General features: G+C 41.6%; 84 protein-coding genes, 4 tRNA genes and 6 pseudogenes (1 of these 94 running past the window's edge). 60 read left to right on the forward strand and 34 right to left on the reverse strand.

Going from position 1 to position 115,343, the window contains the following annotated elements; translation table 11 throughout:
• Nucleotides 1-1,710, forward strand: the 3' portion of a protein-coding gene (locus J4861_RS12420) for a helix-hairpin-helix domain-containing protein (RefSeq protein WP_211817084.1). Its footprint begins 285 nt before the window's first position; the window shows 1,710 of its 1,995 coding nt (coding positions 286-1,995); its start codon lies off the left edge, out of view; its stop codon occupies nucleotides 1,708-1,710.
• 50 nt (nucleotides 1,711-1,760) lie between these two features.
• On the opposite strand, the gene J4861_RS12425 is transcribed toward J4861_RS12420, so the two are convergent.
• A complete protein-coding gene (locus J4861_RS12425; protein WP_211817085.1) occupies nucleotides 1,761-2,510 on the reverse strand; it encodes a hypothetical protein in 750 nt (249 codons plus the stop codon).
• A 340-nt stretch (nucleotides 2,511-2,850) separates the two neighbouring features.
• On the opposite strand from J4861_RS12425, the gene J4861_RS12430 reads away from it, so the two are divergent.
• A complete protein-coding gene (locus tag J4861_RS12430; protein ID WP_211817086.1) occupies nucleotides 2,851-3,651 on the forward strand; it encodes a hypothetical protein in 801 nt (266 codons plus the stop codon).
• Nucleotides 3,652-4,108: 457 nt separating this feature from the next.
• Here the strand turns inward: J4861_RS12430 and J4861_RS12435 are convergent, their stop codons facing one another.
• Nucleotides 4,109-5,107, reverse strand: coding sequence for a virulence RhuM family protein (locus tag J4861_RS12435; RefSeq protein ID WP_211817087.1), 999 nt, complete (start codon nucleotides 5,105-5,107; stop codon nucleotides 4,109-4,111).
• 676 nt (nucleotides 5,108-5,783) lie between these two features.
• On the reverse strand, nucleotides 5,784-7,847 hold the full coding sequence (metG, locus tag J4861_RS12440) for a methionine--tRNA ligase (RefSeq protein ID WP_211817088.1): 2,064 nt from the start codon (nucleotides 7,845-7,847) through the stop codon (nucleotides 5,784-5,786).
• Between the two features lie 142 nt (nucleotides 7,848-7,989).
• On the opposite strand from metG, the gene J4861_RS12445 reads away from it, so the two are divergent.
• Nucleotides 7,990-9,984: a KUP/HAK/KT family potassium transporter gene (locus J4861_RS12445; protein ID WP_211817089.1), complete on the forward strand. Its 1,995-nt coding sequence runs from the start codon at nucleotides 7,990-7,992 to the stop codon at nucleotides 9,982-9,984.
• A 579-nt stretch (nucleotides 9,985-10,563) separates the two neighbouring features.
• On the opposite strand, the gene J4861_RS12450 is transcribed toward J4861_RS12445, so the two are convergent.
• Nucleotides 10,564-12,279 carry an RluA family pseudouridine synthase gene (locus tag J4861_RS12450; RefSeq protein WP_211817090.1) on the reverse strand — a complete coding sequence of 572 codons (1,716 nt, stop codon included), beginning with the start codon at nucleotides 12,277-12,279 and terminating at the stop codon, nucleotides 10,564-10,566.
• A 202-nt stretch (nucleotides 12,280-12,481) separates the two neighbouring features.
• Between J4861_RS12450 and J4861_RS12455 the strand changes: the two genes are divergently transcribed.
• The gene (locus J4861_RS12455) at nucleotides 12,482-13,468 is read left to right on the forward strand and encodes a patatin-like phospholipase family protein (RefSeq protein WP_211817091.1); all 987 of its coding nucleotides are present in this window, start codon (nucleotides 12,482-12,484) and stop codon (nucleotides 13,466-13,468) included.
• Between the two features lie 99 nt (nucleotides 13,469-13,567).
• Here the strand turns inward: J4861_RS12455 and J4861_RS12460 are convergent, their stop codons facing one another.
• The 3 genes from J4861_RS12460 to J4861_RS12470 form a co-directional block, all read right to left on the reverse strand.
• Entirely contained in the window at nucleotides 13,568-14,371 is an 804-nt protein-coding gene (locus J4861_RS12460) for an ADP-ribosylglycohydrolase family protein (protein ID WP_211817092.1), read from the reverse strand.
• A 154-nt stretch (nucleotides 14,372-14,525) separates the two neighbouring features.
• A tRNA-Arg gene (locus J4861_RS12465) sits at nucleotides 14,526-14,597 on the reverse strand.
• A 753-nt stretch (nucleotides 14,598-15,350) separates the two neighbouring features.
• The gene (locus J4861_RS12470; protein ID WP_211817093.1) at nucleotides 15,351-16,793 is read right to left on the reverse strand and encodes a C69 family dipeptidase; all 1,443 of its coding nucleotides are present in this window, start codon (nucleotides 16,791-16,793) and stop codon (nucleotides 15,351-15,353) included.
• A gap of 248 nt (nucleotides 16,794-17,041) precedes the next feature.
• Here J4861_RS12470 and J4861_RS12475 point away from each other — a divergent pair, with 248 nt between their 5' ends.
• From J4861_RS12475 to J4861_RS12495, 5 genes are all read left to right on the forward strand, one after another.
• Nucleotides 17,042-17,797 carry an FG-GAP repeat protein gene (locus J4861_RS12475; RefSeq protein WP_211817094.1) on the forward strand — a complete coding sequence of 252 codons (756 nt, stop codon included), beginning with the start codon at nucleotides 17,042-17,044 and terminating at the stop codon, nucleotides 17,795-17,797.
• Between the two features lie 62 nt (nucleotides 17,798-17,859).
• Nucleotides 17,860-18,642: a Fic family protein gene (locus J4861_RS12480; RefSeq protein WP_249110857.1), complete on the forward strand. Its 783-nt coding sequence runs from the start codon at nucleotides 17,860-17,862 to the stop codon at nucleotides 18,640-18,642.
• A gap of 123 nt (nucleotides 18,643-18,765) precedes the next feature.
• Entirely contained in the window at nucleotides 18,766-20,736 is a 1,971-nt protein-coding gene (locus tag J4861_RS12485) for an AAA domain-containing protein (RefSeq protein WP_211817095.1), read from the forward strand.
• A gap of 857 nt (nucleotides 20,737-21,593) precedes the next feature.
• Nucleotides 21,594-22,007 (forward strand): hypothetical protein, encoded by a 414-nt coding sequence (locus J4861_RS12490; RefSeq protein WP_211817096.1) that lies wholly within the window; start codon nucleotides 21,594-21,596, stop codon nucleotides 22,005-22,007.
• A 75-nt stretch (nucleotides 22,008-22,082) separates the two neighbouring features.
• Nucleotides 22,083-23,372, forward strand: a complete 1,290-nt coding sequence (locus J4861_RS12495; protein ID WP_211817097.1) for an L-cysteine desulfidase family protein — start codon at nucleotides 22,083-22,085, stop codon at nucleotides 23,370-23,372.
• 167 nt (nucleotides 23,373-23,539) lie between these two features.
• On the opposite strand, the gene ribD is transcribed toward J4861_RS12495, so the two are convergent.
• Nucleotides 23,540-24,658: a bifunctional diaminohydroxyphosphoribosylaminopyrimidine deaminase/5-amino-6-(5-phosphoribosylamino)uracil reductase RibD gene (ribD, locus tag J4861_RS12500; RefSeq protein WP_211817098.1), complete on the reverse strand. Its 1,119-nt coding sequence runs from the start codon at nucleotides 24,656-24,658 to the stop codon at nucleotides 23,540-23,542.
• Nucleotides 24,659-24,685: 27 nt separating this feature from the next.
• On the opposite strand from ribD, the gene prmC reads away from it, so the two are divergent.
• The 11 genes and pseudogenes from prmC to J4861_RS12555 all read left to right on the forward strand — a co-directional run.
• Nucleotides 24,686-25,549: a peptide chain release factor N(5)-glutamine methyltransferase gene (gene prmC, locus J4861_RS12505; protein WP_211817099.1), complete on the forward strand. Its 864-nt coding sequence runs from the start codon at nucleotides 24,686-24,688 to the stop codon at nucleotides 25,547-25,549.
• On the forward strand, nucleotides 25,546-26,064 hold the full coding sequence (locus J4861_RS12510; RefSeq protein WP_211817100.1) for a regulatory protein RecX: 519 nt from the start codon (nucleotides 25,546-25,548) through the stop codon (nucleotides 26,062-26,064). Before prmC ends, J4861_RS12510 begins: the two co-directional genes overlap by 4 nt.
• Entirely contained in the window at nucleotides 26,048-26,755 is a 708-nt protein-coding gene (locus tag J4861_RS12515) for a ComF family protein (protein WP_211817101.1), read from the forward strand. The genes J4861_RS12510 and J4861_RS12515 overlap by 17 nt, the downstream gene beginning before the upstream one ends.
• 385 nt (nucleotides 26,756-27,140) lie before the next feature.
• Complete coding sequence (pyrE, locus tag J4861_RS12520) at nucleotides 27,141-27,773, forward strand: orotate phosphoribosyltransferase (RefSeq protein WP_211817102.1); 633 nt, start codon at nucleotides 27,141-27,143, stop codon at nucleotides 27,771-27,773.
• Between the two features lie 175 nt (nucleotides 27,774-27,948).
• Entirely contained in the window at nucleotides 27,949-28,398 is a 450-nt protein-coding gene (locus tag J4861_RS12525) for an SRPBCC family protein (RefSeq protein ID WP_211817103.1), read from the forward strand.
• Between the two features lie 64 nt (nucleotides 28,399-28,462).
• Nucleotides 28,463-29,047 carry a hypothetical protein gene (locus J4861_RS12530; RefSeq protein ID WP_211817104.1) on the forward strand — a complete coding sequence of 195 codons (585 nt, stop codon included), beginning with the start codon at nucleotides 28,463-28,465 and terminating at the stop codon, nucleotides 29,045-29,047.
• 115 nt (nucleotides 29,048-29,162) lie between these two features.
• Nucleotides 29,163-29,248: transfer RNA gene (locus J4861_RS12535), tRNA-Leu, on the forward strand.
• A gap of 16 nt (nucleotides 29,249-29,264) precedes the next feature.
• The gene (locus tag J4861_RS12540) at nucleotides 29,265-30,260 is read left to right on the forward strand and encodes a TlpA disulfide reductase family protein (RefSeq protein ID WP_211817105.1); all 996 of its coding nucleotides are present in this window, start codon (nucleotides 29,265-29,267) and stop codon (nucleotides 30,258-30,260) included.
• Nucleotides 30,261-30,271: 11 nt separating this feature from the next.
• Nucleotides 30,272-31,813 (forward strand): YifB family Mg chelatase-like AAA ATPase, encoded by a 1,542-nt coding sequence (locus tag J4861_RS12545; RefSeq protein WP_211817106.1) that lies wholly within the window; start codon nucleotides 30,272-30,274, stop codon nucleotides 31,811-31,813.
• A 146-nt stretch (nucleotides 31,814-31,959) separates the two neighbouring features.
• Nucleotides 31,960-32,673, forward strand: a complete 714-nt coding sequence (locus tag J4861_RS12550) for a DUF4919 domain-containing protein (protein ID WP_211817107.1) — start codon at nucleotides 31,960-31,962, stop codon at nucleotides 32,671-32,673.
• Between the two features lie 1,307 nt (nucleotides 32,674-33,980).
• A pseudogene (locus tag J4861_RS12555) lies at nucleotides 33,981-36,113 on the forward strand (SusC/RagA family TonB-linked outer membrane protein); the annotation flags it as partial.
• On the opposite strand, the pseudogene J4861_RS12560 reads toward J4861_RS12555, so the two are convergent.
• From J4861_RS12560 to J4861_RS12570, 3 genes and pseudogenes are all read right to left on the reverse strand, one after another.
• Nucleotides 36,113-36,412, reverse strand: a pseudogene (locus J4861_RS12560) (IS5 family transposase); the annotation flags it as partial. The pseudogenes J4861_RS12555 and J4861_RS12560 sit on opposite strands and share 1 nt — an antisense overlap.
• 154 nt (nucleotides 36,413-36,566) lie before the next feature.
• Complete coding sequence (locus J4861_RS12565) at nucleotides 36,567-38,102, reverse strand: hypothetical protein (protein ID WP_211817108.1); 1,536 nt, start codon at nucleotides 38,100-38,102, stop codon at nucleotides 36,567-36,569.
• Between the two features lie 39 nt (nucleotides 38,103-38,141).
• Nucleotides 38,142-38,357 carry a hypothetical protein gene (locus tag J4861_RS12570; RefSeq protein ID WP_211817109.1) on the reverse strand — a complete coding sequence of 72 codons (216 nt, stop codon included), beginning with the start codon at nucleotides 38,355-38,357 and terminating at the stop codon, nucleotides 38,142-38,144.
• 516 nt (nucleotides 38,358-38,873) lie between these two features.
• On the opposite strand from J4861_RS12570, the pseudogene J4861_RS12575 reads away from it, so the two are divergent.
• The 4 genes and pseudogenes from J4861_RS12575 to J4861_RS12590 all read left to right on the forward strand — a co-directional run.
• Nucleotides 38,874-39,140, forward strand: a pseudogene (locus J4861_RS12575) (signal-peptide-containing protein); the annotation flags it as partial.
• Between the two features lie 165 nt (nucleotides 39,141-39,305).
• A complete protein-coding gene (locus J4861_RS12580) occupies nucleotides 39,306-41,186 on the forward strand; it encodes an IS1634 family transposase (protein ID WP_211817110.1) in 1,881 nt (626 codons plus the stop codon).
• Nucleotides 41,187-41,245: 59 nt separating this feature from the next.
• A pseudogene (locus J4861_RS12585) lies at nucleotides 41,246-42,145 on the forward strand (alpha-galactosidase); the annotation flags it as partial.
• Between the two features lie 548 nt (nucleotides 42,146-42,693).
• Nucleotides 42,694-43,740: an IS1595 family transposase gene (locus tag J4861_RS12590; protein ID WP_211817804.1), complete on the forward strand. Its 1,047-nt coding sequence runs from the start codon at nucleotides 42,694-42,696 to the stop codon at nucleotides 43,738-43,740.
• A 177-nt stretch (nucleotides 43,741-43,917) separates the two neighbouring features.
• On the opposite strand, the gene J4861_RS12595 is transcribed toward J4861_RS12590, so the two are convergent.
• Nucleotides 43,918-46,383, reverse strand: coding sequence for a TonB-dependent receptor (locus J4861_RS12595; protein WP_211817111.1), 2,466 nt, complete (start codon nucleotides 46,381-46,383; stop codon nucleotides 43,918-43,920).
• A gap of 820 nt (nucleotides 46,384-47,203) precedes the next feature.
• Between J4861_RS12595 and J4861_RS12600 the strand changes: the two genes are divergently transcribed.
• The 10 genes from J4861_RS12600 to J4861_RS12645 all read left to right on the forward strand — a co-directional run bounded on the left by J4861_RS12600 (nucleotide 47,204) and on the right by J4861_RS12645 (nucleotide 57,977).
• Nucleotides 47,204-48,223 (forward strand): hydroxymethylpyrimidine/phosphomethylpyrimidine kinase, encoded by a 1,020-nt coding sequence (locus J4861_RS12600; RefSeq protein WP_211817112.1) that lies wholly within the window; start codon nucleotides 47,204-47,206, stop codon nucleotides 48,221-48,223.
• Between the two features lie 174 nt (nucleotides 48,224-48,397).
• Nucleotides 48,398-49,270, forward strand: coding sequence for a pyridoxal 5'-phosphate synthase lyase subunit PdxS (pdxS, locus tag J4861_RS12605; RefSeq protein WP_004360968.1), 873 nt, complete (start codon nucleotides 48,398-48,400; stop codon nucleotides 49,268-49,270).
• Nucleotides 49,267-49,854, forward strand: coding sequence for a pyridoxal 5'-phosphate synthase glutaminase subunit PdxT (pdxT, locus tag J4861_RS12610; protein WP_211817113.1), 588 nt, complete (start codon nucleotides 49,267-49,269; stop codon nucleotides 49,852-49,854). The genes pdxS and pdxT overlap by 4 nt, the downstream gene beginning before the upstream one ends.
• Nucleotides 49,855-50,261: 407 nt before the next feature.
• Nucleotides 50,262-50,606, forward strand: coding sequence for an ISAon1 family transposase N-terminal region protein (locus tag J4861_RS12615; RefSeq protein WP_211813866.1), 345 nt, complete (start codon nucleotides 50,262-50,264; stop codon nucleotides 50,604-50,606).
• A 1-nt stretch (nucleotide 50,607) separates the two neighbouring features.
• Nucleotides 50,608-51,591 (forward strand): ISAon1 family transposase, encoded by a 984-nt coding sequence (locus J4861_RS12620; RefSeq protein ID WP_428842164.1) that lies wholly within the window; start codon nucleotides 50,608-50,610, stop codon nucleotides 51,589-51,591.
• A gap of 1,107 nt (nucleotides 51,592-52,698) precedes the next feature.
• Nucleotides 52,699-52,905, forward strand: a complete 207-nt coding sequence (locus J4861_RS12625; RefSeq protein WP_249110861.1) for a hypothetical protein — start codon at nucleotides 52,699-52,701, stop codon at nucleotides 52,903-52,905.
• A 32-nt stretch (nucleotides 52,906-52,937) separates the two neighbouring features.
• Nucleotides 52,938-55,661, forward strand: coding sequence for a hypothetical protein (locus J4861_RS12630; RefSeq protein WP_211817114.1), 2,724 nt, complete (start codon nucleotides 52,938-52,940; stop codon nucleotides 55,659-55,661).
• A 645-nt stretch (nucleotides 55,662-56,306) separates the two neighbouring features.
• The gene (gene greA, locus J4861_RS12635; RefSeq protein WP_004360966.1) at nucleotides 56,307-56,777 is read left to right on the forward strand and encodes a transcription elongation factor GreA; all 471 of its coding nucleotides are present in this window, start codon (nucleotides 56,307-56,309) and stop codon (nucleotides 56,775-56,777) included.
• 21 nt (nucleotides 56,778-56,798) lie between these two features.
• Nucleotides 56,799-57,197, forward strand: a complete 399-nt coding sequence (locus J4861_RS12640; protein WP_211812053.1) for an HIT family protein — start codon at nucleotides 56,799-56,801, stop codon at nucleotides 57,195-57,197.
• Nucleotides 57,198-57,281: 84 nt separating this feature from the next.
• On the forward strand, nucleotides 57,282-57,977 hold the full coding sequence (locus J4861_RS12645; RefSeq protein ID WP_211817115.1) for a hypothetical protein: 696 nt from the start codon (nucleotides 57,282-57,284) through the stop codon (nucleotides 57,975-57,977).
• A 167-nt stretch (nucleotides 57,978-58,144) separates the two neighbouring features.
• On the opposite strand, the gene J4861_RS12650 is transcribed toward J4861_RS12645, so the two are convergent.
• Nucleotides 58,145-59,236, reverse strand: coding sequence for a mannose-1-phosphate guanylyltransferase (locus tag J4861_RS12650; protein WP_211817116.1), 1,092 nt, complete (start codon nucleotides 59,234-59,236; stop codon nucleotides 58,145-58,147).
• 187 nt (nucleotides 59,237-59,423) lie between these two features.
• Between J4861_RS12650 and J4861_RS12655 the strand changes: the two genes are divergently transcribed.
• The 3 genes from J4861_RS12655 to J4861_RS12665 all read left to right on the forward strand — a co-directional run bounded on the left by J4861_RS12655 (nucleotide 59,424) and on the right by J4861_RS12665 (nucleotide 61,032).
• Nucleotides 59,424-59,505: transfer RNA gene (locus tag J4861_RS12655), tRNA-Leu, on the forward strand.
• Nucleotides 59,506-59,687: 182 nt separating this feature from the next.
• Nucleotides 59,688-60,074: an ISAon1 family transposase N-terminal region protein gene (locus J4861_RS12660; protein ID WP_211816387.1), complete on the forward strand. Its 387-nt coding sequence runs from the start codon at nucleotides 59,688-59,690 to the stop codon at nucleotides 60,072-60,074.
• Nucleotides 60,040-61,032: an ISAon1 family transposase gene (locus J4861_RS12665; protein WP_211816388.1), complete on the forward strand. Its 993-nt coding sequence runs from the start codon at nucleotides 60,040-60,042 to the stop codon at nucleotides 61,030-61,032. Before J4861_RS12660 ends, J4861_RS12665 begins: the two co-directional genes overlap by 35 nt.
• Before the next feature lie 213 nt (nucleotides 61,033-61,245).
• Here J4861_RS12665 and J4861_RS12670 read toward each other — a convergent pair whose 3' ends face one another.
• The 7 genes from J4861_RS12670 to J4861_RS12700 form a co-directional block, all read right to left on the reverse strand.
• On the reverse strand, nucleotides 61,246-61,650 hold the full coding sequence (locus J4861_RS12670) for a hypothetical protein (RefSeq protein WP_211817117.1): 405 nt from the start codon (nucleotides 61,648-61,650) through the stop codon (nucleotides 61,246-61,248).
• The gene (locus tag J4861_RS12675; RefSeq protein ID WP_211817118.1) at nucleotides 61,631-61,981 is read right to left on the reverse strand and encodes a hypothetical protein; all 351 of its coding nucleotides are present in this window, start codon (nucleotides 61,979-61,981) and stop codon (nucleotides 61,631-61,633) included. Before J4861_RS12675 ends, J4861_RS12670 begins: the two co-directional genes overlap by 20 nt.
• A gap of 122 nt (nucleotides 61,982-62,103) precedes the next feature.
• Complete coding sequence (locus J4861_RS12680) at nucleotides 62,104-63,048, reverse strand: phage/plasmid replication domain-containing protein (protein WP_211817119.1); 945 nt, start codon at nucleotides 63,046-63,048, stop codon at nucleotides 62,104-62,106.
• Nucleotides 63,049-63,100: 52 nt separating this feature from the next.
• The gene (locus J4861_RS12685; protein WP_249110863.1) at nucleotides 63,101-63,592 is read right to left on the reverse strand and encodes a hypothetical protein; all 492 of its coding nucleotides are present in this window, start codon (nucleotides 63,590-63,592) and stop codon (nucleotides 63,101-63,103) included.
• A 29-nt stretch (nucleotides 63,593-63,621) separates the two neighbouring features.
• Nucleotides 63,622-63,912, reverse strand: a complete 291-nt coding sequence (locus J4861_RS12690; RefSeq protein ID WP_211817120.1) for a helix-turn-helix domain-containing protein — start codon at nucleotides 63,910-63,912, stop codon at nucleotides 63,622-63,624.
• A gap of 227 nt (nucleotides 63,913-64,139) precedes the next feature.
• Entirely contained in the window at nucleotides 64,140-64,874 is a 735-nt protein-coding gene (locus tag J4861_RS12695) for a hypothetical protein (RefSeq protein ID WP_211817121.1), read from the reverse strand.
• Nucleotide 64,875: 1 nt separating this feature from the next.
• Complete coding sequence (locus J4861_RS12700; RefSeq protein ID WP_211817122.1) at nucleotides 64,876-66,105, reverse strand: site-specific integrase; 1,230 nt, start codon at nucleotides 66,103-66,105, stop codon at nucleotides 64,876-64,878.
• A 2,022-nt stretch (nucleotides 66,106-68,127) separates the two neighbouring features.
• On the opposite strand from J4861_RS12700, the gene J4861_RS12705 reads away from it, so the two are divergent.
• Nucleotides 68,128-68,985 carry an enoyl-ACP reductase FabI gene (locus J4861_RS12705; RefSeq protein WP_211805004.1) on the forward strand — a complete coding sequence of 286 codons (858 nt, stop codon included), beginning with the start codon at nucleotides 68,128-68,130 and terminating at the stop codon, nucleotides 68,983-68,985.
• 308 nt (nucleotides 68,986-69,293) lie between these two features.
• Entirely contained in the window at nucleotides 69,294-71,174 is a 1,881-nt protein-coding gene (locus J4861_RS12710) for an IS1634 family transposase (protein ID WP_211817123.1), read from the forward strand.
• A gap of 289 nt (nucleotides 71,175-71,463) precedes the next feature.
• Here the strand turns inward: J4861_RS12710 and J4861_RS13440 are convergent, their stop codons facing one another.
• The 4 genes and pseudogenes from J4861_RS13440 to J4861_RS12730 form a co-directional block, all read right to left on the reverse strand.
• Nucleotides 71,464-72,000: an RNase H family protein gene (locus tag J4861_RS13440; RefSeq protein ID WP_249110864.1), complete on the reverse strand. Its 537-nt coding sequence runs from the start codon at nucleotides 71,998-72,000 to the stop codon at nucleotides 71,464-71,466.
• A gap of 12 nt (nucleotides 72,001-72,012) precedes the next feature.
• Nucleotides 72,013-72,276: pseudogene (locus tag J4861_RS13495) on the reverse strand (endonuclease domain-containing protein); the annotation flags it as partial.
• Nucleotides 72,277-72,440: 164 nt separating this feature from the next.
• Nucleotides 72,441-74,636 carry an arginine--tRNA ligase gene (gene argS, locus J4861_RS13575; protein WP_249110865.1) on the reverse strand — a complete coding sequence of 732 codons (2,196 nt, stop codon included), beginning with the start codon at nucleotides 74,634-74,636 and terminating at the stop codon, nucleotides 72,441-72,443.
• Between the two features lie 457 nt (nucleotides 74,637-75,093).
• Nucleotides 75,094-76,973: pseudogene (locus J4861_RS12730) on the reverse strand (IS1634 family transposase).
• A 350-nt stretch (nucleotides 76,974-77,323) separates the two neighbouring features.
• Between J4861_RS12730 and J4861_RS12735 the strand changes: the two are divergent.
• Nucleotides 77,324-77,812: a hypothetical protein gene (locus J4861_RS12735; RefSeq protein ID WP_211817124.1), complete on the forward strand. Its 489-nt coding sequence runs from the start codon at nucleotides 77,324-77,326 to the stop codon at nucleotides 77,810-77,812.
• A gap of 379 nt (nucleotides 77,813-78,191) precedes the next feature.
• Here the strand turns inward: J4861_RS12735 and J4861_RS12740 are convergent, their stop codons facing one another.
• The 3 genes from J4861_RS12740 to dgt form a co-directional block, all read right to left on the reverse strand.
• Complete coding sequence (locus tag J4861_RS12740) at nucleotides 78,192-81,638, reverse strand: DEAD/DEAH box helicase (protein WP_211817125.1); 3,447 nt, start codon at nucleotides 81,636-81,638, stop codon at nucleotides 78,192-78,194.
• 266 nt (nucleotides 81,639-81,904) lie between these two features.
• Nucleotides 81,905-82,900 carry a YqiA/YcfP family alpha/beta fold hydrolase gene (locus tag J4861_RS12745; RefSeq protein ID WP_211817126.1) on the reverse strand — a complete coding sequence of 332 codons (996 nt, stop codon included), beginning with the start codon at nucleotides 82,898-82,900 and terminating at the stop codon, nucleotides 81,905-81,907.
• Between the two features lie 221 nt (nucleotides 82,901-83,121).
• Nucleotides 83,122-84,459, reverse strand: a complete 1,338-nt coding sequence (gene dgt / locus J4861_RS12750) for a dGTP triphosphohydrolase (protein ID WP_211817127.1) — start codon at nucleotides 84,457-84,459, stop codon at nucleotides 83,122-83,124.
• Nucleotides 84,460-84,728: 269 nt separating this feature from the next.
• Between dgt and dut the strand changes: the two genes are divergently transcribed.
• Genes dut through J4861_RS12770 form a run of 4 tightly spaced genes read left to right on the forward strand, consistent with a single transcriptional unit; the run spans nucleotide 84,729 to nucleotide 89,878 of the window.
• Nucleotides 84,729-85,166, forward strand: coding sequence for a dUTP diphosphatase (gene dut, locus J4861_RS12755; RefSeq protein WP_036863029.1), 438 nt, complete (start codon nucleotides 84,729-84,731; stop codon nucleotides 85,164-85,166).
• A gap of 21 nt (nucleotides 85,167-85,187) precedes the next feature.
• Entirely contained in the window at nucleotides 85,188-86,924 is a 1,737-nt protein-coding gene (locus tag J4861_RS12760) for a tetratricopeptide repeat protein (protein ID WP_211817128.1), read from the forward strand.
• Nucleotides 86,921-87,832 carry a lipoprotein insertase outer membrane protein LolB1 gene (gene lolB1 / locus J4861_RS12765; protein ID WP_211817129.1) on the forward strand — a complete coding sequence of 304 codons (912 nt, stop codon included), beginning with the start codon at nucleotides 86,921-86,923 and terminating at the stop codon, nucleotides 87,830-87,832. The genes J4861_RS12760 and lolB1 overlap by 4 nt, the downstream gene beginning before the upstream one ends.
• Nucleotides 87,833-89,878 (forward strand): murein hydrolase activator EnvC family protein, encoded by a 2,046-nt coding sequence (locus J4861_RS12770; protein ID WP_211817130.1) that lies wholly within the window; start codon nucleotides 87,833-87,835, stop codon nucleotides 89,876-89,878. It abuts the gene before it with no gap.
• 265 nt (nucleotides 89,879-90,143) lie between these two features.
• On the opposite strand, the gene J4861_RS13500 is transcribed toward J4861_RS12770, so the two are convergent.
• The gene (locus J4861_RS13500; RefSeq protein ID WP_282958351.1) at nucleotides 90,144-90,272 is read right to left on the reverse strand and encodes a hypothetical protein; all 129 of its coding nucleotides are present in this window, start codon (nucleotides 90,270-90,272) and stop codon (nucleotides 90,144-90,146) included.
• Nucleotides 90,273-90,598: 326 nt separating this feature from the next.
• On the opposite strand from J4861_RS13500, the gene J4861_RS12775 reads away from it, so the two are divergent.
• From J4861_RS12775 to J4861_RS12790, 4 genes are all read left to right on the forward strand, one after another.
• A complete protein-coding gene (locus J4861_RS12775; RefSeq protein WP_211817131.1) occupies nucleotides 90,599-92,407 on the forward strand; it encodes an AMP-dependent synthetase/ligase in 1,809 nt (602 codons plus the stop codon).
• 171 nt (nucleotides 92,408-92,578) lie between these two features.
• Nucleotides 92,579-93,694, forward strand: a complete 1,116-nt coding sequence (prfB, locus tag J4861_RS12780) for a peptide chain release factor 2 (RefSeq protein WP_211793820.1) — start codon at nucleotides 92,579-92,581, stop codon at nucleotides 93,692-93,694.
• A 185-nt stretch (nucleotides 93,695-93,879) separates the two neighbouring features.
• Entirely contained in the window at nucleotides 93,880-94,017 is a 138-nt protein-coding gene (locus J4861_RS12785; protein WP_172891390.1) for a hypothetical protein, read from the forward strand.
• Between the two features lie 81 nt (nucleotides 94,018-94,098).
• On the forward strand, nucleotides 94,099-94,596 hold the full coding sequence (locus tag J4861_RS12790) for a CYTH domain-containing protein (RefSeq protein WP_211817132.1): 498 nt from the start codon (nucleotides 94,099-94,101) through the stop codon (nucleotides 94,594-94,596).
• Here J4861_RS12790 and J4861_RS12795 read toward each other — a convergent pair.
• On the reverse strand, nucleotides 94,556-94,948 hold the full coding sequence (locus tag J4861_RS12795) for a VanZ family protein (RefSeq protein WP_211817133.1): 393 nt from the start codon (nucleotides 94,946-94,948) through the stop codon (nucleotides 94,556-94,558). The two genes, J4861_RS12790 and J4861_RS12795, sit on opposite strands and share 41 nt — an antisense overlap.
• A gap of 72 nt (nucleotides 94,949-95,020) precedes the next feature.
• Here J4861_RS12795 and J4861_RS12800 point away from each other — a divergent pair, with 72 nt between their 5' ends.
• The 4 genes from J4861_RS12800 (at nucleotide 95,021) to J4861_RS12815 (ending at nucleotide 99,437) form a co-directional block, all read left to right on the forward strand.
• Nucleotides 95,021-96,382 carry a sodium-dependent transporter gene (locus J4861_RS12800; protein WP_211817134.1) on the forward strand — a complete coding sequence of 454 codons (1,362 nt, stop codon included), beginning with the start codon at nucleotides 95,021-95,023 and terminating at the stop codon, nucleotides 96,380-96,382.
• A gap of 85 nt (nucleotides 96,383-96,467) precedes the next feature.
• Nucleotides 96,468-97,439, forward strand: coding sequence for a ComEA family DNA-binding protein (locus J4861_RS12805; RefSeq protein WP_211817135.1), 972 nt, complete (start codon nucleotides 96,468-96,470; stop codon nucleotides 97,437-97,439).
• Between the two features lie 527 nt (nucleotides 97,440-97,966).
• A complete protein-coding gene (locus J4861_RS12810; protein ID WP_044045916.1) occupies nucleotides 97,967-99,289 on the forward strand; it encodes a UDP-N-acetylmuramoyl-tripeptide--D-alanyl-D-alanine ligase in 1,323 nt (440 codons plus the stop codon).
• Between the two features lie 75 nt (nucleotides 99,290-99,364).
• A tRNA-Pro gene (locus tag J4861_RS12815) sits at nucleotides 99,365-99,437 on the forward strand.
• 98 nt (nucleotides 99,438-99,535) lie between these two features.
• Here J4861_RS12815 and dusB read toward each other — a convergent pair.
• On the reverse strand, nucleotides 99,536-100,492 hold the full coding sequence (gene dusB / locus J4861_RS12820; RefSeq protein ID WP_211817136.1) for a tRNA dihydrouridine synthase DusB: 957 nt from the start codon (nucleotides 100,490-100,492) through the stop codon (nucleotides 99,536-99,538).
• A 775-nt stretch (nucleotides 100,493-101,267) separates the two neighbouring features.
• Here dusB and J4861_RS12825 point away from each other — a divergent pair.
• The 4 genes from J4861_RS12825 to J4861_RS12840 all read left to right on the forward strand — a co-directional run bounded on the left by J4861_RS12825 (nucleotide 101,268) and on the right by J4861_RS12840 (nucleotide 105,072).
• Nucleotides 101,268-103,145, forward strand: a complete 1,878-nt coding sequence (locus J4861_RS12825) for a heavy metal translocating P-type ATPase (protein WP_211817137.1) — start codon at nucleotides 101,268-101,270, stop codon at nucleotides 103,143-103,145.
• Nucleotides 103,146-103,660: 515 nt separating this feature from the next.
• Nucleotides 103,661-104,254, forward strand: coding sequence for a hypothetical protein (locus J4861_RS12830; RefSeq protein WP_211817138.1), 594 nt, complete (start codon nucleotides 103,661-103,663; stop codon nucleotides 104,252-104,254).
• A 136-nt stretch (nucleotides 104,255-104,390) separates the two neighbouring features.
• Entirely contained in the window at nucleotides 104,391-104,882 is a 492-nt protein-coding gene (locus tag J4861_RS12835; protein WP_211817139.1) for a hypothetical protein, read from the forward strand.
• Nucleotides 104,872-105,072 (forward strand): helix-turn-helix transcriptional regulator, encoded by a 201-nt coding sequence (locus J4861_RS12840; protein WP_025837777.1) that lies wholly within the window; start codon nucleotides 104,872-104,874, stop codon nucleotides 105,070-105,072. The genes J4861_RS12835 and J4861_RS12840 overlap by 11 nt, the downstream gene beginning before the upstream one ends.
• Before the next feature lie 258 nt (nucleotides 105,073-105,330).
• Here J4861_RS12840 and ahpF read toward each other — a convergent pair whose 3' ends face one another.
• The gene (gene ahpF / locus J4861_RS12845; RefSeq protein WP_211817140.1) at nucleotides 105,331-106,884 is read right to left on the reverse strand and encodes an alkyl hydroperoxide reductase subunit F; all 1,554 of its coding nucleotides are present in this window, start codon (nucleotides 106,882-106,884) and stop codon (nucleotides 105,331-105,333) included.
• A 116-nt stretch (nucleotides 106,885-107,000) separates the two neighbouring features.
• Nucleotides 107,001-107,567, reverse strand: coding sequence for an alkyl hydroperoxide reductase subunit C (gene ahpC, locus J4861_RS12850; protein ID WP_004361409.1), 567 nt, complete (start codon nucleotides 107,565-107,567; stop codon nucleotides 107,001-107,003).
• 646 nt (nucleotides 107,568-108,213) lie between these two features.
• Between ahpC and J4861_RS12855 the strand changes: the two genes are divergently transcribed.
• The 4 genes from J4861_RS12855 (at nucleotide 108,214) to J4861_RS12870 (ending at nucleotide 112,551) form a co-directional block, all read left to right on the forward strand.
• On the forward strand, nucleotides 108,214-109,116 hold the full coding sequence (locus tag J4861_RS12855; protein WP_211817141.1) for a hydrogen peroxide-inducible genes activator: 903 nt from the start codon (nucleotides 108,214-108,216) through the stop codon (nucleotides 109,114-109,116).
• 703 nt (nucleotides 109,117-109,819) lie between these two features.
• On the forward strand, nucleotides 109,820-110,026 hold the full coding sequence (locus tag J4861_RS12860; RefSeq protein WP_211817142.1) for a hypothetical protein: 207 nt from the start codon (nucleotides 109,820-109,822) through the stop codon (nucleotides 110,024-110,026).
• A 56-nt stretch (nucleotides 110,027-110,082) separates the two neighbouring features.
• Nucleotides 110,083-111,639, forward strand: coding sequence for a hypothetical protein (locus tag J4861_RS12865; protein ID WP_249110867.1), 1,557 nt, complete (start codon nucleotides 110,083-110,085; stop codon nucleotides 111,637-111,639).
• Between the two features lie 486 nt (nucleotides 111,640-112,125).
• Nucleotides 112,126-112,551, forward strand: a complete 426-nt coding sequence (locus J4861_RS12870; RefSeq protein WP_211817144.1) for an HU family DNA-binding protein — start codon at nucleotides 112,126-112,128, stop codon at nucleotides 112,549-112,551.
• A gap of 270 nt (nucleotides 112,552-112,821) precedes the next feature.
• On the opposite strand, the gene glpC is transcribed toward J4861_RS12870, so the two are convergent.
• Together glpC and glpB are read right to left on the reverse strand one after the other, a co-directional pair.
• Nucleotides 112,822-114,078 (reverse strand): anaerobic glycerol-3-phosphate dehydrogenase subunit GlpC, encoded by a 1,257-nt coding sequence (gene glpC / locus J4861_RS12875; RefSeq protein WP_211817145.1) that lies wholly within the window; start codon nucleotides 114,076-114,078, stop codon nucleotides 112,822-112,824.
• A 4-nt stretch (nucleotides 114,079-114,082) separates the two neighbouring features.
• Complete coding sequence (gene glpB / locus J4861_RS12880) at nucleotides 114,083-115,333, reverse strand: glycerol-3-phosphate dehydrogenase subunit GlpB (RefSeq protein ID WP_211817146.1); 1,251 nt, start codon at nucleotides 115,331-115,333, stop codon at nucleotides 114,083-114,085.
• Between the last annotated feature and the right edge of the window lie 10 nt (nucleotides 115,334-115,343).

The following is a 115,343-nucleotide window of genomic DNA, read 5'->3' on the forward strand; positions in this document are numbered from 1 at the left end:
GGCGAGTTGGCTATGATTGAGTCCTTAGATGCCCTTCGTCGCCAGCTTCTTCCTTATTTTGTCTATGTCTCTCCAGTAGAAGAACAACACCAGTTTCCCACACTTAAATCAATTATAAAAGGTGGAAAGCACACCATCTTATTGACCGCTCATATTCCTTTTTATCAGCGTGAAGGCGACCAGAAAGGCTATCTTGGCTATCCTTATGCCCATTCTTTTCGTTATTCCTTCCGTTATGGCGATTATGTTCAGGCTGGATTGGTAGGCGCACAAGATGCTGGTGAACCCTTCTTTGCGTATGGTAATCGTCTTGGTTATGACCATTACAGTTTTTACTTGCTGTTAAGAAAGATGGGACGGTTGAAGACTTTGGCTGTAGGACGGTATAAAGTGAACTTCGGACAAGGACTCATTATCAACAATTCCTTTGGCTTTGGGAAACTTGCCATGCTCTCAACGTTAGGCAGACAAGCAACAGGTATTCGCGCACATTCCTCTCGTTCGGCTGCTAACTACCTGCAGGGGGCGGCTGCAACGGTAGAAATTGCAAAGCATCTTGACCTAACCACTTTTCTTTCTTACCGCAGTATAGATGCTACATTAACGGATAGCGGGACCATTAAGACAATTCTCAAGACTGGTTATCACCGTACTGTGCGTGAGATAAACAGTAAAGATGCTGCTACACAGTTTACTGCTGGAACCCATCTCAGCTGGTCATCGGGTGCTTTTCGTGTGGGACTGTCGGGCGTTTATTCTTGTTTCAACAAGGAGCTAACGCCCAATACGTCCTTATATTATCATCATTATGCTCCTTCAGGGACTAACTTTTGGAACGTAGGTGCAGACTATAGCTATCAACATCCACGTTGGTCGTTGGCAGGTGAGACGGCAATGGATAGCAAAGGAAGCATTGCTATGGTGAATAATCTTTCCTATTTGCCAACTTCTAAGCTCTCTTTACTTGCCGTTCAGCGTTATTATGGCTATCAATACACAGCACTCTTTGCACGTAGTTTTGGTGATAATGGGACGGTTCAGAATGAAAGTGGATTACTTGTTGGTGCTAATTGGAATGTAAAACGGGGTTTGTCGCTCATGGCTTATACTGATTTCGCTTATTTCTCACACCCTCGTTTTGGCGCACATACAGCCAGTAAGGCATGGGATAACCTACTGATGCTTACTTATAGCCGTCAACGTTGGTCGCTCTTGGCTCGCTATCGCTTTAGAATACGTGAGAAAGACAATAGAGATAAGACTACTCTTGTCAACGAAGTAACGCAACGTGGTCGCCTTTCTTTGGCTTATTCGGCAGAGTCTTGGAGCTATAAAAGTCAGTTGGATGTCGTTGCAAGTAATTATCTCAAGCGTAGTTTCGGTTATATGGTGAGTGAGTCAGGGGCTTGGAAGCCGCTTTCGTGGCTCACGCTGAATGGTATGATTGGTTATTTCCAAACGACAGATTTCGCTTCACGTATCTATGTTTACGAGCGTGGTCCACTCTATTCTTTTAGCTTTCCAGCCTTTTTTGGTAAGGGTATGCACTATAGTCTGTTTGCTCGGGCAGACCTATCGAGCCGTCTTATGATTATTCTTCGCAGTTCTACCACGCATTATTTCGACCGTGACCACATATCTTCTGGACTTCAACAAGTCAACTCCTCAATGCTAAGTGGACTTGATATTCAATTGCGATGGCGGTTTTAGGTGTTGATACTTGCTGTGGTTACGATTTATGGGGACGATAGTGTAGGGCGTTATTCACCAAAAGCTTCATAGTTTCCCATCCGTACGAGCATTGGGAAATGGCGTCGGTAACGATAAAGAGAGAAGTCACCTTCGTCGTCAAACGGCGTAAAATCGAATTGATGTGTGGCTTGATACTTTGCAGTAGAATTGTATTCGTCAACGTAGATGTTCGTCAAACAGGGTTGTCCATCAGACATATTGATAAGGATTTGATAGTCATATTTGTATCCTTGTCCACCCACATAACTCAGTTCTATACCCACTTTTCCTGTCCTAATCTCCTCAAAACTTAGCATTGTATCCGCCTCCGTGTTACGGATAACATTGCTATAAACCCATCTTTTTCCCTTGTATTCAATGATAAGAAGACGGTCGGTAAAGATCGAATCTGTGATGCTGTCTATGCTTGTCGTCATCGTTATTGGAGACAAAATAGCGGCATTCATCCCCCTGAAAGATGCTTCACTCGTCTTCACATAGAAGTTAGATATCTTAAACCCCTTCCATGTATAAAACCCCTTCCAGCGGCTTGGTGTAGGACAACTAAGTGTTATGGTGTTATTCGCAAAGCTTGTCAGGTGTTGAATTGGCTTCCCATAATATTCCATAACCGTATCAGCATCGACATCATATCCGTCCTCTATCAGTGGATTATCAGCCTTTTTACTTGTCTTTGTGGTGTCGGCAGAAAGGTTGAAAGCCATACAATTAACAGCAAACAGCGTAAATAATAAAAAGTAGAAAACCTTTCTTCTCATATTACTAACCCTCTTTTGTTTTATTATTAACTATCGATTCTATTCTTTCCTATGCCTGCAAAAGTAATTAAAAGTACCGACATAAACAAGTAAGAACTATGTTTGCCGAATTATTTACATGAAAATAAATATTTTTTGTCGTGAAAATAAATATTTATCTTCATGAAAATAAATTCTTCTTGTCATGAAAATAATTCGTAGGAGAAGCTTGTTGCGCTATTGCGCTACCCTCTTTTTGATTAGTAAACACATACACTTAGGTGATAATAAAAGCTGTTTTCTGTCGCTTGTTATCCTTTTTTTATCTATATTTGCAGATGAAAGCAATACTATATACGACATGAAACAAGTCAGTAAGATAACTCTTTGTTTGCTCTGTGTGGCAATAGTGTTGACAGGTTGCCGTGATAAGGTACGGTCAAAAGCCGATACTGCCAACCATCAAGCCGCGGTAAGCCAGTCAATGAAGCGTATATCAAAGGTGGAAAAACAAGGAGATATGCATCAATATGATGTTGCTGACAAGCAGCGAATAACTGATTTCATTCCCAAAGGTTATAAACTATTTGAGAAGATATTGGGTGACTTAAACAAAGATGGGCTTGAAGACTGCGTGTTAATCATCAAGGCAACACGCAAGGATGGCTTCGTAAAAAACAGTTTTGATAAAGTGGTAGATCGTAATCGTAGGGGTATTATCATACTGTTTACTGAGAAAGATGGTTATAAACTTGCGTCGAAAAATTACAATTGCTTCTCATCAGAGAATGAAGAAGGGGGTGTTTATTATGCTCCAGAACTGTGGGTAGAGGAGAGAAAAGGGAATCTTTATTTGCGTTATTGTCATGGTCGGTATGGTTATTGGGAGTATTGTTTTCGTTATCAAGGCTCAGATTTTATGCTTATAGGTTATGAAGCAACTTATAACCATGGTCCATTAGTCTTAGGAAAAACAAGTATCAATTTTCTTACAGGTGTTGAATATGATGATGAGAATATCAATGCTGACAAGTTTGATGCAGATTCTGATGATGATCCAGTGGCTGATGAGGTATTCAAGAGGACCGTCGTTAAACTGAAGAAGAAGCCGTTAATGAAGCTTTCGGAAATAGAAGATTTCGACGAACTAAGGTTTGAATAGTTATCTTAAACAAAGGGATTACGAATAAAAGAGTTTGTATGTTGTCGTTTTGTTCTTAGTTTTTGAGAAGGTTTCTTATATCGCTTTTGGTAAATAAAACGAGTTGAACATGTAGCTTTTAAGAGCAGTGTAGAGTTATCGAGTGCTTGCTTTTGAAACGTATAAAACGCAAGAATCGGCTCAAAATACCATTCATTCCACTCGTTTTTAGGTTCGCTTTCAACGCTAAGTGGACTTGATATTCAATTGCGTTGGCGGTTTTAGGTCTTGATACTTGCTGTGGTTACGATTTATGGGGAGCCTCTTTCGTTTTATAATTAACCATCGATTCTATTCTTTCCTATGCCTGCAAAAGTAATTAAAAGTAGCGATATAAACAAGTAAGAACTATGCTTGCCGAATTATTTACACAGAAAGATTGTTCACGAGAATACTTGTTGGTATGGTGTACAAGTTTCTATTTGTTGGTAAGACCTCTTATTTCCCTGTCAAAATCAGAGTCTATTTTTTGTGTCTTATTGAATATATCATATTCATTTTCAGCCTTTTCTTTAGCTTGTAATGCTGAAATATGACCTTTGTCAGGCAGGATTTTATATTGACGGAAAGTAAGGAAAGCATCAACACTCTTAGCGAAATCAGACATCGTGAATGTATTTTCTCGTTCAACTAAATCCTCAACATAATCAAAGAATCCTGTGACAGCTCTCTCTAATTGTCTTATTTGAATCTCAGATAAGTAGTTTTTGGCTATTGTAACATCTGATTTCAATATTCGACCATTTGGAGAATTTTTCCAAGTTGTTAGTCCCATGTGTTCTTGGTTGTGGTCAGCTTTCGTGTAGATAATCTCAGCTGCAGTCTGTCCTGTGATTGCATAGTGAAAACGATTTTGTATCATGGAGTAAAACTCTCGAGTTGTTGGCGCTTGTTTGTCATAATCTGTGCTACATTCTGCATAGATATCTGTTATCTGTTGCCAAATACGTCGTTCGCTTGCGCGGATAGAGCGGATGCGTTCTAAAAGTTCTTTGAAGTAGTCTTTTCCGAAAACATCCTTTCCTTGTTTGAGGCGTTCATCATCTAATATAAACCCTTTATGGATATATTCTTTTAATATACCAGTTGCCCATTTGCGGAAATTAGTTGCTTTAATAGAATTTACACGATAACCAACAGAGATGATTGCATCAAGATTATAGAATGTCAACTCTCTATTTACGTTACGTTTTCCTTCTTTTTGAACTACCGAGAATTTCTCGGTAGTTGATTCTTCATTCAATTCTCCTTCTTTGAAAATATTTCTCAGGTGTAGTCCTACATTATCTACAGTACAATCAAAAAGCTGTGATACAGCTTTTTGTGTCATCCATATAGTTTCATCCTTGACAAGCACTTGTACGTTTTCACCACCTTCAGGACTATTGTATAGTAGGAATTGTATTTCGTTGTTCATTTATTAATACTCTGCTAATAGTTATATTTTTCTATTACAAAAATAAGAATTTGAGGTTAAAAAAACAAGTATTCAGTATTATTCTTTTAGAAATTAAATCACAATGTGAATTATAAGAGGGTATTGTATAAAGAATTTTAAGTTTTGCGTATAAGCCTCGAGCGCTTGCCTTTAAAACGTATAGAGCGTAAGAATTGGCTCAAAAGACCAGTCATTTTACTCGTTTTTAAGCTTATGATGAGCTGATAATTGTTTTTTTATTGCTTTATTTGGACTGATTAAGGTTTGAGAATTATTAGTGTTTGGACAAAACTTTGCACCTATTAGTTTGTTATTATCGTCTTACTACGTTCATTATAATGATTATCATGCTCTCTCTTTTGCCCTTTTTATAGATGTGTTGGTGCTCCGCACATGTGGTGCTGATGCTCCGCACATATCGTGCTGATGGTAAACACCAATGGTGTTGAGCACTAAATAGCTTGCAAAAAGTTCTCGAAATGGGAGCGATGTGTTGTTAGGAAAGAGATATGCTGCCATAAGCAAAGATATCTTCTTTGATAAAGGGAGACTTACGTTTACGAAAACAAAACGAAAAAAGGCAATTATAACGTGTGGTGATTCACACATTATAATTGCCTTTTAAGGTTATCTGAAAAAGCCGATTAGGCTTATCTTATCCCACTTGACTACCTGGCTTCACCTCACCCATAGTTGTTGTTACAGAGAGGGAACCATCGAAGTTAACGGCAGAGAGAATCATTCCCTGGCTCTCGATGCCCATCATCTTACGAGGAGCAAAGTTAGCAACGAAGAGAACGTCCTTACCAGTGAGCTGCTCTGGCTCGTAGTAGGCTGCAATACCACTGAGAATGGTGCGCTCAACACCCGAACCATCGTCGATAGTGAACTGCAAGAGCTTCTTACTCTTCTTCACCTTCTCACACTTGATGATATGTCCTACACGGATATCAAGCTTCTCGAAGTCTTCGAAAGGAATGTCCTTCTTGATAGGTTCAGCCTTGTAGGAAGCGGCTTCGTTAGCCTTCTTAGTCTCTTCCAACTTACGCAACTGAGCCTCGATAGCCTCATCCTCAATCTTCTCGAAGAGCAACTCAGGCTCAGCCAACTGCTTACCAGCTGGGAGAAGGTCGGTAGAACCAAGTTCACTCCACTCATACTCCGTCATGTTTATCATCTCACGGAGTTTCTTACTGCTGAATGGCAAGAATGGTTCGAAGGCAATACTGAGGTTAGCAACGAGCTGAAGCGAGATGTAGAGAATAGTCTCCACACGCTTAGGGTCGGTCTTCCAAAGCTTCCAAGGCTCTGTCTCTGCAATGTATTTGTTACCGATGCGGGCGAGGTTCATAGCCTCTTTCTGTGCCTCACGGAACTTAAAGATTTCAAGATAGGACTCAACTTTCTCCTTAACATCCTTGAACTCTTGGATAGTCTGGCGGTCAATCTCCTCCAATTCACCACAAGCAGGAACCACACCATTCCAATACTTCTTGGTCAATTGCAGTGCACGGTTAACGAAGTTACCATATACAGCAACGAGTTCAGAGTTGTTACGCTCTTGGAAGTCTTTCCAAGTGAAGTTGTTATCTTTGGTTTCTGGTGCGTTAGCAGTCAGTACATAGCGTAGTACATCCTGCTTTCCTTCAAAGTCGCGGAGGTACTCGTGGAGCCATACCGCCCAGTTCTTACTTGTAGAAATCTTATCGTCTTCAAGGTTAAGGAACTCGTTTGATGGTACGTTATCAGGCAAAATATAATCGCCATGCGCCTTCAACATAGTTGGGAAGATAAGACAGTGGAACACGATGTTGTCCTTTCCAATGAAGTGAACAATACGTGTCTCTGGGTCTTGCCACCACTTCTGCCAGTTGCCGAAGTGCTCTGGATCCTTTTCGCAAAGCTCCTTTGTGTTTGAAATATAGCCGATAGGCGCATCAAACCATACGTAAAGCACCTTGCCCTCAGCTCCCTCTACTGGTACAGGAATACCCCAATCAAGGTCGCGGGTCATAGCACGTGGCTGGAGATCCATGTCTAACCAGCTCTTACACTGACCATAAACGTTTGGTCTCCACTCCTTATGATCCTCCAAAATCCACTGCTTCAGCCACTCTTGATAGTCATTCAAAGGCAGGTACCAGTTCTTAGTACGCTTGATGATAGGCTGTGAACCAGAGATGGTTGAGTGAGGATTCTTCAGTTCCATAGGGCTAAGGTCACTACCACACTTCTCGCATTGGTCGCCATAAGCATTTGGATTGCCACAGTGAGGACACTCACCCATGATATAACGGTCGGCAAGGAACTGGTGAGCTTCTTCATCATAGTACTGCTCACTCTCCTTCTCGACGAGCTTACCATCATCATATAGCTTACGGAAGAAGTCTGAAGCAAACTTGTGGTGAGTCTCACTTGTTGTGCGACTATAGATGTCGAAGGAGATACCAAACTCTTCAAAAGAGTCCTTTATCAACTTATGATAACGGTCACATACGTCCTGTGGGGTGATACCTTCCTTCTTAGCACGGATGGTGATAGGCACACCATGCTCGTCACTACCACCAATGAAAGCAACTTCACGCTTCTTCAATCGGAGATAACGAACGTAGATATCGGCAGGAACATATACACCAGCAAGGTGTCCTATATGTACACCTCCATTCGCATAAGGCAATGCTGCGGTAACAGTGGTGCGCTTAAATTTCTTTTCTTCCATATCTGTTTGATTATTTATTATCTACTGCAAAGTTACAGTAAATAAGAGAAACGACAAAAGAAATATAGATAAAAGCCTTAAGAGTGTTATGCAGTTATCATGATTTTGTTTACCTTTGCATCCGTTTTAAGATATAATAAGAATGACACGGGATAACAATTGTAGTGTTTCTGCACGCCATAAACTAAGTTTAATGGGCGTTATTGTAACCTTAGGTATTGTTTTCGGAGATATAGGTACATCTCCTTTGTATGTGATGAAGGCTATTGTTAGGGCTGGAAACCCTGTTAATGCTGAATATATCATCGGTGCAGTGTCGTGTATTATATGGACATTAACCCTACAAACGACTGTTAAATATGTCTTAATAGCCCTTCGCGCGGATAATAAAGGAGAGGGCGGAATACTCGCTTTGTATGCTTTAATACGTCGACATAGTCGTAAATGGTTTTATTTCTTAGCGATTATTGGTGCCAGTACGCTGATAGCTGATGGTGTAATAACGCCTTCTATTACAGTTCTTTCTGCTATAGAGGGATTGAAGGTCTATGAACCAGAGACCCCAGTTGTGCCTATTGCCCTTTGTATTGTTACTGTTTTGTTCTTCATTCAGCAATTTGGAACGAATATGATTGGCAAGTTGTTTGGTCCATTAATGCTCTTATGGTTCTCGATGTTGGGTGTGTTAGGAGCTATGCATATCGGTGATTATATTCCTATTCTGCAAGCTTTCAATCCTTTACATGCCATCCGCTTGCTGACGAGTAACCCAGAGTGGTTCTTAATCTTGGGTGCAGTGTTCCTTTGTACGACTGGTGCTGAGGCCTTATACTCCGACTTAGGGCATTGTGGAATTAATAATATCCGTACGAGTTGGGCCTTTGTCAAGGTCATGTTAATCCTCAACTATCTTGGTCAAGGGGCTTGGATAATTGCACATGTCGATAATCTTACCTCTGGGTTGAACCCTTTTTATGCCATTATGCCCCACGGTATGCTCTTTTTCGGTATCGTCATGGCAACGATAGCAGCCATCATTGCGAGTCAAGCATTGATTAGTGGGTCGTTTACTATCTTCAGTGAAGCAATGAACTTGAAGTTTTGGCCACGTCAGAAGATTAAGTATCCGACCGATGTTAAGGGACAACTTTACATTCCATTTGTCAATATGTCGCTCTTTATCTTATGTGTGATTGTGATACTTTTCTTCCAGAGTTCGGAGCGAATGGAGGCTGCTTACGGCTTGTCAATCACGATAACTATGCTCATGACTACCTTCCTCTTGAGTGCTTATCTTACTATTCGTCGAGTAAATCATTGGCTAACACTTCTGTTCCTTATCGTCTTTGTCGGTTTGGAGAGTATCTTCTTCGTCGCAAACATGGCAAAGTTTATGAATGGAGGTTGGGTAACCATGCTTCTTGCCAGTGTGATGATAGCAATCATGTATGTGTGGTATAATGCCACAACCATTCGTAATTCGCAGATACAGATACGTGATGTTCGTGAATCATTCAGTATTATTTCCGATATTAAGAACGATGATTCAATCCCTAAGTATGCGACAAATATCGTCTATCCCACCAAACTTGGAGGTAAATACGACATCGAACAGAAGATTCTCTATTCAATCATTAATAAGCATCCAATGCGTGCTGACCATTATTTCTTGCTGCATATAGACTATCAAGACAGTCCTTCAACACTGGAGTATGACGTTACCACGCTTGTTCCCGCTACTCTTTATCGTATCAATCTACGGTTAGGATTCCGCATCCACCCACTTGTCAATCGTTATTTTAGGCAGATAATCGAGGATATGGTGGCTAATAATGAGTTCTCTCTTGCGTCATCTTATCCTTCACTGGCTAAGCATAATGTGATGGGAAACTTCGTATTTGTGCTTATTAATAGGATTTATTCAACCTTCACTTCTTTCTCTTTTAAGGAGCGACTTATCATGGATGCCTATGAATGGATCGACCATTTGAAATTGAGTATAACACGTTCTTTAGGTCTGAATACGAGTAACGTCTTGATAGAGAACGTACCACTCACGGTGAAGTCACATGCTAAAAAGGCAGGAAATGGTATTCCAAGGGTTGAAAGAATTGAGGAAAATGGGGACTTTCATTAAAAGCGTTGCTTGTTAATAGAATGAGATTAACCTACATATATGGTATGATTACCCTCTATTAGATGGTTTTAGAACGGCGGATAAACTGCACGATAAACATAATTAGGTGCGATGTTTATCTGCCTTCTACAAACAACTTATTCCCTCATTAGTTGAAGTTTGTAAACTATTTTCATACGGTCCGAAGCCAATACATGCTCTTTTGGCTTCTAAAAGATGCCCAATTGACTTGCAAAAGATGCTCTTTAAGCCCCTTACTAACGCCCTTTTGAAGTCCAATTAAGCACCTTTTACTTTGCTATTTTATAACTAACTGATTTGCTGTTGATTACAAATCCGCTTTTTATATGTGGTTTTGCCGTTATTTATTGATGTCTTATTCGAAATTGTGTAATGATTTTTCAAACCCTTATCTGCAGATTTTCGGAGTCTAAAAAGAAATGATTTTTAATGTCAGAGGATGATAAAAGGACAGATAGTTAACTGTATTAGCTATGTTTTTATTTAATGAGTAACTTCGATTCTTCTGCAAAAGCAATACGGAAGAACCGAAAAGCGAAGAGTAGATAGCTTCGATACCTATAAAGGAGTATCAAAACTCATCCGCTCTTGGGTTATGGGATGGGTGAATTCAAGGTGAGCTGCGTGTAACCAAAGGCATTCAGCTCGTTGTCCGTAGAGGTTGTCTCCTATGATAGGAGTACCCAATCCGTCTGGATGAGCACAATGAACGCGCAGCTGGTGGGTACGACCTGTCAGCGGATAGAGCTCAATCTTCACTGCTTTCAATGTTTCTTTTCCGTATGTTGTCTTACCGATAAGGCGATACTCGGTGATAGCTGGCTTCCCATTAGTTCTATCAACACGCTGCCGAGGACGGTCGTCTGGGTCGGGAGAGAGTGGAAGTTCTATCCGTCCCTCTGTTGGTAAATGTTTGTCAAGGATAGAGAGAGGAAGTAAAGCAACATACTTCTTCTTGACAGTTCGCCTAATAAACTGTGCTTGCAAAGCCTTATGGACCTCAGAAGTACGCGCAACAACGAGTAAACCACTTGTTGCCATGTCTAATCGATGTACCATAAATGCATCGCTCTTACCCTTCCATCGTTCGCAAAGAATACTATAAATGGATGCTTGATTACCTTTCCCAGGAACAGAAAGTAAGCCCGACGGTTTGACAACCACTGCAAGATAATCGTCTTCATAGAGTATTTTTAGCCCTTCAGAAGGTACGGTTTCTGTTTCATTATTTATCCTATCGCACTCCTTATAGTCAACGTCTATCCCTTCCAACATCCACTCCAAGATCGGTTTACACTTTCCATTACAAGCAGGATAGTAGTTTCCATGCTGTCTTATCTCGGTCTTTGGCGATGGTCCCCACCAAAACATTGCCATGCTAATAGGCTTATAACCATGTAGAAAAGCATATTGTAAGAGCTTTGGTTCACAGCATTCACCTGCGCCAGAAGGTGGAAGTAGTGAAGCTGCGAGACTCTCCTTGGCAGCACGTTCAGCAGTATTTACACTTGTTATATGGGCAGCCTTCGTACGTGCAGGACTATTCTTCAGATAGTAATCACGGAAGATATCGAGTAAGTTCTTACGCTCTCCGTGTGCATTGAGCAGTGAGAACTGAGAGAAAAGCCAACGTTGAAGACGATCAGACTTCATTTTTCGCTCTCGTTTCCAAGCTGTTATCTGTTCTTGATAGCTGCTCACAACTGTCTGTGCAGCGGTAATCTGTTCAGCATAAGCCTTTTTCTTACGTTGCAATTCGGCTTTAAGAAACTGGCTCTGACGTGTCATCTCATTGCGTTCTGCCTCTGAAATAAAAGCCTCCTTACGTCGTTTGTCACGTAAGAACTTGGCACCTTGCAGCACTCTCCGTGCTTCTTCGATAGCCTTTTCTGCCTCTTGCTGAATCGATTTTAGGTTTTCCTGTGCCTGTCGATAGGCTGTTGAGGCTTTTAGTTGGGCTATCTTTTGATTCAATTGGGTAATCTCAGCCTCATGAATCTTGAAGTAACCATCGGGCTGGAGATAGTCGAAAACAGCAGGAACAAAGTCTTCTCCCTCATCAGCTATCTGTCCAGAGTAGGCTTGCAGATAGCCAACCTCTCCGTTTCGCTCAACAATCAGAACGCCATACATCTTCCCTTCGATTGGTTCAATAGGGAGATTTGCCTGCAACAGCTTGACTGCTGCACGGCAAAGAGCGTCCGGTTCGTAATCGAAAGGATTATTAAACCGAGCGGGTAGGGGATGTTCTGATAGGATAGGATGGAACTTCATGGTGCAAAGGTAAGGAATAGTTGACAAGTAAACAAGTTTACGAGTAGATGAGTTGATTGTTTTGGAGTTGATAAGTAGACAAGTTGACGAGTGAACAAGTTACTTGCTTTTGAGGAAATATGAAGATTGTTGGAGAAATGAAAAGCAACAATAAAAGGAAAAAGCACGCTTTTCTCTTAGAAAAAACATTACTTTTGTCGCTATGAAAAAATACTTACTTGTATTTCTGATGCTGATATGCTGTGGTCTATCTGTGATGGCACAGCAACAGAACGAAGGTGGGAAGACCCGCCCAAAGGTGGGACTTGTGCTTGGTGGCGGTGGTGCGAAAGGTGCTGCAGCCATAGGAATACTAAAGGAGTTGGAGCGAGAAAAGATTCCTATTGACTATATTGCTGGAACAAGTATAGGAGCGATTATTGGCGGATTATACGCACAGGGCTATCGTGCAGATGACCTCGAAAAACTCTTCCGCTCGCAGAATTGGTTGGCACTTTTGGCAGATAGAGACACAACATTGGTTGGAAAGGTCTATAAAGAGGAAGATGGTGTAATCTATCTCTTTGGCTTTCCTGTGCGTAAAAAGGCTGATGCTGATAAAAATACAGGGTTCTGGATGTTGCATGGTGACCATGTCTATAATTTCCTTGACTCACTCGTCAGTCGTTCTCCAGTACAACGTGGTATCGTTAAGCAGGCTATTCCCTTCTCGTGTGTAGCCTTTGACATCCGTCGTCAACAAGAAATAGTCCTTGATACTGGTTCCATGGCGCGTAATATGCGTGCCAGTATGGCTATTCCCGGTGCGTTCAAACCTGTGCAGATAGACACACTGATGCTGGTGGATGGCGGTATGGGCAATAATCTTCCAGTGGATGTTGTACGAAAGATGGGGGCAGATATCGTTATTGCCGTCGACCTTCAACAGCGCAAACATGATGACTATCGTTCGCCTTTCGGCTTTCTGAAAGGACTGGGAGGTATCTTAGATTGGTTGGCAGAACGTCCTGATATAAAGAAATATAATGTCAATCGCATGAAAGCCGACCTCTATATTAATCCCGATTTAGGTTCTTATGGTGTCACCGACTTCAATGCAAAGGCGATAAAAGCTATCCTTAAAATAGGCGAGGATACTGGTATTCTGTATCGAAAGCAGTTAGGGACGTTCATGAAAGACCATCAATGATGATTTATTTTTATGAAAATAACTTGTAACAATGCTGTTTTAAGGTTTTCAAAACAGCATTGTTAGACTTGATAAAGCATAATTCTAAAAGGCTTAAAGTTATCTTTTTTTAGTTCCACAGCTATCTTGTATACGCTCATAAAACTGTTCGAGAATAATGAGCATATCATCTGGCAAGTAGCTGATTGCCTTTTCGATTATCCATTCTGGCACAGGATAATAGGCTTCGGCAACCGAACCTGCGATGCAAGCCTTCGTGTCAGTATCTCCATCACATAGGACAGCAAGCCGGATTGTTTCCTCAAAACTGTTGCCATCCATGAAGCAACGCAATGCCATCGGTATGGTTTCTTGGCATGTGCTATCAAAGTGTCCTTCAGAACCAATCTTCTTAATATCCCGCATAGGTGGTAACTTATATCCAAAGAACTTCTCAACTTTGCGCTCGACATCCGACTTAGAAAAGCGCATCAAGCGTAGCCAACAGATAGCTTCAGCAATACATTGTGCACCCTTAATGCCTTCGGGGTGGTTATGACTTACGATAGCACTCTTCTTAGCTTCCTCAATTACATCCTCCCACTCGTCGAATAGCCACCCAATAGGGCTGACACGCATCGCAGAACCATTGCCAAATGAATCCGTAGGCTGGGGATTGTCAGCGTTAATCCATTGGTAGAATCGCTTACCATATCCGCCCATCGGGTCTGGATAACGCCGACACCAATCGAGCAGACTGTCCTTGTAATCACGCTCATTCAGCACTGCATCAGCAATAGCGATGGTACAAATCGTATCATCTGTGTAAGAACAATCAGGGGTAAAAAGCTCAAAGCTTTTCAGTGGGGCTGGTCCAAATTCAAAGCGTGAGCCAACGATGTCTCCTATAATAGCACCAATCATAACTTTTCTTCTTTAAGCTCTCCGTTTCTTGAGAGGGAATTGAAAAATACTATGGGGTATATGTTTTCTTTAGGTTGTTAGTAGTAAATCTATATAAAAAATGATAATCAGCCTCTTTACTCTTAACAATGAGAGGGAAAGGCTTGATGTTTAGTACTCCGACCGGGAATCGAACCCGGATCAAAGGTTTAGGAAACCTACGTTCTATCCATTGAACTATCAGAGCGAGTTTTTCGGTTTTGCTTTGCTTCTAACAAGCGAATAGGTAATAACTCTTGTTTGCAAAGATAGAAAAAAAAAGTTATATATATGTTGAAACGACAGTTTTTTTACCTTTTTACTGTTGTTACAGCATGTGATTTGCTGCTAAAAAAGAGTTCTTCCGTTAAATGTATAGATTGGAAATAGAATAAAAGCTCATACTCTAACATGGTGTGATTACTCCCAAATAGATGGTCTTAGAACGGAGGATAAAACTATATGGTAAATGTAATTAGATGCGATTTCTACCTGCCTTCTACAAACAACTTATTCCTATTAGCCTAATTAGGCTATTTGGGCTAATTGGGCTAATTAGGCTAATAACTTATTATTCTGTCATAATTTTTCACATCATAATTTTGAATACATGCTCTTTTGGCTTCTAAAAGACGCCTAATTGACTTGCTAAAGGTGCCCTTTAAGACCCTTACTAACGCCCTTTTGAAGTCCAACTAAGCACCTTTTCTTGTACTACTTTATAACTGATTGATTCCCTGTTTGTTACAAATCTGCTTTTATAGGTGTTTTTGTAGTTATTTATAGAGGGTTTGTTAGAGTTTTTGTAATGTTTTTTCAAAACCTTTTCTACATTTTTCGAGCTATTAAAATGAAAACGTTTTTAGTATCTTTTCCCTAAAAAAAAAGCTGTATCAAGTGGCATTGTTTGCCAGTTGGTACAGCCTGTCTTATAGTTATAAAAGTAGGATTCTCCTTGCTTTTATGCTCCGTGGAAGAGATACTCCTGCTGAATGTCTTGTGTCATCAGTGTAAAGAGCTTCTCTTGTAGACGATCGGCAAGGTCGAGCGCACTGTTAAGAATCTTATCAGAGAACGCCTGTAACAAGTCTTGTGCATGGAGAGGTTGTGTCTTATAGATGCGTAGATACTCTTCTTCCATCTCACGTTGACGTTGGTCGGTCTCTGCTTCAAATTTAGCATACACCTCTTTGATGATAGGAGCATACTTGTTATAGTTGGTCATACCCAATACCATTATCTTGCGGAACTTCCAATAAGCTGAGTCAGCACTTGACTCACCATTACCCTTTGTGTAAGCCTCTGGATAGGAAGTGATGCCCTGATAGAGTGGGAGGAACACACCGAGGTCTGCCATACCCATAGCGACATAATTGACACAACCGATAGCCTGTGGTAGATCTGGGCGTACCTGCAAGAGGTGGGTCTGTGTGGTACGGAAGATAGAGACAGGACGGTAAGGTTCCTGAGGATTACTATTGAGATATGGGTCGTGCTCCGTATTGTCGTAGTGGAAGCGGAATGCCGTGCGGAGTTCGGTCAGTGTGACCTTATGAGCAGCCTTAGCAAAGACAGGGAAGGTGTTCTTTGTTACGTCATTCTTAATCTTTGGAGAGAAGAACTGCTGCAAACCCCATACACGTGGGTAGTTATAGGTAGTGTCGAGTTTGATATCACGTGCGTAAGCCTCATGGAAATCAAAGGCACCCTGTGCTGGATTGTAAAGTCCATGCTTCTCAGCAAACTCAATCAAGTCGGCTGATGCGAGGTAATTTTCCTTATCATTAGGGTCGTATGTGCGGAAACGGCTCTGGTTACCAGTTACGAAATACTGATCTTTTGGCATACGGCAAGCCAACCAACGATGGCCGCAAGCTGTCTCCAAGTACCATATCTCCTTGCTATCTACAAAGCCAATGCCGAAGCCTTCAGCAATACCATATTTCTCGATGAGCATACCCAATCGCTCAACACCTTCGCGGGCGGTGTGGACGTAAGGTAGGGTAATGTTGAAGACAGAGTTCTCTGCCACACCATTCTCTACCAATGGGTCGTGTTTCAATACCTCGTCACTACTAAAGATACTCTCCGTAGCACTCATTCCTACGCCTGCTGTGTTGAAACCAGCACTGCCCCAATGACCGTGAAGATTATACGGAGAAAGGGCAGAATAGCCCAAAGCCTTCTCTGGGAGTTCGCAACGGAAAGGACTATCCTTTGCAACGAACTCACTTGGACCATTGTCTGTACCCTCAAATATCTCGTAGTTCTTAGCTTCCATAGCGTCCCAGTCCTCTGAACGCGCTACTATCATAGAACCATCAGCAGTCTGTTCTTGACCAATGATGATGGTTGTACACTCTGAAGGAAGTTTGTGCTCAATTTGCACTTTGTTTGTTTTCATAAGCTTAAGAGTCTTAGTTCTTATTGTTAATTATTGATGACAAAAATAATAAATATTCGTGGAAGTGGTGTAAGAAGTTAGGATAAAAAAGGTAAATAAGTGGGGTTATGGTGCAAAATACCCATATATAGTTAATACTATTGTGTCTTTTATAGCGTTCGAGGTTGGAATATAGAGGGAAAAGTGTTATTTTTGCAGCGTGTGATATATGATAATAATGTTTGCTGAAAGGTGTTAAACATGTGATTATGAAGAAAGTTAAGTCTCTTGTCTTTTTGTTGAGTCTTTGTATGATACTTCTTTCTTGTACCGATAAGAAGCCTGTTAGTCAGGCGCAGGAGTCGTCTGTACAGCAGGAAGATAGTGTGCCTGTAAAGAAGGTTGATAGTGTTAAGGTTGCAAAGAAGACACCACTAACATATAAGATTCTTGTTCCTTTTAATTATCGTTTATGTAATCCAGATACGATAATCAACCAGAATTGGGTTGAACTCTATAAAGATGGGAAGGATTATTATGTTGGTAAAGCTCGGTATGGTATTGAGATGAGAGAGGATCCGTGCTCAAGTACTATTCCAACATACCTGGCAGAAAAGCGAAACACGATATTGTTTGTCAATCAGTTGCCAATAAAGAAGGGGAAAGTTAAGATTGCTGATGTTGCATTCTCAGATACTACTTACCTGGAGCCAGGCTCTGTAAGGAATTTTACTTTTGCAGGAAAGCATTACAAGTTAGAGGCAAAGGCGCAGGGAGAAAGCCAATTAAAGAACTATACATTATTGCTGAATGGAGAACGAATAGTTAGGGAGGCAAGGGTCGATGCAGCAAGTTTTGCACTTCTGTTTGCTGGTGACTTGGATGGAGATGGGAAGTTAGACCTTGTTCTTTCCTTACCTACAGATTATGAGGAACTCCGTGTTGCCTTGTTCTTATCATCTTGTGCGCCCCCTGGTTTGCAAATGGGTAAAGTCGCAGAGATAGAGGATGACTTCAGTTGTTAAGCCCTTCCTGTTTTTTATTCGTTGTAGAATGGATATTAGATAAAAAGTATTATATTTGTAAAGTGTTTGAAACAGAGATAAAAAGATATGATGAATTGGTAGCAGAGTATCAAGAAAAGATAGTGCTGCCAATGGGAAAGAAGGCGTTTAGAGAGTATTCTGAAATCCTTTTTTCCTGCCATAGCTGTGGTATAGAAGGATCTTCTTTCTCAGTGGATGATACACGTTGTCTGTTTGAAGAACAGTTAGGCTACCATCCAGTTGGTAAGTCTTTGTTGGAGTGTCAGGAGATGGCAGACCACTTTGCAGCATATGAATGGATGCATAATCATTTAGATCACCCTTTTGATGTTGAACTATTGAAGACCATCAATAGGTTGGTAACACTTCGTACGCTCACCTATAAGCAGGCAGATGCCGTACCTGGGGAGTTTACAACGGTAGATATGGCAGCGGGTGATACGGTCTTTGGCGAGCATGAAGGATTGGTGGCACAGGTACCACGACTGATGTCTTCAACAGCTGAGATGATGAAACGTGGAGAACTTCACCCTATGGTGCTTTCTGCTCGGTTCCATGGTTTCTTCGAATACTTACACCCTTTCCGTGATGGGAATGGGAGAACAGGTAGGTTGTTGTCCAACTTCATCTTGCTACGTCATGGTTATCCTGAATTGATTATACAGAAAGAAGATCGACAGGAGTATATTGCTGCTTTGCGAGCCATACGTATGGAAGGGACGGATGAACATCTAATTGCTTTCTTCTTTAAGGCAGCTACAAAGCAAATGGAATATGCTTTGGCTCAGAAGAAGCAGAATAGTCGTACAATGTTCTTCTTTTAGTGGTCTACTTTCTTTTATATTTAGTGTGTAAAGTGTGCTTTTATTTATATATAATCTCATTTTAATTATTTACACATAACTCGTTAACTTGTCAACTCGTAACCTCGTCAACTATAAAAAGATATGCTTCAGGAAAGTCCAATACAACTCTTACAACGTCAACGTTTACTGCTTCAAATGGAGTATTATGCCGAGAAAGAAGCCTTCAGAAAGCAGACTGAGACTGTTGGTATGCAGCGGAAAGTGAAGCGAGGTGACGCTTGGTTCCCATTAAGAGTGGGAAAACGGTTTTATAATGGACTTAACCAACTGTGCATTGAGGTGTTTCGTACACAGGATGGGGATATCGAACATAACTTTGAATGTGGTAGACCACTCCTTTTTTTTAAGTTTATTGAGAAAGGGGAGGAGACTCCTAATAAGGCTGTTCAACTGAAATACTATGGTTTTACAGGTACGGTATCTTATGTAGAGGGCGACAGAATGGTTGTTGCTGTCCCTGACTCTGCACCTTTATTAGACCTACAATCAGCTTCAGAGCAGATTGGATGTCAATTAGGTTTTGATGAAACGAGCTATCAAATGATGTTCGATGCGTTAGACCGTACCATGAAAGCAAAGGGAAATAGACTTGCCTATCTTCGCGATTTGTTCTATTCACGACAGAAGGTTGAGAAGTTCTCCTTTGCTCCGATTCGATTACCTTGGCTGAATCCGACACAAGAAAAGGCTGTCAACGAGGTGTTATGGGCAAAGGATGTGGCGGTAGTTCATGGTCCACCGGGAACAGGTAAGACAACAACATTGGTCGAAGCGATCAACGAAACACTGATGCGGGAGAGTCAGGTTATGGTTTGTGCGCAGAGTAATATGGCTGTTGACTGGATTTGTGAGAAGCTTGTCGACCGTGGTATCAATGTCCTTCGCATTGGTAATCCTACTCGAGTGAACGATAAGATGCTGGGTTTTACATACGAAAGGAAGTTTGAAGCGCATCCAGACTACCCACAGTTGTGGTCGATTCGGAAGGCTATTCGTGAACTGAGGAACAACAGAAAGAAAGGTTCTGAAAGCTATCATCAGAAGATGGATAGACTTAAGAGCCGTGCAACAGAGCTTGAAATACGTATCAATGCCGAGTTGTTTGGAGAGGCACGTGTCGTTGCTTCCACCCTTGTTGGAGCTAACAGTAGGATAATGGAAGGTCAGAAGTTCACGACTTTGTTCATCGATGAGGCTGCACAAGCCCTTGAAGCGGCCTGCTGGATAGCTATTCGTAGGGCATCGAGGATTGTCTTTGCGGGTGATCATTGCCAACTTCCTCCGACGGTAAAGAGCATTGCTGCGCTGCGTGGAGGCTTGGGTAAGACCTTGATGGAACGCATTGTTGAGAACAAGCCAGAGGTTGTTACGCTGTTAAAGGTGCAGTATCGTATGAATGAAGAGATTATGCGCTTCTCGTCTGATTGGTTCTATGGAGGGCAGGTGGAGACCGCTCCACAGATTAAATACCGTGGCATCCTTGATTATGATAATCCAATGGTGTGGATTGATACGTCAGATGAAACCGTCGTAGCATCGTATGATTTGACGGAAAGTAACGCTAATTCGGTCTCTTCTCAGTCAAATAACGATAAGGAAAACGCCTTCCACGAACAGTTTGTTGGCTCTTCTTTTGGTCGTATTAATAAAGGAGAAGCAGGGCTAACACTCAAGACTTTAAAGGATTATTTCACAAAGATAGGCAAGCATAGAGTGTTGGAAGAACGGATAGACGTGGGAGTTATTTCTCCTTATCGCGCTCAAGTGCAGTATCTTCGCAGTCTGATTAAGAAGCGAGAGTTCTTTAAGCCTTATCGAAGTCTTATCAGTGTGAACACCGTTGACGGCTTTCAAGGACAGGAACGTGACGTGATTCTTATTTCTCTTGTGCGTTCCAATGATGATGGTCAGATAGGTTTCTTGCGTGATTTACGCCGTATGAACGTGGCCATAACACGTGCCAGAATGAAGCTGATTATCCTTGGTAATGTCCAAACAATGACCAAACACGAATTTTATAAGAAGCTGTGGGAGAGCCTTCCACAGTCCTGAAAGTATCTATTCTATTAGCCCAATTGGCCTTATTAGGCTAATTGGGCTAATTCTTTATTATTGCTGTCCGGTAAAAATAAACTGAAAGCTCTGTATCTCTTTATCCATCGGTGTTGCAGCCGTTTTACTTATCCATGGGCTTGGCTTTCAGTTTTAAACTGTAAGCATTATAAAATGCGCTTATTTTGACAAGGAAAGCCCTATAATAACCAAATAAATTAATGAAATCATAAGTTTAAGCCTATTTTATCTAACACAGATAACTCCCAAAAGTTTTATCGGACACCAATAATTCTTTATAAGCCCAATCCTAAAACTTTTTCATTTTAAGACTTCGAGAAATATGTAAATAGGAATTTGAAAAATAATTACATAATTTCAAAGAAAACATCTATAGCTAACGGCAAAACACATATAAGAAGCAGGTTTGCAATCAACAGAGAATCAATTAGTTACCAAATGACAAAATAAAAGGTGCTTAATTAGACTTCAAAAGGGCGTTAGTAAGGGTCTTAAAGGGCACCTTTTGCAAGTCAATTAGGCGTCTTTTAGAAGCCAAAAGAGCATGTCTTGGTTTTGAACTGTGTGAAAATAGTTTATAAAGAATCAATATCATAGGAATAATTTGTTTGTAAACGACAGATAGACATCACACCTAATTACATTTATTACATAGTTTATCCGCAGTTCTAAAACCATCTAATTGGGAGTAGTCATACCATGTATGTAGATTAAACTCATTCTATTAACAATCTACGCATTTAGCGGAAGAATCATATTTTTTGTTTAATTACACACTGAAAAGTGGATTTATATCAATTTTTTATTTACTTTTGTGTCATAAAAGGAAATCTACTATGTTACAACGAGATTATTTTATTCGTTTGATAGAGGAATTTAATGCTGCTATCTCACGCTTTCTTACGAAGAAAGATGATGACCTGAAGCGCGATAAGGACTTGAAAGACCTTTACAGACAGTATGTTGGAGAGTATGATGATTTACGTAATCTCTCCGTTGATGAGCTGTTGACATATGCCAAGGAGCAGTGGGAAGAGGAGGAACGGATAGACAAAATCAATATGGTTGCAGAGTTGCTATATGCTGAAGCAAGCTACAAAGTGCAGCCTTTGCGGCAGATGCTGATGGAGAAATCATATAGGTTATTCGACTATGTTGAGGCGAATGGCTCTACATTCTCTATCAATCGACGTCAGAAGATGGAGGCTATGCGACAAGAGTTAAGTAATAAGCTCTCTCAAATAGATTGATGTTTGAGCGGGTAGATACGAAGGAGAATTATTTAATATCATAATAATATCAAGCTAAACCTAAATCACATCATTATGCTTGAGAAGAACATTAGAGAACAGATTATCGAGTTGATACACCAGCAGGTAGTACCTGCTGTGGGTTGTACAGAGCCAATGGCTGTGGCATTGTGTACTGCACGTGCTACAGAGTTGTTAGGTCAGAAACCAGAACATATTAGCGTGTTGCTCTCTGCTAATATTCTGAAGAATGCGATGGGAGTCGGTATTCCTGGAACGGGAATGATTGGTCTGCCTATTGCCATTGCCCTCGGTGCTTTGGTGGGTAAGTCAGAATATCAGTTGGAGGTTATCAAGGACCTCACACCTGTTACTTTGGAGGCTGGCAAGACATTTATCAGTGAGAATCGAATTGATGTCAAACTGAAGGACGGTATCACCGAGAAACTATACATAGAAATTACTTGTGAGGCTGAGGGACATCGTGCGACAGCCATCATCATGGGTACTCATACGAATATTGTCTTTGAAGAGAAGGACGGTACTGTTCTGCTCGATAAGATGCAACCCAGCACAGCTGCTGTCGAAAAAGCACCCCTTTGTCTGAACCTCAATACGGTATGGGAGTTTGCTACAACTACTCCTATCGATGAGATTGAGTTTATTCTTGAGGCAAAACGTTATAATCTTCGTGCTGCAGCTGAGGCTTTGAAGGGAAACTACGGACATTGTTTGGGTAAGATAATGGACCGTCCTTTGAGTCGTGGAATCTTTGGTAATAGCATCTTCTCACATGTTATTGCAAAGACTGCTTCTGCCTGTGATGCCCGTATGGGTGGTGCTTTGATACCAGTGATGAGTAATAGTGGTTCTGGAAATCAGGGCATCTGTGCAACCAACCCAGTGGCTGTTTTTGCGAAGGAGAATGAGAATACACGTGAAGAACTTATCCGCGCACTTACTTTGAGTCATCTTACGGCTATCTATATCAAGCAGAGTCTTGGTGCACTCTCTGCCCTTTGCGGTTGTGTTGTGGCAAGTATTGGTTCCAGTTGTGGTATTACTTATCTGATGGGAGGCAATTATATCAATGTCTGCCATTCAGTAAAGAATATGATAGCCAACCTTACGGGTATGATTTGTGATGGTGCGAAGCCAAGTTGTTCACTGAAGATCTCATCGGGAGTGTCAACAGCTATCCTTTCTGCAACGCTTTCCATGGAGGGCAAGCACGTAACGTCTGCAGAGGGAATCATTGATGAAGATGTTGATAAATCTATCCGTAACCTAACAAGTATAGGTAAGGAAGCGATGTGTATTACCGATGATATGGTATTAAATATTATGACACATAAGTGCAATTAAAAAGACTATTGCACTTTCAACTCAGTCTTATTGTCGAATTATTTTCATGAAAAGAAATATTTTTTGTCGTGAAAATAAATATTTATCTTCATGAAAAGAAATTCTTTTTTTCATGAAGATAAATTGTTTTTAGTCGTTTTGTAGTATCGAATGGATGTCATTTCATCCTACGCTCGTTCGTAGGTTACAATCTTGTTAACATACTTCTCTACCTTTACAACACGTATGTTCTCTGGGAGTTTTGGCGCTTCGATACCTTCGTTAACCGTGAAAGGAGCCGATTCTATGCGTATCTCGTCCCATAGTCCTGCATCCAAAAAACTCTGTAAAGTCTTTGTACCACCTTCCACGATGAGACTTTGCTTCTTTTCAGCATAGAGATGGGACAGCACTTCAGCAGGTGTTGTGTATTCTCCAGCTTTTGTCGGTTGACTTGTCAGCACCAATTTCTCTGGACTTGGACCGCTCCATTCCCTTACTGTCAGCTGTGGTTGTTCTAATTCTTCTGTTGTTTTCCCAACGAGAATCGCATCATTTTCCGCCCTCATTTTATGTACTAACATCTTTGTAAAGGGGGTAGAGATAATCAATGGCTGATAGTCTTTGCCTGGCAAGTTGCCAATGTAAGGCACAGAAGGATTTTTAGTACAAGTAGTTACACTTTCTTCAGTGCTATTCAATATACATATTTCCTCAGGGGTATCTCGGTGATTACTCCCCTCCCTATGGGGGAGGGGTAAGGGGGAGGGGCTGGCTGGTGTGTTGAATGGCGTGTTTGATAGTCTACTTTCTGCCTGCGCCCACTTCAATATCACATAAGGTCGTTTATGTGTGTTATAAGTTATAAACCGTTTATTCAGTTCTAAACACTCTTTCTCCAATACCCCCACGGTCACTTCTATCCCTGCTTCGCGAATCTTCTTTACTCCACGTCCTTGCACTTCGGCAAAAGGATCGATACAACCGCATACCACACGGCGCACACCCTTACTGATAATCAAGTCGGCACAAGGAGGTGTTTTCCCATAATGAGAGCAAGGCTCAAGACTGACATACACCGTTGCTTCACGTAGCAAAGCCTCGTCCTCTTTCCTTACAGATGCAAAAGCGTTCACCTCTGCGTGCCCTTTGCCACAGCGTACGTGGTAGCCCTCGCCGATAATCCTACCCTCCTTGCTCACAATGACCGCACCAACCATTGGGTTAGGCTTAGCAAGCTGTTGTCCATTACGAGCTAATTGCAGGCAGCGACGCATGTATTTTTCGTCAGTTTCTTCTTGTTTCATTTCATTAAAATTCCTATCTTTGCAGCTATGACATACCAAGATTTATGGCACAGACTCACTCCCATGTACGATGACGGTGAGGCACAAGCAATTGTTCGGCTTGTGTTAGAGGTGCAGTTTGGCATTACGCTGACCGATATATATACGGGCAAAGTTAATGAATTATCCCGAGAAGCGGAGGAGGAATTAGAGAAAATCATCCTTCGTTTGGAGCGTTCAGAGCCAGTACAATATGTTTTAGGACGTGAAACCTTTTGTGGGCGCACATTTCATGTGGCTCCGAGCGTATTGATTCCACGCCCAGAGACTGAGGTACTGTGCCGTTGGATAGAGGATGATTACAACCTACCTTATTGTGCTTTGCAGCCTCCTGCACCTCTGCAGGTCTTAGATGTGGGGACGGGTAGTGGCTGTATTGCTGTTACGTTGGCTGCTAATCTGCGCAACTCGGCTGTTACGGCGTGGGATATATCGGGTGATGCACTACTCGTTGCACGTGAGAATGTACACCAATATCAGGTACGTGTGGAGCTAAAAATGGAGGATGCGCTTCATCCTTCAGCAGCAGCTATGCAGCAAAAGTTTGATGTTATTGTTAGCAATCCGCCTTATATTTGCGACAAAGAACGGACAGACATGGCAGGGAACGTGCTTGCGTATGAACCAGAAACAGCGCTCTTCGTTCCAGACGATGACCCGCTACGCTTCTATCGGGCAATCGCTGAGTATGGTGTGCAGGCATTATCGGCTGATGGGGTACTTTATTTTGAGACCAATCCATTGTATATTAATGACGTGAAGGAGATGTTAAACACGTTAGGTTATAAGCAGATAGAACTGCGAGAAGACCAGTTTGGTAAGCTCCGATTCACAAAAGCCATCCGACCATGATACAGAAACGACCCATATTAGAGCCACAAGCCCTGAAGAAACTTGCCGATTTATGTGCGAAAGGTGAGCATTGCTCTGGCGAGATGTTAGAGAAGATGCGCAAATGGGGACTATCAGAAGATGCGCAAGCGCGTATTATGGAGAAGTTGATAACGCTGCATTACGTTGATGATAGCCGTTATACGGAGTCTTTTGTGCATGATAAAATCCGCTATAACAAGTGGGGAAGGCGAAAGATTGAGCAGGCGTTGTGGATGAAGAAAGTCGATAGTGCCATCTCTTCGCCTATCCTTGATGCTATTGAAGATGAAGAATATCTTGAAGTCTTGCGCCCATTGTTAGCGAGTAAGTATCGTACTATTAAAGCAGAGAGCGATTACGAGCGATCAATGAAGTTGATAAAGTTTGCGATGGGACGTGGTTTTACGATGGATTTAATCCGCAGGTGTATAGATGAAGGAGTCGTTGCTGCGGATGATGATGTTGACTTCGTAGACGATGACACAGACGATTAGTTTATTGGCTCGCCTGATAGACACCCTTGCCCCTCGTCCTTGTACGGTTTGTGGTAGGCGTCTGACTGTTACGGAAGAGGTGATGTGTGCTTGTTGTAATCATTGTCTCCCTCGTACGGGCTATGCAAAATCAGGTTATGACAATAAGCTTGTGCGCCTCTTTTGGGGTAGGATTCCCATAGAAAAGGGTACAGCCTTTTTCTTTTATAAAGCCCATTCTGACACCAGTCGTTTGCTTTATCAATTGAAGTATGGCGGACATCCTGAGATAGGTGAGCGACTTGGGCGTATTGTTGCAGCAGAGTTTGCTCATGATGGCTTCTTCGATGGAATCACAGCCGTTGTTCCTGTGCCACTTGCTCGGCAGCGTGAGCGAGAAAGAGGGTATAATCAAAGTGTGGAGATAGTGCGTGGTATCAGTGCAGAAACTGGTTTGCCTGTCTTAGATAAGGTCTTAGAACGTATCAGTTTTCATGGCAGTCAGACGCAGAAAGGCCGTTGGGAACGAAATGAAAACGTAGAGAAAGCCTTTCACCTCCTCGATGCTTCCCCCTTAAACAATCAACACATTTTGTTGGTTGATGATGTAATCACGTCAGGTGCTACACTCGTTGCCGCTGCTAAAGAACTCCTTAAAGGGACGAATGTCAAGATTAGTGTCCTCTCACTTGGCTTTGCGAATAATGATTAAGCTGTCTCATTATTCCTTGTTTTATTATTGTTAGTCTATAAGTAGTACTCATCTTCGCAAGTAATTAATAGTTAACAGTATCAGTTTTTGGTGGCAGATATGGATATTTTTCTCCCTCTTCTATTATTGTGTTGATGGTCCGCACGTGATGTGTTGATGGTCCGCACCATTGGTGCGGAGGCTTAACACCAATGCAATTTGTCGTCGGAAAATTTGCGTTAGAGGATTGTTTGGAAGGGTTATACTACTCAAAGCAAATAAAACTATTCTTGTATTTGATAGGAGTAACATCTGTTCTTGTTATCTTCTTTTATAGTCTTTTTATCCTTTAATCTCAGAAAAAATGTGTAAGTTTGCAGTTAGTATATAACCATAAACTATCAAGATGGAAGATTTAAAGAAAGTCTTTGCAGGCAAACTGCTCGGAATTAAAGCAATTAAGTTGCAACCTAATGACCCATTTACATGGGCAAGTAGTTGGAAGTCACCATTCTATTGTGATAATCGCAAGACGTTATCGTTTCACGATGTACGTTCGTTTGTGAAGCTCGAGTTAGTTCATGCTATCCTTGAGAACTTCCCTGAGGCTACTGCTGTGGCTGGTGTTGCTACGGGTGCTATCGCACAGGGTATGCTCGTTGCTGAAGAGTTGGCATTGCCATACGCATACGTTCGTCCGAAACCAAAGGACCATGGTATGAAGAATCAGATTGAAGGCGAACTCCCTGCAGGCTCTAAGGTTGTTGTTGTAGAAGACCTTATCTCAACTGGTGGCTCTTCTTTGAAAGCTGTTGCAGCACTTCGTGAGGCTGGTTTTGAGGTTGTGGGTATGGTTGCTTCTTATACCTATGGTTTCCCAGTTGCTGAGGAGGCATTCCGTGAGGCTAATGTAAAGCTTGTAACGCTCACCGATTATGAGCATGTTGTAGAGAAAGCCCTTGAGACTGGTTATATAAAGGAGTCTGAGGTTTCTATGTTGCATGATTGGCGTAAGGACCCAGCAAACTGGAGAAAGTAATTTCTAAGTATTCCGCTGGAAGTAAAGATTTTTATTTCTTAGGGATTGATTGAATATAATTTTATGTAGAGGGCGCATCCTTCGTGCGTCCCTACAGGTAGTTATAAACTTCTATTCCAAGCTGTTCAGCTTTCTTCCAGTTCTTTTCTCTTAAACTCCCCAATAAAGATTATCAATGACAAAGTTTGAAAGTAGCGTAAAGCAAATTCCTCATTCTCAGCAGTGTGTATACAACACGCTGAGCGACTTGAATAATGTACAGCGTCTGAAGGAGCGTCTCCCAGAAGGTTCTACGGGTAATGATGAGATGGATAAGGTCAAAGAAAGATTGCAGAATATCACCTTTGATCAGGACTCCTTGTCTGTGAATGTTGACCCTGTTGGTCAGATTTCTATGCGTATTATCGAGCGTGAAGAGCCTAAGACGATTAAGTTTGAGAGTGCTAATTCGCCATTATCCTTTAATTTCTGGATTCAGATACTGCCTGTTACAGAGTCTTCTTCAAAGATGAAACTCACGATAGATGCCGATATTCCTTTCTTTGCAAAGAGTATGGTGTCAAAGCCTTTACAAGAAGGTATTGAGAAAATTGCCGATGCGTTGGCAATGATTCCATTCGAATAAGACGTTTACCTCCTTCCTAAGGGAGGAGGACTTGGTGAGTTTTGTAAAGATAAAGAAGTAAGGTATGAAGAAAGTAGTTCAGTCTGTTTTGTTAATGCTTGTAGTACTATTGTCATCTTGTGGTGATGTAGTTGACTATGAGTATAGTAGTCATCGTAACTTCTTTACCTTTCACAACGAGACACATCAAGACCCCATCCTTGCCTCAGCGATGAATCCTTTATCGCCGGGTGTGTATTGTACGATAAGAACTAATGTTGTCAGTGGTCGTTATTGTTTCTTCTTTGAGAACAATCAAGGACTGAAATCAAGTGCACCTGTGTGGTTTGATGGGATTGATCTTAGGTTGGAGAGTTGGAAACATGTGGGCTTGAACAATGGACTTATTGTTGGTTATGGCAACTTGGACAACCCTTCTCCTTTCTATGCTTACGACTTACAGTGCCCTAATTGCTTCAATACGAATACACTTCCTTTGCGTTCTTACGAGTTGAAGATAAGTAGTGATGGCTTTGGTACTTGTAATAACTGTCATCGTAAGTATAACCTTAACACTGGCGGAAATATTGTTTCGGGTGATAGTGGTAAGAAATTGATACGCTATCGTGCAAGAAGTACGGAACCATATGGTGTTTTGGGGGTAAATTAAGGTAATTAGCCTGATTGGATTAATAGGTTCAATAGGCGTAATAAGACTAATAAATAAAAAAACTTGCAAAACCTTTGCCAGTTCGAAGATTTAGCCTTATCTTTGCAAACGGTTTGCCGCAATGGTGGAATTGGTAGACACGAGGGACTTAAAATCCCTTGGCCAGTAATGGCTGTGCGGGTTCGAGTCCCGCTCGCGGCACTTCTTCTTAAATCCTATGCGCATGAAGCGAATAGCATACATTCTTTTGTTCTCCCTGCTGTTAATTTCTTGTGGTACCCGTAGCGGTTACTTCAAGATGGAGGGACGCTTCTTGCATATGAATCAAGGTGAGCTTTATGTGTATAGTCCCGATGGTGGTATTGCGGGTTTGGATACCATCAAGATTGAGGCGGGTCGTTTCTCTTATGAGAAGCCTTGTAGCAAACCTTCTACGTTAATTATCATCTTCCCTAATTATTCAACACAACCAATCTTTGCTGAATCGGGCGAAGCGGTTGAGGTAAAAGCGGATGCTTCCCACTTGAAAGAGATGGAGGTAGAGGGCACGGAGGATAATGAACTCATGACTAAGTTCCGTAAACAGATAGCAAGTGTCTCTCCTCCAGAGGAGTTGAAGTATGCAATCGCATTTATCAAGGACCATCCAGAGTCTGCTGTGAGTGCGTATCTACTCAATCGTTATCTTGTTCAAACAGAATCTCCTGACTATAAACAGGCTGCAAAGCTTTTACCTTTATTGATAAAAGAACAGCCCGATAATGCCACTTTGGGTCGTCTTCAACGACATCTGTCTGAGCTTGGCTCACTGCCAGTCGGTAGTAAGATGCCTAAGTTCTCAGCTAAAGATGTCAATGGAAAGACGGTTAATAACACGACTTTTCAAGGAAAAGACGTCGTTATTATCAGCATATGGGCAGCATGGAGTTACGAGAGCCTTGATGTCCAACGTGCGCTGAGTGATGCAGTGAAAGCAGGAAAGATAGCTGCTTTGGGCATTTGTGTAGATGCCAACCCTAAGGAGGTAAAGCAGACTTTAGAGCGTGATGGGATTGAGTTTTCCAATGTTTGTGATGGAAAACTACTTAATACACCACTGCTCAAAACCTTTGGTCTTAATACTATACCAGATAATATCGTCATTCGCAATGGAAAAGTAGTCGAAAGAAACATCACTGCTAACACCATCCGTCAGCGTTATGGCGCCGAATAAAAACTAATAGTGTGCTTGTAAAAACATTCTGTGCAGCTGTTAACGGAATGGAAGTTACCACCGTGACAGTCGAAGTTAGTATCACACGGGGCGTGTTGTTCCATCTTACCGGTCTTGCAGACGGAGCGGTAAAGGAAAGCCATGACCGTATAGCTGCAGCACTTCTTAATACTGGTTACAAGTTTCCTGTAGCCGATATCACCGCCAATCTTGCTCCTGCCGACCTCAAGAAGGAAGGCTCCAGTTTTGATCTCCCATTGGCAATAGCCATCTTGGCTGCCAATGAGAAGATGAGTTGTGACCGTTTGCGAGAGTTTATACTTGTGGGAGAATTGAGCCTTGATGGTACTTTACAGCCTGTTAAAGGTGTGCTACCCATAGCTATTAAGGCACGTGCCGAGAAGTTCAAAGGTATCATTGTGCCGAAAGCTAATGAGCACGAAGCTGCTGTGGTAGACACGTTGGAGGTCTATGGAATGGATAATATCCTGCAAGTAATTGACTTCCTTAATGGTACATCGACTCCAGAACCTTGTTTTGTAGATACGCGGAAAGAGTTTTACGAGCATCAATATGCTTTCGACCTCGACTTTGCCGATGTCCGTGGACAAGAGAATGTGAAGCGAGCATTAGAGGTGGCAGCGGCTGGTGGACATAATCTTATCATGGTTGGACCACCCGGAAGTGGAAAGAGTATGATGGCAAAACGCCTTCCTTCTATCCTTCCTCCTTTGTCCCTTTCAGAGAGTTTGGAAACAACTCAGATTCATTCGATAGCCGGTAAGTTACGCCGCGACACAGGACTGATTACGCAACGTCCTTTCCGTAGCCCTCACCATACTATCTCTGAGGTTGCACTCGTGGGTGGTGGAGCCAATCCGATGCCGGGTGAGATAACCCTTGCACATAATGGAGTGCTCTTCTGTGATGAGTTACCAGAGTTTAATAAACACACTTTAGAGGTACTTCGTCAGCCTTTGGAGGATCGTCATATAACGATTTCACGTGCCAAGTATACGGTTACTTATCCTTGTAGTTTCATGTTTGTAGCAAGTATGAATCCCTGTCCGTGTGGCTATTTTGCTGACCCTACGCATCATTGTGTTTGTACTCCAGGGCAGATTCAGAAGTATCTTGCTAAGATTTCAGGTCCGTTAATGGACAGAATCGACATTCAGTGTGAGATTGCACCTCTCCCCTTCAAAGATATATCACAAGCAACACCGGGCGAGCCGAGTGCTGCTATTCGTGAACGTGTTATCCGTGCGCGTGCTATTCAGACCGATCGCTTTAGCAGTTATCGTAATATTCATTGTAATGCGCAGATGTCTGAGCGTATGATTCATGAGTTTGCCGAGCCTGATGAAGCCTCTATCAAATTGCTCCGTGATGCTATGGAGCGTTTGAAACTGTCTGCTCGTGCCTATAACAGAATCCTAAAAGTAGCACGTTCGATAGCTGATTTGGAAGAGTCAGAGGCTGTACAAGTGCAGCATATCGCTGAGGCAATAGGGTATAGAAACTTGGATAGGAGCGACTGGGCTGAGAGATGAGATCGCTCTCAACCCTATAAAGATTAGGAAAACTAAGAAAACTATGACCCCTAAGATTACTCGGAATCCTAAGACACTATATGAAATAGAAATACAATAACGCCCAAAGACTTAACAAATATATAAAAAACAAATTCAAAAAGACTATGAGAAAGTTATTTGCTTTCGTGTTGTTGCTGCTATCGTTAGCAGTATCAGCACAGACGGATAAGACATTTATGTCTGTAGACTGGGACAAAATAAAGGCAGAAGTGAAAGCTAATCCACAGCATGTTCAGCAGTTAGTTGATATTCTTATCAATGTTGATGCTGATACCACATTGACTGCTGAGGACAAAATCTTGGCTGTTTATGGACGAACTTACCTTAATAATGGTAGGGATATGTTCATGGAACTTGATATGTCGAAAGCCAGGAACGAAGGTAAGTTTGATGTTGCTGCTACGCTTGCAGATAAGGTTCTTGCCAGCAATCCGCTTAATACCAATGCTATTGTATCTAAGATTTATCATTTCAGAAAACTTTCAACCACCGAACCTGATAAATCATGGATGTTGAGCGATAGCCTTAAGGTTTATTCTGTTCGTTTATCACGCATTCTCGATACAATCTTCATGACTGGTGATGGTAGTAAGGAACACCCTTTCTCCGTGACATCAGTGGGGGATGAATATAATCTTGTTTACTTCTTCTTTGGTATTCCTAAGGTGAATAGTCAGATGGTAGTCGGTAGTTGTGATCGTCTTGTTTTGGGTGAAACGAATGCTAATTACACTTCTTCTGATATTTACTTTGATGTAAAACGAGTCTTTGAAATCGAGAATTCTATGTTTGAACAGCAAGGAGGAAAGGGGAAGTAAGTCGGTTTAACCCAAATCGGTTATTAGACCACAATATATATCGTTCTTCTTACTGTGGTATTGTTTCCTAACATCTTTTATTTTCTTATCGGCATCTTGTCTGTCTTTGTAGCTTGACGTAGCCCGCTACGCCTGCGCCCCAAAGCCAAACAATCTGCTCGATAATAAAACAAAATATGTTTAGGCTCTAATGACCGATTTGGGTTAAAAGGCGCTTTTACGCTTTCGTATTTTCTTTATTGAGATATCATAATAGTCATACCCCTTCCCATTTGGGAAGGGGCTTTTTGTTGTTTTATCTTTATTTTGTAATTATTTTTCACACCTTCGCTTTTAAAAGATGCCCTTTTGGCTTCGAAAAGACGCCCAATTGGCTTGCAAAAGATGCCCTTTTGGACGCTTACTAACGCCCTTTTGGAGTCCAATTAAGCACCTTTTGAAATACGATTTTGTAAGTCTTTGATTACTTGTTAGTTATAATAGTCGTCTGGTTGCCCTTTATAATGCTCTTTCGGGATGTTTTTTCGCTTTGTGTTGTAAATAAATTTCAAATCAGTTAAGCGGTTTTCACGTCTGTTCTAATACGCATGATTTATAGTGTAAACACTTTCTTGCTTCTCTTCCAACGCACTAACGATAACTGACTTAGTGTATAGAAGAGAAACAAGAGTGATATAATGGTTCATGCTAATTCTATGAAAGGAAACGATAGGTTCTCACTTTCAATCGTTTTCTATTCTTGTTTTGAAGTTGCTTAGGAATTACTGTCAGTAGAAAGAAAAATCTTTATGATTGTACAAAATGCCTTTTTTGAGTATATTCTATGATCCAAAATGATTTTAACCTATCTTTCTTTTAAGTTTTGTAGGGTAGAAATCAGTCTATAGTCAGTATGGATTAAAGTTGTTATAACTTCAATTTTTGCCCATTTCATCGATAGTTTCGGTGCTTAAAGAAGGATAACAGCAATACGTAAAATCGGTCTTTTAGTTTATTACTCAAGTCGTTTAAAGCTTGTTGTAAACTGATGTTAATATAGCGAGGTATGAGGTTTTCTATATAGATTAAAGTTTTGTCAGATGTTAATACTTGTTGTCAAAGCTTATATTTGTTATTATATTTATTTGTATATTATATATCGTAAGTTGTTGATAATCAGTGAAGAGTATTTATAAAATCGTAACACATCTTGTTATTATCTATTATAAAGCCCTAATTTCGTGTATCTTTGCATACACCTTTTTTAAAAGGGTTCCCGTTTACAAAGACAGGAAATAATTTTAAAAACATAAATCAAATTAACAATCATGAAACCATTGCAAACTGAGAGCAGTTCATGGCATAAGATTCTTGCCGTATTGGTGGGACTCATCTGCACCTTGAACGTAGCAGCTCAACAAATCAATGTAAAAGGTTCGGTAACTGACCAGCATGGTGACCCCGTCATCGGTGCAACCATTATGGAGCAGGGAACCAAGAATGGTGTGGTGACAGATATCGATGGAAACTTCGCACTGTCTGTTGCAAGTCCAAAATCGCGACTCCGTGTGACTTATATCGGTTATAAGACTCAGGAGTTACCTGTGAACAATCAGACCGATTTCAAAATCAAGTTGCAGGAAGACGCTGCTAACCTTGATGAGGTCGTTGTTGTTGGTTACGGTACGATGGATAAGAAGGAGTTGACCTCAGCTGTCTCTCACGTATCTTCTAAGAACTTCACACAGGTAGCAAGTGTAGACCCATCTATGATGATTCAAGGTAAGGTGGCTGGTGTTAGTATTACCAATACTGGTGCTGGTGACCCTAACAATCAGGCAAGTATCCAGGTGCGTGGTGTCTCATCTCGTGCTGCAGGACTTGGTCCATTGATTGTCATCGATGGTGTACCAGGTGGTAACCTTACTAATATTAACCCAAATGATATCGAAAGCTACGACGTCCTCAAGGATGGTGCAGCTTCTGCTATCTATGGTACACGTGGCTCTAATGGTGTTATCCTCGTGACAACTAAGAAGGGTGCACGCGACGGAAACCTCCACACCTCTTATAATGGATCTATCGCTTTAGATGTCATTAAGAAGGATCTTGATATGCTCTCACCTGATGAGTATCGTGCCAACAGATTGGCTTCTGGTACTGGTTATGACCTTGGTGGTTCAACAGACTGGATGAAGGAAGTGAGCCGTGTTGGTGTTCGCACTGTTCATACATTGACACTTAGTGGTGGTAATATCAAGTCTAATTACCGTGCATCGGTAGACTATCGTGATGCAAAGGGTATTGATAAGTACTCTGGTCGTCAGGAGTATGGTGCTCGTATCAGCTTGAACCATACAACCAACAGCGGCTTGATAACCTTCGGTTTGAATATCGCTCCACGTGTTGCCTATCGTAAGAACGCAACTTGGGATGTATTCCGTAATGCTTTAGAGGCTAACCCTACGACTCCTATTTGGGACCCACAGAATCCTACGCTGTACTATAACTTTAAGGGACAGCCTGCTGAGTGGAACCCTATTGAGCAGGAGAAGAGACGTAAAGATACTGGTACAACAAAGTTGATAGACTGGGATGGTACTGTTAAGTTGAATCTCTTCCCATTGTTATTGACCAATCCTGGAAAGCAGGTGTTGACAACACAGTTGACATTCGCTGACCATCAGTATGATAACTATAACCAGTGGTTTAGCCCATCAACCAACACCCGTACTATTAATGCAGGTCGTGATGGTGAGGCTTCACAGAGCTATAAAAAGGAATCTCTCCATAGTTTGGAGTGGATTAATAACTATAGCAACTCTTTTGGTAATCACAACGTTAAGGCTATGTTTGGTTACTCTTATCAAGAGGCACAGTACTCTGGCTTCAATGCAGAGAACAAGGACTTCCCTAACGATGCTCTTGAGGACAACAACTTAGGAACAGGTAAGTTCATGAAGAAGAAAGACGAGCTTGGTATGGGTTCTTATAAGAATGGTTACAAGCTGATTGCATTCTTCGGACGTGTAAGCTATGACTGGAAGGGACGCTATATGTTGACAGCTTCTTTGCGTCATGAGGGTTCAACAAAGTTCGGTGAACATTACAAGTGGGGTAACTTCCCTGCTGTGTCTGCAGGTTGGCGTATCTCTGACGAGACCTTTATGGCAGGAACAAAGAGCTGGTTGACCGACTTGAAACTCCGTGCTGACTTCGGTGTGACAGGTAATCAGGACTTCGAATCATATAAGTCACTTGACACAATGACGGGCTTTGGTTACTATGTCTATAATGGTAAGTCTTATCAAGTATGGGGTCCTGGTAAGAATCCAAACCCTGACTTGCACTGGGAGAAGGGTAAGAACTGGAACGTCGGACTTGATTGGGCATTGTTCAATGGTAACCTCTTCGGTTCTTTCAACTACTTCAATCGTACACAGCAAGACCTCTTGGGTGATACTATTCCATTGTCATCTGTTACCGTGTGACGCTTGTAACCGAAATGGATTTTTCTCATCTTCTTTACCCAACGAGCTTCTGTGTCTACATTAGGCTTGTTAGCTTCTTTGACCATCACTTTCTTAGAAACTTCATTGTTCTCATTCTCTTTTCTGTCCTCAATGACCTCATAAATTTTACCTCCAAGAGGACGAAATGGAGTATTGGTTATACTGGGATTAACAATGGAACCATACTTAATAATTACTCCTTTAGCTTCCAGTTGCTTATTAAACTCCTCAAGAAGGTTATTATACAAATATTAAAAGCATATATAGAATTGTTCGCGAAGTTTTTTGGAGGCTTTTATACTCTTTATTCAACATTCGCTAAACAAGAAAGTAAACAGGTGTGCAGACAGGAGATAACTCCGTGTTCTGCACACCTGTTGTTAGTATAGATCTTGGGGAAGTTTATTCAGTCTTCCACAGTTTGTATCCGTTTTCCCAGTTGCTGGTGTTACTTACCGTCAGCGTGCCATTGTCAAAGTGAAGATTATAGCTAATCTTAGAATTGTAAGGGTAAGGCGTACTCGTCCAGTAGTCTCCACAGGTTCTGAAATAAAAGAGTTTACCTCCCGCATAGCGTCCCATAGCAGGTAGGAAGAAATAGTCGTTGAGCTTGCTTGGAGTTCCCTGTGTTATAGTTTGGGATGGCGGAGTCTCAAAAACTTTTTTATTGGCACGGTTCTGTCCATCAGGAGAAGCATTCTTGAGATCAGTAGTGGTCTTACCTTCCTTTTGGGCAATCACACTTGCTTTTTTGAGCCATATACCGCCAGTGTACAGATGTCCCCACACTGACCAAAGCGTTGTGTTGTCCCAGTGTGGGTCACCTTTCTTGCAGTACCAAAATAGCTCGTTGATGTTAGGACAGTCCTTTGCCTTATTGCTGGCTGCTGTTGGGAATGTGGCTGCGTTGTACCATCGGTCGGCGTCAGAACTGGTTGGGATGTTGGTGCCTGTGACATTTCCTTTTTTCGGCTGGTCGACCTTGTGTCCGTACCAGTACTCTTGTTTGGCATCCCACATATAGTAATCGTCCCCATAGCTTCTGATGGACAGCGTGGCAGGCATGTCATAGTAGCCGTTCGGAGCATACGTGAACTCGCCGAAAGTCTTTGTGATGGCACCTGATACATTTGTATCTTTGTCCTTAACATAATATTTCACGGTGAGCTTGTATCTGCCAGGCATGATAACCATATACATTTGCCCAGTCTCACAGCTTGTTCCTGAAGCATTATTTTGCATGATGAAGCCGTCATTACTGCCCGAAGCCTTGGGAGTCAGCTTAATTGTTTTAGTGTTACCCGAGCCAGTGAGTTCTCCATTCGTGTTTAGTGTGTAGGCTCCCGCAATGTTCTTGTCAGCAGTCACCTCAATCTTCGTCACATAGACATTGGTCAATGCGTGATCGTAATTAGGATTGAAGCAAAGATAGGCTGCTGCATGCTTTAGCTTGAACTTGTACTGTCCGTTAGGCTGTCGTATAGCTTCATCCGATCCACAATCGCCCGAAACTCCGAAATGTAGGGTGTTGTCAGGACCGTTTTGCTCCTGTTCGGAAGCAATTGTCACATTGTTTTCTGTGCCTTTTGCTCCAGGATAATAAACTCTGTACTTATTGTTAGTGTATGTACCAGGCATATTGAATTTGAATGTTAGCACATTCGTCCCCGATACCGTATTGCTGCTTTGTTTGAAAGTATCTGCATCGTCTTTTACAAAGATTTTGTCACCTGTCTCCCAGTAGAAATCTCTTGTATTATAATTAAGCGATGTGCGTGTTGTACTTTCCTCTCCCGTGACGAAACTTGTCTGTGCTATTTCTGTAGTTTCTTTATCAGTATTTGTGATGTTCGCTGTCTGTATATCGTCGTTTGAGCAGCCTGCAGCTGTTAGCAGCAGAGCTGCCATAGTCCATTGATAATATAATCTAATATTCATTTTAGTGTTCTATGTTTCTTTTTGTCTCTATTTTGCTTTTTACTCATCCCATTTTGTTGGCGTACTTTCTTCAGAGATTCTGAAGAAAAAGGAACGTTTGGCACCAGTGCTTGATTCTTCCGATGGACCTGTTTTGTGTTCGCCTTTTTGGTGGTCTCCAGGGTAGGAAGCCTCCAATATTGAGCTGTCAATACTGACATAGATAACTTTAATTTCTGGTCTCTGATAAACTCTATTAATTTGCATTTTATTCATTGTTATCTTGATTTAAATAATGTCGGTGAATAATTCTCGTATAAATTACTTGTAGGGATGACGAAGTTTTTCCTTAATTAACCCATTAAGGTTGTCATCCGTTTCTATAATATCACAGTGACTTTCTTCTTTGAAAATTACTTCAGATGTGTTATTCTAGTTGCAAAGATAGGATTATTTTTTTGTTTTACCTATTTTTTTTGTTAAGTTATAGAAATAATATAGAATATATTCTGAAAAAGAAAATATAGATATCAAGATAGTCTTTTCTATTTCTGTTGGATATGCATCATATGGCTATGGGATACGGTGAGCATTGCTGTTTGAAATATATCTGGCAGCAATTAAATACGGTGAGCGTAGTAGCGGGGAATATGAATCTGACAGAAACAATTCTCGTTGATACGCAGCTTTTGATTGGGTTAATGATAAGTATGACGAAGTTATCTTCTTATTTACAAACTTTTGGGGAGAGTTATATTTGCGTTATAAGAGTGACAGGGTATTACATTTGTTTATGTGCAGATTGTTACCGATGGTTTCGCTTCAATGAGTGGTGACGATGGTTACATGACACGTTATAGCCATACTGCAAAAGATGAGAGTTCCCCAGAGGTTCCTTTGACAACTATTGTTGCTAAATTGAAGGCGAAGGGTCTGAAACTTGGTGTTTACGATAGCCCATTCTGGTATCATTATACCAATCCTAATGCCGTTATCCCAGGAACTGATGGTATCAAGGTGAGCAGTCTGGCTTACGATCCAGCAAAAGATAAAGACATTAACCCAAGTTTAACCGGCAAAATTATTTTTCATAAATTTTCGGGATGTTTTGTGTAGTATCAATTTGATAAATGGTTGATAATCAAGTATAGGGTATTGTAACGAGGAGTAAAATCTGATTTGTAGGACACAGTCATATCAAAATTATTTTGTTACTTTGCACTCATGCACGCAAATGTACAGACACGATTCAACCCTGCCACAGGGGACATGGCTCCTTATTATCGCATCAAGGAGTCATATCGTGATGTGCAGGGTCATGTACATTCGCTAATTCTTTTGAACATCGGGTTCGAACCTTCACTTACTGCTGTACAGGTTCGAAAAATTGCATACGCTCTTACCGAACGCTTCAAAAACAGAAGTACACCCTCGCTTTTCAAAGAATACCTTGACGGTCTTACTCCTATTGAACAGGCAAAGGCTGACGAATGGTGGAGCCGTATGGAGAAAGAAGGTGGAATCGATCGGTTTAATAAGGAAGAGCAGAGGTCGCTGAGAAAATATGAGAACTACATAGACCTTGAGACGGCAAACTATACTGACGCAAGGAATGTCGGTGCTGAGTGGCTCTGCAAGCAGACAATAGACAAGCTGCAATTAGAGGGTTTCCTGCGCAGAAACGGCTGGACTGAGAATACGATACACACGGCTTTGTCAGCATTGATTGTTCGCACAGTATATGCAGTTTCTGAACGTTCGTCTTATTATTATTTGCGCGATAACTCGGCTGCCGCTGAACTTTATAGTGGAGTTCCTGGCTGGACACCAGGAATCAATTCTCTGTATAAAGTCACTGACAAATTATATGAACTAAAGGAACAGTTAGAGCGTCATCTGTGCAACGTTACTGACGATCTCTTTAATATAGACAACAAGTTGATGCTCTTCGACTTAACCAACTTCTATTTCGAGGGCAGTAAGCGTAACAGCGACAAGGCCAAGTTCGGTCGGTCAAAAGAAAAACGCTCTGACTGTAAGCTACTTGTACTTGCACTATGTATCAATAAAGAAGGTTTTATACGTTATTCTTCTATCTTGGAGGGTAATACAGCAGACCCCAAGTCTCTGCCCAATATGATTGATACGCTGGCAAAGAGGAATCCATCACGAACAAAGGGTACGCTCGTTGTCATGGATGCAGGTGTTGCCACGGAAGAGAACTTGGAGCTGATCAAAAGGAAAGGTTACAATTATCTCTGCGTGTCTCGTACGAAAATGAAGGACTATACGCTCAGTGATGATAACAAGAGCGTTACAGTAATGGATACCCGCCGGAAAAAGATAACGCTGAAAGAGATTAAGACAGAGGATGATAAGGATTATTATCTCGAAATAACATCTCCTTCGAAAGCTATGACAGAGTCGTCCATGAACAGGGCTTGGAGAGAGCGTTTTGAGATGGAACTGCAGAGGATAAACAATGGAATCTCCAAGAAAGGTGGAACAAAAACCTATGAAAAGGTTGTTGAACGTACAGGACGTGCCATACAGAAGTACCCTTCTATAGCGAAGTTCTACCAGATAAGCTACATAAAAAACGAGAAGAAACCCAAGGAGATGCTGCGTGTAGACTGGGAGATAAAAGACCTCTCGGCAATGGAATCTGGTCACGGAGTCTATTTCCTCCGCAGCAATGTCAGGACACTTTCTGAGCGTGTAACATGGGAATACTACAATCTCATTCGTGAGATAGAATGTACGAACAGACAACTAAAGAATGATCTCAACCTCCGTCCTATCTATCATCAGAAAGATGAGCGAAGCGACGCACACCTCTTCTTCGGTTTATTAGCCTACTGGGTGGTAAACACCATCCGTTGTCAATTAAAACGAGAAGGAGAATCCTGTTACTGGACCGAGATAGTACGACGTATGAGCACCCAAAAGCTCGTCACCACAAAAGGAAAGAATCCATTAGGTGAAATCATCGAGATGCGCCAATGTAGTAGTCCTTCGAAGCAAGCAAAACAAATATACGATAAGTTGAACTTAAAACACTCACCATTCAAAAAGAATAAAATTTGTAGGACACAGAGCACATAAGAAAAACGAGGAAAGTACGGTAACAGTAACAATTAGGCGAAGGTGGGTGTTAAACTTGGGTTAAGCATCCTGGTTCAAAGGATCAATTTGGTTGGGTAGTAACAGATCACCCTGGTGCAGAGCAGTATTTTGAAGGATTCTTCAAGCACTATTCTGATTTAGGCGTAAAGTTCGTACGTATGGACTTCCTCTCTTGGTATGAAGATGGTATGAACTATACTGACGTTATCGACAAGGGTTATGGCCGTGAGCGTTATGTAAAGGGTATGCAGTGGATTAACAAGTATGCGCAGAAGTATGGCGTATATGTTTCACTTGTAATGCCTCACTTGCATAACAATGCTCTCATCGAGAGATATGCGGGTAATATGGTACGTATTGATACCGATGCTCTTGAGGGTTCTTGGTATCGTTTCTCTGATAACAACCGTGGTAGCCTTCGTGGTGGATGGCCAAACTCAGAGAATGCCTTTGATGGTTTCATCAATTGGTCAAAGATTTCTGGTCGTAAGAAGATTCGTCTTGATGGCGACTTCATTCGTATCGGAAGCTATGCTGATGATAATGAGAAGATGTCTGTTATCTCTCTTCCTTTGATGGCAGGTGGACCAATCTCTATCACAGATATGCCAACTGGTGACGACTTGAAGTTCTTCCAGAACGACGAGATGCTTGCTTTGAATAAGGATGGTTTCGTTGGTCAGCCATTGGAGCGTAACCTCTGGAACACAGATGGTGAGATATGGTACGGTCAGATGAAGGATGGCTCTTGGGTTATCGGTCTCTTCAACCGTGATCAGGCAGCTGCAACTCGTTCTATCGACTTGACAAAGGTTGGTATTACGGGTACTTGGTCTGCACGTGACCTTTGGAAGCATGCTGATGAAGGTACTGTAAGCGATAAGATTGAGGCAGTCATTCCTGCACATGGCTGTAAGATTATTAAGCTGACAAAGTAAAGACCTTACTTGCTGATTACTTAAATCAGTAGAAGATTATAAACAATCGGGCCAAACGGATTCTTCCGTTTGGTCCGATTTTGTTATAGGGCTTATTAGGCTAATAGGGCTAATAAGCCTAATTATTTCTATTAGCCTAATAAGCCTAATAAGGCTAATTGGTCCAATTAGGCTAATAAGCCCAATAGGGCAAATAGCCTATTATTTTTGTCGTATTTTTTCATATCTTGATTTTTAATAGCTGCTCTTTTGGCTTCGAAAAGACGCCCAATTGGCTTGCAAAAGATGCCCTTTTGAGGTCTTACTAACGCCCTTTTGAAGCCCAATTAAGCACCTCTCACTTCCTGATTTTATAAGTGTCTGATTACTTGTTAGTTATAAATAGGGTGCAAAGAGTCGTTTTTATTCCTGCATTTTGTGAAAAATAACCTTGTTATTGTAAATATATTTTTCTGTGTTTTGATAAAAGTACTAAGGTATGTTAATCTCAATATAGCTCCATTGTAAAAATCTGAAAATCAATTATATTTGTCACAAATATGAGAGCTATGTTATTGAAAGACTTCTTCCAGATGTTCCCCGATGAGGATAGCTGCGAGAACTACCTTAGAGCTGTTCGAGAGGAGATAGGTGTTGTGTGTCCTAAGTGTGGAGCTACAAAGTATAAATGGCTGCCTGGAAGGAAATCCTTTCAATGTGAAAACTGTGGCAACAGAATCTCGTTGACAAAGGGTACCGTTATGGAACATAGCAAACTACCGCTGTATGATTGGTTCTTTACTGCGCACATGATGACGTCCATCAAGCAGGTATTGTCGGCTAAGGAGATCCAGCATCAGCTTGAACTCGAATATTACTCTCCCGCATGGTTGATGATGATGAAATTGCGAGATATTATGGGGCAGAGGGACAGCATCTATACACTCTCTGACCAGATAGAGCTCGACTTGTCATATTTCTCAACTTCCTTCATTTCAGAGGAGGGCGGAGAAAAGGTCCTTAAGAGTAAGAAAACTCCTGTGTTGGTAATTGCACAGAGTAAAGATGCAGGTTCAATCCTAAACGAATACCTATCAGACAATACTGACACAGAACGATTTAACAAAGCCTCTAAACTTATGAAGCAAGCTAACAGAAGCAAAGTGAAGAAAGCTGTCCGTTATATCAAAATGTATGCATTGCCTGATAGTAAATACAAGACACTGGCGCCTTATGCTCAGAAGTCTGTGAATCAGGATTCAAAGATACATTCTGACGGAGGACATAATCTCATGGGGTTGAAGAAGACTCTGACAGGTCTTGTTCAGCATATTGAGACTGAGAGCACCCCTCACGAGGTTGTTACCAAAGTCTTGCCATGGGTTCACATCGTTACAGGAGAATGCCGTAGTAGTATTGATGCGATTCACAAAGAAATCGATGAGCGTTTTCTCCAATTATACTTGAATGAGTATTGTTGGAAATTTAATCGTCGTTGGTTTAGGGATAGTAAAAAGCCAGAATATGACTTGTTCAGACATCTGATGAAGATAGCAGTACAATATAAATCCAGCATAAAATGGCATGACTATGAGGCATACTTTGAAAGTGTTTAAGGTTTGTTAGTACTTTTATCAAAACACAGAAATATATTTCTTAGCTGTATGTGGCGTGTGCTAAAGTAGGTTTGCTTGTCTTCGCTTTGTTTTGGTAGTATAAAACAAAGCAGCCGCATTACCAGTGGGGCAATGCGGCTGCGACCTAAGTTTCAATAAAAAAATTCAGAGAGTATCTTATAGTTTAACGCTGAGACCTACATACCATGTTGCGCCGTATACAGGAGCATACATGAAGGCTGCGTCGTCTGTGTGTTTCTCGTCTTGAATGTAGCTGAAGATGTTCTTAGCACCTGCATAAACAGTACATGTACCGAAACGTTTTGCAGCACGGCAGTTGAAGATCATGAAGGTGTTTGTCTTCTTAATCTTTGATGTTGCACCATTGTCCTCAGAGTTATAGTCGATGTACATTTTTCCCTGCAATGAGCTTGTGAGAGAGAAACTCCATGTGCCAGGGGTATAATCGAGGTCGATATCGCCAGTCATTGCTGGGAAACGAGAGATGTTACGACTGTCCTTAGCATACTGTAGACGCTGTGGGAACTCTTTTACAGTCTCATCGTTAGGGTCTGACCAGTCTGCACGCTCGTGTTTAAACTTACCTTGATTGAAAGTCCAGTTAATACCAGCATTGAAGTTGCGGAAGAGGTTTGCCTTTGCACCTAATTCTACACCCTGTACGTAGGCATCGTCAACATTCTCCCACTGGTAAGAGTAACCGAACTTCTTAACCTCATCGTCTGCAGGAGAGAACTGAATCTTATCCTTCAAGTTGGTGCGGAAGATGTTGATGCTGAACTGATACTTCTTAGCATAATAGTCTGCTGAGAGGTTGTAGCTAATAGCACGCTCACCCTTAAGGTTAGATGATTTCCATACACGTGGCGAACCACTACAGAGGTGGAGGTCCTCAGAGAATCCGTAAGGAGCACGGAAACCTGTACCTACATTAGCACGAAGAACGAGTGAAGGAGTCAGTTCATATTTGATAGCAATACGAGGATTGACGGTTGTCTTACTAAACTTAGTAGTTGGGAAGGCGCTATCAGAAACCTTTACGCTGGTAGCATACTCCTCACCAGAGCTATGAGAGTCGACGCGGATACCTGGTACAACGGTCAACTTTGGTGTCACGTTCCACTCATCCTGTACGAAGAAGCCGACCTCGTTAGCATGCTTCTTACCAATAGAAGTGTAAGGAACGCCATAGTAAGGACTTGTCTTCTCGTCTTCAGCAGAGATGACGTAGAGTCCAGTCTCACGCAAACGAGTGAAATAACCCTGTACACCACCAAGCAATGTATGGCTGCCAAGGATAGAAGTAAAGGTGATAGATGGTGTCACCGTATTCTCCTTAGCAATGTATGGACGCATCATAGAAACGTCAGGTTCCGCACCATCTTGGTCTGGATGTGCTGGATCCTTGTGAGAATCCATGTAGTCATGGAGGAAGGTATCGTTTGTTGCCTGACGCTTATGATATACATAAGCTGTTGTGAGGTTCAATTCTGAGTGCTTACCGATAGGCAAGGTGTAAGCAAGGTCAGCTGAAAGACGGTTGGTACGGATGTCTTCTGTACCGTCAGTGTATGGGTTCATATATTGATCATTCGTCATGACACCACCGAAACGGTGCTCATCAATCGCCTTACCACGCAGTACGAGCTTATCGTTCTTAGCAAAAGGCTGATAGAAGTAAAGGCTGAAACCAAGGTTATTCATCGTCTCATTTACGCGATCAGAGATACCATCCTTGTTCTTTACTTCCTTACGTGTAAGACCATTCTGTGTGCGGTCGATAGCATCCATCTGTGTACGCTGTGCGAATACACTCAGACCGATGTTGTTATAACGCATAGATCCAGAACCCTTATAGCTCTTGAAGCCAAAGTTTCCGAACTGAATATCACCATTAACAGATGGCTCAAAGGTTGGTTCCTTTGAGATAATGTTGATAGCACCAGCAACGGCACTACTTCCATAGAGGGCAGAACCGGCACCCTTAACTACCTCAAGACGGTCGATGTCATTGGTTCCAATCTGCTGCAAACCGTAAACACCGGCAAGACCAGAGTAGATTGGCTCACCATCAATGAGTACCTGTGTGTGCTCAGCACCCAATCCTTGCATACGAACCTCAGAGAAATTACAGAACTGGCACTGCTGTTCTACGCGGATGCCTGGTACACCTTCAAGTGCTTCGTATAAGTTCTGGGCATTCTTCTTAGTGATAGCCTGTGATGTCAGAACCTCGGTACGGATAGGAACATCCTTTACAAAGTGGCTGGTACGAGTACCAGTTACAACGACCTGGCTTAACTCTAATGGGTCTTTTTCCAGTTCAAAGTAGACTTCAGAACCTTTATTGTTAACCATATCTACCTCTTTTTCCTGCTGCTGATAACCAGCGAGTGTAGCTATGATAACTTGCCTTCCTACAGGAAGATTACTTAATTTAAAGTGACCCGAAGCATCGCATTGAGTTTTAAGGTTCGTACCTTTTACTTGGATTACGGCATGAGAAAGGTGTTTTCCACCTTCTTTTGCCTTCACATCACCGAAGAGCATTGCGTCGGTGTTTTGTGCCATGGATACAAGAGAGCATAACATGGCGGTCAAGATTAGTAAATATTTCTTCATTATGTTATTATATGGTTTGTAAATAACTTTGCAAAGTTATGTTTTTTTTATAAACGTGTCAATACCGAATAGTAGGTATTGTGAAGGTTCTTCCGTTAAATACGTAGATTGTTTATAGAATGAGATTCATCCACATACATGGTATGATTAGCTCCAATAAGATGGTTTTATAAAGGCTCAACACCCAATAACCATCCCTCAACACCCAACAACCATCACCCAACACCGGTATAATTAGCTCCAATAAGATGGTTTTATAAAGGGGGATAAACTACATGATAAATGTCATTAGGTACGAAGTCTATCTGTCTTCACAAACAACTTATTTCCTTATTACTTGAAGTTTGTAAACTATTTTCGTGCAGTTCAAAACCAATATATACTCTTTGGGCTTCTAAAAGACGCCCTTTTGGCTTGCAAAAGGTGCCCTTTAAGGCCCTTATTAACGCCCTTTTGAAGTCCAATTAAGCACCTTTTCTTATACCGTTTTATAACTAATTGATTTACTGTTGGTTGTGAACCTACTTCTTATATGTGTTTTTGCCATTATTTACAGATGTTTTAATTGAAATTATGTAATGATTTTTCAATTCCTTGTCTACATGTTTTCGAAGTCTTAAAATGAAAAGGTTTTCATTGAAAGTGGGTGATAATAGGGTAGATAGATTCCTTTGATGTAGGTGAGTCTATAAGCTTTTTGATTGCTGTGAGGCTAATAAGGTTAATCAGACAGATAAGCCTAATAAAAGTCAGAAATGTAGTTTTTCTTGTCAATTTAGGAATAACTCTTGCAGGTTTCAATATTTTCAATTTACTTTGTATGCAAAACAATAAACCTAAACTGTTGAAGACAATTCTCACAATAACAGGTTCAGATAGCACTGGTGGCTCTGGTGTGCAGGCTGATATCAGAACGATAGCAACCTTAGGCGGGTATGCTGTGTCGGCTGTAACGTCTGTTACGGTGCAGAATACCTTGGGTATTCAGGCTTTCTATGACCTTCCTGCGGAGATTGTTAGAGGACAGATTGAGGCGATTATCAATGATATGCAGCCTGACACGGTAAAGGTGGGAATGATTAGAACCATAGAGACCTTGGCTGTTGTGGTGGATGCACTGTTGAAGTATCGTCCTCACCATATTATATATGACCCAATTGTGACGGCAAGTAATGGTGACAGATTGATGACAGATGACGTGATAACACAGATACGTTGTCGTTTGTTGCCACTTTGTTCGCTTGTCATTCTGCGAGAAGGAGAGGCTGAAAGAATCTTTGATTGTTCTTCGTTGAAAGGAGAAGGGAGTCGAACTGTACGCTCATTTGTACTGGACGACCCTTTACAGCATGGTCTTGCCAATAGCTTTTCATCAGCACTTGCGGTCTATCTTAGTCAAGACGAGCCGATGGATGAAGCGTTACAACATGCTCGGGAGTATGTCAGAACACTTGTAGCAAGGAAGAGTGATATCAGTGGACGGAGTAGTCAGCTGTATAATGAATTCTTAGAAGCTGTTCAGTTGCATTATCATACGAATCGTGATGTTGCCTTTTATGCTGACTGTCTGAATGTTTCTCCACGTTATCTGTCGCAGGTGGCGCATAGAATATCTGGTAAATCTCCCAAATGTATCATTGATCATACATTGGCAGAGGCACTTGCCTGTCAGCTTCGAACGACACAAAAGACCATTCAAGAGATTGCATATGAGCATGGTTTTGCCTCACAAGCTCAGTTCTCTAAGTTCTTTAAGAAGCAGATGGGACAGACTCCGAGTGAGTGGAGACGTCCTAAGAAAGACCTCCCCCTAACCCCTCCAAAGGAGGGGAGTGTCTAACGGGATAAAGTAGGGGGCAACATGTAGGCTTTTAAAGCTCATAAATCCGTGTGTTGTTCTTACGATTTTCTCATCTTTTTAAAAGGAATTTCTAATATTAACTAACACATATAACATCTTCATGTACACTCATTCGTGAGTGAAACATGGTAGAAATCTAAAAATTAAAGTAATATGGCAAATAGACAAGAACTAAACCGCAACCTCGCTCAGATGTTAAAGGGCGGTGTAATCATGGACGTAACAACACCAGAGCAGGCGCGTATAGCTGAGGCTGCAGGTGCTTGTGCAGTAATGGCATTGGAACGTATCCCAGCTGATATTCGTGCTGCTGGTGGCGTTTCACGTATGAGTGACCCAAAGATGATTAAAGGCATTCAGGAGGCTGTGACGATTCCTGTGATGGCAAAGTGCCGTATTGGGCATATCGCTGAGGCGCAGATTCTGCAGGCAATTGAGATTGATTACATTGATGAAAGCGAAGTTCTATCTCCTGCTGATAATATCTATCATATTGACAAGACACAGTTTGAGGTGCCATTCGTTTGTGGTGCACGTAATTTGAGCGAAGCATTGCGCCGTATTGCAGAGGGTGCAACAATGATTCGTACAAAGGGTGAGCCTGGTACAGGTGATGTTGTACAGGCTGTTAGCCATATGCGTTTGATGCAGAGTCAGATTCGTGAGCTCGTTAGTAAGCGTGAGGACGAACTCTTTGAGGCGGCTAAGCAGTTGCAGGCTCCATACGACCTCGTGAAGTATGTACATGAGAATGGTAAGCTTCCTGTAGTGAATTTCGCTGCGGGTGGTGTGGCAACTCCTGCTGATGCTGCATTGATGATGCAGTTAGGTGCTGAGGGTGTGTTTGTTGGTTCTGGTATCTTCAAGAGTGGTGACCCAGCTAAGCGTGCTGCAGCTATCGTTAAGGCGGTTACAAACTATAATAACCCTAAGGAGTTGGCAGCATTGTCAGAAGACTTGGGTGAGGCTATGGTTGGTATCAACGAGCATGAAATTGAAGTGCTCATGGCTGAGCGTGGACAATGAGAATTGCCGTTCTTGCCCTGCAGGGAGCGTTCTTAGAGCATGAAATGATGCTCCGTAAGCTGGGAGTTGATTGCTTTGAGGTGCGCCGATTGGAAGATTGGCAACAGGAGAAAGATGGTTTGATAATCCCTGGTGGTGAGAGTACCACTCAAGGAAAGCTCCTTCGTGACCTCGGTTTGCTTGATCCTATCCGTGAAGCTATCGAAGCAGGATTGCCAGTCTTTGGTACTTGTGCGGGTTTGATACTCCTTGCTCGTGAGGTCGAGGGGAATAGTCCGTCAGCACCGGTTCCTCCTCGATTGGGCACAATGCGTATGACTGCTGCTCGTAACGCCTATGGTCGTCAGTTGGGTAGTTTCCATACGGAGGCTCCTTTTAAGGGGATTGAAGTCGATATCCCAATGACTTTTATCCGGGCACCTTACATAAAGGAAGCGGCTGGAGAGGTAGAAATACTTTCAGAAGTTGATGGTCATATCGTTGCTGCTCGCCAAGGAAACCAGCTTGTTACTGCTTTTCATCCTGAATTGGATAGTGATATGCGTGTGCATGAATACTTCTTGGAAATGGTGAAGGGCAGATGATATCTTAAAGGAAAGTATAACTAAATAATGAATATAGGCTGTTACAGATGCTCATTGGCATCTGTAGCAGCCTATATATGTTTTTGTTATATTCTAAAGAATTAATATCGTAGCTCTTAACTAACAATAAGTTGCTCTCCGCTTAGCTACATCTTGCAATGCGTTAAGTGCTCCGCACCATTGGTGCTTACCCTCCGCACAATAGGTGCTAAGCACCAGCACGAGATGTGTTGGATGTTAAAAGTGTTATTGGAGATGGTTGAATAGGGTTTTACTGGTCGTTTTTATAATAATAAGACATGGTTAAGTAGCTTGTTGGGAGTATGCTTATGGGTCAGTCCTAAAACCCAGTTGCAAGTCTACCCTCTTAAGCACATAATTTCATAAGTATTTATTACCTTTGCATCATGAAGAGTCACCAATTATTACGTTGCATCTTTCCAGATGTACTTGCCGACTACTTTGATGTGGTCGATATTCAAGAGAGTGTTTCTCAGTTTGATTTTTGGCTTGACGAGCGTAATTTTATGGAAAAGTCAGACCATAAGTTAGGCACCGTAAGCAGTTATGGTTTTACCAGCGAGCGTGTTATTCAGGACTTCCCCCTTCGTGGCAAAGCAGTTTACCTCCATGTTCGCCGTCGCAAATGGCGTGACAGTTCCAACGGAGAGATATTTACTTATTCATATGATGATTTGACGGCTGAGGGCAGTAAACTATCCCCCGAGTTCGTTTCTTTTTTAAAAGAATAGAATTGAGTCCACTGCAGAGAGCATCGCAAGTATCGGTGCTCACTATGGCGTAAATGGCAAGCTGTTATCCACACAGTACAAGGAACATCTCAGTGATTATCGTAGCTGGGATCAGTTAGATCATGCTCAAGACTGGCTATTGTTTGAAGACAACATAGGAGAGAATCTAAGTATTGATGAGACCTGTCTAAGTAGTGGCGAGGTTTATACTTTTCTGACCAACAAGGCGGGAAAGGGCAGAAAAGGGACTTTGGTAGCTGTGGTTAAAGGGACCAAGGCTGAGGACGTCATCCAAATTCTCAAGACGATAAACCTTTCTAAACGGGAGACTGTCAAAGAGATAACACTCGATTTATCATCTTCTATGATGCGTATAGCCCGCTCTGTTTTTCCCAAAGCACTTATTACCAATGACAGATTTCATGTACAGAAACTATATTATGATGCTCTGGATGACATGCGTATCGCTTACCGATGGATGGCAAGAGATAAAGAGAATGAGGAGATAAAAGAAGCTAAAAGTAAGGGAAAGGAATATATACCATTTAGATACAGCAATGGTGACACGCGTAAGCAGTTGCTCGCCAGAGCAAAGTTCATATTGACCAAGCACAAGACCAAGTGGACTGAAACACAGAAAGGTAGGGCACAAATCATCTTTGAACATTATCCGACACTGAAAAAGGCATATGACTTGGCTATGAAACTTACCGATATTTATAACATCAAGAGCATCAAGGATGCTGCAAGGCTGAAGCTGGCAAAATGGTTTAATGAGGTTGAAGAGCTGGGAGTGGACAATTTCTACACAGTGATTGACACGTTTGAAAATCATTATCAAACCATACTCAATTTCTTTGTAAACAGAGCTACGAATGCAAATGCCGAGTCATTCAATGCTAAGGTTAAGGCATTCAGGGCACAGTTCAGAGGAGTCACAGATATTCCTTTCTTTTTATATAGGCTTATGAAATTGTGTGCTTAAGAGGATAGGCTTGCAACTGGGGTTTTAGGACTGACCCATGCTTATCAGTCAGTCTTGATAAGTTCTGTAAGCCAGTATTTACTGATATAATGTTTGTAATATCAGACTTAAAGACATAAAAAAAGGACTACCGCTGTAGTCCAACCTTTGTTAACCTTAAATCTAATACTATGAAAAACACGTTGCAAAGATAAAGAGTATTTTTTATATTTGCAACTTTTTTATCGTCTTTTTTTAGTATATAATGTGTTATTGATTTATGTCAAGTAAATAATATGACAATATGATAGTTTGATGGGCTCTATTAATTAGCTTTGTCATCTTCCAAAACTATCTTCGAGGGCAAATTGGTAGTGAACGAAGAAGTTGTGCGGTCATTGATAAGGTTACGTAAATTAATCTGTTCATTCTGTCCATCTTTCTCTATATATTCTATTCTTTCTGTCTATCTCTTTCTGCACATTCTGTCTTTTTTTGTTTGATTTTCATTAATTCTCTTCTTTATTTTAATTTTTCTTATTACCTTTGCTGCCGATTTGGTTGATTTTATGAAATGGTTTGGTAATATTCAGTACCTGCTTTCAACATACCATTAACTGACAATAACGAATGAGACAATTAGGATACATCAGTTTTAGCCACATTTATTCCTTATATAATAAGGGGCTTGTGCAGGTACAATGCGCTGGTAGGCAGGATGGTGTGTGCTCATTTGTAATACGCTTAAAGTCTTTTTTAGATTATTTGACGGGTGAAGATAGAAAAAAGATAAGAAATTATTTGGTAGTTTCAAATAATTTTATACTCTCTCTCTCTCTCTCTCTCTCTCTCATAGTAATATAACTCTTTCATTATTAGTCGTTTACGTGCTTGCGCAATGCGTGGCACGTTATGGCGTATCGACAAAGGGCTTGCTGTATTTGCCCTTTGTCGATTTTTTTGTTAGTAATCGTTTTTTTCTCATATATTTTGATTGGAGCCATGTTGACACGCATGGGCAAGGTGCCGTTTGCGTCCTTGCCCATGCATTTCAATGTGGTTACCTAATTCCCCATTACGTAATTTGAGTGAACTGACATATTTATAAATTAACTAGTTATTAAGCTTATGACAAAAATTAGAAAGACGGTACGACAACTTTATGTTCGTCCTACAATCGATGTCGTTAGAGTGGCATCCGAGGGCAGCCTCCTTGCTGGTAGTCCTCTCGTTCGTCCTGGTGGTGGTGGTACTGGTAGCCAAACGCCTGGAACAATTCAAGTAGTCCCTCCTACGTCAGATGACAGCAACCCAGATGACGAGATTGAAGGATGATGAATATAAATCACTAAGAATTTAATTTAAAGATGAAGAAAAATATTTTCTATTATGCGCTGTCTGCCTGTGTTGTTGGTGGTATGGCGTTGTCGTTTGCTTCCTGCTCCGACGATGATTTGGCATCCAACCAGGGTGGAAGCAATGATGCCTTGGTACGCTTTAGTGTGAATGATGTGCAGTCAGAAGCAATTGCCCGTGGTGCTGCAATGACCCGTGGCGCGATCACACCTGGACTTGCTAACAAAGATCTTGCTGGTCAGAAACTTACTGCACACAGCAATCGTAACCTTGACGTATGTCTTATTGAGACCACCGTTGAAGGCATAAACCCAGTAAAGGCTGATGCACGCACTCGTGCTAACATAGAAACCACGATTGGTGGCGACTTCTCGTCAACAGGTATCCGTGGTGTTGCAGCAACAAGCATATTGACAACACCAGAATGGTTCAAAGCTGCGAAAACCAAGAGCAACGGCGAACTCTATACCCCTATTCGCTGGTCGTTTGCACAGCCTTGGGCACGCTTCTTTGCGGTTTATCCTTCTAAGGATAGTTATTCTAAACTTACCATCAACGATATGACTTCTGCCGACAATGCCCCCAGTGTTGACTTCACGGTAGAACCTAACGTCAGAGATCAGAAGGACTTTATGACGGCATGTACAGGCGAGGTGCATTATGCAACACAGGGCGAACAGCCAACAACCAACCTCGACTTCCGCCACGCCCTTACAGCTATCCGCTTTGCTGTGGGTCAAAACCTTTCGTGGAACAAAACCATCGACAAGGTTGAGATTCGCAATGCCATTATGAAGAGCAAGTACAAGCTCTCAAACGAGTTCAATGGTACAGGTGCTGCCTGGGATAACACGGGTGCTACTCGTGGTACAGCGACCCTCTCGGGTGTATACGTCAGCACCAGCCAAAACCCTAACGTAACCATCATGGGTAACACAGGCGACAACTTCACGTTCTACATGATACCACAGGTGCTTACTGGCAACAATGTCCACGCATACATTCACTGCACCGATGGTACTGTAATTGACGTTGTATTGAAAGGTGAATGGAAGGCAGGTACAACACGCACTTATAAACTTAGCCAGACCAATTCTACTTGGACATACACTATTACAGCAACCGACCCAAGCCGTGCAGCCGAATACGACGAAACAACATCACAACCTTATGGTATCACCAGTTTCCGTGAAGACCCTGTAACACATACAAAGCAAGCAGTAGCTTGGAAGGTAATCGGCTACAGCGAGGATAATGGTGCAACTTGGACCAACAATAAGCCTACTTGGATGACCGCCCTTAGCAAAGAAAGTGGCGATGGCAGTACAGCTGCTGAAATTGGCAATGCAACTTTTACCAAAGATGTCACCGACCTTTTAAAGGTTCGTAACGATGGACTTAAGAATGCCACTCCTTTAGGTACGGCTTCTGCTCCTTATGACCTTTCTATGCATGATTACCAAGGCAATGCTACATCACGTAATACTGCTAACTCTTACCTTATTTCTGCTCCTGGACATTATCGTATACCTTTAGTTTATGGTAATGCAATAAAGAACGGTAACGATAATCCAAATTCCTATAAGACCAGCAATACTGGTACTTATATTCTTAGCAACTTCAAAGACAACTATAACCAAAAAATCACCAATCCTTGGATAGAGAAAACCAACGGCGGTACCTATGCTGGTCTAGATGGTGCTAAGGTAGTCTGGGCTGACGAGGCCAATCTTATCCGCTTTAGTTCTACCCCAATCGTACATGATGGCGGCAATGCTTTCCTTGAGTTCGAGGTCAAGGCTTCCGACATCAAGAGCGGTAACGTTGTCGTTGCTGCAACCAAGAATGGAACAGTCTTTTGGTCTTGGCACTTATGGTTTGCCCCTAAGAGTGCACTCAATAAAATAGAAGTTACCAACCATCAGGGAAATAAATACAACCTAACTGAAGAAACTCTTGGTTGGAAGCCTACTAAGTGGGATAATACAACCTACAATAACGTACGTACTGTCAAAGTTAAGGTTGAGCAAACCATCGCTAACAACGGAACCAAACAAGTTGCTGTTCTTAACATTACCCAAAATCCAGGTACAAAAAGGACAGGTATTGCTACTATTTACCAATTTGGCCGTAAGGACGCTTTCCCTGGTATGGACGGGACACTTCCTCAAGGAAATTTCATTAAGAATGCTGGCGACAATATGTCCATCGCCAACGGTATTCAGAAACCACAAAACTTCTATACTCAGGGTAATTCTTGGTACAGTAATCCTCCAATTGGTTATTCTTACTATAACCTCTGGTCTGCCGAGAGTACCCCTGCTATAGGTTTCAACGACGACAACGTAATCAAGACTGTTTACGATCCTTGTCCTGTTGGTTTCAAGATACCTACTTTCAAAGCCTTTACAGGTTTTACCAGCGATGGTAACAATCAAACCACTCTTGCTAATATCAATGTTGACGGTACTACTGAATATCAAAAGTATTCTTCTGCTTTCGGTCATAAATTCTGGACCAATAGTAGTAAGACTGCAACTATCTTCTTCCCGGGTGTAGGTCAACGCACCCCCATCGATGGTTCGATGGTCAATCTGACTGGTGGTTATTATTGGGCGGCGATTCCAATAGACCAGTACTTCGGTCGTTACTTGTTTTTTGGCCATACCTTCGTGCAGCCGCAAGCCAACCACAATCGGCCTAATGGATATGCTGTGCGCCCCGTCTCAGAATAATTCGATTGATTTGATTCATTTGATAATTTAATTCATTTTCCTACCCCCTATACGAGAAGTGATTTCTGGTTGGGGGTAGGTTTTTTGTTTACGATAAAGATAAGAAGTAGCCTCTCCCCCTTACCCCTCCGCCAAAGGGAGAAAGCCTCACCCCCAACCCCTCTCCGAAAGGAGAGGGGAGTAATTACCGAGATACCCCTTGTTGTAGTTGACAAGTTTTTGTTGACAAGTTGACGGGTTAACAAGTTGCTTGCAGACAGGATAATTTAAGACAAAGTAACATAAGAACGTTTTTTACTCACAGCAAATCAATAGGGGTATCTCACATTTTACTTCCCTCTCTTGGGGGGGGAGGGGCGGGAGAGGGACTTGCTTCCTGTGGAGGAGTGGCTGGTTGGAAGTTTGGAGTTGATAGGCTGGGAGGCTAATAGTTTGTTAGTTACTCTGTTTGTTAGTTTGTTTGTAACTGAAAAGCATTTTTATCCGTTAAAACTTTGTTATGTCATTTTTTAAGCCTATCTTTGCAAAAAATAAAAGGATTAAGACGTTTAAGGATATGGGATTCCGGCATTCAGTGAGATTGATGTTGGAATTCTATCTTTTTTATGTCTATTGAAAAACGATTAATTTTTAAAATAAGATTTTATGGCTTATATGTCACAGGAAGGTTACGACAAACTCGTAGCCGATTTGCAGTATTTAGAATCTGTTGAACGTCCCAAGGCATCTGCTGCTATTGCCGAAGCTGCCGATAAGGGTGACTTGAGTGAGAACTCTGAGTATGATGCTGCTAAGGAGGCACAGCGTCATCTGGAAGCACGTATTGCTGAATTGAAGATGACCGTGGCACAAGCAAAGATTGTTGATGTGTCACGTTTGAGCACTGATGCCGTACAGATTATGTCTACTGTTGAGATGACAAACGTAAAGACAAATGCTAAGATGAAGTATACGATTGTTAGTGAGACAGAGGCTAACCTGAAGCAGAATAAGATTTCAATCAAGACTCCTATTGCACAGGGCTTGTTGAATAAGAAGGTGGGCGATGAGGTTGAAATCACTATCCCTCGTGGTACTATCACTCTGCGTATTGATAAGATCTCAATTGATGCATAACAATAAAACAAGGAGGTTTGTATGACAATATTCAGTAAGATTGCAGCGGGTGAGATTCCAAGCTACAAATGTGCAGAGAACGAACAGTTCTATGCTTTTCTCGACATTGATCCTGTAACAAAGGGTCACACACTTGTCATTCCTCGTAAGGAGGTTGACTACATCTTTGATATGGAAGATGAGGAACTTGCAGCCTTTGAGGTTTTTGCAAAGAAGGTTGCACGTGCAATAAAGACGGTCTTTCCATGTAAGAAGGTAGCACAGGTCGTCTTGGGATTAGAGGTTAACCATGCACATATCCACCTCTTGCCAATGAACAGCGAGGCAGATGTTAATTTCAAACATCACGTACAGGTTGATGCTGAGGAGCAGAAGGAGATTGCTGCAAAGATTTTCAAGGCTTTCCAGGAATTGGATTAAGTGATAGCTGTTGACACAGAAAACGAACAGAGCGGAGATATATCATAAGGAATATATCTCCGTTTTTGCTTATAAAGAATCTCGATGAAGAATATATGGGATGATAGATGGCCTGATTGGCTAATTGACGAAGAGCATCGTTGGGAAAATATAGATAGGGTTAAGCCGGCAAGGAGGATTCTTGGTATATTGTTTTTGTTACTGGTTTATCTGATAATAGGCTTAATCTTTGCAGGGCTTTCCATGTTAGTTCTGCATGTCTTTGATCTCGAAAATATAGGAAGTAATACAATACTGCTTTTTTCCTTTTTAAATAGTGATTACAAGTATCTATTTGCATGTATTGCTCTTGTCCTTAGTCTTGCCACGGTGATATATAAGTATAGGAAGGATAACACAGGGGAGAGAGTTCTTTTTTTCTTTATTTTTATGCTTGTCTATTCTTTTCTTATACCATTAATGGTAGCTGTGACTACTCCTGTAATCTGCTATGTGAATCGAAATTTTGGTGAAAAAGAGGTAGTGCAAAGGGATGCTGTTGTAAAAGAGTATCTTGGTATATCAATGCGAAAGGGAAGGAAATTGTTTTATCGTATAAAGATACTTGGGACAAATGAAGAATTTGTTTTTCGCACATCTGATGATATTGAATCCTCAAAGAATACTCCTGGTATACTTTATATGCATAGAGGATGGTTCGGAATGTATGCTGTGGATAGTTTAAGAATTAGTTCTGACAATAGATTAGAAGTCTTTGTTATCGATAAATATATGAAGTAGTTAGAAGGTATCAGCAAGATTATATACGGTTGTGATTTTATCAAACAGGGATATACTGTCATTGCATATCCCTGTCTTAATATATGGAAGAATCATTTAACAAAGTAATCCCACTTTTACCCAATTTGTAGCTCCCCTCCTTTGGAGGGGTTGGGGGAGGTTTTTATTTATACAAACTCATCCCCTTTCTTTATCTGTACCTCATTTACATATTTCCTTACCAATGCCGAAGAATCTTCTTTCTTACAGATAAGTAATACATTGTCCTTTTCTGCAATGATATAGCCATCGAGTCCGTTGATGACACCTAATTTGCCTTTGGAGAGCTTTATAATATTATTAGCAGCATCTTCAAGGATAACATCCGAGTCTATGACAACATTATCACCATCTCGCTTGCTTAGTGACTCATAAACAGCATGCCACGTTCCAAGGTCTGCCCATCCAAAGTCGCACCTCATCACATAAACATTCTCCGATTTCTCTAAGATGCCATAATCTAATGAAATGTTAGGATAGCGTGGGAAATTATCATGTATGAAAGTCTCTTCATCCTCTATCGTTGTTATCTTACTGCCCATTTCACCTTCACGCAAAACAGAAGGAAGGAAGCCATAGAGGCATTGACGAAGGTAATTGACGTTAGAGAGGAAGAGCCCTGTATTCCAACACCACTCCTTACTATCCATGAACATTTGTGCAAATTCTCGGTCTGGCTTTTCAGTAAAGGCTTGTACCTTATATATATCACCATTACCCGTGTAGACGCCCTTCTGAATATATCCGTATCCAGGTTCTGGTCGGGTAGGGCTAACTCCCATAGTCAGTATAGCATCATTCTTCTCAACGAACGATAATCCCTCTTTGATATTGCGAAAGAAAGCATCATCATTAACAATGTTATGATCAGAAGGAGATATTATGATATTAGCTTTAGGGTCGAACATCATAATACGATGCACTGCCCATGCAACACTTGGTGCAGTGTTTCTGTGGATTGGTTCAGCCATGATATGATTGGCTGCCACTTCAGGCAACTGCTCTCTGACAAGGTCAAGATAATCGCAGCTGGTATTAATATAAATGTTCTTTTTTGGAAGAATATTTGCAAAGCGGTCAAATGTTTGTTGAAGCTGAGTACGACCCACACCAAAGAAGTCTATAAATTGCTTTGGATACTTGTCTCTACTGCAGGGCCATAGTCTTCGTCCCTTGCCACCGGCAAGAATTACGCAATAGTTGTTCTGTTTCGTAGTCATTATCTATTTAAGCTAACCGAATTTGTTTCTCCAAAGATACCTTTTATAACTCATACCTCCAAATCTTTTATTGTAAAATACTACAAATATGCATTATTCAAAGTATTGTCATTAAATAATTCCTCAAAAATTTGCCAAATCCAGATTTTCTCTCTACCTTTGCACTCGTTGTTCAAACAACAGCCATGCCCAGATGGCGGAATAGGTAGACGCGCTGGTCTCAAACACCAGTGGGGCAACCCATCCCGGTTCGAGCCCGGGTCTGGGTACAAATATAGACTGATAACTTACTGGTTATCAGTCTATTTTGTTTTTACGGGTAGCCAAAGGGTAGGAAAAGACAACCGTATAACCTCTTTTTGATACTTATATTACCCTCAAAAAAAGAGGGCTCAGTAGAAAAAAGGTGGGGAAATTTTCTTAATTAATATATTTTTCTTTCCTTTGTATCATGGAAGAAAAATATCTATATCATTTAGCCGAATTCGTTTTACCCAGTGATGTATTACATTATTTCTCTATTGTTAAGATAGAGTCTGATACTTCATTGTTACGTATTTATCTTGATGAGAAGATGGAGAAAGAACTTTCCGATGATCTTCATTTTGAATCAAAAGGCTTTATGGAAGCTGTCGAGGTGACGGACTTTCCGATTCGTGACCATAAGGTTATTTTGGTTCTTCGTCGACGTCGCTGGATAGATATTCGTACAGGTAAGAGTTTCTCTCTTCCCTTGCAGATAGATATTACAGCCTCCGGCACTCGTTATTCCAAAGAGTTCGGAGCTTTTTTAAAAGAAACGTATGGAGACATCCCCAGTGACCTGCCGTACGCTTGAGGAATTCTATCATATCAATGGACGTAGTTTTGAGAAACAATACAAGGAAACATTAAGCGGTTACAGGTCCTGGGATCAGTTGTCTCATGCTCAGAAGTGGCTTCTCTTTGAGGATAATATTGGTAAGAACATAGCAATAGACGAGACATCCTTGTCCAATGGTGAACTCTATACGATTATCACTAATAGGGACAAACACGGCAAGCAAGGATGTCTTGTAGCCATTGTTGCTGGAACCAAATCCTTGGATGTCTGCAAGGTATTGGATAAGATAGATGAGAAGAAACGGGAAGCTGTAGAAGAGGTCACCTTGGACTTGTCCGATAGTATGCGTAAGATTGTAAGGCATTGTTTTCCAAAAGCTAAACGAGTGATTGATCGCTTTCATATACAGAAACTTGCAAGTGATGCCGTGCAACAGATGAGAATAGAGTATCGCTGGGCAGCTTTACAGCAAGCAAATGACGAGAAAGAGAATGCGAAGTTAGAAAAGATAGCGTATCAACCACTGACTTTTGAAAATGGAGATACACGTAGTGAACTGCTGGTAAGAAGTAGGTACCTGTTGTTCAAATCATCAGAGAAATGGACTGATGAACAGAAGCTAAGAGCCAAAATACTGTTCAGAGAATATCCTGACATTAAAAAGGCTTACGGTTTATCACATTCGCTAAGAATGATTTTTGCTAAGAATACTATCAAAGATGCAGCCAGACTATCATTGGCAAAATGGTATAATAACGTCGCAGAAGCTGGCTTTCATTCCTTTAATGTCATTGCTGCAACTTTCTACGAACATTACGAAGACATACTTAACTTTTATATTAACAGATCTACAAACGCTGCTGCGGAATCCTTCAATGCAAAAATAAAACTATTTAGGGCTAACTTAAGAGGAGTTGTAGATAAAAGTTTCTTTCTTTTTAGACTTGCCAAACTATATGCCTTTCCCCACTAAATATCTACTGCCCCAAAAAGAGTGCAAGTGTATCACTACACAAACACTCTAATCAAAAATATAGTTGGCTTTAGCAAAGCCGTTACAAAGATACAAAAATAATCTTGCTTGTAATTTGGTTCTCGTTCTTCTAATATTATCTTTTATCAAGATAAGTATTACAAGCATAAGAATAAATGCAGCTTGTACTTTGTACTTCTTCTTTATACTCTTTCATAACTCAAAATCTGCTTCTTCCTCACAAAAACTATAGTCCTCATTCTTTGGAGTGTAACTACCACCCAAAGCCCTTATTGCTATCATACCAAAGAAAGCATTTCTAATGAGCGTTTTGTATATGCTACCATCATTTATGCCTCTTTCCCATTTTTCTTTGAGATTGGCGGGTAATTCTGACAACATAATTTTATTTATTGTAGCCTCATCGGTAGGCGTGTAGCCTAATCCTTTATATAGGCACTTACAATAATAGTGCATTTGTCTTTGGGTTATCTGCTTTGGTGGGTTATAACCGTCTAATAATGTCTTAAAACTTGTTACCTTGTCCATATCAAGCCACCCACCTTTAAGAGCTTTGGTAATTTCCAGAATATCCACACTACTTAATTTTATCCTCATTGTTCTCTTTGTTTTGGAGTTCATACAATCGTTTAGTTACTCTGTCAATCATTTGCTCTGGCATCGATAAAAGTAACTCTTGCATCATATCTCGCTCTTTTCTCAATATATCCTCTGGTGTAGCGGGTGACATTTTAGGCATTACATAACCTAATAGTCCGGTATAGGTTCTTATATAATCTCTATCATCAAGTCTTGCCAACCGCTTAGCAAATTCATCTTGTCCACTGTCCAGAATATTGGCAACCCACGTTTTTATATCTGTAGTAGTCTTATTGGGTGTTCCTGCTTTTCTTCCACCTGTTTTTGGAGTTCCCTTTATTCTACCCATATCTATAATTAATCTACTTTAGAAATTGCACACTCATTTTACTTTATTCTTTTTCGTTACCAAAATATGGTAACAACATACATATTATTATAAGACAAAATCATTTCTACATCATTGCACACTCACACATAAGCCCCACAATTTTTTATCTCATCATCCAATTCTCTCATTAGTTCATCAGAAATTGTAATGTTGGCATTTGTTGCAACTTCTTGAATTTTGTTTTTAAGTCTGGTGTAATTCTTTCTATCGTCAAATACACCTGCTTCTTTTAACTCATCCAAAAAGTCCCCGATTTGCGTTTGGTCTGACTGGTTTATTAATCGTGCTACAAACACATTAAAAGCGTCTCTAACAGTTTTAATTTCACTCATAACGTCCGTTTTTATTTGGTTTAACTTAGATATTGAAAAGTAATTATCTTGGTAGCGTTTTACCATCATTCCATAAAAAAGTACTTGGTGCAAGGTTGAGGCTTTAACCTCTTGTACTTCTAATTGTTGAGGTAACCTACCTTTAAATCTCATTTCATATCTCAAAAGGTTTTCTCCTTTCCACGCATCTGGGTAGTCGGCTCCTTTTGCTTTAATATCTTGTAACTTGTCATAGAAAACAAATACTTTAGGCTGCTGTTTTCCTGTTCCTTTGTAATACAGGGTTGAGGGGTCAAAATGGTATCGTCCTAATCTGGGCATACTTCCTAATTTTGCAAGATAATCAGAAACTTGGTGTTTCATTAGAAAGTTTGTACCAAATTCAAGCCCTGTAACATTAGCCTCGTTTACTTGTAGGTGTAAAGCATCACTTATTTTTTCTATTGCTTGAGCTGTTGTGCGTCTGTCCAAAGAGTAAGCGTTACTACCATACAAGTATTTGGGCAAACTCCCTGTTACAGACAAACCGCCCCCAAATATAGATACTTTCAATCCCTCTAAACTACCAAATGTCTTTATCTCTCCTGTCTGGTGGTTTATATGTGTGTTGGCGTTGTCCAGATAGTTGGCTATATTGGCGTATTGCTCCCCAATGATAGCCCTATCTATCCAGAGTTTTACTTTATCATACATCTGTTTACTTGTTACCATTTTTTGCCCATAAACTACATATTATTACAGGACGTTACCCTTTTAGGGATTGTAATCTTAATGCTGCTAAAGCCTCATCAAAACCGCCCATTTTTAACTGCTTACAATATGCACTGATAAGCACTTTTGCGTCCTCTAAAACAACTAATTCTATAGAGGTTGGGATTATGTTTGTAGGGTCTTTCTTATCTTGATAGACCATAAATAAATACCCATCTTGTTTGTACTCATAAAAGGGATTAGTTTTGTTATTCTTGCTGTAAGTGGGTTTGTCTAAAGGGTATCCGTAGGCGTAACCACTTAACTTACCATCTTCAAAATATTCTTTTAAGCCTGTAAAGTTGAGGCTATTTTTTGCTTGTAACCTCATTGATGGGATATTACTACCCTCTTTTAGTTTCTCCATCAAGTTCATAGATACAAGTCCATCCCTACCTCTCAAAAGTTCCATTGGAGGATAATAGCCCGCTTGTGCTGTAATGGTGTACTTAGGGGTTTTCTTACCTTTTGGAGTTGTATTTACCATCTTGGCATAGTAACGTATATTAGGCGTGTTCATTTCTTGCCCCCTTTCTCCATACAGTAGGTTTGCGCTTGTTGGTTTAATTCTGCCTCTGTTGCAATTCTGTTGTTTTGTAGCCATTGTTCTAATTCCAGACGGTTGAAATAGCACATTTTACCCATTGGTTTATAGTGGGGTATTCTTTGCCCCATAGTGAGTTTATAAAGGTAGCTTTTGGATATTCCCAAATATTTTGCCGCCTCATCACTTGTTAAGACTTCTTTAGAGCAAAAGATAGTGTTAGCAGTTATTAGGTCTGCCACCTGCTTTAATTCCTCTGACATTACTTTGTAAATTTAATTGTTGGGGCTGTCTGGTCTGTTTGCAAGTCCATCCCTTGTTTGCCCTGTTGCTTTTTCTGATAGTGCTTGCAATTCATTCTATCATATTGAAAGCAAGTGCAAAGTTAATGAGTAAAGGAAATGAAAAAAAGGGTTTTATGGTGTCCCTATTGGTGTCCCTAAATGTGAAAAAAGTAAAAAGCAACTCCATTTTAGGAATTGCTTTATTGTTAATCTACAAATAACTTATCAATAATATTGTGTTCTTTGGGCTTACCTCCGTTATTTTTGTTATCCATTAATCGTGAGGCAGCTCTTCCCAACCTACTCTCTCCAAAAAATATGCTTAATTCTGTATCTGGAAAGTTGACTTTATTGTCCGGGGTAGGTTGGTATATTTTTTGGAGAAAATAGGCTAATTGAGCTTTACTTATATTTTTTCTCCTAATCCCTTGTGGGGTAATCTCTATTATATTAGCTTGTATGGCTTTATCAAATAGTTTCTTTACTTCATTTGTTACTAATTCAGTAGGTAAATCAGATAAAGCTTGCGTTAAAGCATCTGGGGCTGAATTATGCTCCACTGTTGCTTGTTCGTTCTGTTGTATAGATGTTTTTTGTGTTTGCTCTTTACCATCTATAGTTAGCTGTATAAATTCTTTGTACAATGTTTCACGTTTGCATTTTATATCCTCTATTTCTTGGTACGTTAAATGCCAATTCAATCCTATACCCTTTAATTTCATATTAGCTTGCCTTATTAAACAAAGCAGTTCTAACACTCGTTCTTGTATAGCTTTTTCTTTACATAATTCAGTATCTTGGATAACTCCATTAAGATACCTCCCATCTGTTTGATAATATCGTGTATTATCATTACTTCCAAAGCGTTCTAAACGCCATTTGTCGTGCCACTCGCTTAACTGCGTTAGCGTGAGGTCAAAGTCAATTGGTAACATTTCCATCTTATTCAAAATTAAATTTAGGTAAACTGTTTATTGCATCTTGTTTGAGGCTGTCTATTGCTCTGGTATACTTCTCTGTATGCTTTAATCCACTATGCCCCAAAAGACTTGCTACAGTCTTAATATTTGCTCCGTTATTAAGAATATTAACGGCAAAAGAATGTCTTGCACAATGCCAACTAATATGCTTGTCAATTCCAGCTCTCTTAACCCATCTTTTTAGTGCTTTTAAGCACATTTCATAACTTGGTAGTGGAAATATAAGGCTGTCTTTGTTTTGCTCGTCTGTAGGTTCTCCTATAAGCCTCAATAATCCATCATTGAGTGGAATTATAACGCCACTGCTTGATGAGTGTCCCTTTGTCTTGTTTTGTTCAAACTTTAGCAACTTGTTGGAATAGTCTACATTAGAAAAAGTAAGGTCTTTTACATCACAAAATCTTAAACCACAATAAAGACACATTATAAAAGCCCTCCTTATATTGGTGTTTTCTCCATCATAATGAGTGTTTATTAATGTTTGTTCTTCTTCCAAAGAAAGTACGTCTTTCTTTAGTATCTGGTCATCAACCTTTATGACAATCCCCGTGCAAGGGTTCTTTAACATTACATCGTGTTCTACAGCAAACTTAATTACTTTCTTAAAACGTTGGTAAATACTCTTAGCACCCTCTCCAATACTTCTACTTTGCAAATACTCTGTATAAGCTATTATCATATCTTTGTCAAGCTGTTCTGGCTTTATTGACTTTGCAAACTTGCAGTATTCTGGTGTATCTCTTAAAAAGTCCTTGAACCGCTGTAAAGCGATTTGTACCATCCTTATATCTTTCTTTGTGTAATTGTTTATGTAGGTTTGAAAGTAATCCAGAAAATTTATTTTTCTACGTTCATTCTTTAGTCTATACCCCTCAATGCTTTCAAGCAATTCTTGCCCCTTTTCAAATCTGATTTTCTTTGCAAGTTCAAGCGTTTCTTTATTTTGCTGTCTTTCTATAGGGGTTCTGGGTGCTTGCCAAAGATACAACTTTAAATAATCCCTTTTTCTGTCTTTTTTTGCTACCTGTTTATCTTTAGCCTCATCATATACCATTGTATATCCAAAGTAGTAATCAAGAAAAAGGCTCTCTCTACCATTAGATAATATCTTTGCGCCTAATTTAGGATTATCTGTGTTGTCTGTACTGATAATATAAGTGTTATCAGACCTAATTTCTTTCTTTGCTGCCATAATAACTATATTTTTGATTTTTCTTGATAGCAAAGATACAATCTTTTTTTAATCTGGGTAGCCAAAGGGTAGGAAAAAATAGAAAAACAAGGTCTTTTTTATGAAAATAAGAGAATGTACCATTTTGGGCTACCTGCTGTAATACAGTCACTTAGTATGTTTTTATTTTCCTTTGTTTGACGGGTACAATATCGGGTCTGGGTACAATAAATCCCTTGTGAATCGATGATTTGCAAGGGATTTTTTCTTTGTAGGGGTACTTAAAGCGTACTTTGCTATTAATGGATAAAATCAGAACTCACTCAAGCCTTTATTCAGAACTCACTCCTATCTTTAATCATACTATTAAGTTTAAAATTATTTTCATGGAAATAAATTGATGGTAATGGCTTGTTGTGTCGGTAATGTACTTTATAATAAGTAGCTTTTCTTGCGAATGGGTTGGCTCTTGATTGCTTTTTCGGTTCTTCCTTTAAATATATAACGTGTTGGGAGGATAAAGACTTATACACTTGCATGGTATTACTATGTCAAATTATACAGGCTTTTTAAGGAGGATAAAGTAATCGATAAATGCAAATTGATACTATTTTATCCGTCTTTTACAAACAACTTATTCCTTTGTTATTTGCTATTTGTAAACTCTTTTCATACAACTCAAAACCTATACATGCTCTTTAGGCTTCTTAAAGACGCCTAATTGACTTGCAAAAGGTGCCCTTTTGAGGTCTTACTAACGCCCTTTTGAAGTCCAATTAAGCACCTTTTCTTGTACTACTTTATAACTGATTGATTCTCTGTTGGTTATAGACTTGCTTTTTAGATGTGATTTTATCCTAATTTATAGATGTTTTATTCGAAATTATGTAATGATTTTTTTCAAAATCTTATCTATATAGTTGAGGTGTTAAAATAAAAGGGTTTTCTATGTCAGAAAGTGATAATAAAGTAGGTAGTATGATAGTCTTAGCTATAATTTTCATTAATGAGTAACTCCGGTTCTTCCGTTAAGGAACCACGAAAAGCATCCACACATTTAACGGAAGAATCAATAAGGTTCTTCCGTTAAATGCGCAGATTGTTGATAGAATGAGATTAATTCACATAAACGGAATGAATCTCCCCAATTAGATGGTTTTAGGCTGAGGGATAAATTACATAACAGATATAATTAGATGCGATATCTACCTGTCATCTATAAACAACGTATTCCTTCTTTAGCTGATATTTGTAAACCATTTTCGTACGGTTCAAATCCAATACATGCTCTTTTGGCTTCTAAAAGACGCCTAATTGACTTGCAAAAGGTGCCCTTTAAGACCCTTACTAATGCCCTTTTGAAGTTCAATTAAGCATCTTTTACTTTACTACTTTATAACGAATTGATTTTCTTATGGTTACAAACCTGCTTTTTATATGTGTTTTTGCCGTTATTTATTGATGTTTTATTTGGAATTATGTAATGATTTTTCAAATCCTTATCTGCGGATTTTCGAAGTCTTAAATGAAATGGTTTTCTATGAAAGAGGATGATAATAGGATAGACACTTGACTGTCATAACTATGTTTTTGATTAATGAGTAACTTCGGTTTATCCGTTATAGCAATACGAAAAGTGTCCACACATTTAACCCAAATCGGTCATTAGAGCACAATGTTTCAGGAATTCTTGTTTTTGTGTTGTTTCCTAACATCTTTTATTTTCTTGTCGGCACCTTGCCTGTCTTTGCAACTTGACGTAGCCCGCTACGCCTGCGTTACAAAGATAGGCAATCTGCTCGACAATAAAATAGAATCTGTTTAGGCTCTAATGAGCGATTTGGGTTTAACGGAAAAACTGGAAAATACGCTTAAGATAGTTCGGAATAGGGAGGAAGTATTCTGGTTAATATGGCTTGTTGGGGAATGTGAAAAGGTGCAAATTGTCACTTATGGATAGCATTTAGATGTAATTTATGTGTATTTTCTTGGCAAATCAACCTTTTTTGCTTACCTTTACACCAAATTTGAATAACGAACATTATGAGTTACAACTTATTAAAAGGTAAAAGAGGTATTATTTTTGGAGCCCTCAACGAGATGTCTATCGCATGGAAAGTTGCTGAAAGAGCAGTTGAGGAAGGTGCAACAATCACTTTGTCAAATACTCCTATCGCAGTAAGAATGGGTACAGTAAATGCACTGTCAGAGAAGTTAAACTGCGAGGTTATTCCTGCTGATGCAACTAACGTTGAGGACTTGGAGAACGTATTCAAGCGCTCAATGGAGGTTTTGGGTGGTAAGATTGACTTCGTTCTGCACTCTATCGGTATGTCACCAAACGTGCGTAAGCACCGTACATACGATGACTTGGACTATAAGATGCTTGATACAACACTTGATATCTCAGCTGTTTCATTCCACAAGATGATTCAGAGTGCTAAGAAACTTGATGCTATCAATGAGTATGGTTCAATCCTTGCACTCTCTTACGTAGCTGCTCAGCGTACCTTCTACGGTTACAATGATATGGCTGATGCTAAGGCATTGTTGGAGAGTATCGGTCGTAGCTTCGGTTATATTTATGGTCGTGAGAAGCACGTACGTATCAACACTATTTCTCAGTCACCTACAATGACAACTGCTGGTTCAGGTGTGAAGGGTATGGATAAGCTCTTCGACTTCGCTGACCGTATGTCTCCATTGGGCAATGCAAGTGCTGCTGAGTGTGCTGACTATTGTATCGTAATGTTCTCTGACCTCACCCGTAAGGTGACAATGCAGAACCTCTACCACGATGGTGGTTTCTCAAATGTGGGTATGAGTCTCCGTGCTATGGCTACATACGAGAAGGGTCTCGATGAGTATAAGGACGAGAACGGTAATATTATCTACGGATAAGTAAAGCCCCACCCCGACCCTCCCCGAAGGGGGAGGGAGGCAAATAGGGGAGGGGTAGGATAAAGGGGATTGTCTTTATAGATGTAATTCTCTACCACTATCTAATGTAACTCCTCTTTATGCGCTTGTTGAGGAAGGTGCTAAGCCCAAGTTTAACCGGCAAAATTATTTTTCATAAATTTTCGGGATGTTTTGTGTAGTATCAATTTGAAAAATGATTGATAATCAAGTGTAGAGTATTGTTGCGAGGAGTAAAATCTGATTTGTAGGACACAGTCATATCAAAATTATTTTGTTACTTTGCACTCATGCACGCAAATGTACAGACACGATTCAACCCTGCCACAGGGGACATGGCTCCTTATTATCGCATCAAGGAGTCATATCGTGATGTGCAGGGTCATGTACATTCGCTAATTCTGTTGAATATCGGGTTCGAACCTTCACTTACTGCTGTACAGGTTCGAAAAATTGCATACGCTCTTACCGAACGCTTCAAAAATAGAAGTACACCCTCGCTTTTCAAAGAACATCTTGACGGTCTTACTCCTATTGAACAGGCAAAGGCTGACGAATGGTGGATCCGTATGGAGAAAGAAGGTGGAATCGATCGATTTAATAAGGAAGAGCAGAAGTCGCTGAGAAAATATGAGAACTACATAGACCTTGAGACGGCAAACTATACTGACGCAAGGAATGTTGGTGCAGAGTGGCTCTGCAAGCAGACAATAGACAAGCTACAATTAGAGGGTTTTCTGCGCAAAAACGGGTGGACGGAGAATGCGATACACACGGCTTTGTCAGCATTGATTGTTCGCACGGTATATGCAGTTTCTGAACGTTCATCTTATTATTATTTGCGCGATAACTCGGCTGCCGCTGAACTTTATAGTGGAGTTCCTGGCTGGACACCAGGAATCAATTCTCTGTATAAAATCACTGATAAATTATATGAACTAAAGGAACAGTTAGAGCATCATCTGTGCAGCATTACTGACGCTCTCTTTAATATAGACAACAAGTTGATGCTCTTCGACTTAACCAACTTCTATTTCGAGGGCAGCAAGCGTAACAGCAACAAGGCCAAGTTCGGTCGTTCAAAAGAAAAACGCTCTGACTGTAAGCTACTTGTACTTGCATTATGTATCAATAAAGAAGGTTTTATACGTTATTCTTCTATCTTAGAGGGTAATACAGCAGATCCCAAGTCTCTACCCAATATGATTGATACGCTGGCAAAGAGGAATCCATCAAGAACAAAGGATACGCTCGTTGTCATGGATGCAGGTGTTGCCACGGAAGAGAACTTGGAGTTAATAAAGAAAAAGGGTTACAATTATCTCTGCGTATCCCGTACGAAAATGAAAGACTATATGCTCAGTGATGATAACAAGAGCGTTACAGTAATGGATGCCCGTCGGCAGAAGATAACGCTGAAAGAGGTTAAGACAGAGGATGATGAGGATTATTATCTCGAAATAACATCTCCTTCGAAAGCTATGACAGAGTCGTCCATGAACAGGGTTTGGAAAGAGCGTTTTGAGATGGAACTGCAGAGGATAAACAATGGAATCTCCAAGAAAGGTGGAACAAAAACCTATGAAAAGGTTGTTGAACGTACAGGACGTGCCATACAGAAGTACCCTTCTATAGCGAAGTTCTACCAGATAAGCTACATAAAAAATGAGAAGAAGCCCAAGGAGATGCTACGTGTAGACTGGGAGATAAAAGACCTCTCGGCAATGGAATCTGGTCATGGAGTCTATTTCCTCCGTAGCAATGTCAGGACACTTTCTGAGTGTGTAACATGGGAATACTACAATCTCATTCGTGAGATAGAATGTACGAACAGACAACTAAAGAATGATCTCAACCTCCGTCCAATCTATCATCAGAAAGATGAGCGAAGCGACGCACACCTTTTCTTCGGTTTATTAGCCTACTGGGTGGTAAACACTATCCGTTGTCAATTAAAACGAGAAGGAGAATCCTGTTACTGGACCGAGATAGTACGACGTATGAGTACCCAAAAGCTCGTCACCACAAAAGGGAAGAATCCATTAGGTGAAACCATCGAGATGCGCCAGTGCAGTAGTCCTTCGAAGCAAGCAAAACAGATATACGATAAGTTGAACTTAAAACACTCACCATTCAAAAAGAATAAAATTTGTAGGACACAGAGCCCATAAGAAAAACGAGGAAAGTACGGTGACAGTAACAATTAGGCGAAAGTGGGTGTTAAACTTGGGTAAGAGAAATAATAAAAAACTCCAGTAAGTGAGAACTTACTGGAGTTTTTTTATTTCTATTGTTATTCTCGAAATAACTTATTGTACCAAATCTTAAGCAAGTTTGTCTCCCTCAAATCTTTTTTCTATAGCAAACCATAAGCAAACTTTCCTCCCTCAAATCAGTTTTCATACCAAACCATACGCTAATTTGTCTCCCTCCCCTTTCGGGGAGGGTCGGGGTGGGGCTTTACTTCCTACCAAAGTCGGCAGGAATCTCACCCCACTGCTTGGTTTCCCACTTTATAATAGGTGTCGTAACCTTATGCGTTTGGAGCCAATGTTCCGCGCGAGCGATGACTTGATGAAGTTGTTCGGTATCTGCATTGCGGACAAAAGTAGTCTTACAACGTTTTTTATTCACCCATAAGATAGCATTATAAGAGTCGCTATAAATAACTTTATCCTTGATACCTTGCTTCTCCATTAGTGCCAAAGCATGAACAATAGCGAGGAACTCACCAATATTGTTTGTTCCCATAACTGGACCAAAATGGAAGACTCTTGCACCAGTTTGTAGGTCAACACATTGATACTCCATCGGTCCCGGATTGCCAGAACAAGCGGCGTCAACAGCCCAAGCACCAGCCCCCCTCAATCCCCCCGAAAGGGGGGAAGCCCCAGTCTGCTGTGGTTGGATGCCAGACTGAGTATTAGTTTGAGAACTCGTCTGTGTATTTTGCGGAGAACCACCTGCTTGATTTGTATTCTGTGAGTCTATTGCCATTATAGTTTCTTTAATCTTCTGGATAACTTCTTCCCTATGGTTGAAGACTTCCTCATTAGTGAATCGGATGACAGTATAACCCCATTGCACAAGGTCACGAGTCCGTTCCTCATCCTTTATAATCTGTTCATCATTAAAATGATACTTACCATCAATTTCAACAATAAGTTTATACTTAAGGTTGATGAAGTCGGCAATATATTGTCCGATGATATGTTGTCTACGAAACTTGTGACCACTTTGTTTTCCTTTTAGGTATAACCAAAGTAGGTTTTCTGCTTGTGTAGAGTGCTACCTGTTCTTGATAGCATTTGCTTTCAGCAGTTCATACTCTATCTCATCAGCCGTTTCATAGATGTACATAGCCTAATGTTTTTTACTTTTATCCCACCTTACCCATTTTGCCTCCCTCCCCCTTTGGGGAGGGTCGGGGTGGGGCTTTACATCCTCTCAGGCACCTCAATACCGAGCAATGCCATACCATTCTTGATGACCTTAGCCACGTTCTTGGCAATCATCAGACGGGTAATCTTCTCTGCTTCGGTATAAGCGTTGAGGATGCTATAGTCATGATAGAACTGGTTGAACTCCTTAGTCAGCTCATAGCAGTAGTTTGCAATACCACTTGGGCTATAGTCGATACCAGCCTGTACAACTGCAGCACCGAAGTCATTGAGCTTCTGGATGAGAGCAATCTCCTTGTCATTGAGCGGAGCATTGCCGTTAAGTGATGCTGGTAAGGTGATGTTCTGTGCCTCAGCCTTACGGAGGATACTACGGATACGTGCGTAAGTGTACTGGATGAATGGTCCTGTATTACCATTAAAGTCGATAGACTCCTCTGGGTTGAAGAGCATATTCTTGCGCGCATCAACTTTAAGGATGAAGTACTTCAGCGCACCCATACCCACGATACGTGCAATCTCGTTCTTCTCTCCCTCTGTGATACCTTCCAACTTGTTCACCTTATCCTCGCTAAGACTCTTTGCGTTCTCAATCATTGATGCAACAAGGTCGTCTGCATCGACAACTGTTCCCTCACGACTCTTCATCTTACCGTTTGGCAATTCAACCATACCGTATGAGAAGTGTACAAGATCTTTACCCCATTTGAAGCCCAAACGGTCCAAGAGGATAGAGAGAACTTGGAAGTGGTAGTTCTGCTCGTTACCAACGACATAAATCATCTTGTCGATAGGGAAGTCGTTGAAACGCATCTCTGCAGTACCAATGTCCTGTGTCATATAAACCGATGTGCCATCCTTACGCAGTAGAAGTTTCTGGTCCAAACCCTCATTTGTGAGGTCAGCCCATACTGAGTTGTCTTCCTTACGGATGAAGAGTCCCTTCTCAAGACCTTCTTCCACCTTCTTCTTACCAGCGAGATAAGTGCTTGATTCGTAGTAAATCTTATCGAAACCAACGCCCAACGCCTTATAAGTCTCATCGAAACCAGCATATACCCAGTTGTTCATCTTCTCCCACAAAGCACGAATCTCTGGGTCGTTAGCTTCCCACTTCACGAGCATTTGCTGAGCTTGATACAGGAGACTTCGGTCTATATGTTCTGAAATTTTTTTCTCTAAATGCGTAATTAATAAAATTCTCTCAGGTATCTGTCTCCATAATGGACGCTTTATTAGTATTTTTAACAAATCTGAGAATACCTTATACATTCCATAAGAATAATCTTCACTAAATCTGTATTCCTTTTTTTTCTTCTTCTTTAATATATGCTTTCCAAGAAGTTTCGAAAACATTTCATACTCACTGGGGTTATTGAAGATAGTAATACTTTCTTTTTTAGAGGAGTAATTCTCTAATGTCTCTATCATTGTTTCATAAAGCATAGACATATGCCAATTGAAAGAAAAACTACTTCCTGATTGTTTTTTGTACTTGAAATAATCTTTTCTGCTAATTAACAAGTCAAGCAACTCATCAATATTATATGCTTTTTCTTGATTTGTTGTACCTTTTTTCCAATTTTGTATAAATCTTTTTTCTTGATTTCTAAGTTTTTTGTTGAATAGTACATATAGATCCCCAACAAAGTGATCGCCCTTCTTGCCAGCCTGCTCAGGGGTGATACCATTACCCCACTTCAGCCAAGCCAACATAGACTTACAGATGTGGATACCACGGTCATTAACGATATTTGTCTTTACCACCTTGTTACCATTAGCCTCCATAATCTGTGCCAACGACCAACCGAGGAGGTTGTTACGTACGTGACCAAGGTGAAGTGGCTTATTTGTGTTAGGTGAAGAGTATTCAATCATCACCAATGGACTCTCGTCTGTCACACGCTTCTCACCGAACTTCTCGTCAGCATTGATGTCATTCAGCAGCCCTGTCCATGCAGCCTGCGCAATAACGAGGTTGAGGAAGCCCTTTACGACATTGAAGTCTGCCACAGCCTTGCAGTTCTTCTTCAGGTATTCACCTAAATCCTGTGCGGTATCTTCAGGCTTCTTGTGTGAAGTCTTCAGCAGTGGGAAAGTGACGAGTGTGAGGTTACCCTCAAAGTCGCTGCGTGTCTTCTGCAGCTGAATCATCTTTTCAGGAACTTCTGTTCCATACAATTCCTTTACAGCTGCAAGTGCAGCAATGGTAATTTGCTCTTCTATCTTCATCTTTTGTTTCTTTTTATCTGTCTGCAAAGTTACGGAAAATCAGCCGAATAACGGCAGGAGGAGGGTGGTTAATTCATAATTCATAATTCATAATTCATAATTATGATTAGTTTTGATTCAAAACTTATATCTCATACTTTATAATTTTATTGTTTGTCAGTTGTAATTATGTTTGCCCTTTTATGCAGTCTAATAAACAATCTTGTGTAAGCTTTTTAGTAGTGTTTTGCGGTGGTGTTGATGCTCAGCACGAGTGGTGTTGTTGGTAAGCACCAATGGTGTTAAGCGCTAATCGCCATGCAATATATGATGGGGGAGATATCAACTTGTTGTTAAAAAGAGTCATACTGTCAAAAAGTAATTAATGGTTATTCGATGTAGGGGCTTACTTTCTTAACCCAAGTTTAATACCCACCTTCGCCTAATTGTTACTGTCACCGTACTTTCCTCATTTTTCTTATGGGCTCTGTGTCCTACAAATTTTATTCTTTTTGAATGGTGAGTGTTTTAAGTTCAACTTATCGTATATCTGTTTTGCTTGCTTCGAAGGACTACTACATTGGCGCATCTCGATGGTTTCACCTAATGGATTCTTCCCTTTTGTGGTGACGAGCTTTTGGGTACTCATACGTCGTACAATCTCGGTCCAGTAACAGGATTCTCCTTCTCGTTTTAATTGACAACGGATAGTGTTTACCACCCAGTAGGCTAATAAACCGAAGAAAAGGTGTGCGTCGCTTCGCTCATCTTTCTGATGATAGATTGGACGGAGGTTGAGATCATTCTTTAGTTGTCTGTTCGTACATTCTATCTCGCGAATGAGATTGTAGTATTCCCATGTCACACGCTCAGAAAGTGTCCTGACATTGCTGCGGAGGAAATAGACTCCATGACCAGATTCCATTGCCGAGAGGTCTTTTATCTCCCAGTCTACACGCAGCATCTCCTTGGGCTTCTTCTCATTTTTTATGTAGCTTATCTGGTAGAACTTCGCTATAGAAGGGTACTTCTGTATGGCACGTCCTGTACGTTCAACAACCTTTTCATAGGTTTTTGTTCCACCTTTCTTGGAGATTCCTTCGTTTATCCTCTGCAGTTCCATCTCAAGACGCCCTCTCCAAACCCTGTTCATGGACGACTCTGTCATAGCTTTTGAAGGAGATGTTATTTCGAGATAATAATCCTTATCATCCTCTGTCTTAACCTCTTTCAGCGTTATCTTCTGCCGACGGGCATCCATTATCGTAACGCTCTTATTATCATCACTGAGCATATAGTCTTTCATTTTCGTACGGGATACGCAGAGATAATTGTAACCCTTTTTCTTTATTAACTCCAAGTTCTCTTCCGTGGCAACACCTGCATCCATGACAACGAGCGTATCCTTTGTTCTTGATGGATTCCTCTTTGCCAGCGTATCAATCATATTGGGTAGAGACTTGGAATCTGCTGTATTACCCTCCAAGATAGAAGAATAACGTATAAAACCTTCTTTATTGATACATAATGCAAGTACAAGTAGCTTACAATCAGAGCGCTTTTCTTTTGAACGACCGAACTTGGCTTTATCGCTATTACGCTTGCTACCCTCGAAATAGAAGTTGGTTAAGTCGAAGAGCATCAACTTGTTGTCTATATTAAAGAGAGCGTCAGTAATGCTGCACAGATGATGCTCTAACTGTTCCTTTAGTTCATATAATTTGTCAGTGATTTTATACAGAGAATTGATTCCTGGTGTCCAGCCAGGAACTCCACTGTAAAGTTCGCCAGCAGCCGAGTTATCGCGCAAATAATAATAAGATGAACGTTCAGAGACAGCATATACCGTACGAACAATCAATGCTGACAAAGCCGTGTGTATTGCATTTCCGTCCACCCATTTTTGCGCAGAAAACCCTCTAATTGTAGCTTGTCTATTGTCTGCTTGCAGAGCCACTCTGCACCAACATTCCTTGCGTCAGTATAGTTTGCCGTCTCAAGGTCAATATAGTTCTCATATTTTCTCAGCGACTTCTGCTCTTCCTTATTAAACCGATCGATTCCACCTTCTTTCTCCATACGGCTCCACCATTCGTCAGCCTTTGCCTGTTCAATAGGAGTAAGACCGTCAAGGTATTCTTTGAAAAGCGAGGGTGTACTTCTGTTTTTGAAGCGTTCGGTAAGAGCGTATGCAATTTTTCGAACCTGTACAGCAGTAAGTGAAGGTTCGAACCCGATGTTCAAAAGAATTAGCGAATGTACATGACCCTGCACATCACGATATGACTCCTTGATGCGATAATAAGGAGCCATGTCCCCTGTGGCAGGGTTGAATCGTGTCTGTACATTTGCGTGCATGAGTGCAAAGTAACAAAATAATTTTGATATGACTGTGTCCTACAAATCAGATTTTACTCCTCGTTACAATACCCTATACTTGATTATCAACCATTTATCAAATTGATACTACACAAAACATCCCGAAAATTTATGAAAAATAATTTTACCGGTTAAACTTGGGTTAAGTTTAATACGATGATACATAGAGAATATATGATTTAAATTTTATTGGCTACAATGCTCACTTTTAGTTGTAAAGTCTTGTATTTATGTGTGTTGAGTTCTGTTTAAAAGTAGTTTATTTCTTGTTTATTTGCAATATTTGCGCTATCTTTGCAATTAGATTAACTATAAAAAAAATAGATCATATGCGTAAAAGTATTCAGAAGTGGACTTATGCCCTTGTAGCCAGTGTATTTGCATTGGTAATGTGTTTTAGCCTTAGTGCTTGTGGTAGTGATGATGATAATGATGTAAATAATGGGGTAAGTCCTGTTCTTTACAGTGATTTTGGAGGTAGAATCGGTGTTAACTATCCATTGGGTATCTCGGGTAAAATGGTTGCTTTCTTTATTCCTAAGAGTCAGGCTGGACAGATTGTTGACTTAACAAAGACCGGTGATTGGGTTGCTGGTGGTTCTGCAGTTGGTGGTCTATACAGCTATGATGATCATCTTTTCCAGAAAGGAAGTTATGTTTATCTTCTAAAGACGGGTGCAAATGAGATAGAACTCCGTTATAAATATATTTGGAAAGAAGGTACAGCAACTCGTACAATAGAGGGAAGCTATAAGAACGTAAAGATGACAACGCATCAAGGTGCGATTGATTGGGCACATAGGCAGGGCTTGTATTAAACCCAAATCGGTTATTAGACCACAATATGTATAATTCTTAACTATGGTATTTTTTCCTAACATATTTTATTTTATTATCGGCATCTTGTCTGTCTTTGTACCTTGACGTAGCCCGCTACGCCTGCGTTGCAAAGCCAAACAATCTGCTCGATAATAAAACAAAATATGTTTAGGCTCTAATGACCGATTTGGGTTAAAGTCAAATCAGCTTTTCAAAAGAAAACAGTAAAATGAGATTATACCAGAGTATCAGGTTCTACCAATGATATTTCTGGTATAATCTCATTTTATTTTTTTGTTTCCTCTACTGCGTTAAGGAGATGATAAGGGAGAAAAGATGAAAACGTGTGTCTTGTTTGTAAATTCCCTCTTGTTCAGATTATGCCTTTTCTGCATAATATCCACCCTTTTCTTTGATATAATCAATGAGTTCTGAGAAGATTTGATTTTGTCTTAATGTTGGCTCATTACCAGTAAGAATCAGCTGTTTGCGGGCTCTTGTGATGGCAACATTTAGTTTACGATCAATAGGTTGACCATCTTCATAGAACGTGTTGGCGGTGAGGAAGTCGAGTTGATAGCGACTTTGAATGGTAAAAGAATAAAGAATGATGTCACGTTGGCTACCTTGATAGCGTTCCACAGTGTCAATACTGATTTCTTCCAATTCGGGAATACCAAGTTTCTCAATCTCCTTTCTGATCATTGCAATCTGATTGCGGTAAGGTACGATGACACCAACAGACTTCTGTGGGTCGAAGTTATTGCCGAGTTGTCGGTGTAGGCGTCTTAGCAGGTCGGTAATGATACGTGCCTCCTCCGTGTTTACTTTCTCAGAAATATTCAGTTGTCGACACGGCTTTGAAGGGATGAAAATCATACGATGCGCCTTCAAAACATCATCGGTCTCGTCCTCACTCGCTTCGTTATAATTCAATGTCTGCTCTAATTGGTGGGCTAATGGTACACATTCGATTTGTTCGCGTGCATAAAACTTACGATTAGCAAAGTCGGCAATGTCTGGGTGCATTCGTCCTTGTTTGTGCAGTGTACCAATGAAATCAGTTCTCCCTGCTGCTCGCTCTGTAAGAATGAGCCGTTCGAAGAGAGAATTAGCGCAAGAGTTTAGATGAATTGCTTTCAGTGTTTCATTCTCAACAACCACCTCAGCATCACTTTGTTGCACAACTGCTGGCAATTGTTTATGGTCGCCTATTAATATAAACTGGTCTATCGCACGCCTTTCTGCATGTCGGGCTGTAAGTAAACCAATAATATTTGGCTCTAATATTTGACTTGCTTCATCAATGATAGCGAGGTCGAAATGTTTGATATTAAAGAGAGCAGCATTGCTGTTCATTGTAGAGGTTGTGGCTACAACGATGCGCGCATCCGCTATGGTAGACTTTATGCTGTTGAGGGTTGCATTTTCATCTAACACTTCCTTCAACAAATGGTCACTATATTTCGGGTCGCAACTGAACTCATTACCAATGCGGATGTAGTCAAGTTCGTTCTCTGTCAGCATATTACAAATCTCGTCGACAGCACGATTTGTATAGGCAAGGAGGAGGATTGCCGTCTGGGTGTTGGGTGTTGAGTGTTGGGTGTTGATGGTTTCTGAAAGTTTGTTGTGCTTAGAATCTTCTGCTGAATAGGCTGAAGATGGTTGTGAATAGATGTTCCCTGCCAACTGTTCACGCACAAGGAATTGCAGGGCTTGTGAGGTCTTGCCTGTTCCTGGAGGACCGATAAGAAGGAAATAATCCTGTGCCTGCTTTGCTTTCAAGATGATTTCGTCATAATCGGGATGGTAGCTGCGGGATAAGGTAAGGGACTTATCGATACGTGGTGCCCGCTGTCCCAAAAGCAATTGACGGCGTTCTTCGTTTGAAGTTATGAAGGTATAAAGACTTCTGATAGCCGAAGTACCACCAATATCACTACCAGCATGCTCAATAGCGAAGTAATCTCCGCTGATAAGGTCAGGGTTTTGCTGTCCATCATTGAGGTGTACAACAAGTCTGTCACCATGTATCTCCTGTAGTGAACCTTTGAAAAGAATACTCATTCTCACGTCAGGAGCCTCGTTCTTCTTGTACGCATAGAGGTAAATCATATCTCCTCTGCGAAAGTTAGGGAGGAAATCTTCACCCTGTTGGGGTACAGCGAGTGTAATCGTATCATAGCCGTTGAACGAGCTGCTACGCTCTTTCTCGATGATAGTCAGTCCTGTATAGATGTTTCCTGTCTCTTTCTTCTCCGCAAGAGGCATATTCCAAAGGTCAGCATTACTATTTCCTACACCTTCCTGTACACCCACTTTCGACACTAATTGTTCCTTGATAACAAAGGTCATCATACGTGTGAAATAAGCACGTTCGAGGTCGTTGAGTTGGTGAAGTGGTGCCAGTGTCTCGGTGAGTTGTGGCAAGAGGTATCTATTGTAGAAGTTATCGTTTTGTTTCTCAACGTTCAATGTCTGCGGTGTGAGCAATGGCAACATCCTGTCAAAGCCATTATCAGCCATCCAGAACTCCGTTGCCACGGCTTGATTACGGAAGCGGATAGTTTCACGAATCAGCTTTTGTAGTGGCTCCACTTCGAGTAATCCGTCGGGTAGGGGATATTTAGAATACAACAGTTGGATGTGTGCATTCTTCGGACTAAGCTGAAAGTTATATTGCAAGATACCATAGTAGAGTAACACCTGCACATAGTGTTTCTCAACATGGAGTGAGCCATGTGAATTTTTGTATTTGCGTTCAATAAAAGTATTCTTGCCCGACTTCTGCTCAACAAGTAGTTTTAAGTCGGTTGTCATCAAGTCGACACGACCCTGTATGCCCAATCGTTCGCATACAAAGGAAGGTTCAAGAATCGCTTTCTCACGGTCGAAGGTTTGGAATATTTCGTCAACAATCCCCTTGATGTTCTCCACCTGTCGTTCTGCATCTTGTTTGAAAGTTGCTGCATCAAAGTCGGGACAAGTCGCATAGTCCAAAGCCTTCTCTCTGAAGTTAGAACGGAAGGTATCTTTGATGTCGTATTTTGCTGGATGATTGATGATATCATCGAGTGCAGAACCAGCGAAGTTACCCAATACAATGTGTTTATTGCTCAGGCGGGGAGTAAGTCTGTTGACGGTGAAAAGCAACGGATGGTGTCCGTATGTTTCAAAACAATTAGCAATGGTAGAGATATCTATCAGGTAGTCTGGCTCAACGACGATAAGACGTGGTACGACCTTTTTTCGTGTAACAGTACAGTCAAGAAGATTCAGCTGCATCCCTTCGCGTAGCATCGGGCGTAAGTAGCTGAAATCAATGTAGTCTGGTGTGTTCATATAGTCCACTAACAAGAGTTCTTCGCTACTGTCTTGATTGGTTACAGCCACCTGAATAGTACTGTCGTCCCACTCTCTTACGATACAACGAATGTAACGATAATTCGTAATCAGTATATTCTCCGTTGTGCGTCCACGTGCTGGAATTTTCCCAACAAGGAACGATGGGATAGCCTCCTGCACAACAGCAGACACGAAGATAGCCAAGGCACGACAGTCGTAAGCCACGTCTTCTGGGAGAATCGGTGCGTAAGAGTTACTGTGTCGGCGCATTTTCTGGATTGCCACAATATCCTGTGGGGCGATGTTATGCTGCCTACAGAGCGACTCCACCTGCGAAGAAAGGTTGCCGAAACCATGTCGGGTGTTTTTTAATCCTTCATGACAAGCAATGACGAGTGTCTCGTGCATGATGAGTGCCTGTGCTTCAGATGGTGCTGAAAGGATGTCAGCGATACGTGAGAAAAGTTCGTGTGCCATAGGATAAAGTCTCCTCAGTCCTCTTGATAAAGAGGTGTTACGTTTTTACAATGCGTGAGGACTAATTCATTGGGTTATGTTTTGAGTGGGTGTTATTGCTTTGTAGTCAGTTGGTTGTGAGCGTTCTTTATTGCAGAAAGCCTATTGTTGCGAATTATTTTCATGAAAAGAAGGATTTATTTACATGAAAATAAATATTTCTTTTCACGATGAAAAATATTTCTTTTCATGAAAATAATTCACCGAAGTGAGTCTTTTTTGCCTGCTTACTGTCCTCCTAAGCGTTCAAAGAAAGTGATAATTTCCTCCCAAGTCTTGAACTCTTCGCTACCGAAAAGTAGGCTTGTGCCGAGGAAGTCATCGTGTTCGGTACTATTGATGAAGTAGTCGCCATAGAGAAGTTGAGGCTGGTTGGTGAAGATCGTATGGTTCCATGCAGGTGCGCTGAAGACATCTTCTATCCATGCCTGCTGTTCAGTGATGGCTGACGGATTGTTGGTTGGTGCAGGACACACGAAGAATACGTTGTAGTTATCAAGTAAGAACTCGTAAGCTTTGTTCAAACTTGATTTCGGTTTGCCGTATCCATCAGCGAGGGTGTTCTGGTCAATGAGTACCGTACGACGCTCGCGCCCTTCCTGTCGGTCGTCAATCCATCGGATAACAGGCATGAGGTAATGGAAAACAGCTTTCTCGATGAGTCGGTGTTCACCATGAAAACGGATCGCCTGAGGGTAATGTTCGTTGAAAAGGTCGAAGGTGTGGACAACAGGGTCTGCATCACCAAAGAGTCCGAAGACGCGTTGCTGCTCTTCCTCTGTCACTTGTGAGAAACACTTTTCAGTTATCTCTTTGTATTCCTTTACCAATGCTTTGGTTACGATAACCTCTTGTACTCCATCTTGTCGTGGATTTTGGAACACCTGTTTGCCCATCATATTCGTCTCGCTGATGGTTGTTCCCATTTGAAAAGCGGGATTCACGCAGATACGGTCGACACCATAAAGCATCTCGGTGTACATACCTCCCATTGAAGTACCGATAATAAGGTCGGGCTTTTCGGTATTAACAAGGTTGCGTAATAGTTCCATTGCCTCCTCAGGATGTATGGGGAGGTCGGGCGCAATGACTGTAGCTTTGGGCATATAGTCCCTCAGTATCTGTACCGTATGACTTGAACCAGCTGACATAAAGCCGTGAACGTAGATAATCTTCTTTCCTACCATGAGGTCGGGAAAGGTCTTTTTATATTGATTTTCCATTGATTCTGTCTGGGAGTTAAAGGAGTTGAAGGAGTGAAATGGAGGGAGATGAATCTGGAGTTAAAGGAGTGAAATGGAGTTAAGACAAATGCGTTGTGGGTGTCTTTATATTGATTTTCCATATTAAAAACAACTCCAAGTCTTCCCATGTGGCATTCAACTATACCCCCCTCTTTTTCCCTCTTTGCCTCCCCTCCCTTCGGAGGGGTCGGGGGAGGCTTTTATATCAGTGGCAAACTGATACCATTTATCTTCTGATAGATGTCGAGTGCATAGATATCTGTCATTCCACTGATGAAGTCGAGTACTGCCATGATACGTGTTTCAAGACAAGGACTTTGGATGTCATACTGGCTTGAGAAACGTCTGATAAGTTGCTGACTGTGGAAGTGTTCAGGCTCAACAGCAGCACCAATGAGTGCTTCCATCAGTGTTTCCATAATCTTATAGCCTGATAACTCAACGTCGAGGACTGCCTTACTGCGATAAATCCTATCCACTGAAACCTCTGTACAGCGTTTGTAAGCCTGTCGGGGAAGCTCAGAAATATGCTTGATGAGCGACCCTTCGAAGGTTCCATTGAGTATCTCCTCTTCGTGTTCTACAAAGACATTGACACATTCAGCCTCCAATAGTCCTACAGCACAGGCACGGAAGTAAACAACTTGTTCGTTTTGGTCGGTCACACCCTCGTCTTCTATGCGCTTTCGAATACTCTTTCTGGTTTCTTTATCGAAGAAGCCAAGGAGCAAATCGGCTGTCTCCTCAAACGAAAGAAGTTTGAGTTTATGAGAGTCTTCGATATCCATAATCTCGTAACAGATATCGTCTGCAGCCTCCATAAGATAGGTCAACGGATGACGAACATAACAGATACCAGCCTCAGAGCTATCCTTTTGAATGATACCTAATTCATCAGCAATCTTCTTATAGGTTTCTTCTTCCGTTGCAAAGAAGCCAAACTTGCCGTGTTTGCTGGCATAAGTGGAACTGAAAGGATACTTTACGATGCTCGCAAGGGTGGTATAAGTCATCACGAATCCACCTTCTCTTCGGCCTAAGAAACGATGGGTCAGCAAGCGGAAAGCATTGGCATTGCCCTCAAAGTGGGTAATATCTTCCCAGAAGTGTGGGCTAACTTTCTCCTTCAAGCTAATCCCTGGACCTTCTGTGAAGAATGCCTGCATAGCCTTTTCGCCACTATGACCGAACGGAGGGTTACCCATGTCGTGTGCATAACAAGCTGTTTGTACGATGGTTCCAATCTCTTCAAAGAGCGTACCACGCAACTCTGGGTGTATTTCGATGAGTCTTCTTGCAACGTCGTCACCCAAAGATTTTCCCAAGGAAGCCACCTCTAACGAGTGGGTTAGGCGGTTGTGCACAAAGACACTGCCTGGTAGAGGGAATACTTGGGTCTTGTTCTGCAGTCGTCGGAACGGTGCAGAGTAAATCAATCGGTCGCTGTCACGCTTGAATTCAGAGCGATCATCGTGTCGAAGGGCGTGACGCTCTTCCTGTCCGAGACGCTTGTTGGATATGAGTTGTTGCCAGTTCATTGCGGAAGTTGTTGGGTGATGGGTGTTGAATATTGGGTGTTGATGATTTCTGTTTATTACTTGCTACGGGCTTAAAAGCCATACACAAAAGTGTTGTTGTTGAGTGTTGGATGTTGAATATTGGGTGTTGATGAATTCTGTTTATGATTTATTGGGGGCTTGAAAGCTACACACAAAAGTAATTAAAATTGGCTAAAAACAAGTTTTTTACTTCATAAAATGTATGAATGTGGCTTTAAATGCTTAATTTTGTACCTTATTATATGGCAATGATACAGATAAAAGTAATTAATAAAGGGCATCAGCAGCTTCCTGCTTATGCAACTTCACAGAGTGCGGGGATGGACCTCCGCGCTAATATCGATGCACCTATCGTACTGCAACCCATGGAGAGAAGACTTATTCCAACAGGTCTTCATATCGCACTTCCAGTGGGGTTTGAAGCACAGGTGCGCCCTCGTAGTGGTCTTGCTTTGAAGCATGGACTTACTGTTCTCAACTCTCCTGGTACGATTGATGCCGACTATCGTGGTGAAATCATGGTACTACTCATTAACTTCTCAGATGAACCTTTTACCATCAATGATGGTGAACGCATTGCTCAGATGGTCATTGCACGTCACGAACAAGCAGAGTTTGTTGAGGTAGAAGAACTCGATGAGACCGAACGTGGTGAAGGCGGATATGGCCATACGGGCGTGAAGTAAAGACAAAGAAAGAAACGATAAATGTTCAATAACGTTATATTGAAAGTCACAAAGATGCGCCGTACCCTCCTTGCTCTTGCTTTGTTGGGCGGCTCTTTGGCGATGCATGCTGATCGAGAGGATAGCCTTCAAAGTTATAACTACTTCTTCCTTGAGGCGATACGGCAACAAGAAATGGGCAACCTTACGGCTGCTTTCGACCTTCTGTGCCATGCACGCGACCTCAATCCACAAGCTCCAGAGGTTTATTATCAGTTAGCTGCTTTTTATGTGGATATGAAGAAGGATGCGGTGGCACGTGAATACTTCGAGAAGGCTGCAAGTCTTGACCCCGAAAACTCAGCTTATCAAGAGAAATTAGGAAAGCTTTATGTGTCACAGAAAGACTATCCTAATGCCATCAATGCCTTTGAGCGGCTTTATGAGTCCAATAAGACACGCTCAGATGTACTACAAATTCTATATCAGCTCTATGGTTCTCAGAATGAATACAAGATGATGATTAAATGCTTGGAACGTCTGGAAACACTGGAAGGAACTAATGAGCAGATTTCACTTAGTAAGATGCAAATCTACGAACAGATGGGGGAAAAGCGCAAAGAGTACGACGAGTTGAAGGCACTCGTTGACAGTCATCCGCTCGACCTCAACTATCGTGTGATGTTCGGAAACTGGCTTTTGCAGAATGGAAAGAAGAAGGAAGCACTTCAAAAGTATCGTGATGTACTGAAAGAAGACCCTGATAACTCGCTTGCCAAGCTTTCCATGATGGATTATTATAATAATATTGGAGACAAGGCAACCGTAAAAACAATCCTACAGGAACTGTTGCAATCGCCAAAAACAGAAAAGGAAGCGAAGTTAGAGTTACTCCGTCAGGTCATTACAAGCAGTCAGAAAGATAATACTCCAGATAGTACTGAGGTGATGAGGCTCTTCTCTGTAGCCTTAGCTGTTCCTCAAGAAGATGCCGATATCTATATGCTTAAAGCCGCATATATGACACTTCGCAAGCAACCAAAGGCTGCTGTCAATCGCGTTTATGAGCAAGCTCTTGAGGTAGAACCCGATAATTCGCGTGCAAGAATAGCATTGATACAGAATATTTGGGACACACAAGACTACGATAAGGTCATCGCTATTTGCCGACCAGCCATAGAATACAACCCAGATGAGATGGCATTCTATTACTTCCAAGGTATGGCTCAGTTCCAAAAGCACGACGGTGACGCGGCACTGGAGACCTTCCGCAAGGGAGTTGGGCAGATAAAGCCAGACAGTGATCCAGGTATTGTGTCAGACTTCTACGGTATCATGGGTGATATCCTGCATGAGAAAGGACTCAATAAAGAAGCTTTTCAAGCCTATGACAGCTGTTTGCAGTGGAAAGCAGACAATGTGGCTGCGTTGAATAACTATGCCTATTACCTCAGTGAGGCGAATGAAAACCTCACAAAGGCAGAGCAGATGAGCTATAAGACCATTAAGGCTGAGCCAAATAATAGTACTTATCTTGACACCTACGCATGGATTCTTTTCCAGCAAAAGCGCTACGAAGAGGCAAAGATATATATCGAACAAGCGATTCGTAATGACTCTACACTGAGCAACGTCGTCAAGGAACACGCTGGTGATATCTATGCACAGACAGGCGATATAGAGAAAGCTATTGAGTTCTGGAGGAAAGCGCTCGAAGGAAATAAGGAGAATGCGACATTGAGAAAGAAGATAGAACTAAAGAAATACATAGCAGAATGAAAAAAACAAAGATATTACTTGTAAGCATGACTGCCCTGCTGTTGGCATCATGTGGTACAAAGAAAGCTGTGATTCAACAGAAACCAGTGCAGGATAACAAGGTTGCACAGCAGATAGCACCTGCTACAAAGGATAGCAAGATGCAGAGTGTTGTTGTCATGCAGCGTGTTGCAGACAATGCACTTTACCAAAAGAACCTTGTTTCAAATCTTACTTTTACGCTCAATGATGGGCATAAGGACATTACCGTACCAGGTATTCTGCGTATGCGTAAAGATGAGGTTATCCGTCTACAGTTGCTTATTCCGATTCTTCGTAGTGAGGTGGGACGCATCGAGTTTGCAAAGGATTATGTCCTCTTCATCGATCGCATCCATAAGCAGTATGTAAAGGCAAGCTATGATGAGGTAGGATTCTTGCGTGATAATGGAATCAACTTCTATTCACTCCAGTCGCTTTTCTGGAATCAAGTGTTCATCCCTCGTCAGCAAAAGGTGAGTGAAGCAGACCTCTCACAGTTTGCTGTTGATGAAAGCAAAGCACAGTCAGAAGGCTCAACCCTGATAAGTCTTAAAGACGGAAAGATGGATTATAAGTGGTCTGTTAATCCTAAGAGCAATCAGATTGTCCTAACAACTGTTACTTATAATAGCAATACGCATGGTGCTTCAAAGCTCTCATGGAGTTATGATGACTTTAAAGCGTTTGGCTCTAAACTCTTCCCTGCAAGTCAGCTATTGACAATCAATACACCAAAGTTTGGACAGAAGCCAGCAAAGACACTTAAGGCAAGCTTCGATCTTGAGAGCTTCAGCGATGCCAGCGATTGGGAAGTCTTTACCACACCATCTGATAAGTATACAAAAGTAAGCGTAGAGGATATCCTCGGCAAACTAATGAACTTTTAAATGAAACGTCTTTCTTTATTATTCATATTGTCAATAATGTGTATGCTGAGTGTTTCTGCGCAGCATTCACGTAAGCATAGAAAACAGCAAAAAACAGCTGTGCGTCAAGCCGTTGAGCCCCAAACTACCGTAAAAGGTAAGGGTAAGAAAGCTGTAAATGCGATTAATAACAACCACGCTGTAGCACCTGCTACTCCTGTAAAAGGGCAGAAGCCAATAGTTGAGAAATTGCAAACGCAACCCCAACCGAAGGGCAAACAGCAGCAGGGTAAGTTACAACAGCAGCAACAACTCAAGGGACAACAACCTCAAGCGAAGGGACAACAGACTCAACTCAAGGGTCAAGCTGCTCAAGTGAAGGGTCAACAAGTTGTCCGTGGTAAGGGTGCTGTAGGCAACGCTCATGTTGGTAAGAAAGGAGCAAAGGGTCCTGCATACGTGACGACAGAGGAAATCAAAGGCTTGCAACAGCAAAACCTGAAGTTGCAAAAAGAGATTTCAGAGCACGAAGAGGAAATGAAAGTAAAGCAGAAGGACGTTGATGACCGTTTGCAGAAGATTGTACGCCTTGATACTGAAATCGGTCAGCACCAAAGAACGATTGATACAATCGCCACAGATATCAAGGGATTAGATTCAAATATCGGTATTCTGAAAGGTCAGTTGGCTTCTCTTGAGTCACAGTTGGGCGAGCGTCGTGCTCGTTTCATCCGTTCTATGCGTTACATGGCACGTCATCGTAGTATTCAAGACAAGCTGATGTTCGTTTTCTCTGCAAAGAACTTGACGCAGATGTATCGTCGTCTTCGTTTCGTACGTGAGTATGCTGCCTACCAGCGTGCGCAGGGTGAACAGCTCAAGGCCAAGCAGATGCAGGTAGATGAGAAGCATACACAGCTGAAACAGGTGCGTGTCAATAAGAGTAATCTTCTCTATAAAGACCGTCAGGTACATGCTCAGATGGAGCGTAAGCGTGTTGAACAGCAGACGGTTGTAAACTCTCTGCAGAACGACCAGAAGGTGTTGCAGGGTGTTATCGCACAGCGTCGTCAGCAGCAACAGGCTCTGAATGCGCAGATTGACCGACTTATTCAGATTGAAATACAGAAGGCGCGCGAACGTGCTATTGCAGAAGCAAAGGCGCAGGCTGCCGCTCGTGCCGCTGCTGCTAAGAAGCGTGCAGAAGAATTGGCACGTAAGAAAGCTGCTGCAGAGGCTGCTGCCCGAGAGAATGCGCGTCGTATTGCAGAGGCAAAAGAACGTGAGGAAAAAGCAAAGGCTGCCGCTCGTGCTGCTGCTGAGGCTGCCGAGAAGGCTCGTCAGGAAGCTGCTGCTCGTGCTGCTGCAGCTAAGGCTGCTGCAGAAAAGGCACGTCAAGAGGCTTTGCAGAAGGAACGTGCTGCTGCTCGTGAGCGTGCTATTCGTAAGGCAGAAGAGCAGGAAGCTGCTGCTAAGGCTGCACAGGAAAAGGCTGAGGCTCGTGCCGCTGCTGAGAAGGCTCGTGCCGACCAGATGGCGCGTGAGGCTGAGGCAAATCGTGTGGCTGCCGAACGCAAGGCTGATGCTGACCGTGAGCGTGCTGCTCGTGAGGCTGAAGCTGCAAGAGCATCTGCTGCTGAAAGCAATGATATGCTCAGTTCTGCCGACCGTGCGATAACGGGTAACTTTGCCAATAACCGTGGTAGATTGCCAATGCCATTGTCGGGTCAGATCGTTAGCCACTTTGGTCAGTACAATGTGGCTGGTATGTCAAATATTCGCTTGAACAATGATGGTATCAATATCAAGGGTGCTCCTGGCAGTGCTGTTCGCAGTGTCTTTATGGGCGAGGTGAGCGGTGTCTTCATGGCAGGCGGTATGAGTGTCGTGATGATTCGTCATGGTATTTACATCACTGTTTATGCTAATTTGGGTTCTGTCGGTGTCAGCAAAGGACAGAAGGTTGGTACGGGACAGACCATCGGAACCGTTGGTAGGACTGGTATTCTTCAGTTCCAGTTGCGTAAGGAGACAGCAAAACTGAATCCAGAGCAGTGGTTGCGCTAATAAGCATCTTATCTTATATATTAATAATGTGGGCTTATTGAGTTGAAAGTGACGATAATTCGCTTCGTGTTTTAGCGTCTTTCTAAGTTCAATAAGTACGTTATAACTAAATTATCTTCATGAGAAGGAATATTTCTTTTCATGAAGATAATTCTTTTTTATCATGAAGAAGAATGTTTTTTATCATGAAGAAAAACCTTCTTCGGCAGCTGTCAGGTAAATCTTTTCCTTCTATTAGTTAGCTATTTGCCTCTTATTCCCCTTGTTATAATGGGTTTAATGCCCCTTTCTTCTCATCTTTAGCTGATGTGTTGATGCTTCGCACATATCGTGCTAATGCTTCGCACATATTGTGCTGATGGTAAACACCAATGGTGCGGAGTGCTAAACACATTGAAATATGTTATGTAAATGGACTCAACTAATTGATGAAAATTGCATAGAAGATATTATTGTGGATTCTTATCGTAGACTTTTAGCTTTCTAATAGGTACTCATGTGGAATTCGTTTTGTTCTATAAAAGAAAATAATTGTCCTGTTCTTCTCTGTTTGGTAGATGAAAAGCAAAAGGGTAAAATTGCAATTTAATATCTAATTTATTTTTTGCTTTGCGGATAAATGTTTATATTTGCAGAAAATAAAGTACAATCAGCTATTTGAATAAAAGACTTTCAGGCTTTTTTATATGTGCTGATTGGTCGAAGATAAATTAGGAAACAATGCAGACAATCGGACATCTCTCTGTTCTTATTCACGAACAAGCAAAAAAATACGGAGCAAAATCAGCAATCACTTTCCGTAACTTTGGCAGTCTGGACTGGAAGACAGTGTCATGGAACCAGTTCTCAATGCGCGTAAAGGAAGTGTCAAATGCGCTCTTGAACCTCGGAATGAAGCCACAAGAGACTATTGCTGTGTTCTCACAAAACTGTATTCATCATCTCTATACAGATTATGGTGCATACGGAGTACGCGTGATTAGCATTCCGTTCTATGCAACAAGTTCTGAACAACAGATACAGTATATGATTCAAGATGCCAATGTAAAGTTTCTTTTCGTTGGCGAACAGGAGCAATATGACAAGGCGCGTCGTATTCAATCCCTTTGTCCTACATTGGAACGTATTATTGTCTTCGACTCAAGTGTACGCCTCAGTCAGCATGACCCAAACTCTATCTATTTCGCAGACTTCTTAAAGTTAGGTGAAGGTTTTCCACGTGAAGCAGAGGTAGAAGAGCGTTTGGCACAGGCGAGCTATGATGATATTTGTAATATTCTTTACACAAGTGGTACTACAGGTGAGAGCAAGGGAGTTATCTTGACTTATAAGATGTATCAGGCTGCTATGGATGCCAATAGAAAGAGTGTGCCTGTAAATGAAAAAGACCGTGTTATCAACTTCCTGCCGTTCAGTCATGTCTTCGAGCGTGGTTGGGCTTGTTTGTCTCTCGCTGCGGGTGCAGAATTGATTGTAAACACTTATCCAAAGGAGATTCAGCAGAGTATGCGTGAGACGCATCCAACAAGTATGGCTTCCGTACCTCGTTTCTGGGAGAAGGTTTATGTTGCTGTAAAGGAGCGCATGGATAAGTCAAGCATCGTTCAGCGTAAGCTTTTCTATCATGCTTTGAATGTTGGAAGAAAACGCAATATACAGTATCTTGCACGTGGGAAGCGTGTTCCTTTGACGTTGGAGATGGAGTATAAGTTTGTTAATAAGACTGTTTTGAGTCTTGTTCGCAAACAGTTAGGCTTGGAAAATCCACATCTCTTCCCAACAGCTGGAGCCTATGTTTCTCCAGAGGTAGAGGAGTTTGTACATAGCATCGGTATTAACATGATTGTTGGTTATGGCTTGACTGAGAGCTTGGCAACCGTTACCTGTGACCATGTAGGACAGCCTTATACCGTTGGTTCTGTGGGAAGACCGCTTGAGGGTATTGATATAAAGATTAGCGATGAGGGTGAAGTAATGCTGAAAGGTCCAACGATTATGCCAGGTTACTTCCGTCGTGATACTGCTAATGCAGAGGCATTTGATAAGGATGGTTACTTCCATACTGGTGATGCCGGTTATATGAAGGATGGTGAATTATTCTTAAAAGAGCGTATCAAGGACCTCTTCAAGACTTCTAATGGTAAGTATATTGCACCACAGATGGTGGAGGCGATGCTGTTAGTAGATAAGTTTATTGAGCAGGTTTCAGTGATTGCTGACCAGCGTAAGTTTGTTTCTGCTCTGATTGTTCCAGAATATTCTGTATTGGAAGAGTGGGCAAGAGAGAATCACATAGAGTTCAAAGATCGTGAGGAGTTATGCCAAGATAAGCGTGTAAACGAGATGATGCATGAGCGTATCGAAACCTTACAGCAGCGTTTGGCATCATACGAGAAGATTAAACGTTTCACCCTTCTCGCTCACCATTTCTCAATGGAAAACGGAGAGTTAACGAATACGTTGAAGCTAAAGCGTTCGGTTGTAAACCGCCGCTATCATGATGTGATAGAAAAGATGTACGAGGAGTAGGGAAGTAAATGAGTTGATGGGTAGACGTGTCGACGAGTTGACAGGTTAGTTGTTAAGATGAATTAGACTGGTTTTTATGATCTTCACTGGACTCGCCAGTCTTATTACTTCTGTCAGTTTTACTCGTTCTATCAACGTTCATAATCCCACTCCAACGATAAAAGAATAAAGATGATAACAGCAGATCAGCTAAAAGATATTCAAGAACGCACTGAAGCGTTGCACCGTTATCTTGATATTGACAAGAAACGAATAGAGTTTGAGGAGGAACAACTCCGTACACAAGCCCCAGACTTTTGGGATGACCCAGCTCGTGCGCAGGAGCAGATGAAGAAGGTTAAGGATATCGAGAAATGGGTTAAAGACTATGATAAGGCACGTGCGTTGGCTGATGAAGTACAGTTGGCGTTCGATTTCTATAAAGATGAACTTGTCACTGAGGAGGAAGTTGATGCCGCATACGCTAAGGTTCTTAAGGTAATCGAAGGATTAGAGCTTAAGAATATGCTACGTCAGGAGGAGGATCCGATGGAGTGTGTGATGAAAATTAACTCTGGAGCGGGCGGTACTGAGAGTCAAGACTGGGCTTCTATGCTGATGCGTATGTATATGCGTTGGGGTGAAGCACAGGGATATAGAGTTACTATCTCTGATATACAGGAAGGCGATGAGGCTGGTATTAAGAGTGTGACAATGAAGTTTGAGGGTGGAGAATATGCTTATGGCTATTTGAAGAGTGAGAATGGTGTGCACCGTTTAGTACGTGTTAGTCCGTTCAATGCCCAAGGTAAGCGTATGACAAGCTTTGCCAGCGTCTTCGTTACGCCATTGGTTGATGATACGATAGAGGTATATGTTGACCCTGCTCGCGTTAGTTGGGATACCTTCCGTTCGAGTGGTGCGGGTGGACAGAACGTCAACAAGGTGGAATCGGGTGTACGTTTGCGCTATCAATATGAAGACCCTGACACTGGAGAACAGGAGGAAATCCTCATTGAAAATACGGAAACTCGCGACCAGCCAAAGAACCGTGCTAAGGCTATGCAGCTCTTGAAGTCGCAGTTGTATGACCGTGCAATGAAGAAACGCATGGAAGAACAGGCTAAGATTGAGGCTGGTAAGAAGAAGATTGAGTGGGGAAGTCAGATTCGAAGTTACGTCTTTGATGACCGTCGTGTGAAGGATCACCGCACTAATTATCAGACTTCTGATGTGGATGGTGTGATGGATGGTAAGATTGATGACTTCATTAAGGCTTATCTGATGGAGTTTCCAACGGAGGAATAAATAGTCGTTTTCGTCCTCTCTGAGGGGAGGAAAGAGCCTAATGGGGAATGATTTGGATAAGGGTTATCAAAGGAAAAACCTGCAATTATCCCACTGTAATCCAATATTTCTCCTCCTTTTGCGGAACTTGGGGAGGTTTCTTCCCTTATTAATAATGATATACAACCTTTTAAAATAATATAACTATGAGTGAAAGAAGTAAAGTAAATCGCAAGGAAAGAGAGCTTAAACAAGAAAAGCAGGCTAATCGTGTCGTTGCTTGGTTGGCTGTGATTTTAGTCGCTTTGGGCGTTCTTACAATCATTATAGCATCAAATAGCTAATAGTAAACAAGACATAGATGATGCGCGACTGTTATCTATTAGATCGTAACAGTCGCTTACTATATTTACAATAAGAGTCTCATGAGTGGATTAGAGATTGAAAGAAAGTTCTTAGTTCATAAGAATATGGACTGGAAAAAGCATGCAAGTAGTTGTAGTCACATACAACAAGGATATTTTGCAGCTGTCAATACCGTTCGTGTTCGTATCAGGGATGATAAGGGATATCTGACAATCAAAGGTCCATCACGTACAGGTGGGCTATCACGTTATGAGTTTGAGAAAGAGATTACACTGGAGGAAGCACAGCAATTAATGCTTTTATGCGAGCCAGGTATGATTGATAAGCATCGCTATCTTGTCCCTTTTAGAGGTCATACCTTTGAGATAGATGAGTTTCATGGTGATAATGATGGACTCGTCTTGGCTGAAGTGGAGTTAGGAAGTGAGGATGAATCGTATGATAAGCCAGACTTTATTGGCTTAGAAGTGACGGGTAATCGCCACTTCTATAATTCCCAGATACGTCGCAACCCATTTAAGCTTTGGCGCGATATCGTACCAGAAGAATACCGATAAGCATGGCTATTGTCGAGCCAATAGCATCTGCGAAGAAGTCGAGCCATTCACCACTTCGATTCCCATTCGTACAGTAGGATTGAAGAACTTCAATGAGTCCTCCCATGATAATAGGCATCAACCAGACCCATACAACGATGAATTTGGGGCTGGCGTGCTTTGTATTGCGTAAGTATTCGAGGCTTATACTTAGGCCTAAAACTAAGTAAATAAGGCTATGTGTCCACTTGTCTATAAACCGAACAGAACTCAGTGGCGTTTCTGGAATAGTCATAAAACACAATATCCAAGTTCCGATTACAATAATACAACTAAATGGGTATTTAGTTAAGATGTGTTTTGTTATGCTCATATTTTACTTCTAATTTGACACAAAAGTAGATATTTTTTCGTAAATTTGCGCATATATTCAAATCAAATTTATATGAGTGAGCAAAAAAGAGCGAAGTTTGGAAGCAAGTTAGGTATGATTCTTGCCACTGCAGGCGGTGCTGTTGGTTTGGGTAATGTATGGCGTTTCCCTTATATGACAGGTCAGAATGGTGGTGCTGCTTTCATTCTTATTTATATTGGTTGTATCTTGTTATTGGGCTTGCCTTGTATGATCAGCGAGTTCATTATCGGTCGTCATGCAGCCTCAAATACGGCACGAGCCTATACAAAGTTATCTAATGGGAGTGCTTGGAAGTGGGTAGGTTACTTAGGAGTGCTCACTGGTTTCCTCATTACGGGCTATTACGCTGTCGTTTCGGGTTGGTGTTTGCAATATGGGGCAGCCTCTGTCCTGAATCATCTGCATGGTACACCAGATTATTTCAAGTCTTATTTTACAGACTTCTCTACCAATCCTTGGAAGCCTGTTTTATGGACCGTAGCTATTCTGTTTCTCACCCACTACATTATTATTCATGGTGTTAGGAATGGTATTGAGCGTGCATCAAAGATTATGATGCCAGCCCTCTTTGTGCTTTTGGTGGCTATTGTCGTTGCATCTTGCCTTCTTCCAGGCGCAAGTAAGGGCGTAGAATTCCTATTGAAGCCCGACTTCAGTAAGGTAACAGGCGATGTATTCTTGGGCGCTTTAGGGCAATCATTCTATTCGATGAGTATTGCGATGGGATGTATCTGTACATACGCCTCTTATTATAGTCGTCATACAAAGTTGTTGAACTCAGCTGTACAGATTGGTGTCATTGACACCTGCGTTGCTATTCTTGCTGGTTTGATGATTTTCCCAGCTGCATTCTCAGTGGGAGTAAGTCCTGATAGCGGACCATCTCTCATCTTCATCACCCTTCCAAATGTCTTTGAGCAGGCCTTTGCGAGTATGCCTATAGTTGGTTATATCATTTCGATGGCATTCTATCTGCTGCTTTCTATGGCAGCGTTGACCTCTTTGATATCCCTACACGAAGTGAGTACAGCCTTCTTCCAAGAGGAGTTGCATATTAGTCGTCCACGTGCTGCAATGATTGTTACGGCTGCTTGTTCGCTTATCGGTGCTGTCTGTTCGTTATCATTGGGCGAATGGAGTTTCCTCAAAGTGGCAGGTGTCGACCTTTTTGATGTCTTCGACTTTGTGACAGGACAAATCTTCCTCCCCGTAGGTGGACTCCTTACTTGTCTGTTCATAGGCTGGTATGTACCGAAAAAGTTGGTTAAGGACGAGTTTACTAACTGGGGAACCACACGTGGTATCTTCTTTGGTACTTACTATTTCCTTATCCGTTTCGTCTGTCCGCTGGCTATTCTTGCCATCTTCCTACATCAGTTAGGAGTATTCTAATCCGTGGGACAAGTGCTTCTCTCCATCTTTTCGTTCCTAAGCTTCTATAAAAGGATGCTTTGCTAAAACTTAAACTCTACGTACTATGAACCTAAAATCGATTTTTTATCTCCATCGTTCCGACCGAAAAGTAATTCTTATACTGTTGCTGTTTATTGCTGGCTGTATTGGTTTGATAATCTTTGTCGGTAATCAAACAACGGAAACATTTGATGTAAAAAACGACAGTATAGTCAGCCGTAAAGGTACATCTTATGCTCATAAAGAATCTTTGCCCGAAGTTGTAACGCCAGAAGGAAGACACTTGTTCTCTTTCGATCCGAACACAGCTACGGCGGAAGAGTTGCAACAATTAGGTTTAGCTCCTTTCCAAGTGCGCAATATCCTCAAGTATCGTTCTAAAGGCGGAGTCTATCATTCACCGATGGACTTTGCCCGACTCTATGGCCTTACACGCAAACAGTATCGGGAGTTAGAGCCTTATATAACGATAGGCGACGATTACGAACCAGCCTCCACACTTGCTTCCGTACAAGCTTATATTGCTCAAAAGGAAGTTGATAAGCAGGCTGCCCATGCGGCTTACGAAGCTTATAAGGCGCAAAATACCTATAAACCTTATAAGGGTAATGATCGCGATACCCTCCGTTACCCATTAAAACTGAAGGTGGGCGAGCATGTTAACCTCGCAACAGCTGATACAACCCAGCTAAAGAAGGTGCCCGGTATTGGCTCTGGCTGGGCGCGAGCTATTCTTAACTACGGCAAACGATTAGGCGGATATGTTGCCGTGGGACAGTTGCAAGAGATAGAGGGTTTTCCAGAGGAAGCTCTGCCTTACTTCTCAATCGCTAATCCACAGACGGAGAAGATAAATCTTAATACTGCAACCCTCACACAGCTTCGTAAGCATCCTTATATGAATTTCTATCAAGCAAGGGCCATCTGTGACTATCGAAGGCTGAAAGGGAAACTTTCTAATCTCTCACAACTCCATCTTTTAAAGGATTTCACGCCCGAAGTAATCGAGCGTTTACGTCCGTATGTTGAGTTTTAATTTATTATCAAAGCTCTTTTATCGTTAATAACAGAAGTTTAATAATCGTCCCTTTTAGCTGCTTAAGAAAAGGGAGGCGATGAATATAAAGGAAGGCTATCAATGCAAAGATAGTCTTCCTACAGATTTATATTTGACATACAATCATTTTCCTTATACTTCTTCTTTACACGAAAGCGTATTTTGTTATATCTTTGTCCTAGTCCCGTTATTCTATCACCATGGTGATACACCTTTATCACCGTGGTGATAGACTATTATCTCCATGGTGATAGATAGCTATCTCCATGGTGATAGAATGACGGGAATAGGACTACAGTATGACGGGAATAGGTTTAAAGTGTAGCGGGACTAGGATTAAAATGTAACGGGAATAGGACTAAATCATAACGGAACTAGGACTGAAATGTAACGGAATAGGAAAAAAGACAGCTAGTGGCATGATTTCTGACAATAAAAAAAGGCATTCAAGGTTTTGCATTGTCTTTCATTTAGCTTACCTTTGCACAAAGAATAAAGTAAACGCAATGGATATACAGGAGATTTACAAGATTTACCAAGCGCACCCTGTTGTGACCACAGATAGCCGTAACTGTCCTGAAGGAAGTATTTTCGTGGCATTGAAGGGAGCATCATTCGATGGTAATAAGTTTGCAGAAGCTGCTTTAGAAAAGGGCTGTAGCTATGCGATCATTGACGAAAAAGAATATGCAAAGGCAGGCGACGAGCGTTATATCCTCGTTGATGATGCCCTTGTTACATATAAGGAACTGGCACGTGAGCATCGTCGTCAGTTCTCAATCCCTGTGATTGGTATTACAGGAACAAACGGAAAGACGACAAGCAAAGAACTTATCTCTGCCGTTTTGGCTGAGAAGTTTAATGTACATCATACCGAGGCGAATTATAATAACGACGTGGGTGTGCCTCGTACGTTGTTAGGTATTCGTCCAGAACATGAGATTGCGGTTATTGAGATGGGTGCTTCTCACCCTGGTGACATTGAGAAGTTGGTTACATATGTAGAGCCAACTTGCGGTTTGATTACTAATGTTGGTCGTGCACATCTTCAGGGTTTTGGTAGTTTTGAGGGCGTAAAGAAGACCAAGGGTGAACTTTATGATTTCCTAAAAGCTCATGGTTGTTTACTGTTCCTCAACGAGAGCAATCCCGATTTGACGGAAATGGCAGAGCAGCGAGCGTTTGATCGTATCATAACTTACGGACAAGATGAAACCGCTGATGTGCAAGGTTATGTTGTTAGCTGTGCTCCATGTTTGAAGTTTGAGTGGCAGTCATCAAGCCTTAACACCCATCACCCATCACCCACCATCTACGAAGTGCAAACCCATCTCATTGGCTCTTACAACTTAGATAATATGCTGGCAGCCATTGCTATTGGTCTTCACTTTGGTGTTACGCCACAGCAAATCAACTATGCTCTGGAGAATTATGTGCCTCATAACAATCGTTCTCAGCTCACTGAGACAGCGCATAACAAGCTTATTGTGGATGCTTACAATGCCAATCCATCCAGTATGGCTGCTGCGATAGAGAACTTCCAACTGATGGAAGTAGAGAATAAGATGGCTATCCTCGGTGATATGCGTGAGCTTGGAGATGCGTCTGCAGAAGAACATCAGAAGGTTGTGGAATTGCTTAAGGCTACAGACATTCGTAATGTGTGGCTTGTTGGAGAGGAGTTTGGAAAGACACAAACCGATTTCCGCAAGTTTCGCGACATTGATGAGGTGAAAAAGGAGATAGCTCTTCATCGTCCAGAAGATCATTATATCTTGATAAAAGGTAGTAATGGCATCAAGCTTTTTGAGCTTCCAGCCTTGCTCTAACAAGAAAGAAAAACGGCGAGAAAGTTTGTGTTAGTTCCGAGAAAATAATTAACTTTGCACTTACTTTTAAGCTATCGGGATGTAGCGCAGTTGGTAGCGCACTACGTTCGGGACGTAGGGGTCGCCAGTTCGACTCTGGTCATCCCGACAGAAAAAGGGAAGAAGCCGTTTGGTTTCTTCCCTTTTTGGTTTTATTGGGCTAATTAGCCTTATTAGCTTAATTAGGCCTATAAGCCTTATTAATTATCATTCCCTTAGTTTTTCTCTGCAATCTTCAAGGATAGCCATCAGGTCGTTCATCTTTGTTGTGCGTAACATAGCGATGCGTGTCTTCTTAAAATCGGGGATTCCTTTGAAGATTGGTGATGCAGCTAAGTGTCGGCGGGTATGTAGAATACCACGATGCTCGTCGATACGTTCCACGTTAATGCGTAGCATTTCTTCAAGAATGTCAATCTTGTCATCGATAGTTAGCTGCTTCTCACCTTGATTAAAGAGCCACGGACAGCCGAAGGTTGCACGACCAATCATCACCGCATCAACACCATAACGGTCGAACTTCTCGTGCGCTTCTTCAATACTTGTAACATCACCATTGCCAATGATGGGGATATGAATACGTGGATTGTTCTTCACCTCACCAATCAATGTCCAGTCAGCTTCGCCTGTATACATCTGTGCGCGAGTACGTCCATGAATGGTTAATGCCTGTATACCACAGTCTTGTAGCTGTTCTGCAAGGTCGGTAATAATCAAGTTATCGTTGTCCCAACCTAATCGAGTCTTCACTGTGACAGGTGTGTTGACAGCCTTTACGACCTCTCTTGTGATGTCAAGTAGCAGTGGGATGTTCTTCAACATACCAGAGCCAGCACCCTTGTTTGCCACCTTCTTCACTGGACAACCAAAGTTAATGTCAATCACATCGGGCTTTACCTGTTCTACAATCTTAGCTGCTTCAACCATTGAAGCTACATCCCTGCCATATATCTGTATTCCTACAGGACGCTCACTATCGTCAATGACTAATTTTGAAAGTGTCGACTTGATACTACGGATGACGGCATCAGCCGACACAAACTCCGTATATACCATGGCTGCACCGAAGCGTTTACACATCTTGCGGAAGCCAATATCTGTCACATCTTCCATTGGAGCCAAGAATAGTGGGCGTTCCCCCAAATCTATTGTTCCTATTTTCATAGGTGCAAAGGTAACGAAAAGGCTTTGAATAGTAAAGGAGTAAGAAGGCAAAAAAGTAAAAGGAGGGAAAGTTTTAATGTCCTTCCGTTAAATGTGTAGACGCTTTTCGTATTGCTTTAACGTAAGAGCCGAGGTTGCTCATTAAACAAAAATATGGCTAAGACAGTCAGCATTCTATCCTATTATCATCCTCTGATATTGAAAATCATTTCTTTTTGGACTTCGAAAATAGGTAGACAGTGATTTGAAAAATTATTACATAATTCCAAAGAAAATGTCTATAAATAACGGCAAAACCACATACAAAAAGCAGGTTTGCAATTAACAGAGAATCAGATAGTTATCAAGTGGTAAAATAAAAGGTGCTTAATTGGACTTTAAAAGGGCGTTAGTAAGGGTCTTAAAGGGCACCTTTTGCAAGCCAATTGGGCGTCTTTTAGAAGCCAAAAGAGCATGTGTTGGTTTTGAGTCGCACGAAAATAATTTACAAACTTCAACTGATAAGGGAATGCGTTGATAGTAGAAGACAGATAGACATTGCAGCTAATTACGTTTATTATGTAGTTTATCCCCCTTTGTAAAACCATCTAATTAGAGGCAATCATATCCATGTATGCGGATGAATCTCATTCTATTAACAATCTACGCATTTAACGGAAGAACCTTTATTAAAACGATTATCTAAATTTAATTTACAGGCATCTTTGCAACCGAGTTGCAAAACATAATCTTTATCTTTGCAGCAGAATATTAATGCAGTAACAGGTTTTAGATTATGAAAAAGAAACTTATAAGAATCATTCTTACGGCTGTACTCCTCGCTGGAGCATGGTTAGTAGAGCATTTCGCAGCACTTCCAATGTGGCAGGTGCTGCTTGTTTATTTGGTCCCTTATCTGGTTGTCAGTTATGATGTATTAGGTGAAGCGGTTGAGGGAATCATGGAAGGCGATCCTTTTGACGAGAATTTCCTTATGAGTATTGCGACTATCGGAGCATTGCTCATCGGTTTCCTTCCTGGTGCCGAACCACAGTTTATCGAAGGAGTCTTCGTGATGTTGTTCTTCCAATTAGGCGAACTCTTTGAGCACTATGCGGAAGATAAGGCGTGCGACTCCATCTCTGAGCTGATGGACATCCGTCCCGATGTAGCCAACGTGGAGCGAAACGGAGTGGTAGCGAGCGTAAGTCCAGAGGAAGTGATGATTGGTGAGACTGTGATTGTTAAGCCGGGAGAGAAGATACCATTAGATGGAAGGGTGCTTGAGGGCAGTTCCAGCTTGAATACCGTAGCCCTTACGGGTGAGAGTATGCCACGTGATGTAAGTGCAGGCATGGAAGTTATCTCTGGTTGTGTTAATCTTTCGGGTGTGTTGAAAGTTCAAGTTGAAAAGGCATATAGCGAGTCTACCGCTGCAAAGATTATCCAACTCGTTGAAGAGGCAGGTGATAACAAGTCACGCAGTGAGTCGTTCATTCGTCGTTTTGCACGTGTCTATACGCCTATCGTGGTGATTGCTGCCCTTGCTTTGGCTGTTATTCCTCCGTTCTTCTATGATAGTTACGCACCAGCCTTTGGTGTTTGGCTCTATCGTGCATTGACCTTCTTGGTTGTAAGTTGCCCATGTGCTTTGGTTATTTCTATTCCTCTTACCTTCTTTGCGGGCATCGGTGGGGCTTCTCATAAGGGAATCCTCATTAAGGGTGGTAACTATATGGATGCTTTGGCAAAGCTCTCTACGGTAGTATTCGATAAGACTGGAACATTGACACGTGGTACTTTTGATGTTGAGGCTATCCACCCAGAGAAACTCTCTGAGCATGAGTTGCTCCATTTAGCAGCCCATGTTGAACGTTATTCTACCCATCCAATCGCCCTTGCTCTCCGTATGGCATATGCGAATGAAAAGGATAACTGCACTGTTGAAGATATACAAGAAACAGCGGGACAGGGCATTACGGCTACTGTTAATAATCAGAAAGTAAGTGTTGGTAACAACCGCTTAATGGCAACATTAGGTATTACAATCCCTACCTGTAAGCGTTGTACGAGCCATGCGGGTACGATTGTTCACGTTGCGATTGATGGTGAATATGCAGGTCATATCGTTATTTCTGACCAGTTGAAGGCTGATGCTGTGAAGGCTATAGAGTCTCTGAAGCAGTTGGGGGTTAGTAAGACAGTGATGCTGAGCGGCGACAAGAGGGAAGTTGTTGAGCAAGTTGCCGAGCAGACAAAGGTGACGGAATACTATGCCGAACTGCTCCCTACTGACAAAGTAAAGCATGTTGAGCGGCTCATTGCAGAGAAAAATGCAGGTGAAACAATCGCCTTTGTTGGTGATGGAATCAATGATGCACCAGTGTTGGCACGTGCTGATGTGGGCATTGCTATGGGTGCTTTGGGAAGTGATGCAGCTATCGAGGCAGCCGATGTTGTACTGATGGACGATAAACCTTCGAAGATAGCACTTGCCATAGAACTCTCATGTCGTACTATTTTCATAGCAAAGGAGAACGCATGGTTCGCTATCGGTATTAAGGTCGCTGTCCTTCTTCTTGCCACCTTTGGAATGGCAAGCATGGGATTAGCTGTCTTTGCTGATGTCGGTGTGATGGTTCTTGCCGTTCTTAATGCGATGAGAGCAAGATAGAAAGGCGTTCTTCTCAATTTATTTTCATGAAAATAAATATTTTTCTTCATGAACGTAAATATTTATTTTCGTGAAAATAATTTCTTTTTTACATGAAAGTAATTTGGTATCTGTCGTAAAGTAGCTACGCAGATGCCATTTTTAATAGTGTGAAAAGCATGTTTTGATAAAGTAATAGAGTGTTCTCTTTCGGCTTATCTGACATTCCGAGTGATACTACTATTGGTCTTTGTGATGCAAGCCTATGATTCCCTTTGAGCTATTGAGTTATTAATAAGGTTTCTTTTGCTTAGTGATTCGGTGTGACATCGCTGTCCGCACTATTGGTGTTCAGCGTCCGCACCATTGGTGCTCATCATCCGCACCATTGGTGCTGAGCCTTCGCACGTTGATAAAACATGAACTCTTTCATTCTTAAACAATGTTACTACCATATGTTTTTACGATAAAAATAATTACGAAAAAAGCCAAATAAGAAAACTTTTATGTAAGTTTGCAGTAGAGAGTTGAGTGCTATGCAGATACGAATAGTCCTATTTTTCTTGTGGCTTTTGCTACCCCTCTCGCCACTTCAAGCACAGAAAGTGCTGGTTTGTGATGGGGCAACACGCTTTCCGATACGTGATGTATTGGTCAGTGTGGATGGGAAGAATGTGGGACTAACTACATGGCAAGGAATCATTAACCTACCTGATTCATTCCAAACAGCTACCTTTAAAAAGAAAGGTTATGCACCAGAGAAGTTGTTTCGGAGTGAGGTTTTGCGTGATACTGTCTTCCTTTTCCCTGCAGAACATTATTTGGATGAGGTAGTGGTAATAGGAAAGCAAGTTGTTGATGGGCGTGAACTGTTGAAGAAGATGCCGAAGCGAGACATCTTAGAAAAGAAGCCAGCCCATTCCCTATTAGAGTTTGATGTTGGGCTTATGCTTGATAAACGGCTACGTAGAGACCGTAAGCATGTTGAGAAGCTACGTGAAGTTTTCAAGAAAATGGACGGTTTAGAGGATAAGGAAGACCCTATCCTCAAGGCCTATCGACAGACACAGTTGGAACTAAAAGCTGATTCTATCCAGAAAAAGAATGAGCAAAAAGAACTGAAGAAATAGCTTTTAATGTGAATATAGGTTAATTGTGAGGCTGTTAAAGCAATCTTTTTGTATAGTTTACTTGACTTTTAGAAAAGTAAGTGTTACTTTTGTGGTGTGATAGATATCTTTACTTATTAATTAAAAAAGCTACTTTATGAAAACAGATTATCTTTTACCCCACATCTTTAGGAAGGTTGGTTGGTTTATTTTTATCCCTTGTAGTGTCATGATTATGGTTTCTTGGTTAGGTATTAATGACTGGTTTAATGATGACAGACTGAGTTTTATTACCTTACACATTGGAAACCTGAATTTCTTTGCTTCTGAACAAGAGGGGCGTTCTTTCTTCTATTTTGCGCAGGAAGACATGTTCTCGGAATTTGTCTACTGCTTGACCTTTATCTCTCTTTATATGATAGCATTTTCAAAGGAAAGAGTTGAGGATGAATATGTTGAACATCTCCGCATGCGTTCATTGGTATGGGCACTGAAAGTAAATACTATTTTCTTTGTAATCTTCACGTGGTTCTGTTTTGGTATGGTTTACATCACGTTGTTAATGCTATCAATGTTCAGTATATTTCTGCTGTTTCACTTCCGTTTTCTTTACGAATTACATAAAAGGAGAATAGATAATGAAGAATAGTATAAGGGTAGAACGAGCAATAAAGCGTATGACCCAAGCGCAATTAGCAGAACTTATTGGGGTGTCCCGGCAAACGATTGTCGCTATCGAAAGCGAGAAGTATGTTCCCTCAACAGTTCTCAGTCTGAAGATAGCACGTGTTTTCGATAAGCGTGTAGATGATATTTTTGAATTGGAAGAAGGCGATTAAAGCCTTGTATTTATAACCTATACTTTTCAATATCATCAGTAATCATAATTATGAATTATGAATTATGAATTTTGAATTAAGGCTAATCATAATTATGAATTTTGAATTATGCATTATGAATTATTAAAGTAATCATAATTATGAATTCTGAATTGTGAATTTAGAATTAACCGAAAAAGGCCCGATGGACAAGGTGAAGAAATATCACACTTGCCTCATCGGGCTCAACATATACTCAAGTCAGAGAAGATTTTATTATTATATCACGCCACGGATACGGTCGTCAAAGGCTGAAAGGGCAGCCTTAGCACCTTCTCCCATAGCGATTGTAATCTGTTTGTAAGGTACCGTTGTAACGTCACCAGCAGCATATACGCCACTTAGATTAGTGCGGTTGGTTGCATCAACGATAATCTCATTGCGAGGAGTAACCTCTACTTGATCCTTGAAAGCATCGCTGTTTGGCGACAAGCCAATCTGAACAAAGACACCATCTAAGGCTATATCGCGCTCCTCATCATTGGTGCGGTCCTTCACTCTGATACCCGATAGCTTCTGACCATCACCCAAGAGGGCTGTTGTCTGGGTAGAAAGGAACACCTCAACATTAGGCAGACTGGCTACTTTCTGTTGTAAAACCTCATCGGCACGCATAGCATCAGCGAACTCAAGTACTGTCACGTGGCGGCAGATACCAGCCAAGTCAATGGCTGCTTCGATACCAGAGTTACCTCCACCGATGACTGCTACGTCCTTACCTTTGTAGAAAGGACCATCGCAATGAGGGCAGAAGTGTTCACCATGACCGATGTATTTCTCCTCATCTGGCAGACCAAGACGGCGCCAGCTTGCACCTGTTGCAATCACAACAGCTGGTGCGGTGAAGGTTTCTCCACCACGAACAGAAACAGTCTTCACAGCCTCTTTCAGGTTGGTTGATACCACTTTACGATTGTCGAATACATCTATTGAATATTCATTGATATGGGTGCGGAGGTCAGCAGCAAGTTGTGTACCTGTCGTTTTGGTGACAGAGATAAGGTTCTCGATACCTGTTGTGTCGTTTACCTGTCCTCCAATGCGCTCTGCAACGATAGCTACGCGTAAGCCTTTGCGGGCAGAATAGATAGCAGAAGATGCTCCAGCAGGGCCACCACCGAGTACGATGACATCATATTCACGTACGGTCTGCACCGCGTTTTCATCATGGTCGGTGCCAACTTTGTCCTCCAACTCCTGCAGAAGGATTCCGAGATCGCCACGACCAGTATGCAATGGCTCCCCATTAACGTACACAGAAGGTACGCCTTGTATGTTCAAACGTTGTATTTCATCCTGACAAAGACCGCCATCAACCATCTCATTGCTAATATTTGGGTTGATAAGCGCCATTACGTTGAGTGCCTGAACAACGTCAGGACAGTTTGTACAGGTGAGTGATACGTAGGTCTGAAGGCGGATTTCACCCTTCAGCGACTTGATACGTGCAGCTATCGCCTCGTCAGGAAGGTTCTTACCCTGTCCGTCAGAGTTAAGGATAGCAAGGAGCAACGAGGTAAACTCGTGACCATTTGGTATACCACGGAAGCTGATACCAGTCTCTTCACCATTGCAAAGAATACTGAATGAGAACTGTTCTCCTTCCAGATAAACTGTCTTTATCTTGTCAGAAGTAGAGGCAATATCCTCTACGAAAGACGAAAACTCTGCTGAGTTCTCATCATTACTATTGCGAGTAACGCTAAGGGTTATATCAGATGAGAGCGAAGCAAAGACGCCCTTCACCTGTTCGAGTATGCTTGAATCTAACATGGGGCTTGTAAATTTCTCTATATATTATAAAAAAATGGAGAGACAAAGTCCGAAGACTTATCTCTCCACCATAACTTCTATGACACTTTTATGTCTGTTATTACAGAAACTAAGTCTTAGAGCTTACCAACAAGGTCGATGCTTGGCTTCAATGTCTCGCCGCCCTGCTTCCACTTAGCTGGGCAAACCTCACCCTCGTGAGAAGCAACGAACAACGCAGCCTCAACCTTACGAACGAGCTCATCAGCATTACGACCGATGCTGTTATCCTGGATTTCAGCAATCTTAACGAGACCCTCTGGGTTTACGAGGAATGTACCACGGTAAGCTAAACCCTCGTCCTCTTTGTATACACCGAAGCCACGGCTCAATACGCCAGTTGGGTCAGCAAGCATAGTGTACTTAATCTTCTTGATTCTATCAGAAGCATCGTGCCATGCCTTGTGTACGAAGTGAGTATCAGTACTTACTGAGAAAACCTCTACGCCAAGACTCTTGAGCTGCTCGTACTTGTCAGCCAAATCCTCCAACTCTGTAGGACATACGAAAGTGAAGTCAGCTGGATAGAAGAAGAAGAGTGCCCATTTGCCCTCGATATCCTTGCTTGAAACGGTCTTAAACTGTCCGTCCTGGAAAGCCTGAACGGTAAACTCTGGTGCGTGTGCATTAATAATTGGTTCCATATCTTACTTAAAACTATTTATGTGATTAAATCTTTTTGTTTTGTAATGCAAAGATAGTATTTGTAATTATTACAGCCAATAGATAAAATCTATATGCTGATTAATAAAATCTATCAAGCTTATCACCAGTGCTGATTATCAACAAGTTGCACTCATTTATTTGGTAAATTAAAAGATTACCTTCAACTAAAAAATATATTAAACATATACCTATACAATGCAATACTGAATCGAAAACGCTCGTGTTGCCTTTGAAAAGCAAGATGAATAAGAAAAGAACAACTCTTACTTCATAACAAGTTGTTGTCAATAGAATCATATATAATAAGGTTGTTAACCTTTAATATGCTTGGTGTTCAGCCTCCGCACGCTTGGTGTTCAGCCTCCGCACCACATGTGCGGGGCGTTAACACACTTGGTGGGTGGTGGCTTGTTGGTTGTTGGTGATGGTTGTTAGGTGTTGAAGAAGACTGGTATGAAACTTATAAGGTGGTGAAAAATAATACTTATTTATAGTGATTGGAGGTGTATACACTCACTATAAAGGATGAAAAAGACGAGTATAAAGCATAAAAACAGGATGATAAGACGGCTATTTGGCTTTTTTTATCTATTTTTGTCATAGTCTATACATGGTATTAGAAGAATGACACTACAACAATTAGAATATGTAATGGCAGTTTATCGGCTCAAGCATTTTGCAAAGGCAGCCGATGACTGCAATGTTACACAGCCTACACTTAGTTCGATGATTCAAAAGTTAGAAGACGAATTAGGTGTGAAAATCTTTGACCGTAAGCGTCAACCGATACAGCCAACACAAGCGGGTATGAAGGTGATTGAGGAGGCTTGGAGGGTGCTTAATCGTGCAAAGAAACTCAAGCAGATTGTTGACGAGGAACGTCAGGTGCTTACTGGTACCTTTGAGGTGGGTGTGCTACCGACGATTGCACCTTATCTTATTCCGCGATTCTTCCCGCAGTTAATGAACGAACACCCAGAGATGGATGTGAGGATTACGGAGATGAAAACCGAGGATATGCGCAGGGCACTTCGTCGGGGCGATATAGATGCTGGTATCTTGGCACGTGTCGACGGACTGGAGGAGATGTCGTGTACACCGCTTTATCGTGAACAGTTCTTCGGTTATGTAGCAGAAGGCGACCCATTGTTTGAAAAGGAGTTTATTCGTCCTGCTGACTTGTCGGGAGAGTACTTGTGGTTGCTGGACGAAGGACATTGTTTCCGTGACCAGTTGGTGAAGTTCTGCCAGCTGAAGTCGGCTGCTTTAAGCAAGAAGAGTTATAACTTAGGAAGCATAGAGACCTTTATGCGTATCGTAGAGAATGGTAAGGGAGTAACCTTTATACCCCAGCTTGCACTCTCACAACTCACAAAGGAACAGCATCGTTTGGTACGTCCTTTCGCCCATCCTGTTCCTTCTCGTGAGATAATACTGATGACATCGCCTAACTTCATTCGTCATACGTTGCTTCGTTTGCTTTCAGAGAGAATCAAGGAATCCTTACCTGATAATCTTCATGGCTAATCTTCAATAACTTCTCTTTGAGAAGTAATAGAGAAAGTAAAAATAGGTGGGTGTGCTAAAACACTAAACTTAGAAATACCATCTATCTTCTATTTTGGCACACCCTTATCTAGACTGTGAAGACAAGTTTTTTCTCAGTTTATTCTTCTATTTCACTTTTTCTTCTTACCTTTGCGCCCGTGAACAAATTAGCAATGACATATCCAGCCAATCCAGCACAGCAAAGAAACTTTGATTTCTTTGCCTTTTTTAGTGCTTTATATTTGGTAGTTTCAGATATTTTGCTAACACACACACACACACACACACACACAGGCGCACCTAGCGTTTAATCATACTTTTTTTCTTCCATCCTACGCGCGCGCGAAGCGTGGCGTAACCCTTGTAAACAAAGGACTTCTAGGAGTTTCCTTTGTTCACTTTTTCGTGTCCGTTTGCGAACTGTTTAAAACGCAAATTAAGACAGTTTTAACCACTAATTTTACAGCAAAAGATAATTGTAATTTTCTAGTAATAGTTTGTTTTCTCTCGTTGATTTCTCAGGCAGGCGGTGGTAATGCGCTGTCTGCCTGTAGGGAGGGAGAACGAACGGTTAGAAGATTTATATAATGAGTTCATCAGGATGTATATAATAAAAGGTGAGCAACGAAGCCACATAATAGAGAGTAGATAACAACTATTTTTAATCAAATCAAAAAAAGCAATGAGAAAGAAACAAGAAAAGAAGGATTATTCTGCACCACGTTGCATGATAATCCAAGTAAGCGAAACCACTTATTTGATGGACACGTCTTACCCCGGTCAGCACAACCCAGCCCAGTCAGGCGGAACCTTTGGTGATGCCAAGCAGGCTCCAAGCTGGATGTCTGAAAGCGAAGAAGCAACCGAGCATTCTTCATGGGAAGACTAACAGAGAGAGTTATTAACCAAGTAAAGAAAACAAAATCAAAAAAGAAGAAACAGACAATGAAAAAGAAATTATTCAAGACCCGCCTGCTTTCATTCGCAGCTTTCTGCGGGCTCACATTAGCGTTTGCATCCTGTGCCAATGAAGACGTAGCGCAGAACCCAAACAACACAGATAACGACAAGAACCTGACAACCTTCACAGCAGGTGACCCAACGACACGCACTTCAATGGAAAGCGACGGCAAGTTCTTTTGGGAAGCAGGCGACAAGATTTGGGTAAAAGATGATAACGGCACATGGAATGCAAGTAGCAATTCGCCAACAAGCAAGACTGCTTACTTTAAGTTTAAAGTGCCAGGCACTTACACAGCCCACATGTCATACAAAGTTTATTACCCTGGTCAGAATGGTAATCAAGACCAAGTAACCATCTCTGCAAGCCAGAGTCAATCAGAGCCAAACACAACTACTCACTTTGGCACATCAGGTGACTGTGGTATGGCAACAGCAACGCGCATAACAGGTGAGCGTAATTTTAACTTTACGCTCGATCACAAGGCCGCTTACTTGCTCTTCTTACCTCGTACAACCAATACTATCTTACAGAATTGTTACTTGACTAAAGTAGAGATAAATTCAGATAACGACATTACCAGTACATATACCCTCGACCCAGTGACAGGCGAACTAACAGGCACTGGTACAGGCAAACAGATTACAGTTTCAACAGGTGGTAGCGGAACATACGCTAACGGTTTCCCTTTAACCAACACTTCCACAAGTGCCGCTACAAATGGTGCTTACGTTGTTATAAAGCCGGGCACCCATACACTCAAGATACGTTATTGGGTGAAGGACATTGTAACAAACGTGGAGGGAACTATAACCAAGACATTGTCCTCAGCTACCTACGACCAGAACAAGTATTATAATATCACTGCCAACCTTAATGTAAAGGATTACGATGGCGACCATTATTACATGTGGGATGCTCAGGAACAATATTGGAAAGGTCACGAATGGAATCAGGGTGGCAGCCAGCCAACACTTAGTATTTGGTTTCCAGGTGGAACATCTTCCAGCGATTACCCCCAGAACAACAGTGACCCACGTTACTGGAACGAAAGTGATCTAGGTTACGGCATAAGCAACCCCGCTACTCACACACCATGTAAAGACCTTCCTAACGTAAACGAGATGACGTGGTACGCTGCTAAGGGTAATCCTCGTTGGGATGCAGACGAGTTATGGACAACTATGGGTCATTTATATAAAGGTGGTATGTGGTTTAAGAAGAAAGCAAACATAAGCGGATACAACCCTAACACCGCAGTAGACGGAACCGATTGGCGAACAAATGACAATGGAAATAGCTGGTCCGTATCTCAGACTCTCCCTTCCGCAGCCGATGCAAACAATTACTTCTACCTGCCCGCCTTGGGTTCCTACAGCTCTGGTTATCTGAATAGCGTTGGCGACAACGGCAGCTATTGGTCGTCGAGTGCTAGATCGAAGAACAGCGGCGGCGCGAACGGCCTGAGCTTCGACAGTGGTTACGTCAGCGTGGGCCTCGGCAACCGCAGTGAGGGATTCAGGATCGACGGGTTCGAGTAGTAAAGCCCCGTCCCTCCCCGAAAGGGGAGGGAGCCTAATGGGATAAAGGAGGATGAGAGATAGGAGAAAATCTAACCCATTGGAAGTAAATTTCTAACCTGTCAGAAATTTACGGGAAACGGGTTAGCGAGAAATTTCTAACGGGTCGGAAGAAAATTTCTCTACGGTGAGAAATTTACGTACCTACGGTTGGAAAGAAATTTTTCACAAAGGAAAATTTTCTTCTGACCGTAGAAAAATTTAAAGCCCTCCTTTGTCTCTGAAAATAGATGACTGGAAGTTACAATTTTCTATAAACGGAAATGCTATTATCTTGAGGACAAAGAAGGTTTCTAACCGGAAAAACAAAGAGAAAAACATTGACACAACAAACTGGATAAAACCTTATTCAGACGAGAACATGAAAAACGGAGAATAAACCATGGAACAAACCAAGGTGTAAATGCCGTAAAAACTTAAATATTTACTTTTAAAAACAAAACAATTATGAAGATTAAACTCCAAAAGAAAAAGAATCCGCAGAAGCGGACGGAGGAAAAGTATTATGCTAATCCTGTAAATCTTGGTAAGAAGACCTTGCGAGACATTGCACGCGACATTGCGGGGCGTTCTTCGCTCACACGTGGCGATATTGAGAACGTGCTGTCAAACTTTATAGACTGTTTGCCTCATTACCTCCGCGATGGCTTTAGCGTGCAATTAGGAGAATTTGGCACGATGCGCCTGACACTTTCAAGCGAGGGAGCTGCAACGGAAAAGGCCTTTAAGACCGAGACGATTAAGCCACGCGTAACGTTTACGCCAGGTGTAGAACTGAAGGCTGCGCTGCGCGAGAACTCGTATGAAACAGTGAAGGAGGAAGAGAAAAAGACGAAAGAAGGTTCTGGTGGTTCTCTGGGCCCATCGGTTTAAGTAAGTCTTTTAAGCTCCTCTTCTAAAGTGAAAGTAAGAAGAGCGAGGAAGGCCTTAAGCTAGTTGCTGAAGCGTAATGATTCGGAGGCTGTTAGCTAGGTTAAGGATATGGTCGAAAGAGTTCGCGAACAAATCGAAAATTGTTCGCGAACTTTTTTAAGATTCTTCGCGAACAAAATGGAAATTCTTCGCGAACAATTTTTTGTGTTTCTTTTGGAAGAGTAATCGTTGGGGGGGCTTACTTGTCTGGAAGTAATCAGTAGAATCTGCCTATTCTATGCCATTTAACTTCCTTGTTTCCTCAATATCTAAGGCTTCGGCAAGGATAGAGATAGGGTTCTTTACATCATATCCTGTTGACATTTCAATCTGCCATTTACAGGTTTCGCAGTCGGTAGTAACGAAGTCTGGGTTTACTTCCTTTATCTGTTTGAAGACTCCAGAACCAATCTGCTGTGAGCGTTCATAGTTCTCTTTCTTGAATCCGTAAGTACCAGCAATACCGCAACATTGGGAGTCGAGCATTGTAAGCTGTAGTCTCGGAATCATCTTCAGTAGCTCTGTACTATAGATAACCCAGCCCATCTTCTCCATATGACAAGCTGAATGGTAGGCTGCATGCATCTTGAAGTCCTCACGGAAAGCAAGCTTTACGTCGCCACTTTCTATCAGACGATAGAGGAAGCGGGTAGCAAGTGTGATGTTCTCTTTGACATCATCAGCCTTTATATCAAGCAGGTGCTCATATTCGTCACGCATGGTAAAGGTGCATGTAGAGCTTGTTGTGAGGACAATTCGGCTTTCCTTTGCTGCCTTACGAATTGAGTTGATGTTCACTTCTCCCTGCCTGCGCGCTTGATTACTGAGTCCATTGGCTATCAATGCGACACCGCAACATTTCTCTTTCTCCAACAAATGGACACCATAACCGACCGCATTCATAATCTTTACGAGGTCTTTGCCCAACTGTGGGAAGTTATAATTGACGTAACAGCCGTGGAAGTAGCTTACATGTTTCTTATACTTGTCTTGCTCTTTGGCTGCATTGCGCTTGAACCATGTCTCAAACTTCTGGCTGCTATAGGCTGGGAAACTACGATGTTTGTCAACACCCATCACGCTGTGGAGCACAGCCTTAACTGGCTTCAGTCCCAAGGTGATGTTGACAATCGGTGCAACCATATTCGCCATCGTACCCACGAAGTCGGTATTTGCCAACATTCTATCACGCAGGATAGGTCCATGTGTACTATATTTGATGCGTGAAGCCTGAATGATGTCAGCAATGCGAACACCAGAAGGACAGGCAACTTCACAACGTTTACAGTTCAGACACATCTTCAACGCATTGTCAAAGAACTTCTTATCCTTGAGGCGGTAGCGTTCCAAATCTGGTCCTGAATGTTTCGGTCCGGGATATTCTGGTTCCACAGCAGACACTGGGCAGTAGGCAGTACAGATAGAACACTTTAAGCATTGTTCCAAGTTATTACCGCTGATATTCTTTAGTTGTATTCCTTCTGGCATGACCTTATTTCCTTTCTTTTATTGTTTCGGCTACCTGAAGGGCAGTCAAAAGTGAAACACCAGTACCATCAGCGAGTTTAATGTTATTATGTCCGCTCAAGAGGGAACCAATGACAAAGAGGTTGCTGATAGTTTTTCCGTCTTTTATAGCGTGGAAGTCTTTGTCTGTCTGCACACCATATTCCATGTAAGGCTGTGCTTCGAACGAGTCTTCCTTTGTCCATTCGCTTCGTGCTTCTGCAGCATCAACATCAAGGTTGAATACTGGTTCGAATACGTGTTGATAATTACTCTGCAGTCCGTGGCTCATGAATGAACCCGAAGCGAGGATGAATTCGTCTGCATAAAGTGTCTCATCAGGGAGGTTTTCGGTTGTGATAGAGATGAGACGGTTACCCTCAAAGACACCATTATTGGCTGTATCATCCACCAATATCGTTCCACCTAAACGAGTGAAGTGTTGTTTCAAGAGGTGAGTTGTGCGAACGCCCGATACTGATGGAGGAAGGGTTGCGAGAAACTCAATAGGCTTCTTGACCATATTCTTTAGTTCGTTGAGGCTCTCATTATCGCTGAAACCCAAGACTGCAGGTAGCAAGAGTGCTTCTGCCTCTCCACTGATAGCATTGATACGGTCGGCAACTTTGTGCAAAGCAACCTTGTCTGACAGTACTTTTGCGATGTTAGTAGCACGCATCTCAGTAGGACTTTTCCTCACATGGCTCAACTCTTCAGTTGTAAAAGACTTCACCTGACAAGTCACTCCATTCTTCTTAAGGTTCGCAGCGATGAAGGCTGTGGGTAAATCTAAGAAGCCTTGGATGTTCAAGAGTTCTACACTTTTCCAAGGGAGGGAGTCTTTCTGCTGGCTTATAGCATAGCCTTCCGTAGTCAACCATGCAGGTTTTGTGGTTCCTAATGGGGTGAAACGATAATGATTCTGTGCGCTATCGCCAATCGTTTTTACGCCAGCTTCATTCAATAAAGCCTTTGCCTTATCAGCAAGGAGTGCGATTTTCTCTGTGCCAATCTTCTTGTAAGGATGCTGGTCGTTCAGTGTTGCAATCGCTTCCAACGGATGTTCAACCACCTTTCCATTGTTATCATAGCCCAGTAAGTCGAACGAACCCGAATTAAAGTGCAGACTACTCTGTCCCGCTGACACGATGCAAACACGTTTGCCTGCGCTTGCCAGTGTGATACCAGCAGTGAGTCCGCTGAGTCCGCCACCTATTATAATAGTATCGTATCTCATTGTCGATTGT

This window comes from Prevotella melaninogenica (genome assembly GCF_018127925.1).
In the GTDB taxonomy this organism is placed as follows: Bacteria; Bacteroidota; Bacteroidia; order Bacteroidales; family Bacteroidaceae; genus Prevotella; species Prevotella melaninogenica_C.

Excerpts from the sequence above, each read along its gene's own strand:
- J4861_RS12425 (WP_211817085.1), bottom strand. The coding sequence starts at position 2,510 with ATGAGAAGAAAGGTTTTCTACTTTTTATTATTTACGCTGTTTGCTGTT.
- J4861_RS12430 (WP_211817086.1), top strand. The coding sequence starts at position 2,851 with ATGAAACAAGTCAGTAAGATAACTCTTTGTTTGCTCTGTGTGGCAATA.
- J4861_RS12435 (WP_211817087.1), bottom strand. The coding sequence starts at position 5,107 with ATGAACAACGAAATACAATTCCTACTATACAATAGTCCTGAAGGTGGT.
- metG (WP_211817088.1), bottom strand. The coding sequence starts at position 7,847 with ATGGAAGAAAAGAAATTTAAGCGCACCACTGTTACCGCAGCATTGCCT.
- J4861_RS12445 (WP_211817089.1), top strand. The coding sequence starts at position 7,990 with ATGACACGGGATAACAATTGTAGTGTTTCTGCACGCCATAAACTAAGT.
- J4861_RS12450 (WP_211817090.1), bottom strand. The coding sequence starts at position 12,279 with ATGAAGTTCCATCCTATCCTATCAGAACATCCCCTACCCGCTCGGTTT.
- J4861_RS12455 (WP_211817091.1), top strand. The coding sequence starts at position 12,482 with ATGAAAAAATACTTACTTGTATTTCTGATGCTGATATGCTGTGGTCTA.
- J4861_RS12460 (WP_211817092.1), bottom strand. The coding sequence starts at position 14,371 with ATGATTGGTGCTATTATAGGAGACATCGTTGGCTCACGCTTTGAATTT.
- J4861_RS12470 (WP_211817093.1), bottom strand. The coding sequence starts at position 16,793 with ATGAAAACAAACAAAGTGCAAATTGAGCACAAACTTCCTTCAGAGTGT.
- J4861_RS12475 (WP_211817094.1), top strand. The coding sequence starts at position 17,042 with ATGAAGAAAGTTAAGTCTCTTGTCTTTTTGTTGAGTCTTTGTATGATA.
- J4861_RS12485 (WP_211817095.1), top strand. The coding sequence starts at position 18,766 with ATGCTTCAGGAAAGTCCAATACAACTCTTACAACGTCAACGTTTACTG.
- J4861_RS12490 (WP_211817096.1), top strand. The coding sequence starts at position 21,594 with ATGTTACAACGAGATTATTTTATTCGTTTGATAGAGGAATTTAATGCT.
- J4861_RS12495 (WP_211817097.1), top strand. The coding sequence starts at position 22,083 with ATGCTTGAGAAGAACATTAGAGAACAGATTATCGAGTTGATACACCAG.
- ribD (WP_211817098.1), bottom strand. The coding sequence starts at position 24,658 with ATGAAACAAGAAGAAACTGACGAAAAATACATGCGTCGCTGCCTGCAA.
- prmC (WP_211817099.1), top strand. The coding sequence starts at position 24,686 with ATGACATACCAAGATTTATGGCACAGACTCACTCCCATGTACGATGAC.
- J4861_RS12510 (WP_211817100.1), top strand. The coding sequence starts at position 25,546 with ATGATACAGAAACGACCCATATTAGAGCCACAAGCCCTGAAGAAACTT.
- J4861_RS12515 (WP_211817101.1), top strand. The coding sequence starts at position 26,048 with ATGACACAGACGATTAGTTTATTGGCTCGCCTGATAGACACCCTTGCC.
- pyrE (WP_211817102.1), top strand. The coding sequence starts at position 27,141 with ATGGAAGATTTAAAGAAAGTCTTTGCAGGCAAACTGCTCGGAATTAAA.
- J4861_RS12525 (WP_211817103.1), top strand. The coding sequence starts at position 27,949 with ATGACAAAGTTTGAAAGTAGCGTAAAGCAAATTCCTCATTCTCAGCAG.
- J4861_RS12530 (WP_211817104.1), top strand. The coding sequence starts at position 28,463 with ATGAAGAAAGTAGTTCAGTCTGTTTTGTTAATGCTTGTAGTACTATTG.
- J4861_RS12540 (WP_211817105.1), top strand. The coding sequence starts at position 29,265 with ATGCGCATGAAGCGAATAGCATACATTCTTTTGTTCTCCCTGCTGTTA.
- J4861_RS12550 (WP_211817107.1), top strand. The coding sequence starts at position 31,960 with ATGAGAAAGTTATTTGCTTTCGTGTTGTTGCTGCTATCGTTAGCAGTA.
- J4861_RS12565 (WP_211817108.1), bottom strand. The coding sequence starts at position 38,102 with ATGAATATTAGATTATATTATCAATGGACTATGGCAGCTCTGCTGCTA.
- J4861_RS12570 (WP_211817109.1), bottom strand. The coding sequence starts at position 38,357 with ATGAATAAAATGCAAATTAATAGAGTTTATCAGAGACCAGAAATTAAA.
- J4861_RS12580 (WP_211817110.1), top strand. The coding sequence starts at position 39,306 with ATGCACGCAAATGTACAGACACGATTCAACCCTGCCACAGGGGACATG.
- J4861_RS12590 (WP_211817804.1), top strand. The coding sequence starts at position 42,694 with ATGTTATTGAAAGACTTCTTCCAGATGTTCCCCGATGAGGATAGCTGC.
- J4861_RS12595 (WP_211817111.1), bottom strand. The coding sequence starts at position 46,383 with ATGAAGAAATATTTACTAATCTTGACCGCCATGTTATGCTCTCTTGTA.
- J4861_RS12600 (WP_211817112.1), top strand. The coding sequence starts at position 47,204 with ATGCAAAACAATAAACCTAAACTGTTGAAGACAATTCTCACAATAACA.
- pdxS (WP_004360968.1), top strand. The coding sequence starts at position 48,398 with ATGGCAAATAGACAAGAACTAAACCGCAACCTCGCTCAGATGTTAAAG.
- pdxT (WP_211817113.1), top strand. The coding sequence starts at position 49,267 with ATGAGAATTGCCGTTCTTGCCCTGCAGGGAGCGTTCTTAGAGCATGAA.
- J4861_RS12615 (WP_211813866.1), top strand. The coding sequence starts at position 50,262 with ATGAAGAGTCACCAATTATTACGTTGCATCTTTCCAGATGTACTTGCC.
- J4861_RS12625 (WP_249110861.1), top strand. The coding sequence starts at position 52,699 with ATGACAAAAATTAGAAAGACGGTACGACAACTTTATGTTCGTCCTACA.
- J4861_RS12630 (WP_211817114.1), top strand. The coding sequence starts at position 52,938 with ATGAAGAAAAATATTTTCTATTATGCGCTGTCTGCCTGTGTTGTTGGT.
- greA (WP_004360966.1), top strand. The coding sequence starts at position 56,307 with ATGGCTTATATGTCACAGGAAGGTTACGACAAACTCGTAGCCGATTTG.
- J4861_RS12640 (WP_211812053.1), top strand. The coding sequence starts at position 56,799 with ATGACAATATTCAGTAAGATTGCAGCGGGTGAGATTCCAAGCTACAAA.
- J4861_RS12645 (WP_211817115.1), top strand. The coding sequence starts at position 57,282 with ATGAAGAATATATGGGATGATAGATGGCCTGATTGGCTAATTGACGAA.
- J4861_RS12650 (WP_211817116.1), bottom strand. The coding sequence starts at position 59,236 with ATGACTACGAAACAGAACAACTATTGCGTAATTCTTGCCGGTGGCAAG.
- J4861_RS12660 (WP_211816387.1), top strand. The coding sequence starts at position 59,688 with ATGGAAGAAAAATATCTATATCATTTAGCCGAATTCGTTTTACCCAGT.
- J4861_RS12665 (WP_211816388.1), top strand. The coding sequence starts at position 60,040 with ATGGAGACATCCCCAGTGACCTGCCGTACGCTTGAGGAATTCTATCAT.
- J4861_RS12670 (WP_211817117.1), bottom strand. The coding sequence starts at position 61,650 with ATGAGGATAAAATTAAGTAGTGTGGATATTCTGGAAATTACCAAAGCT.
- J4861_RS12675 (WP_211817118.1), bottom strand. The coding sequence starts at position 61,981 with ATGGGTAGAATAAAGGGAACTCCAAAAACAGGTGGAAGAAAAGCAGGA.
- J4861_RS12680 (WP_211817119.1), bottom strand. The coding sequence starts at position 63,048 with ATGTATGATAAAGTAAAACTCTGGATAGATAGGGCTATCATTGGGGAG.
- J4861_RS12685 (WP_249110863.1), bottom strand. The coding sequence starts at position 63,592 with ATGGTAAATACAACTCCAAAAGGTAAGAAAACCCCTAAGTACACCATT.
- J4861_RS12690 (WP_211817120.1), bottom strand. The coding sequence starts at position 63,912 with ATGTCAGAGGAATTAAAGCAGGTGGCAGACCTAATAACTGCTAACACT.
- J4861_RS12695 (WP_211817121.1), bottom strand. The coding sequence starts at position 64,874 with ATGGAAATGTTACCAATTGACTTTGACCTCACGCTAACGCAGTTAAGC.
- J4861_RS12700 (WP_211817122.1), bottom strand. The coding sequence starts at position 66,105 with ATGGCAGCAAAGAAAGAAATTAGGTCTGATAACACTTATATTATCAGT.
- J4861_RS12705 (WP_211805004.1), top strand. The coding sequence starts at position 68,128 with ATGAGTTACAACTTATTAAAAGGTAAAAGAGGTATTATTTTTGGAGCC.
- J4861_RS12710 (WP_211817123.1), top strand. The coding sequence starts at position 69,294 with ATGCACGCAAATGTACAGACACGATTCAACCCTGCCACAGGGGACATG.
- J4861_RS13440 (WP_249110864.1), bottom strand. The coding sequence starts at position 72,000 with ATGGCAATAGACTCACAGAATACAAATCAAGCAGGTGGTTCTCCGCAA.
- argS (WP_249110865.1), bottom strand. The coding sequence starts at position 74,636 with ATGAAGATAGAAGAGCAAATTACCATTGCTGCACTTGCAGCTGTAAAG.
- J4861_RS12735 (WP_211817124.1), top strand. The coding sequence starts at position 77,324 with ATGCGTAAAAGTATTCAGAAGTGGACTTATGCCCTTGTAGCCAGTGTA.
- J4861_RS12740 (WP_211817125.1), bottom strand. The coding sequence starts at position 81,638 with ATGGCACACGAACTTTTCTCACGTATCGCTGACATCCTTTCAGCACCA.
- J4861_RS12745 (WP_211817126.1), bottom strand. The coding sequence starts at position 82,900 with ATGGAAAATCAATATAAAAAGACCTTTCCCGACCTCATGGTAGGAAAG.
- dgt (WP_211817127.1), bottom strand. The coding sequence starts at position 84,459 with ATGAACTGGCAACAACTCATATCCAACAAGCGTCTCGGACAGGAAGAG.
- dut (WP_036863029.1), top strand. The coding sequence starts at position 84,729 with ATGATACAGATAAAAGTAATTAATAAAGGGCATCAGCAGCTTCCTGCT.
- J4861_RS12760 (WP_211817128.1), top strand. The coding sequence starts at position 85,188 with ATGTTCAATAACGTTATATTGAAAGTCACAAAGATGCGCCGTACCCTC.
- lolB1 (WP_211817129.1), top strand. The coding sequence starts at position 86,921 with ATGAAAAAAACAAAGATATTACTTGTAAGCATGACTGCCCTGCTGTTG.
- J4861_RS12770 (WP_211817130.1), top strand. The coding sequence starts at position 87,833 with ATGAAACGTCTTTCTTTATTATTCATATTGTCAATAATGTGTATGCTG.
- J4861_RS13500 (WP_282958351.1), bottom strand. The coding sequence starts at position 90,272 with ATGTGTTTAGCACTCCGCACCATTGGTGTTTACCATCAGCACAATATG.
- J4861_RS12775 (WP_211817131.1), top strand. The coding sequence starts at position 90,599 with ATGCAGACAATCGGACATCTCTCTGTTCTTATTCACGAACAAGCAAAA.
- prfB (WP_211793820.1), top strand. The coding sequence starts at position 92,579 with ATGATAACAGCAGATCAGCTAAAAGATATTCAAGAACGCACTGAAGCG.
- J4861_RS12785 (WP_172891390.1), top strand. The coding sequence starts at position 93,880 with ATGAGTGAAAGAAGTAAAGTAAATCGCAAGGAAAGAGAGCTTAAACAA.
- J4861_RS12790 (WP_211817132.1), top strand. The coding sequence starts at position 94,099 with ATGAGTGGATTAGAGATTGAAAGAAAGTTCTTAGTTCATAAGAATATG.
- J4861_RS12795 (WP_211817133.1), bottom strand. The coding sequence starts at position 94,948 with ATGAGCATAACAAAACACATCTTAACTAAATACCCATTTAGTTGTATT.
- J4861_RS12800 (WP_211817134.1), top strand. The coding sequence starts at position 95,021 with ATGAGTGAGCAAAAAAGAGCGAAGTTTGGAAGCAAGTTAGGTATGATT.
- J4861_RS12805 (WP_211817135.1), top strand. The coding sequence starts at position 96,468 with ATGAACCTAAAATCGATTTTTTATCTCCATCGTTCCGACCGAAAAGTA.
- J4861_RS12810 (WP_044045916.1), top strand. The coding sequence starts at position 97,967 with ATGGATATACAGGAGATTTACAAGATTTACCAAGCGCACCCTGTTGTG.
- dusB (WP_211817136.1), bottom strand. The coding sequence starts at position 100,492 with ATGAAAATAGGAACAATAGATTTGGGGGAACGCCCACTATTCTTGGCT.
- J4861_RS12825 (WP_211817137.1), top strand. The coding sequence starts at position 101,268 with ATGAAAAAGAAACTTATAAGAATCATTCTTACGGCTGTACTCCTCGCT.
- J4861_RS12830 (WP_211817138.1), top strand. The coding sequence starts at position 103,661 with ATGCAGATACGAATAGTCCTATTTTTCTTGTGGCTTTTGCTACCCCTC.
- J4861_RS12835 (WP_211817139.1), top strand. The coding sequence starts at position 104,391 with ATGAAAACAGATTATCTTTTACCCCACATCTTTAGGAAGGTTGGTTGG.
- J4861_RS12840 (WP_025837777.1), top strand. The coding sequence starts at position 104,872 with ATGAAGAATAGTATAAGGGTAGAACGAGCAATAAAGCGTATGACCCAA.
- ahpF (WP_211817140.1), bottom strand. The coding sequence starts at position 106,884 with ATGTTAGATTCAAGCATACTCGAACAGGTGAAGGGCGTCTTTGCTTCG.
- ahpC (WP_004361409.1), bottom strand. The coding sequence starts at position 107,567 with ATGGAACCAATTATTAATGCACACGCACCAGAGTTTACCGTTCAGGCT.
- J4861_RS12855 (WP_211817141.1), top strand. The coding sequence starts at position 108,214 with ATGACACTACAACAATTAGAATATGTAATGGCAGTTTATCGGCTCAAG.
- J4861_RS12860 (WP_211817142.1), top strand. The coding sequence starts at position 109,820 with ATGAGAAAGAAACAAGAAAAGAAGGATTATTCTGCACCACGTTGCATG.
- J4861_RS12865 (WP_249110867.1), top strand. The coding sequence starts at position 110,083 with ATGAAAAAGAAATTATTCAAGACCCGCCTGCTTTCATTCGCAGCTTTC.
- J4861_RS12870 (WP_211817144.1), top strand. The coding sequence starts at position 112,126 with ATGAAGATTAAACTCCAAAAGAAAAAGAATCCGCAGAAGCGGACGGAG.
- glpC (WP_211817145.1), bottom strand. The coding sequence starts at position 114,078 with ATGCCAGAAGGAATACAACTAAAGAATATCAGCGGTAATAACTTGGAA.
- glpB (WP_211817146.1), bottom strand. The coding sequence starts at position 115,333 with ATGAGATACGATACTATTATAATAGGTGGCGGACTCAGCGGACTCACT.